The sequence below is a fragment of the Nitrospira sp. T9 genome, from assembly GCF_052156535.1.
GTDB lineage: Bacteria > Nitrospirota > Nitrospiria > Nitrospirales > UBA8639 > Nitrospira_E.
The window spans coordinates 1-115,343 of the sequence record NZ_JBQKUP010000044.1 but is presented as its reverse complement, the minus strand read 5'-3'; the positions used below and the strand labels follow the sequence as shown (position 1 = coordinate 115,343).

The 115,343-nt window shown below is 50.9% G+C and carries 111 protein-coding genes and 2 riboswitches (1 of these 113 running past the window's edge); of the genes, 10 read left to right on the top strand and 101 right to left on the bottom strand.

What is annotated here, in order from left to right:
• From ACTRXD_RS21590 to ACTRXD_RS21525, 14 genes are all read right to left on the bottom strand, one after another.
• Positions 1 to 817, bottom strand: partial view of a GGDEF domain-containing response regulator gene (locus tag ACTRXD_RS21590; protein WP_442433838.1) — the 5' portion only. 155 nt of this gene lie to the left of the window's left edge; the window shows 817 of its 972 coding nt (coding positions 1-817); the start codon lies at positions 815 to 817; its stop codon lies off the left edge, out of view.
• A gap of 70 nt (positions 818 to 887) precedes the next feature.
• Positions 888 to 2,039 carry a flagellar hook-associated protein FlgL gene (flgL, locus tag ACTRXD_RS21585; RefSeq protein WP_442433837.1) on the bottom strand — a complete coding sequence of 384 codons (1,152 nt, stop codon included), beginning with the start codon at positions 2,037 to 2,039 and terminating at the stop codon, positions 888 to 890.
• 81 nt (positions 2,040 to 2,120) lie between these two features.
• Complete coding sequence (gene flgK / locus ACTRXD_RS21580) at positions 2,121 to 3,767, bottom strand: flagellar hook-associated protein FlgK (protein ID WP_442433836.1); 1,647 nt, start codon at positions 3,765 to 3,767, stop codon at positions 2,121 to 2,123.
• A gap of 7 nt (positions 3,768 to 3,774) precedes the next feature.
• On the bottom strand, positions 3,775 to 4,272 hold the full coding sequence (gene flgN, locus ACTRXD_RS21575; RefSeq protein WP_442433835.1) for a flagellar export chaperone FlgN: 498 nt from the start codon (positions 4,270 to 4,272) through the stop codon (positions 3,775 to 3,777).
• A 33-nt stretch (positions 4,273 to 4,305) separates the two neighbouring features.
• Positions 4,306 to 4,626: a flagellar biosynthesis anti-sigma factor FlgM gene (locus ACTRXD_RS21570; protein ID WP_312640601.1), complete on the bottom strand. Its 321-nt coding sequence runs from the start codon at positions 4,624 to 4,626 to the stop codon at positions 4,306 to 4,308.
• Between the two features lie 61 nt (positions 4,627 to 4,687).
• A complete protein-coding gene (locus tag ACTRXD_RS21565) occupies positions 4,688 to 5,044 on the bottom strand; it encodes a rod-binding protein (protein ID WP_442433834.1) in 357 nt (118 codons plus the stop codon).
• 57 nt (positions 5,045 to 5,101) lie between these two features.
• Positions 5,102 to 6,208: a flagellar basal body P-ring protein FlgI gene (locus ACTRXD_RS21560; protein ID WP_442433833.1), complete on the bottom strand. Its 1,107-nt coding sequence runs from the start codon at positions 6,206 to 6,208 to the stop codon at positions 5,102 to 5,104.
• Between the two features lie 158 nt (positions 6,209 to 6,366).
• Positions 6,367 to 7,068 (bottom strand): flagellar basal body L-ring protein FlgH, encoded by a 702-nt coding sequence (locus ACTRXD_RS21555; RefSeq protein ID WP_442433832.1) that lies wholly within the window; start codon positions 7,066 to 7,068, stop codon positions 6,367 to 6,369.
• Entirely contained in the window at positions 7,065 to 7,820 is a 756-nt protein-coding gene (flgA, locus tag ACTRXD_RS21550; RefSeq protein ID WP_442433831.1) for a flagellar basal body P-ring formation chaperone FlgA, read from the bottom strand. Before flgA ends, ACTRXD_RS21555 begins: the two co-directional genes overlap by 4 nt.
• 11 nt (positions 7,821 to 7,831) lie before the next feature.
• Positions 7,832 to 8,623 carry a flagellar basal-body rod protein FlgG gene (gene flgG / locus ACTRXD_RS21545; RefSeq protein ID WP_312640596.1) on the bottom strand — a complete coding sequence of 264 codons (792 nt, stop codon included), beginning with the start codon at positions 8,621 to 8,623 and terminating at the stop codon, positions 7,832 to 7,834.
• Positions 8,624 to 8,718: 95 nt separating this feature from the next.
• Positions 8,719 to 9,438, bottom strand: a complete 720-nt coding sequence (locus ACTRXD_RS21540; RefSeq protein WP_442433830.1) for a flagellar hook-basal body protein — start codon at positions 9,436 to 9,438, stop codon at positions 8,719 to 8,721.
• A 328-nt stretch (positions 9,439 to 9,766) separates the two neighbouring features.
• Entirely contained in the window at positions 9,767 to 10,507 is a 741-nt protein-coding gene (locus ACTRXD_RS21535) for a flagellar motor protein MotB (protein WP_442433829.1), read from the bottom strand.
• Between the two features lie 35 nt (positions 10,508 to 10,542).
• Positions 10,543 to 11,304: a flagellar motor protein gene (locus ACTRXD_RS21530; protein ID WP_442433828.1), complete on the bottom strand. Its 762-nt coding sequence runs from the start codon at positions 11,302 to 11,304 to the stop codon at positions 10,543 to 10,545.
• 16 nt (positions 11,305 to 11,320) lie between these two features.
• The gene (locus ACTRXD_RS21525) at positions 11,321 to 11,809 is read right to left on the bottom strand and encodes a chemotaxis protein CheW (protein ID WP_442433827.1); all 489 of its coding nucleotides are present in this window, start codon (positions 11,807 to 11,809) and stop codon (positions 11,321 to 11,323) included.
• A gap of 460 nt (positions 11,810 to 12,269) precedes the next feature.
• Here ACTRXD_RS21525 and ACTRXD_RS21520 point away from each other — a divergent pair, with 460 nt between their 5' ends.
• Entirely contained in the window at positions 12,270 to 12,557 is a 288-nt protein-coding gene (locus ACTRXD_RS21520) for a hypothetical protein (protein WP_442433826.1), read from the top strand.
• 38 nt (positions 12,558 to 12,595) lie between these two features.
• On the opposite strand, the gene ACTRXD_RS21515 is transcribed toward ACTRXD_RS21520, so the two are convergent.
• The 55 genes from ACTRXD_RS21515 to ACTRXD_RS21245 all read right to left on the bottom strand — a co-directional run bounded on the left by ACTRXD_RS21515 (position 12,596) and on the right by ACTRXD_RS21245 (position 74,341).
• Positions 12,596 to 14,272 carry a methyl-accepting chemotaxis protein gene (locus ACTRXD_RS21515; protein ID WP_442433825.1) on the bottom strand — a complete coding sequence of 559 codons (1,677 nt, stop codon included), beginning with the start codon at positions 14,270 to 14,272 and terminating at the stop codon, positions 12,596 to 12,598.
• A gap of 40 nt (positions 14,273 to 14,312) precedes the next feature.
• Positions 14,313 to 16,418: a methyl-accepting chemotaxis protein gene (locus ACTRXD_RS21510; RefSeq protein ID WP_442433824.1), complete on the bottom strand. Its 2,106-nt coding sequence runs from the start codon at positions 16,416 to 16,418 to the stop codon at positions 14,313 to 14,315.
• 104 nt (positions 16,419 to 16,522) lie between these two features.
• On the bottom strand, positions 16,523 to 17,458 hold the full coding sequence (locus ACTRXD_RS21505; protein ID WP_442433823.1) for a chemotaxis protein: 936 nt from the start codon (positions 17,456 to 17,458) through the stop codon (positions 16,523 to 16,525).
• A gap of 123 nt (positions 17,459 to 17,581) precedes the next feature.
• Entirely contained in the window at positions 17,582 to 19,486 is a 1,905-nt protein-coding gene (locus ACTRXD_RS21500; RefSeq protein WP_442433822.1) for a chemotaxis protein CheA, read from the bottom strand.
• Between the two features lie 82 nt (positions 19,487 to 19,568).
• Complete coding sequence (locus ACTRXD_RS21495; protein ID WP_442433821.1) at positions 19,569 to 20,210, bottom strand: protein phosphatase CheZ; 642 nt, start codon at positions 20,208 to 20,210, stop codon at positions 19,569 to 19,571.
• A 45-nt stretch (positions 20,211 to 20,255) separates the two neighbouring features.
• Positions 20,256 to 20,657 carry a chemotaxis response regulator CheY gene (locus ACTRXD_RS21490; protein WP_442433820.1) on the bottom strand — a complete coding sequence of 134 codons (402 nt, stop codon included), beginning with the start codon at positions 20,655 to 20,657 and terminating at the stop codon, positions 20,256 to 20,258.
• 508 nt (positions 20,658 to 21,165) lie between these two features.
• Positions 21,166 to 21,393 (bottom strand): helix-turn-helix domain-containing protein, encoded by a 228-nt coding sequence (locus tag ACTRXD_RS21485; RefSeq protein WP_442433819.1) that lies wholly within the window; start codon positions 21,391 to 21,393, stop codon positions 21,166 to 21,168.
• 102 nt (positions 21,394 to 21,495) lie between these two features.
• Positions 21,496 to 24,543: an ATP-binding protein gene (locus ACTRXD_RS21480; RefSeq protein ID WP_442433818.1), complete on the bottom strand. Its 3,048-nt coding sequence runs from the start codon at positions 24,541 to 24,543 to the stop codon at positions 21,496 to 21,498.
• Positions 24,544 to 24,546: 3 nt separating this feature from the next.
• Positions 24,547 to 25,815: an HD-GYP domain-containing protein gene (locus ACTRXD_RS21475; RefSeq protein ID WP_442433817.1), complete on the bottom strand. Its 1,269-nt coding sequence runs from the start codon at positions 25,813 to 25,815 to the stop codon at positions 24,547 to 24,549.
• On the bottom strand, positions 25,812 to 26,009 hold the full coding sequence (locus tag ACTRXD_RS21470) for a hypothetical protein (protein WP_442433816.1): 198 nt from the start codon (positions 26,007 to 26,009) through the stop codon (positions 25,812 to 25,814). Before ACTRXD_RS21470 ends, ACTRXD_RS21475 begins: the two co-directional genes overlap by 4 nt.
• Positions 26,010 to 26,168: 159 nt before the next feature.
• Positions 26,169 to 26,516: an STAS domain-containing protein gene (locus ACTRXD_RS21465; RefSeq protein WP_442433815.1), complete on the bottom strand. Its 348-nt coding sequence runs from the start codon at positions 26,514 to 26,516 to the stop codon at positions 26,169 to 26,171.
• A 383-nt stretch (positions 26,517 to 26,899) separates the two neighbouring features.
• The gene (locus ACTRXD_RS21460; protein ID WP_442433814.1) at positions 26,900 to 27,730 is read right to left on the bottom strand and encodes a CheR family methyltransferase; all 831 of its coding nucleotides are present in this window, start codon (positions 27,728 to 27,730) and stop codon (positions 26,900 to 26,902) included.
• Between the two features lie 336 nt (positions 27,731 to 28,066).
• Positions 28,067 to 29,134: a protein-glutamate methylesterase/protein-glutamine glutaminase gene (locus ACTRXD_RS21455; protein ID WP_442433813.1), complete on the bottom strand. Its 1,068-nt coding sequence runs from the start codon at positions 29,132 to 29,134 to the stop codon at positions 28,067 to 28,069.
• 315 nt (positions 29,135 to 29,449) lie between these two features.
• A complete protein-coding gene (locus ACTRXD_RS21450; RefSeq protein ID WP_442433812.1) occupies positions 29,450 to 30,058 on the bottom strand; it encodes a chemoreceptor glutamine deamidase CheD in 609 nt (202 codons plus the stop codon).
• A 79-nt stretch (positions 30,059 to 30,137) separates the two neighbouring features.
• Positions 30,138 to 30,977 (bottom strand): CheR family methyltransferase, encoded by an 840-nt coding sequence (locus ACTRXD_RS21445; protein WP_442433811.1) that lies wholly within the window; start codon positions 30,975 to 30,977, stop codon positions 30,138 to 30,140.
• A 376-nt stretch (positions 30,978 to 31,353) separates the two neighbouring features.
• On the bottom strand, positions 31,354 to 31,506 hold the full coding sequence (locus ACTRXD_RS21440; RefSeq protein ID WP_442433810.1) for a hypothetical protein: 153 nt from the start codon (positions 31,504 to 31,506) through the stop codon (positions 31,354 to 31,356).
• 300 nt (positions 31,507 to 31,806) lie between these two features.
• Complete coding sequence (locus ACTRXD_RS21435; RefSeq protein ID WP_442433809.1) at positions 31,807 to 32,346, bottom strand: c-type heme family protein; 540 nt, start codon at positions 32,344 to 32,346, stop codon at positions 31,807 to 31,809.
• A gap of 355 nt (positions 32,347 to 32,701) precedes the next feature.
• Positions 32,702 to 34,507, bottom strand: coding sequence for a methyl-accepting chemotaxis protein (locus ACTRXD_RS21430; RefSeq protein WP_442433808.1), 1,806 nt, complete (start codon positions 34,505 to 34,507; stop codon positions 32,702 to 32,704).
• A gap of 41 nt (positions 34,508 to 34,548) precedes the next feature.
• The gene (locus tag ACTRXD_RS21425) at positions 34,549 to 36,777 is read right to left on the bottom strand and encodes a methyl-accepting chemotaxis protein (RefSeq protein WP_442433807.1); all 2,229 of its coding nucleotides are present in this window, start codon (positions 36,775 to 36,777) and stop codon (positions 34,549 to 34,551) included.
• Positions 36,778 to 36,863: 86 nt separating this feature from the next.
• Entirely contained in the window at positions 36,864 to 37,406 is a 543-nt protein-coding gene (locus ACTRXD_RS21420; protein WP_442433806.1) for a chemotaxis protein CheW, read from the bottom strand.
• Between the two features lie 136 nt (positions 37,407 to 37,542).
• Positions 37,543 to 39,645 carry a chemotaxis protein CheA gene (locus tag ACTRXD_RS21415; protein WP_442433805.1) on the bottom strand — a complete coding sequence of 701 codons (2,103 nt, stop codon included), beginning with the start codon at positions 39,643 to 39,645 and terminating at the stop codon, positions 37,543 to 37,545.
• Positions 39,645 to 40,016 carry a four helix bundle protein gene (locus ACTRXD_RS21410; RefSeq protein WP_442433804.1) on the bottom strand — a complete coding sequence of 124 codons (372 nt, stop codon included), beginning with the start codon at positions 40,014 to 40,016 and terminating at the stop codon, positions 39,645 to 39,647. The genes ACTRXD_RS21415 and ACTRXD_RS21410 overlap by 1 nt, the downstream gene beginning before the upstream one ends.
• A 124-nt stretch (positions 40,017 to 40,140) precedes the next feature.
• Positions 40,141 to 40,512, bottom strand: coding sequence for a response regulator (locus ACTRXD_RS21405; RefSeq protein ID WP_442433803.1), 372 nt, complete (start codon positions 40,510 to 40,512; stop codon positions 40,141 to 40,143).
• A gap of 148 nt (positions 40,513 to 40,660) precedes the next feature.
• On the bottom strand, positions 40,661 to 41,401 hold the full coding sequence (locus tag ACTRXD_RS21400; RefSeq protein WP_442434047.1) for a methyl-accepting chemotaxis protein: 741 nt from the start codon (positions 41,399 to 41,401) through the stop codon (positions 40,661 to 40,663).
• Positions 41,402 to 41,855: 454 nt separating this feature from the next.
• On the bottom strand, positions 41,856 to 42,152 hold the full coding sequence (locus ACTRXD_RS21395; protein WP_442433802.1) for an STAS domain-containing protein: 297 nt from the start codon (positions 42,150 to 42,152) through the stop codon (positions 41,856 to 41,858).
• A 256-nt stretch (positions 42,153 to 42,408) separates the two neighbouring features.
• Complete coding sequence (locus ACTRXD_RS21390) at positions 42,409 to 43,380, bottom strand: response regulator (RefSeq protein ID WP_442433801.1); 972 nt, start codon at positions 43,378 to 43,380, stop codon at positions 42,409 to 42,411.
• A gap of 120 nt (positions 43,381 to 43,500) precedes the next feature.
• A complete protein-coding gene (locus ACTRXD_RS21385) occupies positions 43,501 to 44,700 on the bottom strand; it encodes a PP2C family protein-serine/threonine phosphatase (RefSeq protein WP_442433800.1) in 1,200 nt (399 codons plus the stop codon).
• A gap of 145 nt (positions 44,701 to 44,845) precedes the next feature.
• On the bottom strand, positions 44,846 to 45,640 hold the full coding sequence (locus ACTRXD_RS21380; protein WP_442433799.1) for a sigma-70 family RNA polymerase sigma factor: 795 nt from the start codon (positions 45,638 to 45,640) through the stop codon (positions 44,846 to 44,848).
• A 3-nt stretch (positions 45,641 to 45,643) separates the two neighbouring features.
• Entirely contained in the window at positions 45,644 to 46,576 is a 933-nt protein-coding gene (locus ACTRXD_RS21375; protein WP_442433798.1) for a MinD/ParA family protein, read from the bottom strand.
• Entirely contained in the window at positions 46,576 to 47,910 is a 1,335-nt protein-coding gene (flhF, locus tag ACTRXD_RS21370; protein ID WP_442433797.1) for a flagellar biosynthesis protein FlhF, read from the bottom strand. Before flhF ends, ACTRXD_RS21375 begins: the two co-directional genes overlap by 1 nt.
• The gene (gene flhA / locus ACTRXD_RS21365; RefSeq protein WP_442433796.1) at positions 47,891 to 49,999 is read right to left on the bottom strand and encodes a flagellar biosynthesis protein FlhA; all 2,109 of its coding nucleotides are present in this window, start codon (positions 49,997 to 49,999) and stop codon (positions 47,891 to 47,893) included. The genes flhF and flhA overlap by 20 nt, the downstream gene beginning before the upstream one ends.
• A gap of 189 nt (positions 50,000 to 50,188) precedes the next feature.
• Positions 50,189 to 51,265, bottom strand: coding sequence for a flagellar biosynthesis protein FlhB (gene flhB, locus ACTRXD_RS21360; protein WP_442433795.1), 1,077 nt, complete (start codon positions 51,263 to 51,265; stop codon positions 50,189 to 50,191).
• Positions 51,258 to 52,043, bottom strand: a complete 786-nt coding sequence (gene fliR, locus ACTRXD_RS21355) for a flagellar biosynthetic protein FliR (RefSeq protein ID WP_442433794.1) — start codon at positions 52,041 to 52,043, stop codon at positions 51,258 to 51,260. The genes flhB and fliR overlap by 8 nt, the downstream gene beginning before the upstream one ends.
• A 48-nt stretch (positions 52,044 to 52,091) precedes the next feature.
• The gene (fliQ, locus tag ACTRXD_RS21350) at positions 52,092 to 52,361 is read right to left on the bottom strand and encodes a flagellar biosynthesis protein FliQ (RefSeq protein ID WP_312640525.1); all 270 of its coding nucleotides are present in this window, start codon (positions 52,359 to 52,361) and stop codon (positions 52,092 to 52,094) included.
• 156 nt (positions 52,362 to 52,517) lie between these two features.
• Positions 52,518 to 53,240: a flagellar type III secretion system pore protein FliP gene (fliP, locus tag ACTRXD_RS21345; RefSeq protein WP_442434046.1), complete on the bottom strand. Its 723-nt coding sequence runs from the start codon at positions 53,238 to 53,240 to the stop codon at positions 52,518 to 52,520.
• A gap of 53 nt (positions 53,241 to 53,293) precedes the next feature.
• Positions 53,294 to 53,728, bottom strand: coding sequence for a flagellar biosynthetic protein FliO (locus ACTRXD_RS21340; RefSeq protein WP_442433793.1), 435 nt, complete (start codon positions 53,726 to 53,728; stop codon positions 53,294 to 53,296).
• A gap of 137 nt (positions 53,729 to 53,865) precedes the next feature.
• Complete coding sequence (gene fliN, locus ACTRXD_RS21335) at positions 53,866 to 54,291, bottom strand: flagellar motor switch protein FliN (protein WP_442433792.1); 426 nt, start codon at positions 54,289 to 54,291, stop codon at positions 53,866 to 53,868.
• A gap of 63 nt (positions 54,292 to 54,354) precedes the next feature.
• Positions 54,355 to 55,359: a flagellar motor switch protein FliM gene (gene fliM / locus ACTRXD_RS21330; RefSeq protein WP_442433791.1), complete on the bottom strand. Its 1,005-nt coding sequence runs from the start codon at positions 55,357 to 55,359 to the stop codon at positions 54,355 to 54,357.
• 78 nt (positions 55,360 to 55,437) lie between these two features.
• A complete protein-coding gene (locus ACTRXD_RS21325) occupies positions 55,438 to 55,932 on the bottom strand; it encodes a flagellar basal body-associated FliL family protein (protein WP_442433790.1) in 495 nt (164 codons plus the stop codon).
• A 707-nt stretch (positions 55,933 to 56,639) separates the two neighbouring features.
• The gene (locus tag ACTRXD_RS21320; protein ID WP_442433789.1) at positions 56,640 to 58,007 is read right to left on the bottom strand and encodes a flagellar hook protein FlgE; all 1,368 of its coding nucleotides are present in this window, start codon (positions 58,005 to 58,007) and stop codon (positions 56,640 to 56,642) included.
• Between the two features lie 63 nt (positions 58,008 to 58,070).
• Positions 58,071 to 58,742: a flagellar hook assembly protein FlgD gene (locus tag ACTRXD_RS21315; protein WP_442433788.1), complete on the bottom strand. Its 672-nt coding sequence runs from the start codon at positions 58,740 to 58,742 to the stop codon at positions 58,071 to 58,073.
• 58 nt (positions 58,743 to 58,800) lie between these two features.
• The gene (locus tag ACTRXD_RS21310; protein WP_442433787.1) at positions 58,801 to 60,381 is read right to left on the bottom strand and encodes a hypothetical protein; all 1,581 of its coding nucleotides are present in this window, start codon (positions 60,379 to 60,381) and stop codon (positions 58,801 to 58,803) included.
• A 3-nt stretch (positions 60,382 to 60,384) separates the two neighbouring features.
• Entirely contained in the window at positions 60,385 to 60,987 is a 603-nt protein-coding gene (locus tag ACTRXD_RS21305; protein WP_442433786.1) for a MotE family protein, read from the bottom strand.
• 251 nt (positions 60,988 to 61,238) lie between these two features.
• Positions 61,239 to 61,685, bottom strand: coding sequence for a flagellar FliJ family protein (locus tag ACTRXD_RS21300; protein ID WP_442433785.1), 447 nt, complete (start codon positions 61,683 to 61,685; stop codon positions 61,239 to 61,241).
• Positions 61,682 to 63,025, bottom strand: coding sequence for a FliI/YscN family ATPase (locus ACTRXD_RS21295; RefSeq protein WP_442433784.1), 1,344 nt, complete (start codon positions 63,023 to 63,025; stop codon positions 61,682 to 61,684). Before ACTRXD_RS21295 ends, ACTRXD_RS21300 begins: the two co-directional genes overlap by 4 nt.
• On the bottom strand, positions 63,022 to 63,639 hold the full coding sequence (locus tag ACTRXD_RS21290; RefSeq protein ID WP_442433783.1) for a FliH/SctL family protein: 618 nt from the start codon (positions 63,637 to 63,639) through the stop codon (positions 63,022 to 63,024). The genes ACTRXD_RS21295 and ACTRXD_RS21290 overlap by 4 nt, the downstream gene beginning before the upstream one ends.
• 1 nt (position 63,640) lies before the next feature.
• On the bottom strand, positions 63,641 to 64,636 hold the full coding sequence (fliG, locus tag ACTRXD_RS21285) for a flagellar motor switch protein FliG (protein ID WP_442433782.1): 996 nt from the start codon (positions 64,634 to 64,636) through the stop codon (positions 63,641 to 63,643).
• Positions 64,637 to 64,639: 3 nt separating this feature from the next.
• A complete protein-coding gene (gene fliF, locus ACTRXD_RS21280; RefSeq protein ID WP_442433781.1) occupies positions 64,640 to 66,232 on the bottom strand; it encodes a flagellar basal-body MS-ring/collar protein FliF in 1,593 nt (530 codons plus the stop codon).
• 147 nt (positions 66,233 to 66,379) lie between these two features.
• Positions 66,380 to 66,682 carry a flagellar hook-basal body complex protein FliE gene (gene fliE / locus ACTRXD_RS21275; protein WP_442433780.1) on the bottom strand — a complete coding sequence of 101 codons (303 nt, stop codon included), beginning with the start codon at positions 66,680 to 66,682 and terminating at the stop codon, positions 66,380 to 66,382.
• A gap of 34 nt (positions 66,683 to 66,716) precedes the next feature.
• Complete coding sequence (gene flgC / locus ACTRXD_RS21270; RefSeq protein ID WP_442433779.1) at positions 66,717 to 67,160, bottom strand: flagellar basal body rod protein FlgC; 444 nt, start codon at positions 67,158 to 67,160, stop codon at positions 66,717 to 66,719.
• Positions 67,161 to 67,288: 128 nt separating this feature from the next.
• The gene (flgB, locus tag ACTRXD_RS21265) at positions 67,289 to 67,705 is read right to left on the bottom strand and encodes a flagellar basal body rod protein FlgB (protein ID WP_312746700.1); all 417 of its coding nucleotides are present in this window, start codon (positions 67,703 to 67,705) and stop codon (positions 67,289 to 67,291) included.
• Between the two features lie 314 nt (positions 67,706 to 68,019).
• Positions 68,020 to 69,408, bottom strand: coding sequence for a sigma-54-dependent transcriptional regulator (locus tag ACTRXD_RS21260; protein WP_442433778.1), 1,389 nt, complete (start codon positions 69,406 to 69,408; stop codon positions 68,020 to 68,022).
• 11 nt (positions 69,409 to 69,419) lie between these two features.
• Complete coding sequence (locus ACTRXD_RS21255) at positions 69,420 to 70,526, bottom strand: ATP-binding protein (protein WP_442433777.1); 1,107 nt, start codon at positions 70,524 to 70,526, stop codon at positions 69,420 to 69,422.
• Between the two features lie 37 nt (positions 70,527 to 70,563).
• Entirely contained in the window at positions 70,564 to 72,642 is a 2,079-nt protein-coding gene (locus ACTRXD_RS21250) for a tetratricopeptide repeat protein (RefSeq protein WP_442433776.1), read from the bottom strand.
• Positions 72,643 to 72,880: 238 nt separating this feature from the next.
• Positions 72,881 to 74,341, bottom strand: coding sequence for a sigma-54-dependent transcriptional regulator (locus ACTRXD_RS21245; RefSeq protein WP_442433775.1), 1,461 nt, complete (start codon positions 74,339 to 74,341; stop codon positions 72,881 to 72,883).
• 289 nt (positions 74,342 to 74,630) lie between these two features.
• Here ACTRXD_RS21245 and ACTRXD_RS21240 point away from each other — a divergent pair, with 289 nt between their 5' ends.
• Positions 74,631 to 74,858 (top strand): hypothetical protein, encoded by a 228-nt coding sequence (locus ACTRXD_RS21240; RefSeq protein ID WP_442433774.1) that lies wholly within the window; start codon positions 74,631 to 74,633, stop codon positions 74,856 to 74,858.
• Here the strand turns inward: ACTRXD_RS21240 and ACTRXD_RS21235 are convergent, their stop codons facing one another.
• From ACTRXD_RS21235 to moaC, 8 genes are all read right to left on the bottom strand, one after another.
• Positions 74,859 to 75,488 (bottom strand): hypothetical protein, encoded by a 630-nt coding sequence (locus ACTRXD_RS21235; protein WP_442433773.1) that lies wholly within the window; start codon positions 75,486 to 75,488, stop codon positions 74,859 to 74,861.
• A 20-nt stretch (positions 75,489 to 75,508) separates the two neighbouring features.
• Positions 75,509 to 77,806, bottom strand: coding sequence for an LPS-assembly protein LptD (locus tag ACTRXD_RS21230; protein ID WP_442433772.1), 2,298 nt, complete (start codon positions 77,804 to 77,806; stop codon positions 75,509 to 75,511).
• The gene (locus ACTRXD_RS21225; RefSeq protein WP_442433771.1) at positions 77,803 to 79,092 is read right to left on the bottom strand and encodes a bifunctional folylpolyglutamate synthase/dihydrofolate synthase; all 1,290 of its coding nucleotides are present in this window, start codon (positions 79,090 to 79,092) and stop codon (positions 77,803 to 77,805) included. Before ACTRXD_RS21225 ends, ACTRXD_RS21230 begins: the two co-directional genes overlap by 4 nt.
• Before the next feature lie 150 nt (positions 79,093 to 79,242).
• On the bottom strand, positions 79,243 to 80,103 hold the full coding sequence (gene accD / locus ACTRXD_RS21220; protein WP_442433770.1) for an acetyl-CoA carboxylase, carboxyltransferase subunit beta: 861 nt from the start codon (positions 80,101 to 80,103) through the stop codon (positions 79,243 to 79,245).
• Between the two features lie 268 nt (positions 80,104 to 80,371).
• On the bottom strand, positions 80,372 to 81,433 hold the full coding sequence (gene moaA, locus ACTRXD_RS21215; RefSeq protein WP_442433769.1) for a GTP 3',8-cyclase MoaA: 1,062 nt from the start codon (positions 81,431 to 81,433) through the stop codon (positions 80,372 to 80,374).
• Entirely contained in the window at positions 81,433 to 81,876 is a 444-nt protein-coding gene (locus tag ACTRXD_RS21210) for a molybdenum cofactor biosynthesis protein MoaE (protein WP_442433768.1), read from the bottom strand. The genes moaA and ACTRXD_RS21210 overlap by 1 nt, the downstream gene beginning before the upstream one ends.
• 22 nt (positions 81,877 to 81,898) lie before the next feature.
• Positions 81,899 to 82,159 carry a MoaD/ThiS family protein gene (locus ACTRXD_RS21205; RefSeq protein ID WP_312746670.1) on the bottom strand — a complete coding sequence of 87 codons (261 nt, stop codon included), beginning with the start codon at positions 82,157 to 82,159 and terminating at the stop codon, positions 81,899 to 81,901.
• Between the two features lie 49 nt (positions 82,160 to 82,208).
• A complete protein-coding gene (gene moaC / locus ACTRXD_RS21200) occupies positions 82,209 to 82,712 on the bottom strand; it encodes a cyclic pyranopterin monophosphate synthase MoaC (RefSeq protein WP_442434045.1) in 504 nt (167 codons plus the stop codon).
• A gap of 166 nt (positions 82,713 to 82,878) precedes the next feature.
• On the opposite strand from moaC, the gene ACTRXD_RS21195 reads away from it, so the two are divergent.
• Together ACTRXD_RS21195 and shc are read left to right on the top strand one after the other, a co-directional pair.
• Positions 82,879 to 83,232, top strand: a complete 354-nt coding sequence (locus tag ACTRXD_RS21195; RefSeq protein ID WP_442433767.1) for a DsrE family protein — start codon at positions 82,879 to 82,881, stop codon at positions 83,230 to 83,232.
• Between the two features lie 275 nt (positions 83,233 to 83,507).
• Positions 83,508 to 86,033 (top strand): squalene--hopene cyclase, encoded by a 2,526-nt coding sequence (shc, locus tag ACTRXD_RS21190; protein WP_442433766.1) that lies wholly within the window; start codon positions 83,508 to 83,510, stop codon positions 86,031 to 86,033.
• 197 nt (positions 86,034 to 86,230) lie between these two features.
• Here shc and ACTRXD_RS21185 read toward each other — a convergent pair whose 3' ends face one another.
• Together ACTRXD_RS21185 and ACTRXD_RS21180 are read right to left on the bottom strand one after the other, a co-directional pair.
• On the bottom strand, positions 86,231 to 87,235 hold the full coding sequence (locus ACTRXD_RS21185) for a D-alanine--D-alanine ligase family protein (RefSeq protein ID WP_442433765.1): 1,005 nt from the start codon (positions 87,233 to 87,235) through the stop codon (positions 86,231 to 86,233).
• A 14-nt stretch (positions 87,236 to 87,249) separates the two neighbouring features.
• Positions 87,250 to 88,305: a putative zinc-binding metallopeptidase gene (locus ACTRXD_RS21180; protein ID WP_442433764.1), complete on the bottom strand. Its 1,056-nt coding sequence runs from the start codon at positions 88,303 to 88,305 to the stop codon at positions 87,250 to 87,252.
• A gap of 424 nt (positions 88,306 to 88,729) precedes the next feature.
• Between ACTRXD_RS21180 and ACTRXD_RS21175 the strand changes: the two genes are divergently transcribed.
• The gene (locus ACTRXD_RS21175) at positions 88,730 to 88,882 is read left to right on the top strand and encodes a hypothetical protein (protein WP_312640453.1); all 153 of its coding nucleotides are present in this window, start codon (positions 88,730 to 88,732) and stop codon (positions 88,880 to 88,882) included.
• A gap of 280 nt (positions 88,883 to 89,162) precedes the next feature.
• On the opposite strand, the gene ACTRXD_RS21170 is transcribed toward ACTRXD_RS21175, so the two are convergent.
• On the bottom strand, positions 89,163 to 89,699 hold the full coding sequence (locus tag ACTRXD_RS21170; RefSeq protein ID WP_312640449.1) for an HNH endonuclease: 537 nt from the start codon (positions 89,697 to 89,699) through the stop codon (positions 89,163 to 89,165).
• A gap of 148 nt (positions 89,700 to 89,847) precedes the next feature.
• Between ACTRXD_RS21170 and ACTRXD_RS21165 the strand changes: the two genes are divergently transcribed.
• On the top strand, positions 89,848 to 90,186 hold the full coding sequence (locus tag ACTRXD_RS21165; protein ID WP_442433763.1) for a Rieske (2Fe-2S) protein: 339 nt from the start codon (positions 89,848 to 89,850) through the stop codon (positions 90,184 to 90,186).
• 107 nt (positions 90,187 to 90,293) lie between these two features.
• Here ACTRXD_RS21165 and ACTRXD_RS21160 read toward each other — a convergent pair whose 3' ends face one another.
• The 19 genes from ACTRXD_RS21160 to ACTRXD_RS21070 all read right to left on the bottom strand — a co-directional run bounded on the left by ACTRXD_RS21160 (position 90,294) and on the right by ACTRXD_RS21070 (position 110,036).
• Positions 90,294 to 90,821 (bottom strand): hypothetical protein, encoded by a 528-nt coding sequence (locus tag ACTRXD_RS21160; RefSeq protein WP_442433762.1) that lies wholly within the window; start codon positions 90,819 to 90,821, stop codon positions 90,294 to 90,296.
• A 211-nt stretch (positions 90,822 to 91,032) separates the two neighbouring features.
• Positions 91,033 to 92,160: a threonine-phosphate decarboxylase CobD gene (cobD, locus tag ACTRXD_RS21155; RefSeq protein WP_442434044.1), complete on the bottom strand. Its 1,128-nt coding sequence runs from the start codon at positions 92,158 to 92,160 to the stop codon at positions 91,033 to 91,035.
• On the bottom strand, positions 92,154 to 93,182 hold the full coding sequence (gene cbiB / locus ACTRXD_RS21150) for an adenosylcobinamide-phosphate synthase CbiB (protein WP_442433761.1): 1,029 nt from the start codon (positions 93,180 to 93,182) through the stop codon (positions 92,154 to 92,156). Before cbiB ends, cobD begins: the two co-directional genes overlap by 7 nt.
• The gene (locus tag ACTRXD_RS21145) at positions 93,113 to 93,319 is read right to left on the bottom strand and encodes a cysteine-rich CWC family protein (RefSeq protein ID WP_376753550.1); all 207 of its coding nucleotides are present in this window, start codon (positions 93,317 to 93,319) and stop codon (positions 93,113 to 93,115) included. The genes cbiB and ACTRXD_RS21145 overlap by 70 nt, the downstream gene beginning before the upstream one ends.
• Positions 93,320 to 93,356: 37 nt before the next feature.
• A complete protein-coding gene (cobS, locus tag ACTRXD_RS21140) occupies positions 93,357 to 94,133 on the bottom strand; it encodes an adenosylcobinamide-GDP ribazoletransferase (RefSeq protein ID WP_442433760.1) in 777 nt (258 codons plus the stop codon).
• On the bottom strand, positions 94,130 to 95,218 hold the full coding sequence (cobT, locus tag ACTRXD_RS21135; RefSeq protein WP_442433759.1) for a nicotinate-nucleotide--dimethylbenzimidazole phosphoribosyltransferase: 1,089 nt from the start codon (positions 95,216 to 95,218) through the stop codon (positions 94,130 to 94,132). The genes cobS and cobT overlap by 4 nt, the downstream gene beginning before the upstream one ends.
• 3 nt (positions 95,219 to 95,221) lie before the next feature.
• A complete protein-coding gene (gene cobU, locus ACTRXD_RS21130; RefSeq protein WP_442433758.1) occupies positions 95,222 to 95,842 on the bottom strand; it encodes a bifunctional adenosylcobinamide kinase/adenosylcobinamide-phosphate guanylyltransferase in 621 nt (206 codons plus the stop codon).
• Between the two features lie 79 nt (positions 95,843 to 95,921).
• Positions 95,922 to 96,521 carry a cob(I)yrinic acid a,c-diamide adenosyltransferase gene (locus ACTRXD_RS21125; protein WP_442433757.1) on the bottom strand — a complete coding sequence of 200 codons (600 nt, stop codon included), beginning with the start codon at positions 96,519 to 96,521 and terminating at the stop codon, positions 95,922 to 95,924.
• An 86-nt stretch (positions 96,522 to 96,607) separates the two neighbouring features.
• Positions 96,608 to 97,315: an adenosylcobinamide amidohydrolase gene (locus tag ACTRXD_RS21120; RefSeq protein ID WP_442433756.1), complete on the bottom strand. Its 708-nt coding sequence runs from the start codon at positions 97,313 to 97,315 to the stop codon at positions 96,608 to 96,610.
• Positions 97,316 to 97,352: 37 nt separating this feature from the next.
• On the bottom strand, positions 97,353 to 98,072 hold the full coding sequence (gene bluB, locus ACTRXD_RS21115) for a 5,6-dimethylbenzimidazole synthase (protein ID WP_442433755.1): 720 nt from the start codon (positions 98,070 to 98,072) through the stop codon (positions 97,353 to 97,355).
• A complete protein-coding gene (cobO, locus tag ACTRXD_RS21110; protein WP_442433754.1) occupies positions 98,069 to 98,665 on the bottom strand; it encodes a cob(I)yrinic acid a,c-diamide adenosyltransferase in 597 nt (198 codons plus the stop codon). The genes bluB and cobO overlap by 4 nt, the downstream gene beginning before the upstream one ends.
• A complete protein-coding gene (locus ACTRXD_RS21105; RefSeq protein ID WP_442433753.1) occupies positions 98,662 to 100,059 on the bottom strand; it encodes a cobyrinate a,c-diamide synthase in 1,398 nt (465 codons plus the stop codon). Before ACTRXD_RS21105 ends, cobO begins: the two co-directional genes overlap by 4 nt.
• Positions 100,056 to 101,942, bottom strand: coding sequence for a TonB-dependent receptor plug domain-containing protein (locus ACTRXD_RS21100; protein WP_442433752.1), 1,887 nt, complete (start codon positions 101,940 to 101,942; stop codon positions 100,056 to 100,058). Before ACTRXD_RS21100 ends, ACTRXD_RS21105 begins: the two co-directional genes overlap by 4 nt.
• 171 nt (positions 101,943 to 102,113) lie before the next feature.
• Positions 102,114 to 102,306, bottom strand: a riboswitch (cobalamin riboswitch).
• A 60-nt stretch (positions 102,307 to 102,366) separates the two neighbouring features.
• A complete protein-coding gene (locus ACTRXD_RS21095) occupies positions 102,367 to 103,197 on the bottom strand; it encodes an ABC transporter ATP-binding protein (protein WP_442433751.1) in 831 nt (276 codons plus the stop codon).
• Entirely contained in the window at positions 103,197 to 104,339 is a 1,143-nt protein-coding gene (locus ACTRXD_RS21090; RefSeq protein ID WP_442434043.1) for a FecCD family ABC transporter permease, read from the bottom strand. The genes ACTRXD_RS21095 and ACTRXD_RS21090 overlap by 1 nt, the downstream gene beginning before the upstream one ends.
• Before the next feature lie 119 nt (positions 104,340 to 104,458).
• Entirely contained in the window at positions 104,459 to 105,508 is a 1,050-nt protein-coding gene (locus ACTRXD_RS21085; protein WP_442433750.1) for an ABC transporter substrate-binding protein, read from the bottom strand.
• A gap of 50 nt (positions 105,509 to 105,558) precedes the next feature.
• Positions 105,559 to 105,697, bottom strand: a riboswitch (cobalamin riboswitch).
• Positions 105,698 to 105,970: 273 nt separating this feature from the next.
• Entirely contained in the window at positions 105,971 to 106,897 is a 927-nt protein-coding gene (locus tag ACTRXD_RS21080) for a YihY/virulence factor BrkB family protein (protein ID WP_442433749.1), read from the bottom strand.
• A 70-nt stretch (positions 106,898 to 106,967) separates the two neighbouring features.
• Positions 106,968 to 108,530 carry a cobyric acid synthase gene (locus ACTRXD_RS21075; RefSeq protein WP_442433748.1) on the bottom strand — a complete coding sequence of 521 codons (1,563 nt, stop codon included), beginning with the start codon at positions 108,528 to 108,530 and terminating at the stop codon, positions 106,968 to 106,970.
• A 96-nt stretch (positions 108,531 to 108,626) separates the two neighbouring features.
• The gene (locus ACTRXD_RS21070) at positions 108,627 to 110,036 is read right to left on the bottom strand and encodes a hypothetical protein (protein WP_442433747.1); all 1,410 of its coding nucleotides are present in this window, start codon (positions 110,034 to 110,036) and stop codon (positions 108,627 to 108,629) included.
• A 133-nt stretch (positions 110,037 to 110,169) separates the two neighbouring features.
• On the opposite strand from ACTRXD_RS21070, the gene ACTRXD_RS21065 reads away from it, so the two are divergent.
• The 3 genes from ACTRXD_RS21065 (at position 110,170) to ACTRXD_RS21055 (ending at position 112,965) form a co-directional block, all read left to right on the top strand.
• The gene (locus ACTRXD_RS21065) at positions 110,170 to 111,045 is read left to right on the top strand and encodes a transporter substrate-binding domain-containing protein (protein WP_442433746.1); all 876 of its coding nucleotides are present in this window, start codon (positions 110,170 to 110,172) and stop codon (positions 111,043 to 111,045) included.
• The gene (locus tag ACTRXD_RS21060; RefSeq protein WP_442433745.1) at positions 111,015 to 111,449 is read left to right on the top strand and encodes a hypothetical protein; all 435 of its coding nucleotides are present in this window, start codon (positions 111,015 to 111,017) and stop codon (positions 111,447 to 111,449) included. The genes ACTRXD_RS21065 and ACTRXD_RS21060 overlap by 31 nt, the downstream gene beginning before the upstream one ends.
• Positions 111,450 to 111,522: 73 nt before the next feature.
• Complete coding sequence (locus ACTRXD_RS21055; protein WP_442433744.1) at positions 111,523 to 112,965, top strand: amidohydrolase family protein; 1,443 nt, start codon at positions 111,523 to 111,525, stop codon at positions 112,963 to 112,965.
• Between the two features lie 54 nt (positions 112,966 to 113,019).
• Here the strand turns inward: ACTRXD_RS21055 and ACTRXD_RS21050 are convergent, their stop codons facing one another.
• The gene (locus tag ACTRXD_RS21050) at positions 113,020 to 113,679 is read right to left on the bottom strand and encodes a hypothetical protein (protein ID WP_442433743.1); all 660 of its coding nucleotides are present in this window, start codon (positions 113,677 to 113,679) and stop codon (positions 113,020 to 113,022) included.
• A 373-nt stretch (positions 113,680 to 114,052) separates the two neighbouring features.
• Here ACTRXD_RS21050 and ACTRXD_RS21045 point away from each other — a divergent pair, with 373 nt between their 5' ends.
• Positions 114,053 to 114,496: a hypothetical protein gene (locus tag ACTRXD_RS21045; RefSeq protein ID WP_442433742.1), complete on the top strand. Its 444-nt coding sequence runs from the start codon at positions 114,053 to 114,055 to the stop codon at positions 114,494 to 114,496.
• Between the two features lie 61 nt (positions 114,497 to 114,557).
• Here ACTRXD_RS21045 and ACTRXD_RS21040 read toward each other — a convergent pair whose 3' ends face one another.
• Positions 114,558 to 114,995 carry a DUF5069 domain-containing protein gene (locus tag ACTRXD_RS21040; protein ID WP_442433741.1) on the bottom strand — a complete coding sequence of 146 codons (438 nt, stop codon included), beginning with the start codon at positions 114,993 to 114,995 and terminating at the stop codon, positions 114,558 to 114,560.
• Between the last annotated feature and the right edge of the window lie 348 nt (positions 114,996 to 115,343).

The window sequence follows — 115,343 nt, the reverse complement described above, 5'->3', positions numbered from 1 at the left end:
GACAGGGATCGGTCCACGTCGTAACCCCCTGACTGACAGTCACCGTTAGATCAGTATTGTGAACACGAAAGGGTTTCTGGGAAATCGCCACTCGAATCCGTTCAGCGAGCCGCACGGCCTGGGCCGCATCACTATTGGGCAACACCATGAGAAATTCTTCTCCGCCATATCGGCCAATGGCATCATAGGAACGCAAACAAAAACGCATCCGTCTTGCGACCTCAACCAGCACCTGATCGCCCGCAACATGCCCATAGGAATCATTCACATTCTTAAATCCATCCAAATCAGCCAGAATGAGACTCAAGGGTTGCTGTTCCCGATGGGCCCGATCAATTTCCCGCAACAACGAATCCACAATGGCGCCATGATTCAGGATTTGTGTTAAGGGATCTTGCATCGCCTGAATCCGAAGGGTTTCTCGAGCCGAAATCAATTCATTTTGCAAATCGACAATTCGTTTCCCTGCTCGTAACCGTGCATCCAATTCCCCTAAATGAAAAGGCTTTGTGAGATAATCATCTGCACCCGCGTCCAATCCGGCAATGAGATCCTCAGGATTATTCCGCCCCGTCAACATGACAATATACACATAGGGACAGTCGGTTCTCCCACGGATTTTTTGACACAATTCAGGGCCATTGAGCCCCGGCATGATCCAATCCACAATCGCCACATTCGGCACAGATCCTCGTGCTAACACCTTCCATGCAGAATCCCCGTCAGTACAGGAAATGACATCATGTCCCCATTGCCGCAATCGATACACCACCATATGCAATGTGAGAGGATCATCATCAACAACAAGAATTCGCATAAAGATTTCGTACCTATTCAATCACGGGAGTGACACTATTTAGTTCAATAAAATAAGAGACCTTCACGGCCTACTTAATGAAATCTAATAAATTCGTCTGAAATTGACGCGCCAGTGTGCTCATCGACGCTTCAAGCGTGTTTTGTAGTGTAGCCAAATCAGAAGCCACTTGGGCGATATCGGCATCCTCAAAATTGGACCGGAGGGTTTGCGTATTCACACTCAACAGGTCTAAACCATCTTTGATGGTATCCAATCGATTGACTCTGGCACCGATCGTAGCCCTGGCATCGTTTACTTGGGAGAGAGCCGGATCAAACTGACCGATGGCCGCTTGAATACCCGACACATCATTGGTCACCAAGGCCTGATGAAAATCCTGAAGATTTTGAAACAGATCCACCGTGGGACCCGAAAAGATTTGATCCCCAGGGACATTGCTTGCCACGGTCCGACCATCACCGACTTCCACCTCCACCCCCGCACCATCACCTTGATAGGTATAGCCGACTCGTACAAAGAATTGGTCCCCAGCGGCAGGGGGCCCGCCACCATCCGTAATGATGACATCCAACCCATCAAACGAGAATGTCCCTCCGGATGCGTACGTATTGCCGGAGGATACGGTCTGATTCGTTGTCAGATTCAGCACATCAAATTGTGTCGAGGAGGTAAATTGGATTTGATATGCATCCGGTTGTAATGCCGGTGCGGACGCCACAGATACGCCAACACCGGCACCTCCCCCATTGGTTATACTGGCTGATCCCGTGGCCGAACCCGGGACAAACGGTTCAGTTTTTGTTTGACTGCCGGCGAACACAAATCGTCCATTAAGTTGAGTATTGGCAATGCCGGCCAAGCCCAGGATCAGTTGCTGAACTTCCTGAGCCGCATTCCGTCGCTCCACGGACGTATTCGTGTCGCTCGCCATATTCAACGCCAGTTCTTTCGCCCGCTGGACGGTATTCCCAGCCTGCTCCAGAACGCTATCGGATAAATTGAGCCGTCCCAGGGCTTCATTGACAGTGTTCAAACGATGTTCAGTGGTCCGTAGAACATTTCGAAACTGATTAATCCGTTCGGATGCGGCAGGATCATCAGATGGGCGATTCACCCGCTTTCCGGAAGAAATTTGTTCCTGGCGATCCCCGATGTTTCGCTGAATACCTTGAATCGCCCTTAGCAGCGCATCAACCTGTTGACGATCAGTCACACGCATACGATTGTTCGTCCTTATCCGACAGATTTCGACCGGTCATCAATGATGACTTACTCTCAGGTGGTTGTCTCATCAAGAAGGTTAGCGACCCATCGCCAGCATCGTCTGCATCAATTCATCCGCTACCGTAATCATCCGGGCTGAGGCTTCGAATGAGCGTTGGAAACTTAGGAGATTGGTCAATTCCTCATCCAATGAAACCCCGGAGACACTTTCTCTCAATGCCGTCAATTGATCAATTTCAAGCTGTTTACTATGTAGCGCCTGTGTCGATTGCTGAGTGGCACTCCCGACATCTCCAATCGTTATCGTGTGGTAATCATTGAGTGTCACATTCCCAAGGTCCAGGTGACGATTCGTATGAATAGCCACCAGATTTAATGCATTGGTGTTATTTCCGGGAATTCCTGCCACCGTAGAAGCGGCGGCGATCTTATCCGTATCCGAGAGGGCCACACCAAATTGCCGGGCCGCGCCTTTTTGAGCATTGACATAAAACACATCCCCGGCAGCCGGCGTACCGTTAATCACGACATCTAAGCCATCAAAACTCAGTGGCGATCCGGAGGTATACGCACCAGATGTCACGGTCGCACCGGTCGCCGTATTGACCACAGAATAGGCAGAGGCCCCGGAAAACTGCACCTCATAACCCTGAAAGGTCGCCAGAGTGGGATCTGCAATCGTGACTGAACTCCCGGTGGCACTTCCCGTATTCCGGTCATGGGCCAGAGGAGCTTGAGGACTTAAGGCGGAGAAGAAATTATTATTCGTGGTGCCATCCAGGCCATACCCGGCCTGATGCTGTTGATTAAATTCATTAACCAAAACGGCGGCCAATCGATCCACCTGGTCTTGAAATTTCACCATATCCCCATCACGCTGGGCGAGTAATCCGCCGATTTTTCCTCCATGAATATTGTGGGAAATTGAGAACTCACTCCCGTCACTGCGCACAAAAGTTACATCATGCATTGGAGGATTGTCCGGATCCGCTTCGGTCGACAGCGCATTGGCGTGATTACCCGCTACCAAGAGTTGGCCTCCGACATTAATGCCGATGCCATCGTTCAGAGGCACCTGCTCAATATTGACCAAACCCGCCAAATCATTAATGAGGACCCTTCGTTGATCCAGTAAATCCAGCGCATCACGTCCACTGGATTCGGTTTTAAAAATGACATCATTCAGAGAGGCAATCTTTGTGGCCAATCCATTAATAGTATCGACATGCCTGCCAATTTCCCCATCGGCATCTAGGCGGATTTGATTTAATCCTTGAGACACCGTCACAAACTGGTCCGTGAGGGATTGCCCCTTTGCCAACAGCACTGTCCGCTGTATGGTACTTTCCGGATTCGTCGCCAAATCCCGAACCGCATTGAAAAACTCCGTCAGACTAAACGATAGTCCGGAATTATCCGTTTCGGTAAAAATACCATCCGCTTGAACCAAGTAATTATTTCTGGCGGTTATAGATCCAAGATCCTCATTGACGGAGGTCAACTGGTTTTCCAGGAAATCATCGACGGATTGACGAATGGCGGCAACCCGGACTCCGGTCCCAATCGTCCCTTCAGCCGGCCGCGCAGTCTCAAGGACGACTTCCTGCCTGGAATAGCCTTTGGTATTAATGTTGGCGATGTTATGGGATGTGGTCGCGAGCCCTTGTTGGTTGGCACGAATTCCGGAACGCGCGATATTAAAGATGTCACTGATGCCCGCCATAAGACTCCTATCCCTGGAGATGGACCGAGCTAGGAACCGAAGGAAAATGTAATATTCCGGATCCCTGATATACCGGACCGGTACCTAACCCTGCATACATAACCTGAACCGCCTCACGGACCCTTTGATGGATCGGGCGAATCAGGGCTTCATTCTTTTTCCCTTGTTCCTGGATCAAACGCGCCAGCCGAAGAAGGTCCGTCAACATTCCTTGTGCCAATTGTGCCCGTGGGTCCGGAACGGCTTTCAACCAACTCCAAATTGACTCGTGTGCGGCGGACCCTGCCAACCGATGAAGTTCACGCTCTACCTGCTGCTCCAACTGACACATCGCCTCCAACGTTTGTTCCTTCTGACTGTTTACCTCGACCAACTTTGGCCGATCCATGATCCGAAGGCTGTGGGCTTCTTGAAAAAGCAACACACCATACTGCTGAAACACCGATTGGGCTTCAGCCAACATTTCCAGCAACCGTTCCCACGTTGCCGATTGGGGATGAATCATCGGTCAGCCATTTCTCTTATGAACATCAGATGTTTATTTCGAGCCCAGCTCGTTAAGAATCGTCTCTCGGGTCAAGGCATCAGCCACCTGACTTGAGGTCGCCAATTGTGCCCCCGCCTCCAATACCTCCTTAATACGCCTGATTTTCTCCTCTCTCAGCTCAGGAACCTGCGCTACTCGAGTGGAATAGTCGCGAATTTCCTGCGCCAAAACGGAAAGATCAACAGGATCAGCAGACGAAGGACGCTGGGTGGCGCTTGGTGGGCTGGCCTCCTGCGTCTGAAGGTTTTTAGCTTGGACGTGAAAAAATAGTTTCCCCAGCTCTCCACTGGGATCAAGGCCCCGTATGGTCATGGCATCATGCCTCCTTCTCTGTATGTATCGGAAGCAACGCCGTTAAACTTTACAGAACCTCTCAAGATTTCAAAAAAGGGGGACCTGAGGTGGGAGAACGTGTGAGGTCTTCATTCCTGGCCACCGTGTCCAACACATACGCAGAAAGGCCAATCCCTCCAGCCTGAGCGGCACGTTTGCCAATTTCTTCGTCATAAAAGGAATAATACATTTCCCCCATGGGGTTGGCTGTGAACTCGCCTTTGGGGACAGTCTCTCGCATCACCTTCATCAGATAGGACAAAAAATAGGATTCAAATTCCTGACTCGCACGCAGTAATTCTCCTCGACGAACAGAATCTTCCACCCGATCTATCCTCCCAGTGGTGACGGAGTGTGAGAGACTCGTCATATCCATAGGGAACATGTCAGCACTCATAGATCTCATCCTTTCCGCCAGACAGTCATGATCAACCTGCCCTCTTCAGATCCTGGTCTAGATCAACTCCAAGTCGGCCTGGAGGGCACCCGCTGCCTTAGCCGCCGTTAGGACGGCGACCAAATCGAGAGGAGTAACACCCAATGAATTCAACGCCTTTACCAAATCCCCAAGCGTCACGGAACTGTCTACTTGAATGACTCGACCATCCTCTTCTTGCACATCGGTTTGGACATCCGGAGTCACTACCGTTCTACCGGCACCCTGTGCTCCCCGCCCGATAAAGGCTGTCTCTGGTTGAGAGACATTAAACTGCGTTCCCACCTTGATCGTGAGATCGCCATGGGAAATGGCCATTCTCGCCAACCGGACATGTTCACCCATGACAATCGTTCCCGTTCGTTCGTTCACCACGACCTTGGCCAGGACGTCCACATTCACATCCAGCCCTTCAACCGCAGCAATCATTTGGACGATCTTGCCCTGGAACCGTTCGGGAATCCCCACGTGAATCTGTCCGGAATTGACCGCCGAGGCCACACCATCCCCAAGATGAGCATTAATGGCTTCAGACACCCGCAATGCCGTGATGAAATCGGCCTGGTGCATGGTCAACGAAAATTTCTCCCACGCTTGCATGTCCACATCCACCGCTCGTTCGACAATCGCTCCACCGGGAATAATCCCCCCGGATTGTTGATTTTTCTTCACTGTAGTCCCTCCAGCACCAGCTTCAAATCCCGATGTGGAGAGCGGCCCTTGGGCGACAGCATACACCTGTTGATTGGCTGCTTTCAGCGGGGTCAACAACAACGTTCCCCCCCGCAAACTTTTGGCATTGGCCATGGAGGAGACCTGCACATCCAATTTCATGCCGGGTCTCGCGAACGGGGGCAATTTGGCGGTCACCATCACCGATGCGGTATTTTTTGTTAACAATTGAATGGGATCGATATTGAGTTTGAGCCCCATGGTATTCAACATGGAAATAATGGCTTGCGCCGTAAATTGACCACCGACGACGGAATCCCCCGTCCGGTCCAGACCAACAATCAAGCCATACCCGACTAACTGGTTTTCCCGCACGCCTTCAATGGAGGCGATATCTTTGATGCGGGCCGCCTGAATTTCTCCCGGTAAGATGACCGCACTGGCACTGACCATGAGGCATCCACCGATCAAAACCAAGACGACACCCCATCCAGAAACCCATGCTCCTCCGGATTTCCTTGAAGGTTTTCTGCCATTTCTGAAAGATGATGGACGAATCACCACATTCCCCCATTAGATCAAAATAAAATATAACCTCATCCCCGAATGACTTAAAACGGCGTCAACCAGTCAAAAATCCTGGTGGCCCATCCCGGCCTCTGAACATCGTCCACCACTCCTAATCCGGTATAAGAAATTTCTGCATCAGCGACTTTGGATGACAACACCATGTTCTGCGTATCCAGATCGATCCGGCGGACAATGCCCTTAATGGTCATGGTTTGCTTTTCACTATTAACCGTAACCTCCCGTTTCCCCCGAATCCGGAGGTCACCGTTGGGAAAGACTTCAATGACATTGGCGGCAATGGTGCCCGTCAAGGTATCTTCCCGGCTCGTCGATCCGTCACCCTCAAATTCATGGGAAGTCCCAGCATCAATATTAAAATATTCTGCAAACTTCTGGCTGAGGGTGTTAATCCCGAAAAGTCCCCCACTTACTCCAGCTGACAGGCTGGAATCCCGGTCTGCTTTCGTGTTGGCTTTTTTGGAACCCTTGTGTTGTTCGACAATTTGCACTACGACAATGTCCCCGATTCGACCCGCCCGCCTATCTTCAAACATGTACGCTCGTCCGTTCCCCGGGTCCCAGAGTGACCCCATGGAGGATGGCGGACTCTTTTCAAGAAGATTCGACTCAGATTCGACCTGTCTCATCGTCTTTTCCTTGGCGCATCCGACCCCGCTAAACACGATCGCCATCAGCAGGACTCCCCACGCCCAGGACTTCGCCCCCAACACGTCATTGCTCAAAATCCTACCTCCACGAGTCCCGATGCCAAAACGGTACCCAACACCTCCCGGCCCGATGTCTGATTTTTAACAGGAATAGTTTCTCCTTTTTTACCAGCCGCTTTGGCAATTCCCACGGTCTGAACCAGCAGACCATCACCCCTGACCTCAATCATCACCCGATCGCCTTTATGAATCATCGGCGGATAGTCCAACATGATTTTTCGAATCGGTTGTCTTGGTGGCAATGGACGTAAGACCTGTTTCCCTATCACTTCGTCAAGATCAAGAATAAAATCATGAGTCAGTGAAGGGGCATCCACCAGCATCACAGACAGGTCCTCGCCGGTCACCACCTCTTTGGGTTTCAACCAGCGTATGGGTGTCGCCACTTCGACTTGGGCCTTCACCTCCCCCACAACATTCACCGTTCGGAGAAATTGCTGATTCACAAAAATGCCAACTCGAAAGGCACGTCGTCCTGTCCTCCCGCCCCCTGACCAGTCTCCAATCTCAAGCTGGATTTTTCCTTTGGGAACCTCAACCCCTTGTTTGGGGAACAATACCCGAAACGACACCTGATGCTGCAAACGTCCATAGCGACGTTTCAGTTCCGCCAGGATCACCCGTTCGAAATCTCTTCCATCCAACGACTGAGTATCCGGACGGACAGGTGATGATGAGACTGGGCCTTCCGCCCAGGACATTCCTCCAAATGTCCCCCATCCATTCCCGCACAGGAACAATCCCAAAAATATCATGATGATCTTCAAAATCTTATCCTCTAACGTCTGAGTCCGTTCACAACCTGCATCATATCGTCCGATGCCTGAATGGCCTTCGCATTCAGTTCATAGGCCCGTTGGGCAATGATCATATTGACCATTTCATCGGCAATATTCACATTAGATATTTCAAGGAATCCTTGCTGTATATTTCCAAATCCGGTTGAAAAGCCAGGTGTCCCCTGTTGTGCAGGACCCGAAGACGAACTCTCTGAAAATAAATTATTGCCTTGCGCAATCAAACCAGACGGATTATCAAATCTGACCAATTGGATTTGCCCAACCTGGGTGGCTTGGGACACCCCGGGCAGCAACGCGGACACGGTTCCATCCTGCCCAATATCGACTTGGAGTGCTCCGGACGGAATGGTAATGCTCGGAATGAGCTGATCGCCGTCACCCGAAACCACATTACCCGTACTGTCTTGTTTAAAGGATCCAGCCCGGGTATACATCGTGGTCCCATCCGGGCGTGTGACTTGAAAAAATCCCACCCCTTCTATCGCCAAATCCAAGGGATTCGTGGTTTGCTTGAGGCTTCCTTGCACATATTCCTTCGCCACGGTTACCGGCCTCACACCTAATCCGACCTGCATCCCCACAGGAAAGACCCCAACATTCGAAGCACTCGCGCCAGGCAAACGGGAAATTTGATAAAGGAGATCCGCAAATTCTGCGCGACTTCGTTTAAACCCTGTCGTATTCACATTGGCGAGATTGTTCGCAATCGTGTCAATATTAAGTTGTTGGGCAAACATGCCAGTTGATGCGGTATGCATCGCTCGAATCATTGTGGTCGCTCCCCCTTTTTATCCGTGTTCGCTTGCCCCGAGAAACTGTTAATACAGCAATAGGGTCCTGGGACATTTCTCATCCCTGTTTTGGATTACCCTTGAACCCGGCCCGCTTGTATGGCTTGGGCGGCTAGTTCATCCATGGCTTTAATCGCTTTTTGCATTTGTTCGTATTCTCTGGTCACTTTGATCAACTCAACCATATCCAGGGCCGGATTGACGTTGGATTGTTCCAACATGCCCTGATGAACCGTCGTCTGCTTATCCGGGACACTCTGAGCTGGAACGGTCCAGAACAAATTGCCCACCTTGGCTGTTTCTTGTCCATCGGAAATCTTTTCCAACCGTAACTTGTCTACGACCTGATTATTGACGGAAAGTGTCCCATCAGCGCCAATCATGACCTCCCCAGGAGGAAGGGTAACGAGTCCTTTCTTTCCCATAAGTGGATCACCGGTATGGGTGACTAAGTTTCCGTTCGGATTCCTATACAATTTTCCACCACGGTAATACCGCAATCCATCTGATGTTTGGGCGACCAAAAACCCATCGCCCTCCAGCCCTATATCCAACGGTTCCCCGGTCTGATGCAAGGTGCCTTGCGATCGATCCGGCGGAAGCGCATCCATCAAAGGAAACAAATCTATTCCGGCCACCGAAGGCCCTGAGGTCTGTCCCAGAATGGTTGCGAAGACCGGTTTGTCCTTCTTAAACCCTGTCGTATTCACATTCCCAATATTATGAGAAAGGACTTCCATGCGGTGTTCAAGTGTAATCGCCCCGGCTAAGGGCGGATAGATGCCTCGGTTCATTGCACCCTCCTTGACGTGAATACCTGAGAAATTCTGCAACGCATGTGCCAATAAGAGACGGAGTCGAATTTTGATGGAAAGAGAGACTGAAGTGGAAAGTTTTTCTACGAAGGGGGACCTTTCATTCCACAAACCTGGCACCAGTGAGTGCGAAATGGCAATTGTTGCCTATTGAGCCGTCCTTGCCTAAAACTGCCAGCGTTGTAGTCCCGGGCAGCACACGACACCTACCGGCATTACTTTCCTCATAGGCCTGATCCTGCCTAGCGAAAGGCAGAAATCGGATCAACCGATGGTCTAAAATTGTTGTCGAATCGTGGAATAATTACTAGGGAAGGTAGGGGTGTGAGGATTCAGTATCGGAACGGATATCCCTCAGCACAATGAGTTCTACTCGACGGTTAGAGGCTTGTCCCTGTGGTGTATCATTTAACTCAACTGGACGGGTCCCTGCATAACCGGTTGAAGACAACCGGTAATCAGCAAGATGATGCTGGTCGATCAAATATCGGACCAAGGTATTGGCCCGCGCAGTAGAAAGATCCCAATTGGAGGGATACAGAGATGATCGAATCGGCTGATTGTCCGTATGCCCTTCAACGGAAATACGATTGGGCAACTCTTTGACGAGAGCGGCAATGAGATCGATAAATTCTATGATTTGTGGATTCAGCCTGGCACTTCCACTTTGAAACAAGGCATCGTCTTTGATCCGAATATTCAACCCATGTTCCGTCGTGGTGATTTGTACCCCTTGAGGAATGTTCGCTGCAGTAATGGCATTGGCCACGTTGAGAAAGGCCCGGGCATTTTCCGCTGAAGAAGTTTTCGCTTTTACCTGAATGGGGATATTTTTGTTTATGGGAAGATTCACAATTGAAAGTTCCCCGACCGTCTTTTTGTTGTTAAAGGAGCTCACCAGAGATTCACTGAGAACCTTGAACTTCCCTTCATTGACAGACGACACCGAATACATCACAACAAAAAAGGCAAACAACAAGGTTATAAAATCCGCATACGAGACCAGCCATCGTTCGTGATTTTCATGCTCCTCGTGTTTTTTCTTCACACGCTCCCTCACTCAACAGTCCGGCCGTCAGTATTTTATTTTTTATTTTTTTCCGCCGAGGAAAGAAAACCACTCAACTTCTCCTCAATCATTCGTGGATTCTCCCCTTGGGCCACGGACACAAGGCCTTCAATCACCATAATTTTTGCGATGATCAAGGTCTTAGCCTTTAACTTGATTTTATTACCCATAGGAAGAAACAAGAGGTTGGCCGCTCCCACACCATAGACCGTGGCCACAAATGCGACCGCGATCCCGCCACCCAATGCGGAAGGATCGGCCAAGTTTTCCATCACATGAATCAGACCAAGTACGGCTCCAATAATCCCCACACACGGCGCATATCCGCCAAACGCCTCATAGACCTTGCTCGTCGTGCCAAATTCTTCTTCAAAAATTTCAACTTCCACTTCCAGGATTTCTTTAATTTTGTGCGGCTCCGTCCCATCGACCACCAGCTGCACCCCTTTGGCCATTAACGGATCCGTCAACGTTTTAATTTGTCCTTCCAGGGCCAAGAGTCCCTGTTTTCTGCTGATATTTGATAACTCCACAACTTTGGCAATAATGCCCTTCATATCCACACTCACATTTCCAAACACCATGCTTGCACTGGAAAGAGCTTTCAGGAAAATTGGAAGAGGGAATTGCAGCATCACCGCGCCTAACGTGCCTCCCATCACAATCAAAAAGGCCGTCCCTTGGAGAATGGAGCTTAAATGCCCGCCCTCCAAATGTTGCCCGCCTACAATGGCGCCCAGCGAAAGGAGGATGCCCAATACCGATAAAATATCCATGATAAAACGCTCTTCCTTATGCAAAGGACCGATTACTAAATAACCGTTCAAGGTCCAGCAACAACACCAGGCACCCATTCACCCGCCCTACCCCTTTATGACATTCTTCAGCTCCTCCTCGACTAGTGGGTGGTGGGGGTTCAATACATTCTTCAGACAGGCGTAAAACTTCTTCGACGGAATCGACGATAAATCCCAAAATCATATGTGCGATTTCCACGACCACAATTCGAGTATCCTTGGTGGGATCAGTCCCTGGCAGACCAAAGCGAGCCCGAAGATTGATAATGGGGATGACTTTTCCACGCAGATTTACCACCCCTTCCACATAATGAGGGGCATTCGGAACCTGGGTAATATCCAGCATACGAATAATTTCCTGAACCACCAAGATATCAATGGCAAAGACTTCGTCCCCCAACTGAAAACTCACCATTTGGAGAACCTCTCCACTGTCTTCCTCAAAATCATCCTGAGGTAATACCTTCGTCAAAATATTCTGCATGACTTGTATCCCTCCAGTCCGTCAAGAGCCTTTCTCATATTCCGTCCCGACCCTGTGAGAGCCGATGCCTAACCAACATCGCCAGGGCCTTTTATTTCTCCAATCCCCTCACTTCCCTGACCCATCCATGAAACCAGCCGCATGATTGACCCCGCTTCCCGTGGCATCACGTACCTCCCTACGAACAGTTCCTGTTCGGTACATGCAATTCCCGACAGTTCAACCATATTCAGTCGTCCACCACGAAAATTCCTACTTGAGCATTATTGTTTTCCATTCTTTTCCATCAACAGCCATTAAATTCCCTTAGAGGCAGGTAAGAACCCACAACAAACTCATGTAATTCTACACATTTTCCACCAACGTCTATTGTCCAAGCCTTGAGGCTTCAAGAACTGCTCTGATAGGGTGAACACCATTATTACTTCATTAGCATGTTTCGAAATAAAGGATTCATTACATGGACAGACTAGCCAGTTCACAAGCCGATCGGTTACTCCTTGATGCAAAAAAAGCCATTCTGCAAGAACAACATCGACGTTTCCAGGACCTTCAACTTGAAGGCCGATGGGATGAGGCCTGGAAACAATTACATGTCACTTTGGCCTGCGCGGCGGATTTACTCAAAGACTCCGTCAACATGCTCGAACAGGTTGTCGCCAAGAAGAAATTACCTCCGTACAACTCAACCAACCAATCACCGGGGTTCAATGATTCGATCAACCCGAATCCCCCTTCGACCCATTAGGACTATTTGATCATCCATCGGGCATGAGGATCTTTGAGTTACACTTTCATTGATCCGACCAACCTGTGAAGATCCCCGGCCAACATTCGCAAGTCATGACAAGCTTTGGCCGACTGAAAGACTCCATTGGTGGTCTGACGGGTGGTTTGGGTCATAAATTCTAAATCACTGGCAATTTGTCGCGTTGCCGACGATTGCTCTTCTGTCGCATTGGCAATTTGTTGGATCTTTCCCACCGTGGCATTGATCATAGAATGAATGTTTGCCAATGCCTCTCCGGTTTTATTGGCCAACGCCACCCCATGGCCGACCTGGCTTGTACCTTGATCCATGGACGAAACAGCACTTCGGGTATCTTTCTGAATCTGCCGGATCATATCTCCAATTTCTTTAGTTGCCTTGGTTGTCCGTTCTGCTAATTTTCGCACTTCATCGGCAACCACAGCGAACCCCCGCCCTTGTTCACCCGCCCGCGCAGCCTCAATGGCCGCATTGAGTGCCAACAAATTGGTCTGATCCGCAATATCCTCAATCACGCAAACGATTTCTCCAATTTGGTCCGAAGACCGCCCGAGCGTGGTAATAATATTAGCGGCCTGCACCACCGCCTGAGAAATCTGTTGCATGCCCATCACGGTTTGGGTCATCTCTTCCTGTCCGCCTCGCGCGGTTTTGGCTGTTTCCTGAGCAATCCGTGCAGCTTCCGTGGAACTTTGTGCGACTTCTCTCGCAGTTCTTGTCACTTCCTCCACCGTGGAAACTGACTGAATCACTCGAGCATTTTGCCCTTCAGCAGCCTGAACAACTTCATCCGCCGTCGTGGAAAGCTGCACAGTGGAACCCACAAGACGGTTTGTCACATGCTTGACAGATGCCACCGCCACCCGCATCTTTTCAATAAACGAATTGAGATCGTGACTGAGTTCCACAATTTCATCAGACCCCTTTTCAACTGACACTTGTTTCGTCAGATCACCTTCGCCCCGTGCAATGTCACGAGAGATTCCCATTAAGGCATGAAGAGGTTGCAGAACAAGCCTATACACCAGGCAGTACACCGCACTCAGGAAAATGACGATGATCCCGGCCATCCACATCCCCGAATGGAGCACCGAACTGACCATCGCCTCTTTGGCCTGCGTTATCGGAATTGAAAGGGACAACACGCCAAGCACATCACCCATTTTTTTTCCGCCATGACAACTTACACAGGCTTCGACGGTAGCCACATCTGCGCTCGCTCGTCGAAAGGTGGGAACCCCGTTGATCGTCTCAATTTCACTGACACTATTCTCTCCATTCTTAATTCGCTCAAGAGCCTTTTGTTCAAAGGTATCTTTCGGTGCATTGGCGGGATTCATCGGCTGATCGCTGACGAGCCGTGCCTGATACACACCCACCACCCCCAATTCCTGGCCGATTTCCTGTATGGCAGTGGCGGGAAAAGGAATGGCATCGGGATCTTGCTCATGATCCCGAGACACATGCAGATTGGAGCCCATGGACGATTGTTTTAATTTTCCCACATAATTTTTGGCAATATAGGCTCTCGTGACCTCAAATTGTGCTTGAATAATCTTTCCTTGTTCTTCCAAAATCATCTGCAACCGGCCAAGCTCTTGTTGGTATATCACCCCTAGGCTACAGACAATTAATCCGACGGCTAGCGTCCCCAGAATTAATACGAATTTAGGACCGATTTTTAAACGCCGCATACACTTCTTTCACGAGGGACACATCAATAAAATGATGGCATTACCTTTTTAGCGTAAAACGACTCAGAGATGTTTGCAGGTCCTCCGCCAATGCCGCAAACTGCTTGGTGGCCGTCGCCACGCCCTGAATGTGGCTTTCATTATCCTGGCTGAGTTGCGCCACCTGTTGAATACTCGAAGAGATTTGCCCTGAGACCGCAGACTGTTGTTTCGTGGATTCGGCAAAATGTTGAATCATATCCACCACCCGTTGAACCCCTTGCACAATCTCCGTCAATCGACTCCCGGCTTCTCTGGCCAGCGCCATTCCGGAATGCGCCTCCTCCGTTCCCGCTTCCATCGAACGAACCGCTTCGTGAGTCCCAGCCTGTACCGATTCGATGACCGTCGCAATTTCCTTTGTTGCCTTCCCCGTTCGCTCGGCGAGTTTCCGAACCTCATCTGCCACCACAGCAAACCCTCGTCCCTGGTCTCCTGCCCTGGCAGCTTCAATGGCCGCATTGAGGGCCAACAGATTCGTCTGTTCCGCAATATCTTCAATGACTCCAATAATGTCGCCAATATCTTTGGACCGTTGTCCTAATTTCTGAATACGGCCGGCAGATTCCTGTATCCGGCTTGAAACCGATTCCATCCCATGAATAGAAGAGACCACAACATCTCCACCCCTGACTGCTGAATCATTGACTCCTGTGGCCGTCGAAGCCAAGGCCTGCGTGTGACGGGCCATATCATCGGCAGTGGCAGACATTTCTTCAACCGCCGCAGCCACCTGAGTGGCTTGGTGAACTTGTGATTGGCTGGCCTGAACGACCTGATGGCCAACCGATGACAACTGGACCGACGCTTGAGACAGAGAGTGAGCGACGTTCCTGGTTTGCAAAAGCATCCGACTTAATTCATCCAACAAGTTATTCAGAGCCAAACCCATTTGTCCGAGTTCGTCTTGAGTCTTCACGGGAACCCGGTGGGTCAAATCCCCCTTCGAGGCTTTCGCCGCCACTTCCCACACGGGTTTCAATCGGCTCACAACTTTTCTTCCCATCAGAATCCCAATGGGGACCACCACAAGAAGCCCCACCAGCATCTCCAACAGGGTTTTGTTCGTCAGACTCCTGACATGACTGAACGCTTCATCCTCTGGAACTTGCACCAACACCGACCAATGCAGTCCCAAAGATCGGGCTCCCCCGGACATCGGACTAAAGCCAATGACTTGATTCGTCTGTTTTCCGGGATGGAAATTCCTGGCGTTTCCGGATTGGCCCTGAACAGCGGATTGTGCGGCATCAAGTCCCAACTGAGCCAGATTGGACTTAAATACCACATTGTCGAAATCATGAGTCACTTCTTCGGTTCCATAGACAGCCGGAGCATATTCCAGCAATGTCATACCCTGGTCATCCTGCAGGATAAGTTCCGCATGGGAAAACCCGGCTTTTTTTAAATCCTGATATGCCTCTTGAAAAAAAGTTTCAATCTTTGAAAATTTCATACGATGGCTCCCATACCCAACCACTCGGCCCCGGGCATAGAGAGGAACAGAGAGCCCAATCGTCAAACCACTTTCTCGGGGAAAGAGTGCCTGCACATCCAGATCTAGCATGACGCTTTCGACAAAGACCTCCTGGCTCACATTGCTTCTTGAAGAAGGCTCTGTAGGACTGTCCCTCTCTCCGGCCCCTCGGAGGGCCCGAAACCACGGAGTCGATTGATAATTTTTTCCATATAATTTCTCCGTCTGAAGAGGCAGGCCTTCTGCATCATGATCATTCACAGCGATCAAATTACCATCCAGATCCACCACTTGAACCAGAGAGTACATCCCGGTTACCTGAACATACGTATTTAAGGCCTGCACTAATTTGTATGAGGGACTCACAGCTTGTTCCAATTGCTCTGGAAGACTAGAGAACGTACTCCGACTCAGAATTTGGGCATCCGCAGCGCGCTCAGCGAGATAGAGGTGAATTTTTTCAATAATCACTTCTGCCAGCTCTTGGTATTGGACTCCAACCTCCTTTTTCAAAACCTCTGCAGTCTGAAACAATGAATAGACCTGTACACTCAGAGGAATCAACGAAAAAAACACGAGAATCCAGACTAATTTTGTTGTAATGCCTACATTCCACGTCGCCTTCATCATTGGTATCCTTTTAATACACGTTTCATGTGTCTCGTCATATGGCCGTAAAATCTTTTCTTCCCCTCCAACGATACGTTTACCTTTTAAAACCCCACCACGAATCCCTAAGACTTTCCTAGATGTTCAACCAATTTGTCCCGAAGGTCCGTTGGATGAAATTTGGTCACATAATCTGTTACACCCAAAGCCTTGCCTTTATCCACATTGCACTGGCCGGACAAAGAGGAATGCATCAAAATCGGGAGGCCCTGCAATCGGGGATCTTCACGGATAGCCTTCGTCAGGGAAAACCCATCCATTTCCGGCATTTCGATGTCGGTAATCACACCCACTACAAAATCAAAAATGGTGCGCTCCGTTTTGTCACTCAATTCCGCATACCGTCGTAACCGGGTGAGCGCCTCTCTTCCTGTTTGTGTTTCTTCGTACTTCATGCCCAATCGTTCCAATGTTTTGGTAATTTGTTTTCTGGCCACCAGCGAGTCATCGGCAACCAGGACACGTTTCCCGGCTAATTCCTCGTGCAGTTCAATGCCAACGAAAACCTCTTCCTCACTTCGTGGATGCAGCTCGGCCAAGACCTTTTCCACATCCAGAATTAACACCATTCGGCCATCTTCCAATTTGGTAATAGCCGTGACTGCCCCTTGCCGGCTCGACTGGACCATCGGTGGAGGTATTTGAATACGTTCCCACGACATACGAATGATCCGATCAACGCCCGCGACCAAAAATCCTTGTTTGTTATCGTTATACTCCGCAATGATTAACTTCGCACCAACAGGATCCAACGGTCCAAGTCCAATCGCCTGCTTCAAATCCACTAAAGCAATATTTTCTCCACGAAGATTCACCAGACCCAGAATTCGAGGATCGGAGTCGGGAATTTTCACTACAGGTGGGAGCTTCATGACTTCACGAATCTTAAACACATTTATTCCGTAGGTCTCATGAGTCCCAAAATGAAACATTAATAGCTCCATCTTATTGGCACCGGCTAGTCCGGTCCGTTGGTCAATTTCAGCCATCCATTTTGCCATTACGGTCTCCTCAGACTTCCATTCAGCACAGGAGGGATCATTCGTCTAACCTTCATCTTTGGGTCGTTGCCCGTCCGTCTCAAATATTCTCTGACCACTCAGATCCAACTCACGCTTGACCGATTAGCGCATACCGGTATACGTTGACGCCTGCACTTCCCGCACTAAATCGGCCATATCCAGAATCAACACCACTTTGCCATCCCCGGTTATGGTTGCTCCCGCCACGCACTTCACGTTTGCCAAAAATTCTCCCAACGATTTAATCACAACCTCCTCTTGTGCCCGCAATCGATTCACCACAACTCCAAACTGTTGCTCCCCGATCTTTACGACTACCACATAGCATTCCTCTTCAGTCCGGTCCCTAGGAATATGAAAGGTTTCTCCCAGATCCAGCAGCGGTAGAATGCGTTCACGGAGGTTCAACACCGCCTGTCGATTGATACTTTTAATTTCATCTTTGGTGACTTTGACGGCCTCGACCACGGAAGCCAGCGGGATAGCAAATGTGGCACATTCCACCTCTACCATGAGGGCTTGAATAATAGCCACGGTCAGCGGAAGCTTGATCGTCACGCGACTCCCTTGACCCGGATCGGAATCTAACTCCAAACTGCCATTCATTCGGCTAATATTGGTTCGCACCACATCCATGCCCACGCCACGACCTGACACATCGCTCACCTGGTCCGCCGTACTAAACCCTGGAAGAAAAATTAAATTCATAATTTCCCGAGGACTCATAGAATCCAGTTCGGATTGAGCCACCAGACCTTTTTCGAGGGCTTTTGCAGCAATTTTCTCAACTTGTAATCCGCGACCATTATCCTCAATCCGAATCACAATGCTGTTACCTTCCTGCTGGGCGGACAACCGCACATACCCTTCAGGGCTTTTGCCGTGTTGTTTCCGGTCGGCTGCCGATTCCAAGCCATGGTCCATCGAATTTCTCACCAAATGGACCAATGGATCACTTAATTCGTCGGCCACGGACTTATCGACTTCGGTATCTTCTCCCACTAATTCCAATCGCACTTGCTTCCCTAGCTTACCGGCCAAATCTCGGACCAACCTGGGGAATCGTGAAAACACCTTTCGAATGGGAACCATACGTGTTTTCATCACCGCCAATTGCAAATCAGAGGTCACCAGATTGAGTTGCGCCAACGTCATATTTAATTCCCGGAGAGCGGGATTGATCTCATCTTGCTCTTCCAGGCCATTCCCCAGTTTCATGAGACGGTTTCGATTCAATACCAATTCTCCCACCAGATTCATGACATGGTCTAAGCGTTTGGTTTCAACTCGAACGGTCTGATCTTCTTCTTTACCGCCCGATAGCTTGGATCCCGGAGCACTAGCGGCCTGGACGGTTCGGGTCGTGGCTTCTTTCATTTTATGTAATACATCCGACAATCCAACGGGACCATCAGTAACGGCCTCAGGCTCCGGTACCCCTTCACCCCCTACCGGTCCCTCAAGGAGCGGATCCTCATAAGGAGAAGACAAGGAAGAAGTATCAGGGGCCTCAGGCAAAGAAGACGCCGTCATCTCTGCCGGAGGTGGAGAAGAAGCGTAAGGGATCGTGTCCATTCCTGCCTTTTTGGAAGGAGAGACAGACAGCATCAGATCGTCGGCGCTATCCATTGTTAACGCCAATTTATTTACAATGCCCTGGGTCTCGACATGGGAATCTCCTCCGGTCTCCCGAATATCGGTTTGGAGCATTTTCACGGCATCCACAGCTTCCAAAATGATATCGATTATGAAGGGAGAAACCGTCATCTCACCCTGTCGCAACTTGTTCAACAAACTCTCAGCTTGATGCGCCACTTCCACCAAATGGGTAAACCCCAAAAAGCCGGCGGATCCTTTCATACTGTGCATACACCGGAAAATCTCGTTAAGCAGTTCGGTGTTGGAAGGCTCCGTTTCCAACTTTACGAAATGTTGGTCCAGGGCTTCCAGCATTTCAGAACTTTCCGCCAAAAAGTCGTTGAGGATTTCTTTCATTTCGTCATTCATCGATCACCTGCTCTCAGTTCCTAGACTTTTTTCAAGCCATGGAACACCCTGAGACGTTACGCTGAGTATTTGTGCATAAACATTAGGACATTCCGTATTCGGACATGATGCTATCTACCAGATCTTGTTGCAGGGCTGTTGTTTTGGATGATTCCAACTGGCGCAGCATTTCATACCCCCGTCCTTCACTCGATGAACCGGCTCCACCTTTCGTTTGCTGAATTCCAAAAATGACCACCAACTTTAACAATTTATGTTGAATTTCATTTAAAATCGTCACGAGCTTTGCTACGCGTTGGGCCACGAGATCCTGGAAAGACAGTGCCACATGAATATTTAACAGTCGTCCTTCATCCGACTTCACCAAAGCTAAAATTGCATCAAGATCCTTAACCGCCCTCCCGGCCACATTAGCCCGTAATTGTTCCAAATGATGTTGAACCGCCTCCCGGTTTCGTTCCAGTTCTTCTGTCAAACTGAGAACCTTATGCGTTCCGTCTTCCGTCATCTTGGCAAGATCATGTAAATGTGATGTAGCTTGAGGCAGTTGATCCGAAGTGGAAGTCACCGGAGATTCCATTTCCCGGATTGTTTGGGTAATCACTTCAACATACTTGGCTAATTCCTCCATTTCCGCTTTAATCGAACGCTTCTCATCCAGGCCCTCGTCGGATATTTCTTCATCGCCTGGTACATCGGCCTCAATCATCCGATCCACGAGCATAAGATTCTCCTTTATATGTTTATATTCGGAGGATGTCCTTCCCAGTTATGACGTTTTTGTCGGCTGAACATTGCCAAATATTTTTTCCAATTTTCCTTGTAAGACCTCTGCGGTAAACGGCTTAACGACATAGTTGCTGACCCCTGCTTGGACTGCCTCGATTAAATTTTCCTTTTGTGCTTCAGCCGTGACCATCAAAAACGGGAGCGCTTTTAATTCTGCATCGGCACGAACCGCCCGCAAAAGCTCAATACCCTGCATCACGGGCATATTCCAATCCGACACTACCAACCCAAAGCCGCCGGCCTTCAATTTCGTCAAGGCATCCTGCCCGTTTTCAGCTTCCACGATGTCCGTAAAACCGATTTGACGCAACACGTTTTTAACAATTCGACGCATGGTAGACATATCGTCTACCACCAACACTTTCATCCCGGTATCGATCATGATGCGCTCCTTACGCCTTGGGGCATAGAATCCCAGGCAATTTCGGGTTTTCCAACCAATGAAATTTTTTCTTTAACGGTACACGTGCATATTGTGATGATCATAACGTGGCATATTCGAAATTCGGTTAACTTCTCTGTGATCTTTAGCCGTCTCTGGAAATTCACAGGTCGGTCCATGTTCATAATTTAAAAGAATGTAAACCTTCTCCCAAGGTCGGTTCGACCTCATACTTTTTTTTAATAATTCGTGATGCCGGGATTCAGAAAATACCCAACACAACTGACGACATAGGAACAAGTACAATTAGACAGAAATGTTGGGAAGGAGAGAATGAATTTTAGTGGGAAGAGGAGAGAGCCAAAATTTAATGAGTTGAGAGTTTCAATGCCTATCAAAAAATGGCCTTGCTCATTCCGGGGCATCTTGCCCCCAGAATATGAGCAGGTCATTTCTGTGGCTCCCGGCCTTTCCTCCCGCGAGAGAGTCAAAGGCCTTCAGCGAGAAGTTAGTTCAAACTAAAGCGGTCCCGAACCCCCTGTTGAGCCCCAGCACCAACCATCACCGAATCTCCACCGGCATTTTGAACCCAGGATTCAATTTCCTCCCGAACAAAACGCCAGTGTTTTCCAACTTTATGCCCTGGGAGCCGACGTTCTCTCGCTAGCTTGTAAATGGTCGACTTTGGAACTTTCAAAAATGTCGAGACTTCACTTAAGGTCAGCAAATCTTTCATTGTGGCACCCTCATTAGAGTTTGGTCTGTAATGTTTGTGGTATCGGACTGATCATGTGGAAACTTGAGACTTCTTCCCGGATAGTTGGAAATTGTGTTCACCTCACCCATTTATTTCAGCCTTTGTGCCATGGTCATTCTGTGTACCTCCTTTCCCGAGAGAAATGGGTTCAAAGGAACGCCCAAACTTTTCTCCTTGAAGGGCAATCAGGCGTTCGAATTTACCGATCAACCGTTTGACCATCCGATCTAGTCTGATCACCGTCGAATTCAGATGCGAAAATCCTGCCGTGACTGCCGTGAGTTCGATTTGTTCCGCTTCTTTCTCTTCATGCATGGCGTGCAACGCACTCAGCGCCCCTTTCATCTGATGAGCAAGCCTTTGAAGCTCTTGACGATTCTGCATATGAATGGTTTGATGCATCCCTTTAAGTAGGTCAGGGGCTGTGGCATTGAAAATGTGGAACAAGGAATACAGCAATTCTTCATCCCCCTCCAGGACTTGCAACGCGGCAGAGATGTTATAACCTTCTCTGCTTGCTGGGTACTGAGGAGAGGTTCTCTCCTGGTGAGCAGTTCCGGACTGTTTGGTGGCAACCGAATGAATCCCTGCCCGTTCGGCAGCATGTGTCTTAGAGGAGGATGAATCCAAGCTATTGGGAGGAAACCCTACCCATCGCCGGAGTATTCGCTCAAAATCTCGTAAATGAACCGGCTTAAAAAGACAATCATCCATACCGTTCTCCAGGCATTTTTGCCCATGCTCAGAAAGCACATGAGCCGTCATCCCAACAATCGGAATATGGAGTACCGGAGGCGAACCCGAACCATGATGGCGATGCCAATACGCAGCGGTATAAACCAATGCTCCAGCATGCTCCAATTCCCGAATCCGCTGCGTAATGACCAACCCATCCATGTCGGGAAGTTCCCAGTCCATTATAATGCAATCCACCACTAACTCTTTCAACAAAGTCAAAGCTTGAACTCCCGTGTCCACGATGATCACCTGACATCCGAGTTTTCCCAACATGCCGGCTGCGACCCGTTGATTCACCGGATTATCTTCCACAACCAGCACCGAAGGTCCGGCCTGCTTATTGAGCAGGGGCTGCTCGGGAACCTTAACCGGTCTCTGCACTATTTCAACGGGATGTGGCTCAGTCACTCTCGGTAAATCTGACAATCCGGGATGGTCGGTTTGGCCGAATACGCAGTAAAAAAATTGCTTACGGTGCAAGGGAAGCGTGATCATCCCGTCAAACTTCACACTGGTTTCTTCATCAACCTTGCGATGCCAAAATGGCTTCATACCCAAAACTTTAACGTCCTGAAACAGCGAAGAGGATCGCAATCGTTCAAACCAATCATGAACTGCCGCTTTCTCCAGTAGATTACTCAGAATAACTCCCACGACGAGACCGTCCGATCCGTGGACACTTTCGTATAAGGTAATCGCCTCCTGAATGCTGGGGATCGACACGACCTTGACACGAACTTCATGAAGAAGTTTCGCCATCACCCACCCTGACGATTCCTGGGGGCCGATCACCCAGACCTCCTTCCCCGCAACCGATATGCCCTCCGTACTAGGAAAATGAGGTGTCCATGATGCCCCACAGGGGATGTCAACCCAAAATGTTGATCCCTGATTTGGTTGACTCTTCACCCCGACGGTCCCGTGCATCAGCTCCGCTAATTGCTTGCAAATCGCTAACCCCAAACCGGACCCTCCAAATTTTCGACTCATGGAACTATCCGCCTGGGTGAACACGTGAAAAATTTTTTCCTGCACCTCTTCTGACATACCAAGGCCAGTGTCTTGTACAGATAAGTGAATCCACAACCGATTCTGTACGTCGGGATCACCGGAAGGTTGATCAACCCCACCCAGGGAATCATCACACTCGGCACTCAATGGATGAAGCAGCGAACCACGCAGAAGGACCGATCCCTCCATCGTAAACTTGAGAGCATTGGAAAGATAATTACAAAGAATTTGTCGTAAACGATGAGGATCGCCAAACAGCTGGGAGGGCACATCAGGGTCGACATAGGCAGCCAAATCCAGACCCTTTCGATAAGCCCGCTCTGAAAACAAATCAACGACCTCTTCAAATAAGGACGTCAAATTGAACCCAATATTTTCCAGGGCCAATTGACCAGACTCAAGCTTTGAAAAGTCTAAAATATCGTTAATGATGGTCAGCAACCCCTCACCGGACATACGGATAATGTTGACACATTCCTGTTGCTCGTGATTGAGAGAGGACGCAAGCAAGACCTCCGCCATACCAATCACTCCGTTTAAGGGAGTGCGAATTTCATGACTCATCACAGCCAGGAACGCTGCCTTGGCTCGGGTAGCAGATTCAGCCTTCATTAATGCCCGATCCAATTCATGATTTTTCGCTTCCAAGGTATCCGCAAAGGCGGACAATTCCTCTGCGGCTCGCTTGGGTTCCGTGATATCCATGCCATACCCCCGAAGTAAACCCAAGTCGGCATGGGGAGCGAATGTCCACGAATACTGTCTCTCCCCAACACTCACTTCGTAATGCATCTCCAGATGTTTTTGGGACAAACAACGCTTAGCCAACTCTAAAAACCGATCCGGCAGGGCCGTGGAAAAACCGTCCTGACCAATATGGGCTTCCTCCATCAGGCGAACCATGGCGGGATTGGCATACAGCAGTTGACCTGCCGAGTCGACTTCAATCACCGGAAATGGATTTTCCTTTGGAATGGACGCTAATCGGCGGGTTTCTTCGGTCAATTTCATTTCTGAACTGAGATCTCGAAACATCAACAGGAATCCAGAAGCCTCCACGTCATCGACCACAAGGCCCTTCAATTCCACCCAACACCATGTCCCCTGACGCCTTCGCAAACGGGTTCGCGGAACCCAAAGCATCTTTTTTTCAAGCAGTAAGCCTGACAACGGGCAGATGGCCGTGCCGGCTTCGTCACAGGGGACCAGACATTCCAAAAGATCATGACACGAAACATTCGTGGGACAAGCGGCTCCCCACCCTAACAGCCGGGAGCCGGCTAAATTCATATGGGTGAGTTGACCATCCCGATCAACCAGACAGACTCCGACCATCAAACCATCCCAAAGGGTCTGGAACAAGAGAGGATTACACCACATGAGTTAGGAGAAAATTTCGCGAAGGTTAATAGAAGGACCTGCAGAATCAAGCACTTTCGTAATCCTCACTTCATACTTTAATTCTGAATGAGTCCCTAAATTTCTCACCTCGGGGTTCTTGAGAATCTCGCCGGTGCATGTCCTGAAAATTTTCACTTGCGGTCTCACGCTCATCTCAGGATTCTGCTTCACCACCACGGCATCCTCACCCGTGGAAAGTTGAACAACAGTGCCGACAGGATACACTCCCAACACACGAATCATGGCTTCGACAAATCGCGTCGGGAACTTCCCCTTTTGTGCTTCTTGGTAGACTCGCCGAATCGCTAAGGCCACAGGAAATGACCCACCGGCATTCCCCACAGCGAGCAACTCATCAACATAATCGGTGAGTCCCAATAAAATTCCAGAATCGGAGACCGGCTTCCCCCCTAAAATGGTGGAATACCCTGAGCCATCTAGATAGGCATGATGCTCCTGCACCATATAAACGATGTCCTGTGAAAATTCCGAATGTTTATTAATCAGCGCCACTCCCATATCGACATGTTGCTGTAACAACGAATAATCAATCCCAATGCTCCCCCATCGTGACTGAACCAGGTTGAGAGGCAGCCGCATATAGCCGACATCATGTAATAACGCGGCAACGGCAATCTCTTCAAGTTGCTTCACCTCCCACTTGAGTTGGAGACCAACGAGAATCGACAACAAGGCTGTATCAACAACATGCGAGTAAAGGGTGGGATCAAACTGTTCAAGATGCTCAATAAGCATAATCTCGGCGAGCACGGTAGGGTGGGCTAAGGCTTTTTCCACAAAGACCCTGGCCGTCTCCTGCATGGCGACATGGGGAATGGCCTGACCGGTTTTGACGCCTTCGAACATGTCTTCCAAGGCCGCAATCGTATCCCCACGCAACCGTATTAACCGTTCTTGATGGTCATCTTCCAGTCCATCCCTTCTTTCTAGAGAGCATGACAAGGACTCATGACCGGATGATTCATGCTGATCGAAAGGCGTCTTTGAGTCCGAATGACACTCAAGGGTGTCCTGGAGCGGAAAGGATTGGGTATCGGTCGGGACATCAAGCCCCTTGGCAGTATCAATTTCGACTTCATGAATGCCGGACTGGAGCAATTGCTGCACATCGCGGGAAGAAAGCAGTCGGCGGTGACGAAAGAACGGCGACTTCCACCAGGAATCGAGAATTCGAACCAAATACATGCCTGCACATATCTCTGAACAGACAAGACGTTTTCGAGTCGTCATAGATGAGGACGCTCCGCAGGAAAGGCAATTCCTGGAATGGTTGAAGCATGAAAGGTCAGCCGAATCGCCCACCTCCCCCCTACGTCTTCCGACAGACGCCGGCATTCCCGACATTGTTTATCAAGAATCCATCTTCGCTTTTCCCGATGGATTCCCGCTACCCACCGGCGGGGATGGTGGAAAACTGTTGTCATTGGGTTCACGCCTTGCCCTTACCTTTACCTTTACCTTTACCTTTACCCTTACCTTTACCCTTACCTTTACTACTCACGCTCTTCCCTTTCGTTTCATGATCTTTATCAAGGTTCAATTGGTGAGGGAGATAATTCAGGCCAGAAAAAGGAAAATGAGGATTATACCTCCGATGACACAACCGTCATTTGAGGAACTTCACCAATTGTCTGATAAATGGGGATCATTTTGGCAACATTGGCTAAATCTAAAACCTGGCGAACATAAGGTTGGGGATTCACGAGACTAAGGGGGATTTTTTTACTTTTAAGAGTTTGATGGGCAATGACCAAAATACCCAATGCGGAACTATCCACAAACGATACCTCTCCAAAATTTAAGACAATCGGCAACTCTTCTTTCATTGCCTCTCCTAAGCTGTCTTTAAAAATTTTTCTTACGCCAAAATCAAACCGTCCCGACAGATGCACGACCACGACATTTTCACTCTTTTCCTGTGTAACATTCATATACTCCTCCATGGTGTATGCCAAGAACCCTCCTTGACGATCCTGTGATCATCCAACTCAATTTATCGGTGAGGATTCGCAAAGAATTAATCACTCCTGCATAATCACTTTACCGTCAGATGGATTAACTCCATAACAGTGAAGAAAACTGCGATTGGCGCTTGATTGGCATTATGCCGCCATAGTTTTCTCTAACCCCTCCACAATTTATTCTCAGAACCACACAGAGTAAAGCGGTCATGAGTAAGAGATCCGTTCGTGCTGGGGAAGTCGAATGCGACTGTCCGATTCTATCGAGGGATAACAATTTAACGTATTGAAAGGTTACGCCTATCAACTGGCACAATCTGAACCGATCCATCCATAAAAAACCACACCCCCCACTAATCCTTCTTTACTCGGTACACTGATGTACCATTCACCGGAACACGCTCAAAATGATCATCCACGGCCAACGTCGTTTCCGTAGCTCCGAGAATCAAATACCCATGAGGGGCGAGAATGCCTCGAATACGTCGAAGAATATCTTTCCGGGTCTCCATATCGAAATACATCATGACATTCCGCATGAACACCAGATCCATTGGCGGAAAAACCAGCCACAGACCAGCCAGGTTCATCTCATGAAACTCGATCCTGTCCCGCACATCATCACGAATCTGCCACTCCATCCCTTGCCGTGAAAAATAAGTATTCAGCATAGGCTGAGAAAGACCCCGTTTGACTTCGAAGGGTCCATATCGCCCTTCCTGACCACGTCTGACCATTTCCTGGGAAAACTCAGTGGCAATCAAACGAATGTGCCAGGACGTCAGTTCCGGAAAATGGTGCAAAATCGTCAAGAGAATTGAATAGGGTTCCTGTCCGCTGGAACTGGCCCCGCACCAAATATGTACACGCTTGGCATCCCTATTTGTTTGAATCACTTCCGGCAGGAGCCGGTCTTTTAGTGCTTGAAATAGAATGAGGTCCCGAAAAAAACTTGTTTCGTTGATGGTCATGGCCTCCACAACCCGCTTGTGTAATGGGCCATAGGAAGTCTGTCGGAGGTGAGAAACCAGATCTGCTATTGATTTAAAGCCTTCCTGTCTGGCAAACGGCTCAAGCCGTGATTGCACTAAATAGATTTTCTCCTGCTCTAAAATCATGGCTGCCTTCGCCCGGACCAAGGTCCGGATATACGCAACATCTTCAAAGGTTATTTCTGGGACCACTATGCTTCTACTGGTAATTCGGCTAATAAGGAAACGAATGAATACGCACGTTCAAGGTACGCTCCTCGATTAAAGCCCATACACCGGAATGCACATCTCCCAGACCTGAAGGAAAAATGCAACACAGAGGCAACTTGGCCTCTATGGAAATTCAACCAAGTCCAAAAAAGAGGAATAAGATGAGGGCTCACAAGTATAGGGAAAACCTCAACGACCTCCCCATGGCAAATTGTACAATGAAAAAGTTCCGCCTCACGATGACAGGAGAATCACAAGGACCATTAAAAAGGCAATTGTGTCCATGTCTCGTGACCTTACCTACCCGGGAGGCTCCATCTAATGCGGAACCAGCATTTTCAAATGAGCCAGCATGGCCGCAGGGATGTCGTGTAGAGGAAGAATTTTGTCGACTCCTCCAGCCTTGATGGCCTCTTTTGGCATCCCAAACACGACACAGGATGCTTCATCCTGGGCAAAGTTAAAGGCTCCGGCCTGTTTCATTTCCAACATACCGGCAGCTCCGTCATTCCCCATTCCGGTCAGAATCACCCCAAGACTATTCCCCCCGGCAAACCGCGCGACTGATCGAAACATGACATCTACCGAAGGACGAAATCGGTTGACCGGTGGCGCTTGATTGAGAGAGACATAATAACGGGCACCGCTTCGGCGAAGTTCCATATGATAATTACCCGGCGCCAGCAAGGCCTGTCCGGGCAGGACGCTGTCACCTTCCTGAGCTTCTTTCACGTGAATCTGGCATAGGTCATTCAGCCGGTTCGCAAACGATTTCGTAAATTGCTCCGGCATATGCTGCGTCATAATGATGGGTGGAGTATTCGGTGGCAGCACTTCCAATAATTCCCGTAGTGCTTCGGTCCCACCCGTTGACGCACCAATGGTTATAATCGTGTCAGTGGTTTTAATCATCGCGGATTGGGCAGCCAGGGCTTTAATCCGTTCAGTACAGTCAGCAGGTGGAGTTCGTTTTTTCACGCTGGCGAGGGCGGCGATCTTCACTTTGCTGATAATTTGATGAGCTAAGTCCGAGAGCCCGTGCTGAATATCCACTGTGGGCTTCGTCACAAAATCCACAGCACCGGCTTCCAAAGCCTGTAGCGTCGTCGCGGCTCCTTGTTCAGTTAACGAACTCACCATCACCACCGGCATCGGCCGCGCGGCCATAATTTTCTGCAAAAAGGTGAGCCCATCCATTTTTGGCATTTCCACATCTAATGTCAGCACATCAGGATTCAGAGCCTTCATCTTATCCCTGGCGGCGTAGGGGTCAGGAGCCGTTCCAACCACCTCAATTTCAGGATCCTGCGCTAAAATTTCCGTCATGACATTTCGAATTAACGCCGAGTCATCTACAATCAACACGCGTATTTTTTTCTCATTCATACGGTTCCCTTCTGTGACAAAATTATTCCCTACTAAAGGAGTGAAAAGTCAGAAGTTAGAAAAAACCACCTGCAGCCTTTTGGTCCCTAAGCTCTCTTATCCCCTGTCTGGACTCCTTACTGTGAAAAGCCCTTTTCTTTGCACATCCTTCGTCATGCCCGACAGGTCTCCACGGGAAGCCATTAGCCATTTTTGAATGGATACCCGCAAAACCCCTGCGGATTTGACGAAGGGTGTCTTTCCTCTTCACGCCTTACGCTTTTCCCCTTACCGCATTCCCGACTGAGACTTCACCCGTAACGTCTTACTTTTTCCTCAAAATAGCGTGACGTCCGATTGCACCGGAGCATGTTGAAGCTTCTTCCGATACTGCCCCTCCTCCTTCGCAATCTCACTGGCCACGATACGGTCGAGTTTTTTCATGAGCACTTTTCCCGAATCGGTAAAATAATATACCTTCCGGGGACAGACATCTCCGATATCCGCCTTGATAGGCGACAGCCCCTCCTGTTCCAAAAAGGCGAGAGCCCAGACGGCATTTTGGGCCCCAATATCAATGGTGCCATCATAAATTTTCCCACCGCCAAAGACCTTCGCTTCGAGTCGCTCCTTTTTCCCGCCTCGCTTGAAAATATCGTTCATCAGCATTTCCATGGCAAAACTGCCGTATCGTCCTGAATCCGCCCAATTATCGTGTCCTTCAGTATTGGAAGGAGCCGCTAACATGAAATGATTCATCCCTCCCACGCCGGCCAGTGGATCTCTCAAACACACTGAGATACAGGAACCCAACACTGTATAGATGACTTTGGGCTCCTGGCTCACAAAATATTCACCAGGGAGAATGACGGCCACTTCATAAGGAAAGCGGGTATCCTGCATGCGGCGAATATGTCCAAATTCCATCAATCCTGTTGATGACATAATTTCCTTACCTTAAGGAGTACACCGTCAGGAGCAGGAGAAACGGGATGATGGTTTTCTTCTCCACGTCTCACTCCACTCACGCCTTACTATTCACGCCGACCGGTTTTTGATAAATGGTTGGGCGGAGATACGTAAATTGATGGTCGATCCATTGCAAACTTTCTGAATGTCCGATAAATAAATACCCCCCAGGCCGGAGATACCGGAAAAATTTCTCCATGAGCTTAGCTTGGGTGGGACGATCGAAATAAATCATGACATTCCGACAAAAAATCACATCCAGTTGACTGCGTATGGGAAATGTCGGGTCCATTAAGTTTATCCGTCGAAAGGCCACAAGACGTGCGACCTGAGGGCGCACCTGCAGTTTTCCCGACTGCGGACCTTTTCCTCGGAGAAAATGTCGTTTCACCAGATCATTGGGAAGTTGACTGACCCGCTCTTCCTCATAGATAGCCGAAGAGGCCTTTGCCAACATACGCGTAGAAATATCCGAGGCGAGAATTTTGATGTCCCATCGATTGATATCGGCAATCGCATCAGACAAGGTCATGGCAATCGTATAGGGTTCCTCCCCGGAAGATGACGCAGAAGACCAAATCCTCAAGGTCTTGGACGATTGCACCTCTGGAAGAACCTGGTCTCGAAGAAAATCAAAGTGCACCGGCTCCCGATAAAACTCCGTCTTATTCGTCGACACCAGATCCAGCAATTTGATCAACTCCTCTTCCCCGCCTTTCCCGCTTACGCAGTCGTAGTAAGCTTGATAGGAGGAAAGGTGAAGATCCCGAAGCCGTTTTCCCAAACGAGACACTAAGAGGGTTTTTTTTGGCTCATCAAGTTTGATACCAACCTGCTGATAAATCAGATGCTTAAACAGTTCAAATTCCTTGTCGGTCAACATTGCGGTCATCATCTTGTCCTTTATGGGCAATAACACCAAAGCCACCAGTGGGGAAGCGAGCAGCGAAGAGCAAAGAATGAACAGTCAGAATTAAAAAGTGAACAATCAGAACTTCGCCTTTTGCCTGCCCCCTCAATCCTTACCCCCTACTTTTTCTATGCCCTAAGCGACAATGGTGAGAAACTCCTCCCACCATCGCTCTCACTCACGTTTCATATCGAAGCTTCCGGAGTCCAACCACCACATTCATGTGTCCCAATTCTATGGTGATAATCGTGAGGCCGGAACACAAAAAGAGAACCGGCATAAACAGAGACCAATATTGCTCGAAGGCTCAGCCAAACCCATCACGCCCGACAAGCCATTGCTTGGTGACATACGCCACTAGTCAAAGACCTACCTGACCGCAGGCAACCATCATCAAATTCCTGTGTTCGGTCACATCATGTCGCTTGGCGGCACGGATTCCAAATAGCAATAGACCATAGGCCGTGGTCACTCCGACCGGAACCAACTTCCATAAAAGACTTTCAATGGCCATATTTTCTGCTGGAGGATTTCCGTTCAAGGAGCTTAATGAAGTGGAAACAATCGGTAAGGAACCTAAGGAAAATATGACCTCATGAGGCGTGAAAGGATAGACGATTCGCTTTACCCCTCATCCTTCAGCCTGACTACTTCCTTTTTTCGCTTCCACCTCGTCTTATCGGTACACCTATGACCGAATTGAAGGTCCGGAGATACTTTTTCAAAAAAGGAAACCCAGGGGGAATAAAAAAAGGCGAGGAAGGTTGTGAAACCCTCCCCGCCTTTGCTCAAGACGATTAGTCTTAAAATGAAATTATTTCAGTCTGACAACAATGGCTCCCATAAAGTCACCCTTCTTCCAATCTTTTTTGGTCGTCTTAGGATGTTTGTTATGGCAATCGGCACAGCTGTCCGCAATAGCATAATCGGCGGACATGCCAACGGTCGCCCCGCCATCTTCCGTCACGATCACTTTTTCTTTTCCTTTGGCTAATTCCGCTAACATTTCCTTTTCTTTTGCACTCTTGGGTGCATTGGACGCATACAAGGGATCGGTTCCCACCAAGGACAGATCAAATTCTTTTATTTCCTTTCCTAGTTCTTTCACGAATTGAGCAGGAAGCATCATGCCGTGGTCATCCTTCACCCAATCTTCATCAGGTTTCATGCCACCTTTGCTCGCATCGGCCACCACACCTTTGACGTAAACCGTTCTGGCAGCCTTAGCCGTTGCCAGGATGTACTTCGCCGCCAAATCCTTGGCAGCGTCTGCGGCTTGGCCCACCGGCACCATCAAGGCGAGCCCGATCATGAAGACGACAAACATCATTGCGAATGCAGCCCATCTTCTCATAACAGCCCTCCTCCTGTGAGTGTTGAAAAACATGGCGTGAACAAATCAAACCTTCTTATTCGGCACGCTAGAGTAGCCGACATAACCAGGAACAGTCAATATGAAAGTAACTCTGCCACTCCTTGAGAGGGCATCAAGTCGGAGAAATGAAAAGTGAAGAGGCCCCATTTGCAGAAGCCAGATTCACAAGCCAAAGAAGAGAAAATGACAGAATGAACATATAGAAGGGAAGGATCAGGAGAAAGAAAGGAAACCCTTCGTCAGCGAGAAGATTATTATATGCGGACGGAAAAATTTTTATAAGACGGAAGACGAAGAAAATTTCTTCGCCTTCCGCCTCACCCTTTACAGTTCCTTAGAATTCTTCAAAAAAATCATCCGCGGACTTTTTATGCCCGTTGGACGCCGAACTCCCAACGCCCACAGCAACCTCTCTTTTATTGGGAGAATGCTTTCCCTGTGCTGCACCGGTAATAGAGGAGACCGCACGAGAATGAGACCCCGTTCCGCCGGTCGATTGAGGGTGAACAGCTGCACGGGTTTTCGCCATGATCTCCGAACGTTGAGACCCGGACTCAGTCTGGACCTTGAAAAACTCGACCTGCCGCAACAGATCCTCAGCTTGTTGCGCCATGGACTGGGACGCTGAAGTCGCCTGTTCCACTAAGGCCGCATTTTGTTGTGTGCCTTGGTCCATCTGCATCACCGCCTTATTCACCTGATCAATCCCCGCCGCCTGCTCCTGGGACGCCGCGCTGATTTCCGAAATAATATCCGTTACCCGTTTAACCGAGTTCACAATCTCGGCCAGCGTCTGGCCCGAGCGATTGACCAACTCACTGCCACCCCCGACTTTTTGCACCGATTCGTTAATCAGCGTCTTAATCTCTTTGGCGGCGGTGGCCGAACGTTGCGCCAGATTTCTCACTTCCGAGGCCACTACAGCAAAGCCTCGTCCCTGCTCGCCCGCCCGTGCGGCTTCCACGGCGGCGTTTAACGCCAAGAGATTTGTTTGAAACGCGATTTCGTCGATCACATTAATGATATCCGCGATCTTTTTGCTGCTCTTATTAATCTCATCCATGGCCTCTACAGCTTTGTCCGTTACCGCGCCCCCCTTCTCCGCCACTTCCCGGGCGGCCACCGCCAATTGGTTCGCCTGCTTGGCGTTATCCGCATTCTGTTTAATGGTAGAGGTCATCTCTTCCATGGACGCACTGGTTTCTTCCAAGGCTCCGGCTTGTGCCGAGGTACGCCCGGCGAGATCCGAGGTACCAGCATTAATCTCAGAAGTTCCCGTCGTAATACCGGACACTGCTGTTTTTACGGACGCAATCACTTCACTCACCCGGTCAAACATCATATTAAACGACTCACTGGTTCGGCCGATTTCGTCCTGACTATTCACGCTGGCTCGACCGGTGAGATCTCCTTCCCTAGCTCGCACGGCCATAGACTCCAGACTCTTCATCGGCTGGACCACCAACTTCGCAATCATCAGGTACAACAGCCCCATCATCAAGACACCCACGGCCAGAATCCCCATATACATATTGCTGAGATTCCCTTGTAATTGTGCCGCGGGACCATCCATGGGAATCTGTACTGATACCGCTCCTAACATATCCCCGATTTTTTTTCCCTCATGACAGCCGATACAGGCTTGAGCGGTCGCCAAATCCGGGGTCGCACGGCGGAACATCATTTTCCCATTCACGGTATCGTTTTTGGTAAATTCTTTTTGGCCGCTAGCGAGGGCAACAAGAGCTTCTTTCTCAAAGGTATCTTGCGGAGCATTTTTGGGATTCAAGGGCGTGAGACTCACGATCCTGGCATTAAAGATCCCTTCCTCAGCTAAGAGCTCGGAGGTTTCACGGGCAAATGTGGCCGGAAAGGGAATCGTATCGGGCGCACTATGATCCACGCCGGTATTCATTCCAGCCGCCTTGGCTTTCACCACAAACTCTTTGGTCACATAGGCACGAGTGACCTCTATTTGTTTTTGAACAATATACGCCTGATCGGATAAGACCCGTTCAAGATCCGAATGCAACTGCTGACCGAGCAAATATGCTCCCGCAGCAAGCAACCCCGAGAAGACCAACATAATAGTCATCACCACTTTTGGACCAATGCCTATTGAATTCCAGACTTTCCCCATGCAACCTCCTAATTTCCTTGTTAAATAATCAGACTGGTTTACTAGAACTCTTCAAAAAAATCGTTCTCACGTTGACGGCGATCATGGCCATTCGAGCTGCCCACGCCAACCGGTTGAGACTTAGTCGTTGATTTTGGAGGAGAGACAGCCTTCACCGATTGTAATGGCTGACTCACAGCGGAAGACTTTTTGCCCCTTGCTAACGCAGGCGTGGCTCCAGACCCGCGTTGTCCCCCGGCATACTGCCGGTGCCCTGTCTCTTCTAACTTAAAAAACGCGACTTGACTCAACAGTTCTGTTGCCTGCTGCTTCATAGACTGGGAAGCCGACGTGGCTTCTTCCACCAAGGCCGCATTCTGCTGCGTGCCCTGATCCATCTGCATTACCGCCTTATTGACTTGATCAATCCCAGCCGCCTGCTCCTGGGACGCCGCACTGATTTCGGAAATAATATCCGTCACCCGTTTGACCGAGTTCACTATCTCGCCCAGCGTCTGGCCCGAGCGATTCACTAACTCACTGCCGTCACCTACCTTTTGCACCGATTCATTGATCAGAGCCTTGATCTCCTTGGCAGCCGACGCCGAACGTTGTGCCAGATTCCGTACTTCCGAGGCCACCACCGCAAACCCCCGGCCCTGCTCGCCTGCCCGTGCTGCTTCCACAGCGGCATTTAAAGCCAGGAGATTCGTTTGGAAGGCGATTTCGTCGATCACGTTGATAATATCCGCGATCTTCTTGCTGCTCTTATTAATCTCATCCATAGCCACCACGGCCTTGTCCGTTACCGCCCCACCCTTCTCCGCCACCTCCCGGGCAGCGACGGCTAATTGATTGGCCTGCTTGGCGTTATCCGCATTTTGCTTGATGGTGGACGTCATCTGCTCCATCGACGCGCTGGTCTCCTGCAATGCGCCCGCCTGAGCCGACGTGCGTTGCGAAAGGTCTTCATTGCCCTGGGTGATTTCACCTGAAGCGGTGGAGACATGTTCCGCCGCTTGGCGGACTTCAGACACCACTTTCACCAAATTATCCAACATGGCATTCATCGCCTTACCCATGCTTCCTAATTCATCATTGGATGTCACGGTGACGCGCCGACTCAAATCTCCGTCAGCCGCCCGTTGGGCCACTTCGCTGATGTGAACCAGACTCTTAGCCCCACGACGCCCAACCCACAATCCAACAACCAAAATCAGAACCAGACAAATAATGGCGGTCATGGTTAAATTTCGATTGAAGGCAATGGCCGCAGCCGTAGCTTCGGCTTTAGGAACTCTAACCAGGACCGACCAATTCATCCCCGGATAGCCCAAGGCACCTTTCAGATGGGTATATCCACCCATTTGCCAGATGCTCTTCCCGTCGTGGAGGGCCAATTGATAGCCTGTTTTCCCGTCAACGGCGAATTGTGCGCTTTCTACCCCGGCTTCGGCGAGATTGAGTTTAAACAACGTTTTTTCAAAATCATGAGTCATGTCCTCTGTGCCTTGATTGGAAGGATCATAATCCACAAGAACCTGTCCTTTATCGCCGAGCAGTGAAATTTCCGATCCTGCCCATCCGGCCCCTTTCAGCTCTTGATACGCGGTCTGCACGATTTCTTCCACCAGAGAAAACTTGACCCGGTTGCTCCAATACCCGATCAGATCGCCATCCACATACACCGGTGCAGAAAATCCCAAGGTTAATCCGTCATCTCCCGAATACACCGATTTCACATCTTTATCGACATGGACGTCCTCAATGAAGGTCCCGGTCGCCCTATCATTGCCGGGAGCGGTAAAGGGTTGTTTGGTGGTAAATTCTTTGGCTTCCATCGCCTTAAACCACGGGGCGTCCGAATATTTCTTGGAATAAATGGCCGTGGTGTCGATCGGATTCCCGTTCGCATCCTTGGAGTTGACGGCCATCACATCTCCAACCGGGTCTACCAGTATCGTCAAATAATAAATACCGGATGTCGCAACGTACTGGTTCATTGCACTCGCAATGGCATTATTCTCCTTGCTATACCAATGGTAGCGTTCACCCACAATCCTGTTGAGTCCGAAGGATTGAGGATCCCCATACCGTTCGAACAAATTCCGGTCGATTTTATCCCCGATCGTCTCCGCCATGGCTTGCACACGCAGACCGGCAGCGGTTTCCATTTCCCCGGTAGCCGAAGATCCCAAGTACCCCACCGCGGCCATCGGTACAATGCCAAAGATGGCGAACAACACCACCAACTTGGTTGTAATTCCCAAACTGAAAATTGTGTTCACCATCCTGTTCATAAGATCCTCGCTGACTTCTTTAAAGTTGTTGTTGGCCGCCGGTGTGCCGGACCATCCATGGTCCCTTTCGTTCCCGGTCAGGCATGGACCTCAGCTTGTTCTTCCACGTCTTGAATTTTTTCCACGACGATGACTTCCTCCTCCGTGAGAACCCGATCAATGTCCAACAGGGTCACTAAGCGATCCTGGGCATTACCGATGCCGGCGATAAACGTGACATCGACCGAGGTGCCCATGTCCGGAGGGGCCTGGATATCCTTGGCATTCATATCCAACACATCGGACACCGCATCGACCAGAAAGCCCATCACACGATTCCGGACATTAACCACAACCACCACGGTGAACGACGTGGGTTCGGTCACCCCCATGCCGAATTTCATGCGAAGATCTACAATGGGCACAATTGTGCCACGAAGGTTGAGCACCCCTTTGAGAAATTCCGGGGTATTGGGGATCCTGGTCACCGTGGTGTATCCCTTAATCTCCTGCACTTTCAGAATATCCACTCCGTAATATTCATCCGCCAGATTGAAGGTCAGATATTGTTGATCGTCCCTGGCATACGTCGTTCGAATCGAGCGTTGTTCTGTGGGTTCACCTGTTGCGGTGGTCATCATTAGGCTCCTTTGTTATGAACATCATCTTTATGGCTCAATACTTATCATCCTTTTCCCTCATAAGGCGTGAAGCGTAAGGCGTGAGGGGGAAAGCTGTCTTTTTCTTCACGCCTCCCGTCTGCTTCGCCTCACGGTTTCACGCCGCCGCAATGTGGCCAACCCGTGCCAATTTGGCCAATCCCGGTACATCCAAGATCAAAGCCACTTGCCCGTCCCCCAGAATTGTGGCTCCGGAAATAGCCTCGACCTTGCGAAAATTTTGCTCCAAACTCTTAATGACCACTTGTTGTTGGCCGGTCAGTTCATCCACGAGCACGGCCAATCGCCGACCATCGGTTTCCACGATCACCAACAATGCCTGCGAGGGATCGGTAAAGTCTGGCGTGAGAGTAAAGGCCTCATAGAGCTTGACCACCGGCACCCATTCTCCACGAAGATTGACCACCTCGCCTTTCCCCACGATCCGTTGCAACTCATTGGGTTTAGGGCGAATGGATTCGGTGACCGCAATAAGCGGGATAATGTAGTTATCCTGACCGACCCGGACAGTCATCCCGTCAATAATGGCCAGCGTGAGCGGCAATTTCAGCGTGAGACGGGAACCCTTGCCCATCGTGCTCTGAATGTCCACTGACCCGCCCAGACCTTCGATATTTCGCTTCACCACATCCATCCCTACCCCTCGACCTGACACATCGGTGATGGTCTCCGCCGTGGAAAATCCAGGACGAAAAATCAGTTGATATACGGCTTCATCCGACATATTGCTCCCATCGGCAATAATCCCCTTTTCGACGGCTTTCTTAATGATCTTTTCCCGGTTCAATCCTCGCCCGTCATCCTCCACGGCAATACAAATATTCCCGCCATCGTGATACGCATGAAGACGAATGGTCCCTCGCTCCGATTTGCCTTGAGCCACCCGGTCTTCGGGTAACTCCAACCCATGATCGGCCGAATTGCGAACCAGATGGGTGAGCGGATCGCCAATCGCCTCAATCAGCGTTTTATCCAACTCGGTTTCCTCCCCGGACATGACCAATTGAATCTGCTTGCCGCTTTTCCCTGCGAGATCCCGAACTAACCGTGGGAACCGGTGGAATGCACTGCCGATCGGCATCATCCGAATGGACATGACCCGTTCCTGGATCTCCCGGGTATTGCGTTCCAATTGGGTGATCCGTTCCTGGAGAACGGGAAGCTGCGCGAGAGTGAACTTCTCACTCAGATCCGTAATCATCGATTGGGTAATCACCAACTCTCCCACCAGATTGATCAATTTATCGATTTTTTCCGTATCGACCCGAATAGACGCCACTTCATTTTTTTTCAATTGCTGCTGTTTCTGAAGCGCCTTATCGACTTGTTGGGGAGACGCCTTTTTCTCTTCCACCAGAATTTCGCCAAGAGGCTTTTGCTTGGACAGGCTTTCGGCGACTTGCTCCGGAGTCACCACTCCTTCTTCCACCAGAATATCCCCCACCCGTTTATAGAGTTCCGGTTTTTTCGGTGCGCAATCGATGATGGCTAATTCGCTGCCATCCCGGACAAACGCAAACACCTCCTCAATCTGGCCGATAGAGGCATCCGTTTCCAATTCCACCCTCCAACTGAGATAACATCGTTCTGGATCGAGTGTGTCCAACGGCGGGAGACCATCGGTTCGCACATGAAGCACTTTCACAATGCCTAACTCATGCAATTCCTTGAAGATCTGGGCAGGATCCATGCCCCGTTGAAATAATTCCGGTAAGGCGTTCCAATCAATCTGGACCTTTCGCCACGTGGCGGCTTGAGATGGAGAACCCTGGGGACCGGTTTCAGCTAAAGACCCCTCATGTGAAGCGATCGGTCCCTTCTGACAGGCCTCCAGTTCATCTTCTAAGGCGTGAATGGCTGTTTCATCTGCCGCCTCACCCCCTTGCGCCGCGTCCAACAGACTTTTCAAGCCGTCCAATGCCCGTAACAGTACATCGATGACGTGAGGCGTCACGGGCATTTTTTCATTCCGAAGGTCATCCAGAATGTTTTCCATTTTGTGGGTCAACTCGGCAATGGCCGTAAAATGAAACATCCCCGCATTACCTTTAATCGAATGGGCGCCCCGAAAAATTCGGTTCAATAAGTCCAGGTCGTTCGGACGTTGCTCTAACGCCAATAAACCGGACTCGATAGTTTCAACATGTTCTGCGGATTCAGTAAAAAATGAATCTTGAAATCGTGAGAGATCAACTGCCATTATTCGACTCCTTTAAGAATGGACGGAGAATTTATCTTTTCGTGAGGCGTGAAGCGTAAGGGGTGTGACGATTTTTGATGCCTGATTAACCCACTCAGCATCTTATCTAGTCGGTTCATCGCACTTTCAAGTTCATTCACATCCTTTGCCTGTAACCACCCAAGTCGTTTGCTAATATCCAGTTGAGTATCCAGCTCACTTAACGATCCCTGAGAAACATGCAAATACTGAATAAACTCTTTTGGGGTTTGCCGCGCCGCACCTTCCGCGATATAACTAGGAATACTGACTGCCGCTCGCCGCATCTGACTGGTAAGACCATATCTCTCCTGTTCAGGAAAAGTTTTTGTTATTTGGTACCCATCAGTCACAAGTTACATTGCTAAATTCCATACATCCAATTTTTTATGTGGCTTATTCAAATTTCCCTTTAGCTTTCGCCTCCCGTGTCACGCCTTATCCCCTGACGCCTCACGTTTCACGCCTCACGTCCTCTCAGCCGGGCAGGACTTTCTTAATCGTGGCTAACATTTGTTCTGGATTAAACGGCTTCACAACCCACCCCGTGGCTCCGGCACTTTGGCCTTCTTTCTTTTTGTCATCAGATGACTCGGTGGTTAACATCAGAATCGGGGTGAACTTATGGGCGGCCATGCCCCGTACGGCCTTAATCAGAGAAATCCCATCCATGTTCGGCATATTCAGATCCGTAATCACCAAATTGGGCTTCGCCCCTCCATTGAGCTTATCCACGGCTTCTTTTCCGTCCCCAGCCTCGATCACCTCGTAGCCGGAACCGGTCAGCGTAAAACTCACCATTTGACGCATCGAGACGGAATCGTCCACGACTAAAACTGTCTTGCCCATAGCTTTACCTCACTTTGATTCTGTGAATTTCTCGGTTGACGCTGTACGATCAGCATTGAACTTGCGACCTCCACCCAATTTTTCAAAAAGCCGTAACAGTGAGGTGTAGGAAGAAGAACTACACCTTCACGCCGGACCCTTCACGTCTTCAGAATAACGTGATGTTATCTCCTTCATCCGACCCGGTTCCGACCATCACCGTCCCTTGACCCGAACGCGCAGCCTGCATCGTGAGGCGTTCAGACTCCATGGTGTAGGTGTGCTCGAGATTGCGGATTTCTTCGAGCACCTTCGGCATCATGTCTATACCGTCCGTATCGTCGGCCACGGCTTGAATCGGCGCATGAATTCGCTCCAATGGCTGGTACACATGCTCTAATTTTTGACGGGTAATATCTTGAAATTGCATGGACATGACAATTTGGCCGATATCCTTGCCCAGTTCTTTGGTTCGTCCAGAATTGTGCCCAACGCTCTTTTTTAAGGTCTCATTTTTTTGACCCATGATCTTGATCATCTCCAGAACCTGGTTCTGAGCTTCGACCGTTTCCGATAAGTCTAATGACGCCAACACCTGGAGTTCCGACATGGCCGATTCGGTTGTGCCTTTCACGGTCGTCGCGAGAGTACGAATTTGCTCTGAGGCCTGCGCAGACCGATTGGCCAATTTCGTCACTTCGTCAGCCACCACGGCAAACCCTCGGCCATGCTCTCCCGCCCGAGCGGCTTCAATCGCCGCATTGAGCGCTAAAAGTCGTGTTTGATCGGCAATGAATTCGACTTCCTCCACCACCTCTGAAATTCGAGAGGTGGTTTCCAATGCCTGCTCCATCACACTCACCGTGGCGAGCGTCACCGTGGTCGTCTGTGTGACTTGTTTGACAAACATTTCTATGGTCTTTTGCGTGTCATGAAGGATACGATCGACGGTAAAGTCATCTTTCCCACCATGCCCATCTGCCATATGTAGCAACGCTTCGGTTTCCTCCACCTGCTCCCTTGCATTTCGTGAAATGGCCTGAAACCGCTGAATCAGTCCGTCGGCCGCTTGTCCTGTTTCTTGAATCACTGCCTTAATCTGTCCCACAAAGACCGGAAACACCGGTGCCAGACACTGGCAAAAGGCCTTCCAGTTCTCCAACCAACGGCGCTGAGCCTGAATGCTTTCCTGCAGTTGCTGTTCCAACCGATGAATTCGCATCTGCCTGCTCCTGGCGCCCAAGACATATCCAATCCCGGCTCCGGCCACCACTACACCCATCCATACCATCCAATCACCATTCACACATCACCTCATTCTTGGATCTCGATGAATATCGACTGCATTATTTCACGATTCTGCGTTACGACTCTTGAGTCGGGAGAAACTGTGCAAATCCAATTTGCTCAAACTTGTCACGAATACGATTGGAATACCCCTGCACGGTCACACGTCCGGAGCGGGTCGCTGAGACCATCAACTGCACGCAGGAGGAGTCCATACGGTCCACCCCGCCTAAATCAATTGCAAGAGGCCCTTGTTGTTGATGCAAGGATACTAAATCGGCGTGAAATTGTGCTGCTTCAAAAATGGTGAGATCGCCTCGTGGCCTGAGAATCGCCTCATCAGGAATCATTGACGTGACTTGGCATTCTTCCATGTTACCCTCTCATTTTTCGAAAAAAAACGTGGACATTCCAACAACCCATCCGGCCTAGTCTGACGCTTCCATTTCCAAGTAGGCCCCTTCGGCCTATCAAGGAATAAACAGAAGACAACGAGACCTTTCGGAGGCCAATGGACCTTACTTGAGAAGGACTCATTTTTTTATCGTGATGTCCATAACCTGAGGTGAAGAGCAAGGGACTAGGGGAAATGTGTTGGAGCCGGAAACCGTTTTTCTCACGAATGACTCCTCACACTCGATCCGATTGATAAGCGGCCATAGGGATTTCAGATGAACGCGAGCCCACTTCTTCACCGATCGGCAAGTCATTCTTGATGACACACACAACCTGATTGCCTTTCCCTCGATATTCGACTCGTGAGAAACTTAAGGCCTTGGCCATTGCAATACCCCTTCCGTGACTTTCCAAAATTCGATCCGGATCAATCTGTTCATACTTCCGCCAGTCGAATCCGGAACCCTGGTCGGTTATGGTCACCCGTATGCAATCCAGGCACCGTTCAAACAACACGTCCACCACCTTATGGACATGCTCAGGCAACCCCGCCCGATGTTGAATCTCTTTCTCCCACGTTCCACTTGCCTGGAGGGCTGTTTTTTCATCGAACCCGATTCCCAAATTTCCATGCTCCACGCCATTGGCCAACAGTTCATTTAACCCGAACACAACTTTTTCTGAATTGGGACAAGCTCGCCCCAATAGGAATGCCAGATCATATGCCTCTTCCATGGTACGAACGTGGAAACGCCCTTGCTGCAATAATTCAACAATCTGGGACTGTTGGTGAAGATTTCGGCATATCCGTTTCCATTTCAATCCCTCCTCAACCGCGGCATTCACAATCCGCAATAAGAGCCCCTGGTCAAAGGGCTTGATGAGATAAAAAAAGACCCCCGCTTCAATCCCTTCGCCTATTTCTTGCGGAGATCCGGCTGCGGTTTGCATCACAACCGGAAGCCATTGGAGGAGCTCATCAGCTTTCAGATGCGCCAAAAGATCAAGACCATTCATACCCGGCATCATTCGATCTAACACCATGGCATGGAAATCCCGTCCATCCTCTCGTAAATACGCTAAGGCCTCCTCACCATTATGTGCCTGAACAAGTTCATAGGGTTCATCTTTGAGACATTCGACAAGAACATCCAGATTTAACTCATCGTCGTCCACCAATAGGATTCGGGGAGATGTGTGTGTCATATATGCCATTTCGACAACGGCCAATCGTGAGTTGTCAGGGTGGAACGAAGAGGTGAGGGGATAAGGCTAAAGGAGTATCTGGCTTCTATCTCCTCACTCCTGACGCTTCACCCCCCACCGCTAAAATTCCACTCCGAGTAACGCGACGTCATCCTCAAACACGCCTTTGGCATTCCATGTCCGGCTCTGCTCGATAATACGGGACAATCCCGACTGCATCGGGTGTCCGGCGACCTCCTCCAGTGCCTTCTGAAGCCTGTTTCTCCCCCAGATCTCTTCCTGAGGATTCATCACCTCATAAATCCCATCACTATAGAGATACATCCGGTCACCGGGATTCACGGAGATGGAATCAGTTGCATACGCCTCGTTACGCGAAAAGCCAATAGGCCAGGATCTCTCGCCCAGCACCATCGACGACCGGTCGGTTTTCACAATAATTGAACCGGGATGTCCCGCACTCGCATATCGAAGAAGGCGCGTGGAACATTGCCACACCCCAACCCAGATCGTGAAATAATCCCCGTCATCGCTCATGGGATATTGTTGATTCAGACTCGTCAGAATCTCGCCCGGATCGTAAGAGGGAAACAATTGCTGCATATGTTCTCCCTTGAAAAGCAGAGATAACGACACGGCCCGCAACGCCGGCCCGATCCCATGCCCCGACATATCCAACACCATGAGACCGAGATGGTCGTCCCCCCATCGGGCGATCTGAAAGAAATCCCCTCCCAAATGGGAAGACGGCAAAAATTCCCACTCCACCCGCACTCCAGGTATCACTTCACCGGTCCGGGGTAGGAGACCTCGCACAAAGGTGGAAGCCGAGCGGAGTTCAGAGTCTAATTCGGCCTGCTTCTGTGATAACAATCGATTAGACTTTTCCACATACAACATCAACTGTCGGGCTCGAAGGCCCGCGCACACTCTGGCGACAATTTCATGCTCGGACGCGGTTTTGGATAGGAAATCATCGGCTCCCCGGCTAAGCCCTTCGGCAATTTGTGTCGGGTGGTCCAATGCCGTCATCAGGATAAAATGAATCGTGCGATAGCGTTCATCCTGTTTAATCGCTTCACAAAGTCCGGGACCATCAAGACCGGGCATCACCCAATCCGAAAGGATGAGATCCACCGGTTCCTGATTCAGGATGGCCAGAGCTTCTTCCCCACTACCGGCCTCCAATAACCGACACGGCAGTTTGGCCAAACGCTTCTTGGCAACCATCCGCATAACTTTTTCATCATCCACAATGAGAATGGTATAAAGAGGATCGCCGGGAGGCGTTTTCATATCGAGGACTTTTTCCGTCGTCATCCGCTTCATTGAACCCACAGAGATATTCCGGAATTGAGTAACAAGGGAAACGTGAAGGTCGATACTCGATACACCATGTCAGGTATGACGGAAAAGTTCTCACTGCTTAAGCCCCACTCCTCACGCCTTACTCCCTCAAGCATGTCTACGGACCGAGCCGGGTATGGAGAAGGGCCTTCAGACGAATCATGGCTTGGGCATGTAACTGACAAATGCGGGATTCCGTGACGTGCAATACGACTCCAATTTCTTTCATGGTCAGCTCTTCAAAATAATAAAGGGTCAACACCAGCCGTTGACGTTCCGGCAATCGTTCAATGGCATCGACCAACGCCTGGCGAGCATCCTCCGACACCAAAGTCTCCAACGGCGAGGGTTGGTCTCGATCGGCCAGCGCATCCAAGATGGGATGGGAGTCTTCATCATTGGAGCCCAAATCATCGAGACTTAACACGACGGCCCCTTTGGCTTGCAGAAGAGTCTCGTCCACCTCTTGAGCCTCCATGCCTAAAGATTCTGCGAGCTCATCCTCCGTCGGTGGCCGCCCTTTGCGTTTCGTCCATTCATTGGCCGCATGCTGAATTTTCCCGATGCGCTCCCGAAGCGACCGCGGGACCCAGTCCATCGCCCGGATTTCATCGAGCATCGCTCCACGAATACGAAACTCGGCATAGGTACGAAATTTTATTTCTCGTGAGGGATCAAACTTCGTCAGGGCATCCAGAAGCCCGACCATCCCGGCACTCATGAGATCTTCCACATTGAGCCCACTCGACGCCCGCATGGCCATTCGCATCGCCATGTATTTAATCACCGGCAAAAATTCCTGAACCAACGTCTCCCGTTCCTGCGTGGAGAGGGCAAGTTTCGTCGGATTGGACGATGCCGGTTTCTCCGAAACCGAACTCTCTGAAACCGTTGTTACCGCGCCACGTTTCATACGTTATCCTTCCGTCACAGTTCGAGTGGCTCCCAAGGCAGCAGGACCAAACAGTTGAAAGCCCCCCTGCCAGGAACAATCTCCCCTCCAATCATTGAGGGTCTTCACCAACGAAGAAAAGGCTCGACTCGCTGGGGCGCGCGGATAGACATCGCACACCGCGCGTTGTTGAGCCACGGCCATCGTCACATAATCGTCGGCGGGAACACAGCCGAGGTAATCGAGCGAAATATTTAAAAACCGATCGGTCACCAAACTCAACTTCCGAAACACATCTTTGCCTTCCTGGGTATGTTTCACTTTGTTGACCAGCATGCGGAATGTCCGTAAGTGATAGCGGGTCGAGAGGATTTTGACCAGGGCATATGCATCAGTCAGAGACGTCGGGTCGGGCGAAACCACCACCAGTGTTTCGTGGGCCACTAAACTAAAGTACAACACATTGGCCGAAATCCCTGCCGCACAATCAATGAGCAGCAAATCCGGCGGAGACGCCAACTGAAGAAACGCCGATTGCAAATGGAGTTGCTGCTCATGCGTCAGCTGAGTAAATGCCTGACCTCCGGAGGTCGCCGGCAACAGGCGAATACCTTCGGGCCCGGTCACGAGGACGTCTTGCAAGCCTCGCTGCCCGGAGAGCACGTCCTCAATCGTATATTGCGGGGTGAGGCCGAGGAGGATGTCGACGTTTCCTAAGGCGAGATCCGCATCCATGATCAAGACCTTCCGTCCCTGCCGAGCCGCAGCCACCGCTAAATTCGCGACGACATTACTTTTCCCTACCCCGCCTTTTCCGGAACTGACCGCAATCACCTGAATCCGTGAAGGATCCTGTGGGTTGGTGGTCATGGCGGCACGCAATCCACTGGCTTGATCCAGTCGTCGTTGCGCCGGGACGTCAGGCACTAGGACCGGTGTGGATAATGACCCGGCCATTAGTGCGCCACCCCCGATAACGGCACACGTTCTTGAAGGACCTGGCCTGGTGAGTGGCCCCAAGCCAATTCAACGAGGCGTGTCCGGGTGGCGATTTCTAAATCTTCAGGCACACGCTGTCCGGCAGAGAGATAGGAAACCGGCAGTCCCGTCTGTGACAAGACGTTATACAGACCGCCGCCCATCGATACCTCATCCAGTTTCGTGATGATGAGCTTATGGATAGGAACCGATTGATAGCGGCGAATGGTGTCCATCTGCACCGACTCTGCCATTGGAGCGGCTAACACCAGATGCGTTTCGACGTGTAATTGTCCTCGGGTAATCGCCAGCAATTCATCATACCCGGCTTGATCCTTGGGGCTTCGACCCGCCGTGTCAATCAACAGCAAATCCGCATGCTGATGTCGTCCCATGCATTCCATAAAATCCTTGTGGGACACGGCCACCTCCAAAGGAATTTTTAAAATTTTGGCAAACACCCGAAGTTGCTCTACCGCTGCCACACGATACGTATCCAAGGTAATCAACACGGTTCGCCGATGCTCATCCTGTTGACGGGCCAACCCTGCCAGCTTGGCAATGGTCGTCGTTTTTCCCACCCCGGTCGGCCCAACCATCATCATCACTTTTTGGCCATAATGCTTGGACACCGATGGACCCGAGACGGCTACGGTCTCCTCCATACGTTCCCACAACAGACTTTTCATGGCTTCACGATTTCCCACACCGGCTGTCCCGAGCGTTTCCACTACCGCACGAACTAGATGATGCGCAGTCTGAGGATTCACGCCCTGACTCACCAAGGACTGGTAGACATCCATCACGTCTCCAGGTAACCCTTCAACACGTTTGTCCATCTGACTTCCCAAGACTTCCCCCACCACAATCCGCAAGCCTTCTAATTCTTGTCGCAAGGGCCCTAACACCCGTTCAGGGTCGTGTTGTTCTTCCCGCAACCGTTGAATTTCCTGGCGCATCTCCTGGAGGTTCTGAGTCACCGGATCGAGCACGGTTGCCACCTGAAGAGCTTCTGAAAAACTGGCATCCGGTTTGGGTTGTCCCGGTTGACGAACCGGCACCTCAGGCACAAAACGTTTGGCCATGAGGGACTGAAGGGATCGATCAACACGTGCGGCAGGGCCTTCCTCCGCCTGAGCCGAACGATCCACCGCCGCGGTGACCTCAATGACGGACTGACTAAGCAGACCGAACAAGCCTCCCCCTTTTTGAATACGACGCGACGAGACGATGACCGCCTCAGGTCCCAGTTCGGCTTTGACCGCTTGGAGAGCTTCTTGTAATGAAAGGGCTTCAAACCGTTTCAGCTTCATGTGGCATCCTCACAACTTCAATAGCTTGAATTTGGGTTTTAGGGTCCAACTCGTTCGGAGAAAGTACCGCCAGCGCATGCACGCCCGGCGAGACTAAGCGATACAGTTGGGATCGAATCGACTGGGAACATAACAGCACAGGTTGATATCCTTGGCTCACGACTCGCTCAATGGCCTGACGGACCGACAGAATCACCTGATTCAATAAACTGGGAGGCAACCCGCCTTGCTCTCCATTACCACCCGGACGCATCGCCTCCATCAGGCGGCGATCCAGCATCGGATCCAGACTAATCACCTGCAGCAATCCGTCGGGATTGGCGTATTGTGACGAAATTGTTCTGGATAAATTTTGCCGAGCATATTCGGTCAGGGTGTCAGGATCCTTACTCTGAGTGGTGTAATCCGCAACAGTCTCTAAAATGGTCCGTAAATCGCGGATCGACACTCGTTCCCGTAAGAGATTTTTGAGAATTCTCACCACCGCTCCTAACGATATTTGAGTCGGAATCAAGTCATCCACCACCTTGGGATACGTCTTAGCGAGGTTATCCAGCAAATTCTGGACCTCTTGCCGACCCAGCAATTCATGCCCATTCGTTTTAATAAATTCGGTCATATGCGTGGCAATAATGGCCGGGCCATCGACGACTGTATAGCCATCCATTTGAGCACGCTCTTTTTCGGTCGGAGCAATCCAGACGGCCGGCAATCCGAAACATGGATCTTTTCCGGGCTTTCCTTGCAGACCCTTTTTGGCATGACCGGGATTGATGGCCAATAAATGCCGGGGCACCAATTCTCCCTTGGCCACCTGAATCCCCTTCAACAAAATTTTGTACTCATGCGGTTTAAGCTGGAGATTATCCCGGATATGCACGGCGGGCACGACAAATCCCATATCAAGAGCCGTTTGGCGCCGGATAGCCCGAATCCGTTCCAGCAACTCTCCTCCCTGAGCTTGATCAACAAACGGCACAAGTCCATAACCGACATGCAGCTCCATAAGGTCGGGAGGAGTCACGGAATCCACCGATTCCGTGCCGGAGGAGATCGCCGGATCTTTTTTCTTGGGGAGATTTTTCAGCCGAGTGGCTTCCTGCTTCTGATTCCACAACACGTACGCGAGTCCGGCGGTCATCGATCCCAACAACAAAAACGCGACATGCGGCAGCCCGGGAAGAAATCCTAAAAAGAACAACATTCCGGCTACGGCAGCTACAAGATGGGGATTGAAAAATATTTGATCGGTTAAATCACGTCCAAGGCTGGTTTTGGTCGAAACCCTCGTCACGATGATACCGGCGGCCGTCGACATAATCAGGGCCGGGATTTGAGCCACAATGGCGTCCCCGACCGTCAGCAGGGTGAAGCGTTTAGCGGCTTCAATGATGGACATCCCGTGCTCCAGCACACCGATGCCCAATCCACCAATGACGTTGATAAAGATAATGAGCAACGCGGCAATCGCATCGCCACGAACAAACTTACTGGCACCGTCCATCGATCCGTAAAAATCGGCTTCCTGTGAAATGGCCTCCCGGCGTTTCCGCGCTTCGCCTTCGTCAATGATCCCCGCATTCAGATCCGCATCAATACTCATTTGCCGACCGGGCATCGCATCCAGGGTAAATCGGGCGGCGACTTCCGCAATACGGGTGGCGCCCTTGGTGATCACGACAAAATTGATAATGACCAGAATGGAGAAGACCACAATGCCCACCGCATAATTCCCCCCGACCACAAACTCCCCGAACACGGCAATGACCTGCCCGGCTGCAGCGGGGCCTTCGTTCCCATGCATGAGAATGGCCCTCGTCGAAGCAATGTTCAGCGCAAGCCGGAACAACGTGGTGAGTAACACCACCGAGGGGAAAACGGAGAATTCTGCGGGACGCCCGGCATGCATGGTCACGAGTAAAATCAAGACAGCCAGCGTTATGCTAAAGGATAAAAAGAGGTCTAAAAGAAATGAGGGAAGGGGTAAGAGCATGAGGAGGAGCATCCCCACCACTCCGACCGGCAAGAGGACATCCCCATAATGCGCGGGAGTCAGTTCGTCTCGTAACTTTTGAGAATCAAATGCCATGCGTGCCTTGATCGGTTACCGTTGTCGCATATGGTTGTAATGTATTTCCACACGACTCTCTTCAACCTCGTGAGGCGTAAGGGGTGGAAAGTGAGAAGTCAAAAGTTTAGAAGGAACGCAGGAAATCTGTTTTTTCTGCGTTCTTTTTACTTTTTACGTCTTCCTTCTTGCTTTTCACGCTTCACGTCTTCAATTTCCCTCATGCATGTTCTTCAGGCGATAGACGTAGGCCAACACCTCAGCGGCCGCCTGATACAACGCACTGGGCACTTCTTGACCGATTTTTACGGCCTTATACAGTCCTCGAGCCAAACTGCGGTTTTCAATAATCGGCACTCCCGCATGACGCGCGATTTGCTTTATCTTGTCCGCCATAAATCCTGCGCCCTTCGCCACCACCACCGGCGCATCCATTTTTCCTGTTTCATACCTGAGCGCCACAGCCACGTGCGTAGGGTTGGTAATCACCACATCGGCTTTAGGCACAGCCTGCAACATCCGTTGTCGGGCACGTTCCCGTTGTATACTGAGCCGGCGGGATCGAATCTGCGGATCCCCTTCCACATCCTTCGACTCGTCTTTGACTTCCTGTTTAGTCATCTTGTGATCTTCGGTATGCTGCCACCGCTGATACACGAAATCGATGATCGCCAACAGGAGCAGCGATCCTCCGACCGACCACATAATGTTCTCCAGGAGACCCCACACACCCCCAACCGCCTCCGTTAACTCAAGAAGGGGAAGTTGAAGAATCGCGAGCAGATTATGAGACAGAATCAGATAGGCAATTCCACTCACGCCTGCTAATTTAAGCAGGGACTTTAAAAGATCGACGACCCCTTTCCAGGAAAAAATGCGCTTCAACCCATTGGAGGGATTCAATTTGGACGGCTTGGGTTGCAAGGCCTTTTCAATCCAAAGCGGCCCCGTTTGCAGGATAATGGCGAGAAAGGCGAATACCCCAACCAGGAGCCCGAACGGAATCAGGGGAACAAAGGCCTGATAGGCAATATTTAACAACAGGACATGTGTAGACTGAGCATCTAACTGAAGAGTTCCGGCTTGCCCCAACCACTGTCGGTAATGATCAAAAAATTGGACAAACGCGTGAGGCGCCCACAGAGAAAGCAGCCCAACCCCACCCAACAACACAAACAACGATGGCAATTCCCGGGTCATCGGCACCTGGCCCTTGCGACGAGCCTCCGCTAAACGTTTCGGACTCGGTTGCTCCGATTTATCCGCCCCGTCTTTATTCTCAGCCATGCCCTAATTCCTGTAATAAGTCCCACAAGACCGTTTCCATCCCGACAATGGAGTCTTGAAAAACCAAGGCAATGAAGGGCAAACCCAGGCCTAGCACCAACAAACCGACCGCAATCGTAATGGGAAAACTGGTAAGCATCACGTTCATCTGGGGAACCAGCCGGCCAAGAATCCCCATGATGAAATGCACCAGAAATGTGGCCCCCATCACAGGGAAGGCCAGCTTCATTCCCGTGTCGTAGGTGCGTTGAATCACTCCGGTCACATCGCTCAGAAGGGGGGCGCTCAAATGGGCGCCAAAGGGGGGGATCAAAAGAAAACTACTGCCCAACGCCAACAACACCAAATGATGCCCATCGACTTGAAAGTACAGAAGGGTTGCCAGAATGGTCAGTAATTGCCCGAACACCGGGGTTTCCACTTGCGTGACAGGGTCCAACACACCGGCCATGGCAAACCCCACTTGAAAGCCCATCACACTTCCCGCCAGTTCCACCGCCGTCATGATTAATCGCAGGGCCAAACCTAAGACCAGACCGACGAGCAATTCGGCACCCAAGGCGATTACCAGATTTCCAGGTTGCAACCAATTGGGAGGAAGAGTAAACGTCACGATGGGCATCAACAGGATGGCGATGATCACCGCCATGCCGATTTTGATGCGACTCGGAACCGACTGTCCCCCCAGCAACGGTAACGCCGACAAGATAACGGCCGTGCGCACGAGTACGACGACGAATTGCCACACTTGCTGAATCGCCATATCCCATTGCAACACCGGTTACCGGACATCTTTCTGATACATGCCGCAGATCGACTCCCTCGATTATTGGGCAAACTCGGGTATCCTGGCCCATACCCCCGTCATGAATCCCACAAGGATTTCCACCATCCAGGGAAATGTCACCAAGAGCACCACAAACATGGTGGCCACCTTTGGCAAAAAGGTGAGGGTCATTTCATTAATTTGTGTCATGGCTTGGAAGGCACTCACGCAGAGTCCGACCAGTAAGCTAAGACCCAACATTGGGCCCGCCACAAGCAGGATTGTTTGAATCGCCTCCTGACCGATGCTCAGGACACTTTCGGTTGTCATCTCCTTACCCCTTTCAGTCTTGCCATGAAATGTAAAAGGTAAGGCGTGAAAAGTGATGAGTAAGCAGACAGAAGACAAACCAGATCGTTGTACCCCGGCATTCGATACACTCCTTACGTCTCAGGCCTTACGCTCACGCCTTACGCTTCACGTTTTTCATTGAAAACTATTCATCAGCGCTCCCACGACTAAAAACCATCCATCAGCCAACACAAACAACACCAATTTAAACGGCAACGAAATCATGATTGGTGGCAGCATCATCATACCCATGGACATTAAAATACTGGCGACAATCATATCGATCACAAGAAAAGGCACATAGATGAGAAACCCGATTTGAAACGCCGTGCGCAATTCACTCGTGACAAACGCCGGCACCAGGACATGGAACGGAATATCATCGGGCGTCTGAGGGTGAGGAACTTTCGCCATCTCCACAAACAAGGTTAAATCTTTTTCCCGTACTTGTTTCAGCATGAAGGTTCTTAACGGTATCTTGGCCCGATCAAGCGCCTCTTCCTGTGTCACCTGCTGTTCCAATAGCGGATTAAGGGCCTCAACCCGAATCTGTTCCCACACCGGCATCATAATAAACAGCGTCAAAAACAGGGCCAATCCAATCATCACCTGATTCGGTGGTGCATGCATGGTCCCCAACGCCTGCCGAAGAAGACCCAGAACAATCACGACGCGCGTAAATGCCGTGACCAACATCAACAGGGCTGGCGCAAGAGTTAAGGCCGTCAGGAGAAAGAGGATGCGAAGCCCGAAGGTCCATGGTTCGGTCCCGTCCAGACCGGATACCTGCAAACTGATCGCCGGATCCTTGGTGGCCTGGGCAAAAGCCGGAGTCGGCAGCCCCATGATCAGACTCATGCCTAACAGTCGCCAACAGTCACGTCCTCCACGAAACCCGCAAATGGGGTTGTTCACGATCTCTCATCTCCCTTCACCCGTGCGACGCGTTTGGCCATTCGGATGGACGGTTCAGAGGTCACCGATCCTGGTCCGGACTTCTCAAATGCCTGCCGGGTCCACTGTCCCAACCAGGTGCCTAGCGGCCCGACGAGCGGATTCCCAATGGATCGCAGCCGATTAATCCGGTCGGCATCCACAACGGTCGTCAGCAACGTCATCTCTCGGGCCGTCGTCCCCAACACCAACACTTCTCCGGCCACCTCCACGAGCATGATGTTCTTTCCCGTCCCGACCCGGAGTCCGCCTAAAATTCGCATCACCGGATCGCCGCTCTTTCCAGGCAATTCCCCGAAAGTGCGCCGGACCCAGGCTAATCCTCCAAGAAGGACCAGGACCACCAGGGCCAGGGTGCCCGCCATTTTGAGCGCTTCATGGGTAAGATCCATAATGTTCTAGTTGAAAGTACGAAGTAAAAAATGAGGAGTAAGGAGAACCAACAAAAGTTTTCTTTTCCTTGTTCTCTACTTTTTATCTATTTCCTTCTACCTTTTCCCTTCTCTCTTTACCCTTCACCCTTTCGTCCTTATCGAAGTTTATTCACACGTTCGGTCGGGCTAATCACGTCCGTGAGACGGATACCGAACTTCTCATTCACCATCACCACCTCACCACGCGCGACTAACCGTTCATTCACCAACACTTCCAACGGTTCACCGGCGAGTTTATCCAATTCAACGATGGAACCCGGTCCTAACTGCAATAAGTCTTTAATCAACATGCGGGTATTGCCCAATTGCGCAGAGAGCATCAACGGAATATCTAGGATTCGATTTAAGTTCTGATCGTGAGACGTATTCAATTGTGGCGTGTGACTGTTGGTACTCGCCGCCACCTCCTGTTTTTTCGCCGCAGCATTCTGTTCCTTCGCAGCGGCTTCCTGCGCTAACGCCTCCATCATTTCCTTCTCAGCATCAAACGTGTCCATGTCGATGTTGTCGTCTTCACTCATCGTTCATCTCCGGGTTGTTCCACAGTCAGTGACCGGCCGGCACCTCATCGCGTTCACCGGCCCTTACTCCCTCGTCAGAATGATGTCCTTGATCTGAAATGATTGCATGCCCTTAGTCGTTCCCGGAGAACCAAGAAACTTTGGCACTCCTTCCACCGTGGCCGTGAGTAGCTGGGTGGTCCCTTGATTCAACCCGATCACATCGCCCGGTGAAAATTGCATCAATTCCTCCACCGAGATTTCCGTTTCTCCCAAACACACGGACAGGGTGACATAGGCCTCCTTCAACCTGGCTGAGAAACGTTTCAACCAGCCATGATCCGTTTCAAATGAGTCTCCCTGGAAACTCACCTGCAGACGTTCTCGAATCGGCTCCAACATCGCATAGGGAAGACAGAGGTGGAGATCCCCCACCGAATTGCCTAATTCGATGCCCAAGGTGACCACAATGACGATATCCGCCGGCAATACAATGGCGGCCAACTGAGGATTCATTTCTACCCGAACCGCATTGATGAGGAGTTTTTGGACAGGGTCCCAGGCTTTTTGGAGATTCCCCAATCCCATCAGCATGACTTTCTTCATCACGCGCTGCTCAATGATGGTAAAATCCTGCCCTTCCGGTTTTACATGGGTCTGGCCGGTTCCCCCGAAAAAATGATCAACCAGCAAATACACCGTCGCCGCATCCGTGGCGATCATCGCCAAGCCGCGAAGAGGCTCCATAGAGATAATCTGGAGATAGGCCGGGATGGGAAGACGTTTGGTGAACTCCCCGAACTTCATCACCGTTTGGTTCGTGACCGTCACCTCGGCGGTTTTACGAAGCACATCGCTCAAAGAGAGGCGGAACCCACGCGAAAATTGCTGGTGGATCACATCCAGGGTCGGCATTCGCCCGCGAACGACCCATTCCTGATTCCCCAAATCATACGGAACCGGTCCGTCCTGTAGTCCGGCATCTACCGGGTCTTCAGGTTCCGTCTCCACCCCGCCGTCAGACACGCCCCGAAGAAGGGCATCAACTTCATCCTGACTAAGAATTTTTTCCATGTTGGGACGTGGCACAAAGAAACAGCCTTGCTGTCTCTTCTCTCCTCATTCTAATTCCTGACTCCAGACCTCTTATGTCTTTCTCCTCAGAACCTACTGAATAATAAAATCAGTAAAATACACATTGGCGACTTTTCCTTTACTCATGACGCCGTTCACCCGCGTCATGATTTCTTCTCGCACACGGCGCTTCCCGTTCACGGTTCTGAGTAAGTGCGATTCTTTACTGCTCAGTAACACCAGCAACGCGTCGCGAATGGCCGGGATTTTGTGTTGATAATCCGTTTTTTCTTCAGGCCGGTCTAACTCGAGTTTGATGCTCACTTTTAAAAATCGCAGCTCCTCCCGATCCGCTAAATTCAGAAGAAAGGGTTCCAGCTCCATCACCGGACCCGGCTCTTCATGACCTGTCTCGGCTTTGGCATGGTCGTCATGCTCAGCCGGCTTCTCCTCTTGGCCACTCATGAAATACCAGGCTGCGCCTCCTCCTCCACCAAGAAGAAGAACGCCGGCGATAATAATCAAGAGCATTTTTTTTCCGGACCCGGCTTTAACGGGAGCTTCCCCTTTGTCATCCTCTTCAGCCATACATCAACCTCACACGCTAAGAAGTTTTTGGACACTTACGTTCCCCTTCCCAATTCAGCAACCTTTGTGCCACTCCACTTTTCTACGTATACACGTTGCTGCTAAGCCTGTAATGCACTGAATATGCATATGTTTCTTCCACAGTCGTGCCTTACATCTCTTATGCCCTGCAACAACTTGAGATCTGCCTTTTCGTCATTTTCCTGGCAATTCGCGGGAACCTTTGACAGGGTCGTCTATGGGAACGTGAGGCGTAAGTAGTAAGGCGTGAGGCGTCAGGCGTTATGTGTGCGGAGTAGGACGGGAAAAACATGAGGTGTGAGGAGTCAGGAGTGCGGAGTGTGAAGGGAAAACGGAAGGAGTGAAAAGTAAAAATGCATTCAGCAAATTAAGGCAAGTATTCTTTTCTACTTACTCCTTACCCCCCTCACGGAGTTATATGGGGCATGATTGTTCAACCTAAAAACGGCCGTTACAGGGCTGTGAGCCCTTTCATGCTTCGAGAGCCTCAGCACGAACGGGGTGTCGAAGTGGTCACCCGTTGGATGTGAGTCCGTTCGCCCTGAGCGCCGCGGCTTCCGCGACAGTCGAAGGGTTCCGAGATGGCCAACGGCCATTTTTAGGTTCAACATCCGACTAAGGCAAAAAAAGCCCCCAGGCAGGTGTTCCTGCCTGGGGGCTTGATCAGTTAGATCCTCAGTGAGAATCTAACGGGCCAGATTCACCAGTTCTCCAAGGAGATCGTTGGTGGTGGTGATGATTCGTGAATTCGCCTGGAATCCACGCTGCATGGTAATCATATTCACTAACTCTTCACCCAAATCCACATTGGAAGCTTCAAGCGTGCTTGCCGAAACTTTGCCAAACGCCCCCGTGCCGGGCACCCCATCCAAGGGGGTGCCGGAATCCCCGGATTGAATAAACAAATTTCGTCCAATCGGTTGCAGGCCATCAGGATTAATAAACCGGGTGAGTCGAACCTGTCCCAACGTGCGGGTAGTTCCATTATCAAATCGACCCGTAATCACCCCATCCTCACCAATGGAAGTTCCTGCAAGTGATCCTGGGCCATACCCGTCTTGAGATAAGGTGTCCAGCACTAACGCATTCTGATTCAGAGAGCTGCCCTGCTGTAACAGCCCATCAGTTCCGGCTCCTCCTTCCGTAATGCTCGTTCCAAAATCAAATGCGATTGGCTGCTGAGCTGTCGCTCCAAGGAAATCAATACCATTTCCTGCACCACTGTAATAAGTGGTCCCACTTTCTAGGCTTAGAAATCCATCGCTTGTGTAGGTTAAAGTTCCGTCTGCCACCAACACATTATTCGTCGTGGCATTGTAGTTGGCCGGGGGAAGAACAAGCGGATCCGTTTCAACCTCATCGCCTTGAGCCAATACACTATACTCCCAAACATTTTCCGCCGTTTGGGCGAAGTATATTTGCAAATCATGCCCAACCCCCACTGAGTCAAATACCCGGACAGAGGTATTACCTGGGAATAACCCCTTATTGGTTATGGGATCGAGCACCTGTGCTGTGGTGTAGTTATTGACTGGAGCATCGGCAGCCAGACGCCCGGACATCGCGACATCCAATGTTTGGACGCCTGGTTGGGTGGTGGTAGTTAACGTTAAATTGCCAATACTCCCGGTTAGAAGTCCCGTATCATCCGCTTGGTCTCCCTGTAACCGTAGACCTGCCGGATTCACCAGGTTTCCTTGTGAATCGATATCAAACTGGCCGGCACGGGAATAGAAAATATTTCCGGTTGCATCACTCACCCGGAAAAATCCGTCACCATCAATGGCCAGGTCCAAGGCATTGGACGTGGTCTGAAGCGACCCTTGCGTAAAGCTCGGATCAATCCCCAACACCCGCACCCCACGACCTTCCACTAAAGCCGTACTGGTCCCTCCACCGCCGATCGTGGCTCCAAAGAGATCGCCAAATGAGACCGACCGGCTCTTATAGCCGATCGTCTGCGCATTGGCGATATTGTTTCCAATCTCACTGAGCGCTCGGCTGGTGGCGTTAATTCCACTTGTCGCGGCAAAAAAAGCTGAGGTAATTCCCATTGGCGTGTACTCCTTGTTTCTCGATTGACCAATCTGATGCTGTTTCTCTTACAACCGTCCACTTCAAAGAATTGAAAGAATGTCCTCCGTGTGTAAGCTTTTTCCACTTTGCAGGACGACCGGATTCTCCGCCCCAAAGGCAATCGTCATGACGCGTTCACGAGCGAACGTGAAATTCGGGACAGGCTGTTTATTCACGTCTTCAGCTTTCACAATGAACTGGTAGACACCTTCCGGCACCCGGTCCCCCGAATCATTCAACCCATCCCATTGAACCTGATTGGTTCCGGCCTTTTGAACATCTGTGGACTCTAATGTCCGAACCACCTGCTTGTTCGAGTCCAACACCTTGATAATGACCGACCTGGCCTCTCCGCTTAAGGCATAGCCCAGCGTGGGCTGTTCATCTTCGGCAATACTGACGGTATCGCCCTGCGCAACCACCGTCCGTCCAATCAAATTCACCAGATCCAATTGTGTCCGTTGGGTATCCTGGCCGATCAATTTTTCCAAGAGTTTATTGGTACTCGTGGCCTGCTCCAACGTGGTGAATTGCGCTAACTGCGCCACAAATTCCTCATTTTGGACCGGGTTGGTGGGATCCTGGCTTTGTAATTGGGTGACTAACAAGCGAAGAAAGACATCCGATCCAAGTGCCGAAACCGCCGCTTGCACATTGGCACCGCCTGTCGCCGTGGCATTCGTTCCCGGTTGTGTCGGCGTAATGGCATCCATGGTTCAGGGCTCCTTTGTTATTCGATCTTGTTTACACGAGTGCATCATTTCATCTGCTTCATGCCACCAAATGGAATCCCTGTTCCTCAACCCCCCCGGCCCTATAGGAGAGCGATCCTGGTGTCTGATGGAGGAGCGTCGTACCCCCTTGACTCGTTTGCGTTCCCGCCCCATCCGAACGTGTGTCTGATTCCTGCCCATGCTGGTGATCGCGGACTTCCGCGGAAAATTCCTGCAACTCCATCTCGCCATGGGTGAGTTGCTCTTCCAATTGTGGAACAAATTGGACCGCCAGATTTTTCAACGTAGCTTGATCCATTAATAAACTGGCATAGACCTGCCGGTGCTGCACGCCCACATCAATCTGCACCCGATTGGTTTCGGAAAGTTGCACCTCCATTTGGAGGCGTTGAAGCGCCGGGCCGGGAAGATCCGGGACACGCTCTTCCGCTATCCGTGCAGTCGATCCAGGTGAGGAAGCAAACGAGGCCTGCTGAAAGCCCGGCTGAGAATGTGTCGGATTGCCCATGCCATGATTGAGCCCCTGCCCGGCATTGGGATTGACTCCCTCGGCTTTTCCTGTTGCCTCAAGACCATCTCTTGAACGATCGCCCGTCAAAGACACATTGGCATCAGCAAGAAGGTCCAGGGGAATCCCGATCGAGGACTCCTTCCCGTTCGCTGGCGATTCACTCAGAACGGACGAAACCCTGCTCACATAATTCAACCGGTTCTGACTCAATTGAGCCGCATCCGCCATACCTGCGGGCGTTTCTTCAAAAGGTTTCGTAACCGGGAACACCTGATTGACTGGAGCGTTCGCAGGCTTGAGTGACTCCTGCGGAGGCCCTATCGGTGAGGGAGGATTTTTCAGCAGACGAGGCCCGGTTTCTTGAACCGGGCTCAAGACGCGGTCCACTGTATTCAGCTGATTCGCGTCAGATTCTGCGACAGACTTCCCGGCAACCGCTGCGATGGCATTTTGGAGAACCCGTTCTGAATCGACCTTGGTAACGAGAGGAGCCGCACTCTGATCGGCGAGCGTGCTCCCCACCGATGCCGTCTGACTTAAAGGGGCGCCCGCCAAGAGGGGCAAATCTGTCTGAATGCCCAATACCGCAGGTTGTCTTATCTCTCCTCCAGGTTTTCCTTGAAGGAATTCCAGGGGCGCCACATTCCCATTGACCACCGACCCATCCTGGGATCCATTCCCGGGCAAGAATCCGAACAACGCCGTTTGGCTCTCAATCTGGCCCCCTGTGCTGTTTCCATTCACGCCTTCTGCTCTCAAGGGAATCGAAGAATTTCCCACTACCGCAGCTTTTTCGGGTACCCCTTCCCCCTTGTTCTCCAAGAGACTCGCCAGGTACAGGGACGGAAGGGTGTCACCAGAAAGGGCCTGGGTGCCGAAAAGCCAATCCTGGTTCGACCCTCGTCCTCCGTCCTCTCCTGACCTTGCCTTGGATACATTGTTCAAAAAAGAGGCCGCTGTCGTCTGGTTACGAAAAATTTCAGCAAACAAATTTTTGGTAGGATTCTCCGTGGTGCCCGCTTGATCCAACCCGACTCCGCCAGTCTGACCGGTCACGTGTGGGGGACTTTCCAGAGGTCCGAAAAGAAATGGCACGGCATTGATCATCGTTTAATTCTGAATCTTGGAGTTCTTGGGTTGGTTCAATTTAATGTCTCGATATCGCCTGAGGCCTTCTGACAATCGGGCCGCTTTGACCGGTTCGACGCCCGCTAACACGCCCGCGGCTTTTTTGTCTTTGATCGCGGCCAAAATATCCAGGGCTAAGCCTTCCCGCATTTCTGCGATTCTCAACGCCGCTTCTTCGGGATCCATGGATTCATAGATTTTAATTAAATGAATTAACGCCGGATCCTGTTCCACATATCGACGTTGTTCTTCTGCAAGCGAAGAGGCCTCCCCCTCTAACCGTTTCCCCTCTTTAGTTTGTCGTGCAGCCAGCGCCTCTAAATCCTGCTGGAGTGCCATGAGCCGTTCTTCACGTATTTGCAAAACACGTTCCCTCTCTTCCACCTCTTTGAGACGCGCTTGCAGTTGTTCCAATAATGTGGTTTCTGCACCGGGCGCTTCCTCATTCAACCCGTTTTCAACTGCTTGATTTTCAAATGAATCCGTGGTTCCCGCCTCCGGGATTTCTTGAACGGACCCGACCGTGGTGGCCCATAAGGTCATGGCCAACACCCACCACACAATAAGTGATCGACTAGGCAACATTGTTCTACTCAGGAGTGTTGAACATTGTCGCCGGCCGCGTTCTTGGGTCTGTGAAGCGTTAAATGGAAAACAGGAGGTGTGAGGTGTATAGCGTGAAACCAACAGATGCCTCGTTTCTCCTGACCTCCCCTCATTCCTTTCGATCCTCGGCGGGTTCCCACCCCGAGCCGCGCTGAAGGCTCCATTGTTGGGGTGATGGTCAGGATCATGCATAGACCGAACAGACATTTTTTTTGACATATTTCCATTCCCTATTGGATCATTTCTTCAAGTTGAGAAGTGGCATAAGCATGAGCCGTCACATCTTCCTGCATCTGTTGTTCCTGTGTGGCGACTTTCTGCATGACTTCTTCCTCCTTCTTGGCGATCACCAACTCCACCACACGTCTGGCATGATGGGCCTTTTTTAATGTGGCCCGTAAATCAACCAGCTTGGCTTCGGCAATCTGAATCTGTTGGCTCTGGTGTTCGATGGCCGTACTGATTTGATCCAACCACTGATAGCGTTGCTCAGCAATCATCGTGTCGATACCCCCTCGTATCCGCTGATCTAATTCAGAGGCCACCACTTCCATTTCAACCATGAGGTCATCTCGTTTTGAGACGATCTGACTTTTTCCCCACTCCGCCAAGACCACTTCTTCGCGGGCGAGGTCTTCCACTTGTTTTCGAAATCGGAGTAATGTCGTCCAATTCATACGGTTTTTCCCTTTCTCTCAAGAAGACGCCGGCCCTGTTGTGCCAACGATTCGAGCCCCTGGCAGCTTTCCGGTATTCCCACACCTTTCTCGCGTGTTTGCCTGAGAAAGGCATCGATCGGTCCTTTCATGTGAATCGCCGCGTCGAGTCGAGGATTTGTGCCTAATTGGTACGCCCCTAAATTGATGAGATCTTCCGCATTCCGGTATTCGGCCATCATCTGCACCAGAAACCTGGCAGCATCCTGATGGGCGTTGGACGCGATATCCGACATCACCCGACTCACGCTTTGCAGAACATCGATCGCGGGAAAGTGTCCTTGCATCGCCAACCGACGTGTCAACACAATGTGTCCGTCTAAAATTGACCGGATGGAATCGGCAATGGGATCGTTTAAGTCGTCACCATCAACAAGCACGGTATACAGACCGGTAATGGATCCGGTACCCACCGGCCCCACCCGCTCTAAGACCTGAGGAAAGAGCGTGAAGACAGATGGCGGATACCCTTTGGTCGTAGGGGGTTCACCGGCAGCCAGTCCCACCTCCCGTTGTGCATGTGCCAACCGGGTTAGGGAATCAACCAGGAGCAGGACCTGATTGCCCTGATCCCGAAAAAACTCGGCAATGGCGGTGGCCACAAACGCCGCCCGAACCCGCACCAACGGCGATTGATCGGAAGTGGCTACCACCACCACCGAACGGCGGAGACCTTCCCGTCCCAAATCCCGTTCCAGAAATTCCCTGACTTCCCGCCCTCGCTCACCCACCAGCGCGATCACGTTCACATCCGCAGACGTGTGCCGGCACATCGTTCCCATCAAAACACTTTTCCCCACCCCGCTTCCGGCAAAAATCCCGAGTTTTTGCCCGACCCCGCAGGTCAGCAGGGCATTGATGGCTCGTACGCCCAAATCCATCGGTGTGGTAATGCGCTCCCGGAGCATGGGCGCCGGAGCGGGGGCATAGAGAGCATAGCGGCGGCTACGGGACAACGGCCCTTTTTCATCCAACGGCTGCCCAAGCCCATCCACGACTCGTCCCAACATTTGAGGCCCGACCAATAATCGTGGAGAGGTCGGATCGTAGCGAATGAGATTTCCGGCGGCGATGCCGCGTACAGCTCCAAACGGCATGACCACCACCCGTTGCTCCCGAAACCCGATGACTTCTCCCTCCACCATCGACTGCCCTCGTCTACTGAAGATATGGCATCGCTGGCCGACCGAAGCCCCCAAGCCGGTGCCTTCAAGAGTCAACCCCACAGCTTTGACGACCCGTCCGGTAATCGTCACAGGAGCAATGTCGTCCAAACGCTGTTGAATCGTGGCGAGGCTCATGACGGGGGTGCTTCCAATCCGAATTCGCTGGCCACCAGTGCCAGTTGTTGAGTCAGCCTGGCATCGAACAGGAGGCCGGCCTGCTCAACCAGGCATCCACCAGGGTCCACGTCATCAAAGACTTCAAGTGCCAGATGATCGCCATCGGCCCACTCCGGTCGTAATGTGTGTTGCAGGGGCTCTAAAATTTTGAAGTCTTGCGGATGGACTTTCAGCGTCACTAACGTTTTGTCGGGAAGCAGTCCAAGCACCTGACGCACTTGTCGAACCACGAGTTCTTTATCGATCTCACATTCCCGTAACAGGATTTTTTTGCTAATCGCCAGCGCGACCTCCACGATATCCCGTTCATGTTCTTCTAACGCGATCACCCGGGCCCGACCAATCTGATTGGCTAATCGAAGCGCCTTTTTGACCTCCTCCTCCACTTGGGCTTGACACTGGGCACGCCCCTCGGCGATCCCGGCCTGGCGTCCACGCTCAAACGCGGCTTGTTGGAGTTCCCTGCAATCATGAGGTTGGGCCTCCTCGGCGCGCTGCTTCGCACTTTTGTGGACTAATTCCACCATCTGAAAACGTTTGACCGTGTCATCCTGTTCCATAAGCCGGCGCACCCTAGACCATTTGCTCCTCACCCTTTCCTCCCAAAGCGACGCGGCCTTCACCGGCCAGACGCTGAACGGTTTTAATAATGTTCTGCTGAGCGGTTTCCACATCACTCAGCTTGACCGGGCCTCGAGTCTCCATATCTTCCTTGAGGGATTCCGCCGCTCGACTGGACATATTCTTGAAGAATTTATCCCGGAGCGGACCATCGATCGGCTTCAGAGCCAGCAGTAGTTCTTCTTTGCTGACTTCACGCAACAATTCCTGCATTCCGCGATCATCGACATTTTCCAGATCTTCGAACACGAACATCTTCCCACGGATTTCTTCGGCGATCTCCGGATTTTTGCTTTCCAGGGAGGTCAGGATTTCCCCTTCCACATTGCGTTTCACAGAATTCAGGATTTCGGCCACCAGCCCGGTCCCGCCCACGGCCACCGCATTTTTGGAAGAACCCAGACGCAATTCCTCTTGAAGCACGGCATTTAATTCGTCCAACATATTGGGCGAGACTTCTTCTGTGGTGGCTAACCGGTAGACGATGGCATCCCGTTTATTCGCAGGAAGCAATGATAAAATCTGAGCTGCGTGATCGGATTCTAAATTGGCCAGAATCAATGCGCCTGTTTGAGGATGTTCAATGGCCAATAAATTCGCAATCGATGCCGCATCAAGGGATTTTAAGGTTTCAAATCCGGCATTCTCCGACGTATTCAGGGAACTCAGAATACGCCGGGCTTTATCTTTTCCCAGCGCCGCATTGAGGATTTTTGAAAGATAGGTTTTGCCTTCCACCGACAGACCGGATGTTCCGGCCAATTCCCGGAATTCTTTTAACACCAATCGATGTTCGTCCTGCCCGACATTGACCAACGCCCCCAAATACGCGCCGATTTGCCGGATGTCCTTTTGATCAAGCACTTTCAACACTTCCACCGCGGCACTCTCCCCAATGGCGAGCAACAAAATCGCCGCCTTTTCATATCCCGACAACTGGCTATTCACGGATTACGCCTTTTCTCCTTGTTCTTCTTTAATCCAGGTTCGAATCACTTGTGCAGCGGAAGCCGGATTATCTGCTGCCAGCTTAATGGCTTGCTCCTGTGGAGTTTCGGAAATTTCGGCTTCATACTCGGTCACCGTGGCCGGCAATCCTTTGTGTGGCAGGACCACCGCTGCCGCGGTGGGCTTGGTGAGATTCAGCGCCATCGGTCGAACCACAAACCACAACACCATCGCTCCCAGAAAGAAAAAGAGAATCGGCTTAAGAAATCCACCCCAGGTGGCCAGGAACGATTGCACACCTGCCGTCATACTCTCCTCACCCTCAAGGATGGTGGGAGATTCAAACGGCACATTGATGACTTCGATTTGATCCCCGCGTTCTTCCGAGAATCCGACCGCTTTTTTCACAATTTCGACCAGATTCTGGATTTCCTGTTCAGGCCGTGGCACATATTTCTTTTCGGCCGTATTCTCAGTCGCCTGCCCCTCAGTCCCCTGAGCCGCGTCATAGGTCCCGTCCACTAAGACCGCCACGCTTAACCGCTTAATGGCGCCGGTCGGTTCAATGATTTTGCTCACTTTACGATTGACTTCATAATTCAATGTTTCATTTTTTCGTTTGGCTTCTTTTTGCTCTGTTCCGTTGCCTGCCTTGAGCTCGCTTGGCACATTGCTCCTGACACCAGGAACACCCGGTCCCCCGTGGGTCGAACCGGATTCCAGTACCTTCTCCTGGCTCCGGTTTTCGCTTCGCACCACCTGGCTATTGGGGTCAAAGCTTTCTTCGGTGATTTCGACTTGCCGAAACTCCAACGGCGCGGTGACCCGAATCACAGACTTGTCCCTGCCCAGGACCTGGTCCAACATCGTCTGCACCCGTTGCTCCAGATCCCGTTCTACCCGTCGTTGAGTTTCAATTTGAGAAGCCGTCAGTTGGGCGTCACTATCCGCAGAGTTTTGACTGAGCACCTGACCATGATTGTCCACGACCGTTACCTGGCCGGGCTCTAATCCTTCGACGCTACTGGCCACTAAATGCACGATCCCCTGAACCTGCGTGCCACCAAGAGGAGCCCCCCGCTTGAGCGTCAACACGACGGCAGCCTGGGCTGGTTTTTGTTCCGTCGCGAATAGACGCTTCTCAGGCATCACCAGATGCACGCGTACCCGCTCAACTTGGGATAATTGGCCAATGGTCCGGGCCAGTTCTCCTTGAAGCGCGCGCCGATAATTCATTTGTTGCGTAAAAGGCGTCACGCCCAACCCCGTTCGATCGAATATTTCAAATCCCACTCCAGCCGATTCAGGAAGTCCTAAGGATGCCAGCTGGAGTCGCAATTCATGCACCCGTTCGGCGGGAACTTTAATCGTATTCCCGCCTTCACCCACCTCATAGACGGCGCCCTGCTTGCCAAGTTCTTGAATAATCGCACGCGTATCGTCGGGATTGAGCTGAGAGAACAGGATCACCAATTCAGGGGCCCTTCCGACCATCATCAACATCGGAATGGTCGCCAGAGCTAAGGCCAGGACGACGACCACGCCGATCCGCTGCGTTAAGGTTAATGCTTGAAAATTACTAAGGAGACTGTCCATAAGATTAACGGGTTTTGCTCAACGCTCTCGATTGAAGAAATGTTGGCGCCAGTCTTACATCGATGAGTCGGGCTCGATATGACCGGTACCGGCTCTCTCTCATAGGGGTCTCCGACATGATCAGCATCAGCGTCAGCTCAACCATGTTTACACTTGCATCCGCATAATTTCCTGATACGCATCAATCACCTTATTTCTGACCTGCATTAACAGCTTAAATGATAAACCGGCCTTTTCTCCGGCAATGACCGCTTGATGTATGTTGACGTTCTCTCCACGGGCGACGGCATCTTCTAAACGCCCGGCCTCATGCTGCATGGTATTGACGGACTCCACCGCTTTTTTCAAGAGATCCCCGAATCCCTGGTCCTGACTGGCTGGACCTTTGAGCGGGGTGACCCCAAACGGTTCTGAAACACCCTCAATGCTTTTTATCGGAAGATAGTCCATTTCGCCGTTCTCCTTCCATCAGTATTGAAGAGCCTTAGCGACTCATTTCTAATGCACGAAGCGTCATTGTCTTGCCGGTTTCCATCACGGCTAAATTGGCCTCGTAGGCGCGGGTCGCCGACATGAGATTGACCATTTCCTCGATCGGATTTACATTGGGAAGGTGGACATACCCCTGTTCATCCGCATCGGGATGACTGGGATCGTACACGGTCCTTAACGGTCGCTCGTCTTGGATCACATCCGTCACCCGTACGCCGGATGGTCCGGACTGGTCACCAAAGGCATTGGCAAAAACATTGGAAAACTGCTGCCCTGCCGGTGAGGCTTGAAACACGACATCACGTCTGATGTATGGTCCCCCTTCCGGCGTCCGGGTGGATTCCGCATTGGCCAAATTGCTGGCAATGATATTTAACCGCTGCCGCTGTGCATCCAAGGCAGACCCCACGACCGAAAACACTCGATCAATATTCATCGTATCCTCCTTTTTCCGACACCCATTTCAGATCGTCATATCCATCTCCGCTTCAGCAACCTCCCGTTTCACGTGTTCTCTCGGCTTTCCATGGATCAGCGTCATGGGAACCATGCCCTCAATGGGGGTCACCTACCGCCACTCCCTCCATCAATGGCCGCATTCCAGCCATCGAAGCGCCCTTTTAAGAATTGACTGACCGCCATATACATCAAGGTATTTTCCGCCATCAGGGTCATTTCTTTTTCCAAATTCACGGTATTCTCGTCTAACCCCGCTCCGGCATCCTGTTTGATGGTGTGCTGAAATATCCGGGAATCCTCTGAGGCCGTGCGCACATGCTTCGGATTGGTGACGACTGACTCCAATGGACCATCCCCTCGAAGAACAGCATTAAAGGTTTCTTGGAAGGGCAGGATCCTGGACTTGTAGCCCGGCGTTTCTTCGTTGGCCATGTTGGAGGCAATCGTTTCCTGAATGCCGCTCCGGACATCCAGTGACCGCTCAAAGAGTCGCGTGCCTTCATCCCACGGGGAAATCATCATGGGGCTTTCTCTCCTTCCCGGTTTTCATGTTCTCCTGTGTCTTCACCTGTATTACCCTGCTACCGGTCCGCGCAAACCTCGCCATTCTCACTCCAGTCAGCAACACCAATGCCAGAAATCACTGGTAAGGAATGAACAGGAAGGGAAGAAATGAGATCCTCCCGCATTCCTCTCGCGCCTCAACTCTCACACCGTCCGTCGTTAATGGTCTCAAGGTAACTTTTGCCCGCACCGGCATTTTTTTCCGCTCTACTCCTACCATTCCGCGCAATCCGCAGAAATGAGCAGTCAGATATTCTTCCGCTTGCCTTTTCTTAAATACTCAGGGAAAGCCCCCCGTTTAACTGTCGATACTCCCGTAATTTATTCCGTAAGGTACGAATACTGATTCCCAATGTCCTGGCCGCATGAGTCCGATTTCCATCATGGCGCTCCAGAGTTCTCAAAATGAGTTCTCGTTCCATTTCCCAGATAGTCCCACTTGGCGCACTGGCATGATTGGCCGCCAACATAGGTTCTTCAAACTGAAAATGCTCAATCAGTAATGGCCCATTCCCGGCTAATAACACACCCCGCTCAATCACATTTTCCAGTTCGCGTACGTTTCCCCGCCACGGCCGCCGTTTCAAATAGGCCATCGCCTCATCTGAGATCTCGCACGGCGTGCGCCGGTTTCGCCGCAATGACCGATTGGCAAAATATTCCGCCAATAATTGAACGTCCTCCGGGCGATCACGCAATGGCGGAATGGTAAACGGCATGACACTCAGCCGGTAATACACATCTTCACGAAACCGGCCTGCCTGAACTTCCTGCGCCAAATTCCGGTTCGTCGTGGCAATGACCCGCACATCCACCTGCACCGGCTGCCTGGAGCCGAGGCGATCCACTTCACGTTCTTGAAGGACCCTGAGTAATTTGGCTTGTAATCCCAAACTCATTTCTCCGATTTCATCCAACAACAATGTTCCCTGGTGAGCTAATTCAAATTTGCCGCATCGTCTCGCCAGCGCACCGGTAAAGGCCCCCTTTTCATAGCCAAACAATTCACTTTCCAAGAGTCCTTCCGGCAGGGCGGCACAATTGATCGCCACAAATGGTTGCGAAGCCCTGGGACTATGACGATGGACATGCCGGGCCAGGACTTCCTTTCCCGTCCCGCTTTCGCCTTGAATCAAAATGGTTGCCGGGCTGGCCGCCACCATCTCTAACATGCTGATAGTGTGCAACACTTTCGGATCTCTGGTCAGGAATCCTTCGCGCGGCTCTTCACGGCGGCATCGTTCCTGTTCCCTCAGAACCTCCAGCCCTGACACAGGCTGCGCATCTTTCAACTGGTCTATGAGTTTTTCAAGACGATCAAGGGGAAATGGCTTTTGAAGAAAATCGGTTGCTCCATATTTGAGGGCCTCGACGGCTGCATCCACTCCACCATAGGCGGTCATAACCACGACCGGCATATGGTAACCCTGGTTTCGGACTTCTCGTAAAAAATCCATTCCTCCTTTGCCTGGCAAATTCAGATCAGTCAGCACCAGCCAGGGGGCCTCACGTTCCATACGCTCCAATCCTTCATAGCCATCTCTGGCAACCGTGACGGCATACCCATGCTGACTCAACGCATGGGTCAGGGCCGATTGCAACTGTTCATCATCTTCAACGACCAGGATACCCCGGCCCACTCCACCCTCGGTATCGATCATGCCGATCTCCTTTATTGAGGAAAAAATAGTTTGACGGTTGTTCCTTTGCCGGTCAGGCTTTCCATCTCAATCATGCCTTGATGCACCTGCATAATGTCTTTCACGATCGGGAGTCCCAGGCCGGTCCCTCCCTGACGTTTCGTATAAAATGGCTGAAAAACTCTGGTGAGTTCTTCTTCCGACATGCCACATCCTTCATCTCGAATACTCAATGCCACGCCATTGACTCCGGTGGAGGCGTCCCCTCCCGAAACCGGCCGAGAAGCCCGGCAGCACTGAATCTCAATATGACCATCCGGCGGAGAGGCCTGAATGGCATTCAGGAGCAGATTCAAGAGTGCCTGTTTTAATAACTGCTCATGTCCCAAGATCTCGAGAAGCGAGGTTTCTCGCTGCCGGTGAATGGTCAGCCGTTTGGTTCTGAGGGGAAACATGGCCAAGAGTTCCACATCATCCAATAGTTCCAAGAGATTCACACACTGCCGATTTCCCTTCAATGGCGTGGTGGATGTTAAGAGATTCGAGACCAGTCCATCTAATGAACGAATGGCGTGAAGTAATTGATCCGCCAGCTCTTGACGTCCCTTACCGGATGGACTGTCCCGCCCCAACAGCGTGGCAAACCATTCAATACTCGCCAGTGGATTTCGAATATCATGCGCCAGCCGCCCAACCTGTTCTCCTATGGTCGCCAAACGTTGAATCTGTTCCGTCGGTCCACTGTGCGCATCCCCTTCGTATTTGAGATAACGAACCGTCAGACTGGAGGGTTGATCTATACCTCCTAACGGACAATCCCAACAGGACATCCGGCCTGACTTACACTTCCAGTCGGAAAATGGGACCGGTGGCCACCCCAGGCTTGTCCAGAGATCCTGAACCTGCCAGTCCATCTTCTTCCAATCGATTCCTCCCATCAGCACATGGGCCTCGTGATTGGCCGTCACAATCCGCCCTTTGCGGTTATAGAGCAGGGCAGGCAACGGAAGACTTTTCACCAAACGATGCAGGTGATGATGCAATCGTTGCGTTTCCGCATACTTGGCCTCTAGCGCCAGACTGAGGGTTTCACTGGAAATCGTCGGCTCCGTGGTGGAGTCGAGTGTCGGCCAGCTCAAGTCCTTATTCCTCTTGGAACTCAAAACGATCATCGGTTTAGGATTGAATTGGGGCATCGGGTATCCTGGTTGGTGGCATTTCTTTCGAGGACATTTCATCCAACACCGCCGTGGCGGCTGAACGAATCGTATGTTCCAGTTCTGGAGAACGGGTTTGTAATTGGCGGATTTCAGCGAGCAGTGCGGCCGCTTCATCAGACTTCCCCATGTATTCAAGCGAGGCCGCTAAACGATATTTGGCCCAGGTGTGCAAGGCCGGCGGCGCATCAAAGGCCAGGGCTTGATCGTACAGATGCTGAGCTTCGACATAGTCCCCATGATCAAACATGGCATCCCCCAAACGGAGGACATCGGAAACCTGCGTGGGTTGAATGGACACCACCTGTCGAAGGTCTTGCACCACGGACTCCATCTGCCCGAGCGCTCGATAGGCACGCGCCCGATTCCGGAGCACATAGCGTTGCTCCATTTCACCGTCCAAATACTGGAGAGCCGCCGAGAAACCTTGAATCGCTTCTGCATACCGTTTGTCGGTGAGGGCTTCCAAGGCAAGAATGGTCTCCACCTGCCCCCGTCCCTGACCATTGGGAAACTCCCGGAGATAGGACGCTCCCGCCTCTTGCACCAAAGATTTAATTTCCTGCTCTTGAGCAACCACCACCTGCTGAAGACGAATGTCTTCCCGAAACGGACTGTCGGGATACTCCTTTAAGAGTTGGCCATACCAATGCCAGGCTTCTGCCGGAAGGTTCACTTGCTGATAGGCTTGCGCCACCATGAAGAGACGCTCCCGTTCCAATGGCACCAGCTGAAACGCCTCTTGATAGTCGGCGTGAAACTTGAGTAACGGTACCCAGGCTTTCGAATCATAGAAGGAACGCATCTGATGCTGTAACAAGCGGGCGAGTCGATCCTGTCCTGTCTGACGCCTATCATCGGACGAGGTGACGACAATGAGGCGGGTATAGGTTTGAACCGCATCAGCGTATTCCCCTAGCGCCTGATAGGCTTGCCCCATCCACAGCAGGCTCTCATCAGCCACATCCCTTTCCAGGGCATGACTGAGCATTCCGGCCGTTTCTAGAACATAATCCCATGAGAGCGAGAGATAGATTTCCAAATCATCAAACCGATGATACACCTTGACCCAGTCCTCCTTGGCATGCTCCTGGGTGACAAACGTCACGACCCATCTGGTCAGCGCGGCCTGTCCACGTCGCCCGGGTTCCTGGTCGGGAAAACGTTGTCGGGCCTGATCGGCAAAATACAAGGCCAGATATTCATGCCCGTCTTTCCGTAATTTTTCTGATATTTGATTCAAGGCCATCCCGGCTGGTTCCTCATGCGGATGAAGATTCACCGTCAACAAAAATCTGGATATCGCCATGGCGGGATTTCCAATGGAAAGTTCCGTTAATCCATACTGATACGATGAATTCCCTGACCGGCGAATGAGTTCAGGCTTTTCGGCTTCGACCACTCGATACCAGTAGTAGGCTTGCTTCCAAGCCTTCGCCATGGCCGTGGCATCCGCCAACCCTAATGCAGCCTTCAGGCGATGGCCACTCCACTTGGGTTCTTCTACCACTCGTCTGAGAATCAGTGCTGCCTCCAAATATTGCTTATTGCTCAGATACCCTAGCCCGGCTTCGACCATGACTCCTCCCGCTAACGGATGATCGGGATAGGACCGGAGAAAATCTTCGAATATTCCGCTGGCTTCTGAAAACCATCCAGCCTCCCAATACACATTACCCATGGCACACACGGCCCATGGGACATAGACACTCTCCGGATCACTCATTTTCATCGCTTGGAGACGCTCGATGCGTTGAAATTTTGCTCTCTCCGGTTCATCCAACGGATCAGGAAGAGAGGCCATGACCCAACGGGTCCCTTCTGCAAACTGCCCATGTTCCTGCTCATTCAGATAGGTGGCAAACATATTTCTGGCTTCCAAGAGTTGTCCGGCACGTAATGCATCCTGTCCTTGTCGAAGAATCTCCGGCATAACCATGTCGCGGGAAACGTACCAGGAAAAATCCGAACACGGGCCTCCCAAACCTACGCTGGGCCAGAAAACACACAACAGGGCAATCCAAGTAAATTTCCTCACTTTTGGTTTCTGCTCCAACCTGATAGACCTCTTCAGCAAAAATTAGACCGGAGTCATTCTTGCCGATGGCAAAAAATCGACAACAGGGTTTTCGTTGAAAAACCAGGAAGTTTTGCAAGGACGAAGACGAACGGACAATATTGCCGACGTCAAGGAGTTGACGGAATGGTCAGAACCTCAGGCTTGTTCGGAATGGGAAGGCAAAAACACGGCAGGAAAGGCCGGGCGTCCTCGATTGTTACACGTCGGCCAGATCTTCCGATGGGGTCGCACGTTGTGCGACCACTTCGGCCAGGGATTTCTTTTTTAACTTTTCAATGAGGGTGGTGCGATTGATTTGCAGGAGACGAGCCGCTTTACTTTTGACCCAATTCGTTCGCTCGAGCGCTTCAAGAATCAACCGGTTTTCAAACTCCTCAACCGTTCTCGAGAGATCCATCCCTGCCACGGGAATGGCCGCTGGCATGGTGGGGAGATGAGAGGAGGGTAATCGCCGGATTTTTTCCGGTAAATCTTCCGGGACGATCATCCCCCGCCGTTTCAAGATCGCAATCCGCTCAACGATGTTTCCGAGTTCACGAACATTTCCCGGCCAGGGATATTCACATAAGAGACTCATCGCATCATCGGCCACTCCGGTGAGTTCCGCTTTCCGGCGATCATTGAACATCGTGATGAAATGCTGGAGCAAGAGCGGGATATCTTCGACCCGATGCCGTAGAGGAGGAACAAGAACCGGCACCACATTTAACCGGTAAAACAAATCCTCCCGAAATTGTTTCGCAGCCACCAGCGTTTCAAGATCTTGGTTCGTGGCGGCAATAACCCGAGCATCCGATTTATACGTTCGAGTACCCCCTACCCGTTCAAACGTTCGCTCCTGTAGGACACGAAGAAGTTTAACTTGGAGCGGAGGACTCAGATCTCCGATTTCATCAAGGAAAATTGTTCCGCCGGTCGCCAATTCAAATCGTCCGACTCGTGATGCGACCGCTCCGGTAAAGGCACCTTTCTCATGACCGAACAATTCACTTTCTAATAACGCCTCGGGAATCGCTCCGCAATTGACAGGAATCAGACTTCCCTGGCGCCGCGTGCTATGACAATGAATGGTTTGGGCGATTAATTCTTTGCCGGTTCCACTTTCTCCTAAAATCAGCACGGTACTATCGGTATCCGCCACGCAATCGATCAGCTGAAACACTTCTTGCATCACCTGACTGGAGCTGATGAGTTTCCCTAAACTAAATTGGCCCTTGACGGTTTTTTTCAATTCGACATTCTCGTCCTGAAGACTTTTGACGCGTAAGGCACTGGCAAGCGTGGCACTCAGCACATCCATGGAAAAAGGTTTAGAAAGAAAATCAAAGGCACCGGCCTTAATCGCTTTTACCGCCATCTCTACCGACCCATATCCCGTCATGACGATCATGACCGGATGATTTGGAAGTTGCGTAATGCGCTGAACCAACTCAATTCCGTTGATGTCGGGGATCATCACGTCAGTCAGGACAATATCGAACTGGGAGGACTCGGCCAGAACCAAGGCGTCGCCGCCGGATTCCGTGTCCACAACCTGATGCCCCTCATCCTCAAGCTGCAACTTAATGGACTCCCGCACATCGACTTCATCTTCAACCAGCAGGATCCTGGCAACCTGCTTCGCGATAGCTGATTCAGCAGAATCGAACGCATCCATGAATAGCCTCCCTCTCAGCCCATGTAAACGCGCATACCGTTGACTCGGTTGTGCGGTAAAGGAACATAGCTAGCCCATTTGACGGGGAAGGTCAAGGGTTGTCTTCTAATTTGCCCCAATCGTTGCCGGGGTCATGCCCCCGCCTTTAAATCCTCGCCGAGATCCGAATTCCCCATGAACGATCAAATCCCGTTGATCAAAGGATATATTTAAGAAATACCCAACACCTTCCGACAAGAATACCTAGAGGAAAACGGAAGGAACCCCTGACGCACGATCCCGACGACCCATGGACACCCCACATCTTCCACACCCGGCTCCCATGCCGATATTCATCCTCTTTGATACCCAAACCGGCTATCTCTATGGTCACCTCTTTGCGACAGGGCCGGAAGATCCTTTTCTTCAGGAAGTTATTGACTGGTGGAGCCATTATTGCTCAAACAGCCCTATTGGGGTGGATTACCCGGGCGTGACCAAACACCCGGAATTAGCCAGTAGTCCTACCTCCAATTAGTCAGGGCAACACCGTCCAAATCGCCAAGCCGGATCGGAACACCAAAACCAATCCTGACAGGTGGATGATCACAATATTTGCATTGGCTTCCGTCTGGTCAATCGCATTGCCGGATGGAAGATCTTGCGGAAAAAACCCTCCGGTCAACGCAGAAAATCCCAGAGCCCGTCGATTAGTAATGAGCACGGCCACATAGTCATTCACGATTCTCTTCACCAACACCTCTCCGGCTCCCCAGGGTTCCCGTTTCCAACGACCAAGATCACTTTGAAAACCGTAGGCCGCCTGTTGACCTTGAACAATGATCATTTGGGGAGTGACCGTGGCAGTGATCACTTCCTCCGCCGAGGAAAGATTCATGTCCACCCACCGTTGTAATCGACCTGAAAATCCAAGCAATCGTGCGGTTGTCTGAACATATCCCGTCACACCTTTGCTTTCGACCACCAGCACGTCTTCCCCCGACGTTAACACCTTGCTGGCAATTCCCTCGCCAGACGTGATGCCATACAGCTTTCCTCTTGCCGACGTGAGGGTGACCTGATCAGTCACGACTTCTTGGGACCAGACATGAAGCGGCCAGACGACTAAGCCCCATAGAACCATCACCGGGACCGTGCACATTCGCATAGGTAAAATCCGCATGACGGTTAGCGATAGTCCCAAGGAATTCCACGCTCTCCCGCCATGATGGGCCCCAAAATCAGCTTCATTAATTGCGTCCCATGCCCTTGGGTCCCCCACAACCCGGTCAAGCTGATGAGAAATTCAAATTGTGAGCGGTCGGGAAGTCGTGTATACGTGAGCCCGAGGGAAAAACATCGACAGGGATTTTGGTATAGCCCGACCACATCCCATTCCGCCGTCTGTCCCGTTCGGAGGTCATGATACCACTTGGTGCCCACGGTCACACCATAGGGCAAACGCACTCCACCTCCAGTCGTGAGATAGAGGATTTCCTCATCCGGAGCCAACACCTCATTAAACGACACGGGATTCCAAATATCTCCCCGGCGGACTCTCGTTCCCTCTTTGGTGTACCGCTGACCAACGGTCATATACCATGTCTGCCGGCTTTGGATGAGCACATCGGTGTTCATCTGAGAAAAATATTTCCTATTCGGATCGTAAAAGGCATCGACCCTCAGATTAAAGGCCGAGATGAAGGCTGAGGAATCGACCGGTGAATGAAAATGCCCCCGTGTCCAGATATCCGAAAACCGGGAGGCGAGGGGTGGCGGATTGGCCACATGATAACTTTGGGCAAAGAACAGATCCAACCAGGCATTGGATTTTCCGCCACCAATTTGGCTCAGACGATTTTTCAAGGAATAGGTCACCAAGCTCTTTTGAATTAAATCATCTACGGCATCGATCTGAACGAATTCCGATTGTTTCGTTTGTGGCACATACTCATAAATCACATTCGGTTGTAGAGAATGACGAATCCAATTCCCATCGCCGAGGGAAAACCGTTTCGAGACATTCGAGAACAATTCAGCCCCAACCCAAAAGGTTTCACGATGTTGGGCTGATTTCTCCGTGAGCCCCCGCGTATAACCTACTTCACGAAATTTTACCTGGGGACGGAACCCCAGGGCATGCCCCAGATGGAGCCCTTCCATTGACAGTCCCGGCATCACATCGATCCGACCGACATCGAATCCTGTCTGCCTGTGAAATTGCACCGCAGTCGTTTCCGCAGTCAGCGATATGGGACTGCCCAAGACACTGGGATTCATGAAGCGATGCCCGATTTCGGGTAACCGCTGAAAGGTCGAATTCCCGCCGGTGGCTAACGGCTGAATATATTGGCCGGTAAGATAGAGCGCTCCATGATCAAGCCGTTGCAAAATAGTGAGGTGCGACTCTTGGCTGGGTAAAGCCCGTTGAGTCCCAGAACTGCTAAAATTTTGCAAGACCGTTCGATCGCTTGAAAAATTGGCGCGCATTCGTAAGGACAAATCAGGATTGAATTGCTGAACATGAGCTCCTCGAACTTCGGCTCGCCCACGATTTTGCTGGGTATCATAGAGCGAGCGTATCAACCATTCTCCTTTTGTGAGCCGATTCCACACATAGCGATATTCCAGATCCGCACCTCCTCCACGCTCCGTTAAGATTTGGGGGGAAATGGTTAAATCATTGCTGGGATTAATGGCCCAAAAATACCCCTGCCGATACTGGTAACCGAATTGGGTATTGTACCCGGTCGTAGGAAATAAGAATCCGCTTTTTCGAGAAGCACCAAGCGGATATCGAAAGGTGGGAAGCGGGATGACCGGCACATCGTTCACATTGAACCAAACGCCTTTACCAAACAAACTGTCCTCATATTCCACATCCATATCATGAAAATTAAATCGCCAGGCTGGAATTTCGCCATTCTTCGCATCACAATTGGTAAAGGAACCCTCCTTGACCCGATAATGGGTTTCAGAAAACCGCTGAAGCCGTCGCCCCGTCACAAAGGAATTCTGCTCCTTGAGAAAAATACTGCCATTCGTAATCACTCCCGCTTCGGTATTGAGATTGAGCTCAAGCGCTTCCGACCAGATATCGGTCTTCACATCCCGTAAATGCACATGACCACGCGCCGTGAGACGCCCCGTGAGCTTTTGAAGGGTGGCTTCATCCGCATTGAGATGAATGGGTCCACGTGTGATATCCACAGCCCCGGTGGCATGATATTCTTCCCGATCATTATCATATTCAATTCGGTCGGCATTAATGGTGACGGGAACTCCCTGTGAGGCTGGTTCCACAGAGCCCTTCTCAGCTGAGGATTCTGAAGGGACCTCCTCGGATTCCACAAGTGAGACGTCCGATTGCCCGAACACGGTTTCTCCCGCTGCCAGTATCGTGATGAAGATCAATATACCAAGCAACACTCCATGAGCCCGGCTCGAGAGAACACACAGGCCTCCACCCACGCCCGCACCAGTCACGTTGGAAAACCCGGCTGAGTGAGCCGATTGAGTACCTCCCCAACCAGAAATAACGACCCTGTCACACAGATCACGTCTGCGGGATTGGAGATGTCTTTGGCCCTGCAAACAGCCTCCCATGAATCTGCAAGTAAACACGGCACCAGGTCTTCGCGATCGACGGCCTGATTGAGCTCATCTACCGACGCCGCCCTTTCCATCCGTGGCTGTGTGAGAATCAGGTGGTCAACAATTGGGATTAACACACGCAGAAATCCCTGAAGATTCTTGTCGCACATCATCCCGACCACCAAAATGAGTTTTCGTCCCGCGCCATCATGAATTTGTGAGTGGAGAAAGTCAAATAACGCGTGAGCACCCGCAATATTATGCGCGCCATCCAGTAGCAGAAGTGGGTTTCGTTGCACGATTTCTAATCGACCTCTCCATCTCACCTCTTGCAAACCGGTCCGAATGGCCGACGGTGAAATAGGGAATGTGCCATCGACGGCCATCTCCAATAACGCAAGAGCATTTGTCGCATTCACCAACTGATGCCGACCCGGCAAATTCGTCTGTAGGCCTGGAATAGTCCATCCCGGCCCTTGATAGGTAAAAGTCGTTGCGCTGGTTTCCAGAAGGGAAAAATCCTGCCCCATACGAAAGCAGGGCGCCTGCCACTTACTGGCCTGAGTCTCAAAAATCTGAAGAATATCTTCCGGCATGGGTCCCAACACCACCGGAGCCTTTTGTGTAATGATGCCGGCTTTCTCCCTCGCAATCTTCTGAAGAGAGTCTCCCAAATAGGCCTCATGATCGAAACTAACCCCCGTTATCAAAGCACCCATGGGGCTCAACACATTGGTCGCATCAAACTGTCCGCCCATCCCGACTTCTACCACCGCAATGTCCACTTGTTGGTAACTAAAATGTAGAAAAGCCAGCGCGGTCGTAAATTCAAAAAAGGTGAGGGTTGTGAGGGGATTGGCGGTTCGCCGCATCTGCTCAGTCAGGGCACAGACCGATTCTTCCGAAATGTCTGTTCCCTGAACACGTATGCGCTCTCTAAAATCAATCAAATGCGGGGAAGTATACAGACCAACCCGGTACCCGCTCGCTTCAAGGATCCTGGCCAGCATGGATGAGGAAGAACCCTTCCCATTCGTGCCGGCAATATGCAGGGAAGGATATCGGTGCTGAGGATTCCCCAGCCTGGCAAGAATATCGGTAATGGCTTCCAGGCCGAGCTTGATACCAAACCGGTGCAAGGAGAAAAGATAGTTAAGCGTTTCTGGATAGCTAGCCACAGAAATCGAAACCGGGCGGGAGATAATAAAGGGAAGGAGATTTCGTATCAATAATAACTACAACGTATGGCTCTCACCATGAAGGGGAAAGCCCATCGTCATGGCTGTTGAGAGCCACCGGGGCACAAGGAGAGCCTGACCTTTCGGCCATTACGCCGAAGAGGAAGAGAGTTCTGTCACGCAATGCGAAAGCAACGTTTCCAGGGTTGGCTTGAGAGTTTTTCGTTCCACGATATGATCAACCATGCCGTGTTCCAACAAAAACTCAGCACGCTGAAAGCCTTCAGGCAAATGTTCTTTGATCGTTTGCTCTATGACCCGTGGGCCGGCAAACCCAATCAGCGCCTTCGGTTCTGCTAGAATGATATCACCTAACATTGCGACACTGGCAGTGACCCCCCCAAAGGTCGGATCCGTTAACAGGACAACAAAGGGCATTCGAGCCTCTTGTAATTTCGCCAAAGCTGACGCGGTTTTGGCCATTTGCATGAGTGACAAAGTCCCCTCTTGCATTCGTGCGCCACCGGAAGTCGTGACCAACAAAAATGGCAGATGCCCCGTCAGCGCGTAGTCGATTGCCCGACAAATCTTCTCGCCGACCACCGATCCCATGCTCCCACCCATAAATGAAAAGTCAAAAATTCCAAGCGCCACGGGTTTCCTGCCAATTTGGCATCGCCCGGTCAAAATTGCTTCTTTTTTTCCCGTTTTTTCTTGGGCCTTGTGAATGCGCTTGCGGTACGGCAATGTGTCCACAAATTGTAGGGGATCTCCTGGAACTAAATCTTTATCCCATTCCTCGAATGAACCAGGATCGACGATCAATTCCAATCGCTCACCAACCGATAGCGGAAAATGGTATTGGCATTTCGGGCAGACTTTTAAATTTCGCTCAACCTCGCGTTTAAAAATAATGGCGCGACAGACTGCGCATTTAACCCACATCCCTTCCACGATTTTAATGGACGTGCCTTCGGTATCCGTGTTTTTATTTCGTTTAAACCATCCCATAGATCAGTCTATCCTTAAGCTTCTCTCATGAACGCAATGTACGCGAACCTACATCAAGATTTGGCTGAGAGAAAGAAAATTCGAGAAAGGCAGGAAAAGGACACAACAAGAAAACATATACTCCGACACAGTCTTCAGTCACGACACGACATTACCATAGGGAGGTTGAACCGGCAAGAATCCCTCGCATAAGGTGCCTAACCCGCAAAGCAGTCCGGAGTATCAACAGAGTGAGGACACGACAGGAAACAAGGAGAAGGCACGAGGGTCAACCACCCCTTGCATGCATTTCCAAATGTGGATCTTGGCGCAACCGTTCAATGTCAATATATCGGCCACGACCGCTGACCTGTTCCAGCTCTTTTCGTTCTTCCGCCCCACGATCTTTTCGAGATTCCCAGACAGACTGGATGATGGAGAGAATATCTGTTCGTGATCGTTCCATTCGAAGGAGCTTGCGAAGGTCAAGGCCGGTTTTTGCATACAAGCACAAATACCACATCCCGTCAGCCGTCAACCGACTCCGGTCACATGTCGAACAGAAAGGCACAGTAGTGGAAGAAATAATACCAAATATAGTTCCATCTGATAACCGGAATCGCTGCGCAGGAGCCGAACTGACCTCCTCCACCGGCTCGACCGAACCATAATACTCTCCGACCATCTTTAAAATCTCTTTCCGGGAAAGAACCTTTTCCGCCGACCAGTCATTGGCTCCGCCTACATCCATATATTCGATAAAACGCACTTCTCCGTTGACCTGCTTGCCATATTCAATCAAGGGAATGACTTCATCCTCGTTGTATCCCTTCATGGCGACCGTATCCAGCTTCAATCCTGTGAACCCGACCCGTCCCACTGAAGTAATGCCTTCCAACACTCTGTCCAGGGTATCGCGTCGAGTCAGTGCTTTAAACCGTTCGGGTTTCAACGTATCCAGACTCACCGTGACCCGATGGAGCCCGGCATCGAAAAGAGCCTGCGCCTGTTCACTCAACAACACCCCATTGGTGGTCATCGCAATATCGTGAATGCGAGAGTTTTGACGAAGCATTTTGATGAGTTCCGCCACGTTATTACGTAATAGAGGCTCGCCTCCGGTAATACGTACTCGATCAATTCCCCGATCGGAAAACACATTCGTCAGGAAGGCGATTTCTTCAAACGTCAACAGATTTTCCCGAGGAAGCCACACATAATTTTCCTCAGGCATACAGTACTGACACCGTAAATTGCATCGATCGGTCACTGACACCCGCAAGGATCGTAAGGGACGTCCCCAGACATCTTTGACCGCATCCGGCAGAGTCACGGCTCCCCCCACATCCATTATGGGTGTTCCTCCACCCACACTTCGCCCTCCGGCGTCGTTTCCATTTTCCAGATTGGAGTAATTTTTTTGAGTTCATCAATACACCATTGGCAAGCCTTAAACGCATCGGCACGATGTTCAGCCCCAACAATGATCAGCACAATATTGTCACCAATTTCAATGGGACCATGGCGATGGAGGACCAATGCCTCAATAATAGCAAAATCACGAAGTGCCTGTTCTCGAATTTCTTTAAGTTTTTTCTGGGCCATCCCTTCGTAGTGATCAAAACTCATGGAACTTACGTCTCGACCCTTGGAGCGATCACGGGCCGTACCCAAAAACATGGCAATACCCCCGATTCGACGGGACCGAGATCTCACTCGTTGCAATTCTTCATCAATTGAGAAATTTTCCAGTTGCACCCGAACCAGCATACTTTCTTCTAATTCAACAGCCATCGGATTGCCCTTTCTCCTAAGCTCATAATTCGCCTGATCCTCCTGCAAAGGGAGGCAATAATGCGACCTCATCAGCCGTGTCCAGCACCGTGTCCCAATGAGCAATTTCTTGGTTCACCGATACCAGCACTTTTTTCTTTTCGAGCAATTCACCAACCTGAGGATACTCCCTCTGTATGGTATAAACCAGATCCTTGACCTGTTCACCTTCGGAAAAAGCCACTTCCAAATCCTTACCTCCAGGAATCATGGTCTTTAACATCCCGAATAATTTAATCTTCACAATTTACAACTCCCAGGATCAAGCTCGAGTAATGGGCCTCATCTTTTTCCTACCTGCCCTTTTGCACACGGACATACGTTCCTGACTTTCCTCCGGATTTTGAAACCAGGGCTATCTCTCCAAACTCCATGCCTTTATCTACCGCCTTACACATATCGTAAATCGTCAGAGCTGCCACAGAAACAGCCGTCATGGCCTCCATTTCTACTCCGGTATTTCCGGTGGTTTTCACCGTTGCGACAATCGTAATGACACACCGTCCATCCGAATTAAGCTGGGGGTCTTCTTTGAAGTCAACATCTACTCCTGTGAGAAGTATAGGATGGCACATCGGGATTAGATTCGGAGTCCGTTTGGCCCCCATCACGCCGGCCACTTGAGCCACGGCCAGCACATCACCCTTTGCAATCCGACCTGCATGAATTTTTTCAAGGGTTTCCGGCAAGACAAACACTTTCCCCTCTGCCACCGCTACACGCTCGGTCGGAGGCTTGTCCGTCACATCCACCATTCGAGCCCGTCCGGACTCATTAAAATGCGTTAGATTTGCCATCATCAAAAATAGTCAGAGATGAAAATTTCTTTTGAAAATCAGTAAATTATAAAGACAGGGGAAAAACGACGTCAAGCAAAACATCCCCCCTGAATATTCCCTTGACAGCCAAGCTCATTCCACCTATAAACAGTCGTAAAACCTTATTATACAGAGGGTTTCTCCCATGGACTCCACCACTAACATAGCCAATCCTACTCTCGCCAATAAAAAATTAGGCCTGCTGCTCTCAACCTCACCCGAAAATCCCAATGCAGATACAGTCTACCACCTCTCCAAAACCGCGTTAGCGAATAAAGTAGATACCTATTTGTATTTCATTGATGAGGGAGTCAGAAATCTAGAGGACCCGAGATTTACGGAGTTGGCGAAGAACGGCCTGAAACTATTTGTGTGCGCCTATGGATGTCAACAACACCACATCTCCACCGACGGATATGGTAAGGAAGTGACCTTTTGCGGCTTGGTTATTCTCTCAAACATCATCGACGGGTGCGACCGTTTCCTGGCGTTTAATTAACTTCCCTCCCCGCTTCGCTCTCTGAGCTTCTGCCAAATGATACGAAGTCCCAGATATTCTAGACAGTTATTTTGTGGACCAAAAGCATGGCATGTTTCCTATTCCTACATTGACCTCAGCAAGAGGCCTGATTGGCATGGTGAATGCCATTTTCATGAATTTTTTGCTGCCCCGACTCTAAACCAGCCAGGATCATTCTCTCTTCGTACCTAATTGTTTACAATCAAAAATTTTTCCATTGAAACTAAACCAGCCAGACGGTACAGTAACAATCTATGCTAACTTCAACCCGCTATTTGATCCTTGAGACCGCCATAGACCTGTTGGGACAAAACGGGGTTAGTGCATTGACACTCGAGCATGTCGCTCGAGAAGCCGGAATCAGTAAAGGTGGCTTACTCTATCATTTTGAGGGAAAGGAACAGTTACTTGCAGGGCTCATAGAGTTACTCATACAGGATTTGGATCGCAAACAGGTTGGAGAATTTCTCACTAGCTCCATTCATGAGGAGCATCCCGGCATGGCTTTTAGCCATGAGATTATCGACAATACCGTCCATAATCGGTCCCTTCGGGGAGAAGAAATCGCCTCCATCCTCATGGCGGCTTTTTCCATCAATCCCCATCTTCTCGAACCCATTCGAGAGCGATACCAAAATTGGCAGAGCATTTTTCTGGCCAATACCAATGATCCGACTCGTTCCCTCTTAGGGCGGCTGGCTGTCGAAGGGCTCTGGTTCAGCGAGGCCCTAGGATTAGCGCCTCCCACGCGCGAGCAACGAGCCACATTTGTTTTGGAGATCCAATCTCACACACAATCAGGAGAACCCATGAGAGACACGTCCGCAACCACCATACCCACACCGCCTAATGACGCCTTCGCGGAATTGGCTTCCTTTAAATCACATGTGGAGGAACTCGAACGACAAGCGTATCAACCCACCCAAACCTCTGCGCGTGCACTACTGGCGAAACAAAATCCGCGAGGGTTTTGGCAGGGCGATTTAACCGCCGACACAACATTGGAATCCGACTACGTATTGCTTTTACTCTGGCTCTATCCACCAGAGAACGGTGTGTGGGAGCCAAGAATTCAGACCAAAGTCAAGGAAGCCATCCGCACCATTCTTGACCGACAACTTTCAGATGGTGGATGGAATATTTATACGGAAGGACCAGCCGAAGTAAATGCCACGACTCGTGCATATGTGGCGCTTCGAGTTGGGGGCTATGATCCCGACCAACCGCTTATGCAGCGTGCGCGTGAACGCATTCTTGCCCTCGGGGGTCTTCAAGCCACCAATAGCTACACGAAGAATAATCTGAGCATGTTTGGTCTCTTCCCAAGAAAATACACACCGAGTGTTCCACCTGAACTCGTCCTTATCCCTGGAAATGTCTTGTATGAAATTTCATCATGGAGTCGGGCCATCGTCGTCCCCCTCTCCATTCTTCAAGCGTCCGGAGTGCAACACAAAGTGCCCGGAAATTGGACCGTTGACGAACTCATGGTGCCCAATCGAAAACTGAGGTTCCCAAGAAAAGATCCCTTTTCTCTCCTGTTTCATCAGGTGGACAAGATATTGAAACTCTGGGAAAAGCGGGGCTTTAAGGATGTTCGCGCCAAAGCGATACGCGAAGCGGAGAAGTGGATGCTCGATCACATGCGGTTCACGGATGGATTGGGTGCGATATTTCCAGGAATGATGTATGCCCTCATGGCGATGGATGCTCTGGGTTATGAGCGAGACCACCCGGACTTCATTGACACACTTGGCCAGCTTGAAGGGCTCATTATTGAGAAAGAAGATGCCTTGCAGTTTCAGCCAAGCTTGTCCCCGGTATGGGATACCGCTATCTCAATGTTTGCATTAGGAGAACTCGGTGTTGGTGAACCACAAGCCATGCAGCGGGCAGCTGACTGGTTATTAAGCAAAGAGATTCGCCGGAAAGGAGACTGGTCGGTCAAGCGACCGGATTTGCAGGCTGGAGGATGGCCTTTCCAATTTGCGAATGAACTCTACCCGGATATCGACGACACCGCCATGGTCTTGTTGGCCCTACAGCATGCCAAGGCCTCTGATCCCGACCGGCAGACCCGCGCCGAAGGTCGTGCCATCAACTGGTTATTAGGGATGCAATCCTCAGACGGAGGTTGGGCTGCCTTTGATGTTGATAATAATTGGGCCTTACTGAATAAGGTCCCATTTGCAGACCATAATGCCATGCTTGATCCCAGCTGCCCTGATATAACCGGGCGGGTATTGGAGGCACTCTGTCGGCGTGATTACACATACCAACACCCGGCAATCGCGCGTGCCGTCCAGTTTCTATTGGGCCATCAACAACCCAGTGGGAGTTGGGATGGACGCTGGGGGGTAAATTATACCTATGGGACATTCCTCGCCGTGCGTGGCCTTCGCGCAAGTGGCTCCCCGACTGCAAACGCCGCAATTCAGCGAGCTGCCACCTGGATGCGGTCAATCCAAAACCATGATGGCGGATGGGGAGAAAGCTGTGCTAGCTATGAAAAGCAGGAATTTGTTCCAGCCTCAAGCACACCTTCACAAACAGCCTGGGCCTTACTTGCACTTGAAGCGGCTGGCGATCGAACCTCAAAACCCGTTCATCGTGGAATCGACTGGCTGCTCACTCATCAGAACCAGCAAGGAGGGTGGGACGAGGAACTCATGACAGGAACCGGATTCCCTAACGTTTTCTATTTGAAATACCATTTGTACTCGCACTACTTTCCATTATTGGCCCTTGCTACCTGGCAAGCAGGATTAAAGAACTCATGACCATGCTCTGTGCCCAAATAAACGAATCAATTCTTGCATTTTTACAATAATCTTAGAAAGTTCCGCTTTTTTGTGAAATAAAACTCAGACTCAAGGAAATCATTCTGCAGCCAACATCTAAGAGCAAAAAACAATGGGCAAAGAGTCTTACCGACAGCCCTTCGACTTTGCTCCTGGCAGGTTTATCAAAATCCCCTCTATCGCTGGCTTTCGGGCTTCCAGCTCAGGCCGATATTCAGAATTCGTTGAATCAGCGCTTCATAGGAAATACCGGCTCGTTCAGCCGACTCAGCAAGATCCTCACCATAGGCCAGTTGAGCATTGGGATTGGCTTCCAATATATACAGGTGCTCCTTGGGATCTAACCGAAAGTCCATGCGGGCATAGCCGTTTAATCCCAAAATATGAAAGACCCGTTTGGCCGTTTGTTGAATATGTCGCACCAGCTTAGGATGTAACCCCTCAACCTCACCCGATTGAATCCCATATTTTTTTTGATATTTCGTACTCCATTTCACCCGGGCCGTGGCAATCGGCAGAGCATCAGGAGGAAGATTTTTTAAGTGCAACTCCCAAACCGGCAGGGCTTGCAATCGTCGATTACCTAACACACCCACATAGAGTTCCCGTCCTTCAATGTAACGCTCGACGATGACGCTCGTGCCCACACTCTGATGCACAAATTCAACACGTTCTTTGAGTTTCTCTTCGTCATGGACGATAGATGCTTGAGAAATGCCGAGGGACGCTTCTTCACTAATGGATTTGACAATGACCGGAAAGGGAAAATCTTCTGCCCACTTGATCCCTCGCCCCAGAGGATAGACCACAAACTCCGGGCATCGGATGCCATGGTAGGCCATAATTTTTTTTGACCAGCCTTTATCCCGAGTAAGCACGAGCCCCTTGGGATTACACCCGGTATAGGGAACTCCCAAAAGCTCCAAATAGGACACGACATTTTGATCGAACTCCGGATTGCCATTGAATTCTTCCAGCAGATTGAAAGCAATGTGGGGCTTCCAATCCGTTACCAGGTTATCAATAACGCTTAAATCATCTCTGACACCGACAGCCATAACCTCATGGCCAAGATCCCGTAGAGTGGAGACCACATCAAATTCGGTTTTCCATTCAACCTCAGCCAAATCGGCATGCTCCACATCCTCGGGGGGCACGAGATCCTGATGCATAAGGGCCATGACGCGAAGCTTCCTCATAACACCACCCGATGTCGTCCACCATGCAAATAGTTCATCGTTTGCACCGTCAATAAAATCGTAAAGTCCACTTTTGCCTGCTCTTCAGGAACGGCTAACCGCAAATTCCGTTCCCGGCAATGTGCCATCATATCTTGTAAAACTTGATCAATGGTATATTGATACTCTCCCGTCCATGCCGCGACTTTCCGGCGAACTTCTTTTCTGAATTTCCTGATAAAATTCTCCGCGGACGTATTTGCCGATTGATCCGGATCCCCGGAAAAGAGACGCCGCAGGTCCCGATCATAAAAGTTTGGGTAGTCCAGCCCATACCGTTCCCGTTTGTCTTGATAATGTTCCCGGAGCGTTTTGTGCAGCCGCTGAATAGGGTCCACCTGTTCCCTGGTCGTCACAATTGGCGCAACCCCCGCTAACTCCTTCATAAGCCCGTCCATATATTCCAATTTTTTAAGTGCCGGCCAGCCGGCATAACGCTCACGCCAATGTGAGTGCGGGGTGAGCCAGACGGCAAAGGTTTCGGCAAAATCCTCGTCTGGATGACTCTGGGCATACCACATATCAAGATGCAACACAAAACTTTTACTATAGGGCTTCGGCAAATAACAATCGGGATACGGAACCGAAGTATGCCCGAACATTTGTTGCCGGCTCCGCCGCCGGCGTAAGCGGTAGGCATTCTCAATCGCATGGCCCGTTTCGTGTCGAAGAATCCGCATACACCATTCCGGGGTCCCGCCCTCCACTTCCAACATTTGATTGAGCTCCAACTTCGCCAATCGCGGATGCCCCATATAGAACGGCACGGCAAGACCCGGCGTGCCATCAGGCGAATACCAATCGTCGGACAACCAGACATGGGGACGAAACACCAACCCGTGATCCTTCAATTCGCGGTATAACTGACGGACGCATTGACCCAATTCAGTTCCGGAAATGCGGATATTCAAATCAGACAACCGGAGATTCAACAACTGTTCATCAGTCCAGGAAACCCATTCAGGCTCTATGGGGACAGGGGGCTTAAAGTCCGGCAAAAGTTCCAAACTCACAACCTCCCATGCCATCGTCGGTTTTGAATCATCATCAAAAACCCTTTCGTGAGAATCAGACTATCCTCCCTTGACAGACTCTTCCGCATCAACCGCCGGATGATGCTCAAATCGTCACTCCATTTCCACTCTAAGTCAAAACCTCAACCATGCCTCCCCTATTCTCATTTTCAGACTTGAATTCCATAGCTTTTACCTTTTTGCCTATGGTAGATTGCCCCTCTTTTTTAGGATTCTTTCATTCAGGACCATGCAATTTTTTATTCACACTCCGAGTCAGCGCGTCTGAAGAATCAGTGCTCAAGGCTTTATTCATTTCTTTGGTCCTCATTCATTTTCTCGGCCAAATGCCTGTACGCTCTTTTCCCTGTTGATTCTGACGACTCCTTAAAGCCTGACCGGTAGCACCACAGGAGATTCATCTATGTATCGCTGTGAAAAATGCCAAGGAACGATGTTGCTCGATCGGGAAGTCGACATGGAATCAGGAATGTCTCTTCTGGTTTTCTGGTGTATCAATTGTGGCCTACGGAAACAAGCCGAGCGGGCACCGATTCCTCTCATCGAGGTATCGTAGCGCAAGTGCGTGATTCCTCAATCGTTCGACCCGGATCGGCAGATAACTCCGGAGCGTTCTGCCTATTCGGGTCATTGATGAGCATTTTCAGGGAATCGGAGAAAAAGAGACAGAGTAGTGATGCCCCGTCTCATCGCACACTATTCCTGCTCGTGCCCCAGAAAGGCGCCGGATTCGCTTCTTGTGAGGGCATGAAGTTCCGCTTTAGGTAGTCCGTCACCGGGAACCAAAGGCATATGGCCCCGCTAACAACCATCAGAAATCAGGAGAGCAGGAGGATCTAGGAATCCGCATCCAATTCCACATTCCAGTATAAATAATCCCGCCAACTTTCCGGAGCGTGGCGTATACCGATCATAAGTGTCAGCCGGGGGGTCCATTTAGGCTTGACGGGCTCCTTGAGTAATTTCATCCCTGCCTCATGGGGAACACGCCCGCTTTTCCGGTTATTACATCGCCAACATGCCGTCACAATGTTTTCCCAGGTTTTCTTCCCACCTTTGGCAATAGGCACCACATGATCAAACGTCAATTCTTCGGTGCGAAACCGTGCATAGCAATATTGGCAGGTATACCGGTCACGGGTAAAAATATTGATACGAGAAAATTTCACTGCATGATGATTCGAACGAAGCTTGACCATGTTGAGAAGACGCATCACGGAAGGCAATTTAAAGGAAATGGACACCCCTCGAATATCCCGATCATAAAATTCAAGGACTTCGACTTTTCCTTGCCATAACAAATTGATGGCTTTTTGCCAGTGCACAACTCGCAATGGCTCATAGGTAGCATTGAGTAGGAGAGTCATTTCCATACAAACGTACTCTAGAGACCTCGCCTGGTTGGAGGAAACCCTGTTCCTATATCACCGACGAATCCAGAGAATCAAGAGAGACCATGGGGCTCTTGTTGCGCCAGGAAGAAGTTGATATATTAGGGGTTTTGGCCGCTTAGAGTTGACCATGTCCTTAAACTTCCATCCGGTTGCCAAGATTCAAGATCTCCCTCCAGGCACCTGTCAAAGCATTGAGCTCCAGGATTACGGTATTGCCTTATTTAATGTCGAAGGTGTGATCTATGCCCTTGATAATACCTGTCCCCATGCCGGAGGGCCACTGGGAGAGGGATTGGTAGAGGGAGACTTCGTCGAATGCCCCTGGCACGGATGGAAGTTTGATATCAAAACCGGGGTTTGCCAAAAAAACCCGAGCCCGAGCTGGAACGTGCCGTGTTATGAAGTACAGGTGGTTGATGGCATCATCCACGTCGCCCCACCCACACCTGAGAATAGGCAATTATAGAATACTAAAAACTCTGGAATGTTGAAAAAGCCATTCCTGCCAACAACTTTCACTCCCTATTCACCACAACGCAGATCGCGGGAACTCCGAGACATCCAGTAAGCTGTTTACATGAGGAGAATACCCTTAGCAGCAGACTCTTCTTCGAACTGGCCCACAACAGGTAATTTCAGCATCATGCCCGGAAGGGATGAAATTTGATCGCCATGGGGAAGGGGCGGCAAATTCTCAAACGGCATCAATTGTTGGGCGGCTAGCGAGATCACTCGAATTGACTTTTCTTTGCTATCCACTCTCCAGGCATATTCCCGCTCGATCCACTCCACGGAACCCTTCTCTCGCACAATTTTACGTACCATATATTTATCCTCGCCCTGTGCGGCCACCTGCCAATCTCCTTCATGAAACGGAATACCTTTTGTTTTCAAATCATCCACCATTAACTGAACCGCTTCGTCCAGGGTATAGCCTTGCCGGGATCGGTGCTTTTTGACCAATTCCAACGCTTCCAACGCAAGGGGGTCATCTGGAAGGTGATACCCCGCCGGCTGGACATAGCGATACAGCAGAAAAAATCCTATGACCAGGAAAACAACGAGAAGATACCCGATAATCTTTTTAAATTGAGTCGACATGCCTGTTATCCATTGTGGTCTTTGAAAAACTTTTTTTATGAGAACATCATTCCGGATCCGGAGACATCCGATCATGTGGCGACCGGCGTCCTCTTGGTGTTATAGCACACATGATTCCTACGTGCCTCCCCCGCTTAACTTTTCTATGTAACATCCCCCTGACTGAATACATAGGCCTATCCGGCAATCGTCAATCTTCCGGTTCCTGATTTCAGCTGCCTCGTAATGCCTCTTTTAAGGCATGTATCACCTTATTATTCTCACGTGGGTAGCGAATGGCAAGACGAAGTGCCGGCTGAGTCATTCCGGAAAATGTCTGACAATCCCGGACGAGGATCCCCTGTCGTGTTAGTTGTGAAACAAGATTGGCTGTCACACATTTCGAAGGTAACTCCACCATCACAAAATTCGCGGATGCGGGAATGATCCGCAGTCCAGGGACTCCACGTAATCGCGTCATAAATCGTTGTCGTTCCTGTTGTATAAACTTCACACTTCGCAGTCGGTATCTGACGTCATCCAATGCCGCGACACCGGCCTCCTGGGCAAAATGACTGACCGACCACGGAGGGAGCAACCGGCGGATTTTGGAAACCGTCTCCGGCGCCCCCACCAAGTACCCGAGACGAATTCCCGGCATACCATAAAATTTCGTAAAACTTCTGAGAATAAGCAATCGTTTGGCGTTCGGAATTTCTTTAATGAGGGAATGGGAGGGGCAAAAATCAATAAAGGCTTCATCAACCACCATCCAAAGCCCGGCTTGTTCAATTTGCCGATAAAGGGTTCGAAGAGATCGGGGCGAAACCACTCTTCCTGTTGGACTGTTCGGATTACACACAAACACAGCCGTAAATGATTCCTGGTTACTGAACGCGTCCTTCTGAGAACCGGAGCGGATACCGTCCACCAAAAGCGAAAGCTGTCCCAGGGGAGGAGCATACTTTTCCGCAGACGTGGCCAGGGCATACGTACAGCGCGCACCCGCGATATGAAGAGACGCCTCATACTCCATGAACGTAGGACCTGCCACATATCCCTGGCAAAGGGACAGAGCCCGAGGTAAGATCCGAATTAATTCAGACGACCCGTTACCCAACACAATCGAGTCCGATGAGATTCCATGCTCTTTAGCCAGGCGTGTGCGCAAATCTTCAGCAGTTGGATCAGGATAATGTCCGCAAGCAGGTAAGGCTTGCTGCATCGCATTCAACACTGGGGTGGGTGGACCAAACGGATTAATACTGGCACTGAAATCAATAAAGGAGTCCACCGGCCGTCCGAGCGCCTTTGCGATTTGATGAACCTGCCCCCCATGCACAACCGGCTGGGTCACCACATCACCCAAGCCATGATCCCCAGAACCAGTATCCCATAGACTATCCCCATGACTTGTAACGCCACAGGAATGAGCGCCACGGAACAGGGTGTGGTCGGATCACCTAACCTGGCGCGTACTTCTAGCACCCCTCCATACATATTTTCTCCACCGAGTTGCACCCCAAGAGCACCGGCCATGGCCGCTTCGGGCCATCCACTATTCGGGCTGGGGTGACGCCGCGCATCCCGTCGACAGATTTGCCAGGCTGAGACGCCGGAGCCCAATCGAATCGCCGCCGCGACACTCATAGCCACCGCTGTAAGCCGAGCCGGCACCCAATTGACGAGATCATCGGCTCGTGCGGATGCCCATCCAAAGTCACGATACCGATCGGTACGATAACCAACCATCGAGTCCAACGTACTGATTGCTTTATAGGCTATGGCACAGCCAGGTCCTCCCAACGCGAGATAAATCATCGGCGCCACGATGCCATCGGAGGTATTCTCAGATACGGATTCCACTGTCGCCCGAACAATCCCTTCTTCTGAAAGGTCGGCAGTGTCCCGCCCGACTAACCGGCCTACCTCAACCCGAGCCGATACGAGTGATCCCATTCTCAATGCCCGATGGACCCGCATGGCATGAACCCACAAATCCCGACCGGCAAGAGTGGTAGAGCCCAGCACCACCCATATCACTGTGCCAAATTGTTCATGCACCAGTTCAGCCCATTCCAAGATGCCCTGGGTCACAAAAAAGCATCCAAGGGGAAGCCCCAGGGCCAATCCAAAACCGGCCGTTCTTTTTGACCATGGGCTAGAGATTCGCTCTAACGTCAGGCGTTCATATGCTTGAATGATGAACCCCATCAGGCGAACGGGATGAGGCAACCAGCGGGGATCGCCTATCATCAGATCAAGGGCGCACACCGCCAGAAATTTGAACCCCGTCAGGTCATCCGCCACCGTTAGCCCGGGATTTTGGAACCGGAAGGGGCAGAGTTGTTCCCAGTCAATTCTGCAAGACAAGTCGGACACACGCAGTCATCATAACGTTTCGCGATACTGTCATATTGGGCATCGCTCACAGGGACATCTTTACACCAACATCGGGAGAGTCCGCACTCAAAAGGTCGACCGCAACGTTCGCACTGCTTAGGATAGGTTCGTGTCATAATAAATTGGCCTCCCGTTCATGAATGGCCCTGTTAATTATTCTCCAAACTTCGAATACACGAGGAGGACCGGCCCCAAGATCAGAAAGAGCACTTCGATTCCCTCATTCATCGCTCCCAGTATATCTCCCGTGATACCGCCAAACTTTTTGGAGATCCACCAGACTACAGATCGAACCACAAGGTACACAACTATCATCAGCATAGCGGCTGTGACCGCATCGAACATTCCCCACAACCCCAATCCCACAACCGTTGTGGCAACCAGAACATCGCGCCGCGTCACCGTCCGAATAAACTGCGCAGCCAACCCTTCCGATCGTGGATAGACAACACCCCAGCAACCGATCACCATCGCCCATCGCCCAATAGCCGGCATACAGAACAACATGCCCTCTCGAAATCCTACTGGCAGGGTCAGAAATCCGGCATAGCGAAGCCCAAGAATCAACACCAACCCTGTGGCACCAAGGGCACCGATTCGAGAATCCCGGAGAATCATCAGCCGGTGATCGGGATCCCTTCCCCCTGAAAGTGCATCAACCGTATCCGCCCAACCATCAAGATGGAGGCCTCCCGTGACCAGCACATAGAGAGTCAGCATCACCAAATTCAAAACCACAGGAGGAAAGACGCTCTCCAATAATCGATCGATCATGACAAGGCTTGCGCCAAGCAGAAAACCAATAAGAGGAAACCAGCGAAGGGAAGCTCCGAACGTATCTAATGGAATCTTCGTACCCGAACCTCCTGTAAGAGGAATGGTCGTCAGAAGGTGCCACGCCAAAGAAAACGAAGCCCATAAACTCCTCATGCCATTTCCGGAAAGGGTCGTACGGCCTCATCCACGCCTGCACTTTCGAATGTGGCCATTTGTGTCAGACAGGCCAAACTCGATTGAATCAATCCGATAGCCAAACAGGCTCCTGTGCCCTCCCCAAGCCGAAGATCCAAATCCAACAGCGGACGAAACCCTAACGAGTCCATGGCCAAACGATGTCCGGGTTCCGCAGAGACATGGGAAGGAATCATGTAGGCCTGACAATGGGGCTCCAGGGCGACGGCCAGCAAGGCGGCAGCTCCAGTAATGAACCCATCCAGGACCACAGGTACGCGACATGCCGCCCCACCCAGAAGAATTCCTACCAATCCGCCGATTTCAAATCCTCCGACCTTCGCCAGCACATCCAAAGGATCCTGCGCGTCAGGTGCATTTCGTTGAATGCTTCGCTCAATCACCTGAATCTTTTTCGCCAATTGCAACGCATCAACTCCTGTGCCTTTCCCGGTCACGTCGGCCACAGGATGACGCGTCATGACTGCTGTAATGGCACTGCTGATGGTGGTATTCCCAATGCCCATTTCTCCGATTCCGATTAACCGGATCCCGTCAGCATAGGCCTCCTGGACAAGACGGATACCTTCTTCCACACTTTGGACGGCTTGTTCACGACTCATGGCAGGGCCTTCACACATATTGCGGGTTCCCAACCCGACCTTTCTCACCCACAAACCGGGTGGTGCACCCATGTCTTCTTGAACGCCCATATCCACCACGCGAACCTGGGCCCCAATCTGACGAGCTAGAACATTGATCGCTGCCCCGCCTTGTAAAAAATTTTTGACCATTTGTACCGTGACGGATGAGGGATAGGCGCTCACCCCTTCTCCTGTCACACCATGATCGGCAGCCAGAACGAACATCATTGCATCCGGATTTTTTACGGGAAGCGACAGAGTTATCGCCACATACTGAGCCCCTAAGGACTCAAGCCGGCCAAGGCTGCCCGGAGGTTTCGTCAGTCGGTCCCACAACACTTGAGCGCGACCCATATCAGCCTGTGCGACCGGTTGAATCGCCGAGAGAGTGTCCTGAATGAATGGAGAAGTATAGCTCATCGGCTACTTCAGTCTGAGGGGCAGCCCACTCACCAGAAAATAGACTTCATCAGCTTCAGCCGCAACGAGTTGATTCATCCGGCCCGCCACATCCCGAAATGACCGGCTGATCGCATCCCCGGGCACCAACCCGAGTCCTAACTCATTGCTGACCACGACAATCTGACCGGGACAGGCGCGAGCCGACCGAAGGAAGGCTCTGACATATGTTGGGACTTGCGAAGGTCGCACCTTATTTCGCAAGAGATTATTCAGCCACAGTGTTAAACAATCCACCACAATACTGGGATAGCCTGAACCCTGCTCGGCCAACCATTCGGAAATTCCGGTAGGCATTTCAATGGTCACCCAACCACGGCCCCGCGACCGCTGATGTTTCTGAATTCGACCGGCCATTTCCTGATCGAACGGCTCTCCCGTTGCGACGAATGCTCGAGGGGATTTGACCTTTCCCTGTTGCAAGGCAAAAGAACTTTTTCCCGACCGCGCCCCTCCAAGGACAAAAATCAGCTTTTTTAATGGCACATGAGTTTTCTTCTGGGCTAAGCGAGGACCGGAAACAGCTACCGGGGAAGAGAGCGAATCTCTCCCCGAACGCTGATGTGATTGTCGGACGGAACGCATGGCCTTACTCCTCCTCGCATCAAACTGTGCAATCATCCCGGTATACGCTCTGAGCACCGATACCCGAAAGGGGCCAACGTTACGTCTTTTGAGAGGTTGCCGGCTCCCGTTCCCACAGAAATTCAGCTTCTCCCTGTTTTTTTGTGACCCAGCGCGCAAACACAAACAACGCGTCACTCAGCCGATTGAGAAAAACGACCAATTCCTTGTCGATGGATTCTTCCTTCGACAGGGTGACGCAAAGCCGCTCAGCACGACGACAAATTGTACGGGCCACATGCAGTAAAGCGGCGAGTTGCCCCCCGCCAGGCAGAATAAATTCTTTCAAGGGGGTGAGATCTTTTTGGCACTCATCGATAAGATCTTCCAAGTGGGCGACATCTTCCGATGTCACCGTCGGCATATTCGGAAACGATTCACCCTGAGCTGTGGCGAGGATCCCGCCCAAATCAAACAATTTATTTTGCACCCACTTTAAGATAGGGCCCATACGCGCAGACACCTCAACATTCGTTGCGGCTTCTCCATTCGACACCCGAGCCAAACCAAGCATTGAATTCAATTCATCGACGGTGCCATAGGCTTCCACCCGGACGGAATCTTTCCAGACCTCCTGCCCCCCAGCCAATCGAGTTTTCCCCGCATCACCTGTACGGGTATACACTTTAGATATCCGCATTGTAGAAGTCTCCAGGAAAAAGTTGAATAATTGGCTTGGTCTTTAGTCGTGTAGGAGCTAAGAGAAATGTGATCACCATCGTATTGTTAATAATTATACGACCTTAAGACTTCAGCCTTCCTGCATCTCGCGATCCCTTCTGACACCGACGTATATACGGTGCGAGCAATCATTTCCCCAAGAATCGTGTGAAGGCCACAATGATCTTCTTCAATTTCACCGCTGGCCCCTACCACGAGACAATCGGTACCTGTGAGGTCCGCAAGAAGATTGGACTTGCGACTGGTGACACCGCTATCCCGAAACGCTGCAGTTTTTGCTGAGGAGGCAATATGTATCGCCTCGATTCGTCCGGCAATTGTGGGAAGAGCATTGGTCGCCATTACCACATTGACCGTTCCGGACGAAGAGGTTTGCTGTCCCAGCTCAACATCGGCATCGTCAAGGACGGAGCGGGCATTCGATAACCCGACCGTCGCGAGGACATGCACCCAGGCCCCCGATGCATAGAGAAAACGGTTGGCAAACGCACTCACAGTCGCAGCAGTCATTAATCCGATGGTCTCTTCCGGAATAAGAGAGTGGGCTTGAAATAAAACTCCCCAATCCTCCGCCGGCGTGGCCGCCGGGGAAGATCCGTTAAGGCCTACTTGTAAATTGGCGACCACGGAAGCGGAAGCTTCCCCACCATTCCAGGGCGCCCAACTTAGACACGTGAACATCCCTGGAAACCGAACAATCAGACAATTGGGTCGCAGATCGATTTGAAGTGGAGAGACCATCTCTTTACCCACTTAATTCCTCTCCGATTCCAAGCATACGACAACCGTCTTATCTGGCCTTGAGGTCAGGACCAGAATGGGCGGACTCATGACCACCGCGCTTTCCCCACCTCTCATAATGCACGAGTTCCTCAAGTGACATTCGTTTCCGCCATCCTGCTTTTTCAAGATCCGGTTGATGAGCAAAGCTTTTCACATATCCAACACACAAATAGGCAACGACCCAAACAGCTGGAGGAATGCCTAGGACTTTCTTTAAAAGGTCATAATCCAGGATGGACACCCAACCGACCCCAATACCCTCGGCTCGTGCCGCAAGCCAGAGGTTTTGAATGGCACAGCATGTACTATACAAATCGGTTTCGGGAGCCGTGGCACGACCTAACACGGAAGGGCCACCCCGGTCACGGGAACAGGTCACACAAATATTAACGGGAGCTTCCTGAATGCCCTCCAGCTTGAGCCCACGGTACAGATCGGCTTTCGGTCCTTCATACCGAAGAGCCGCCTCTTTATTCGCCTGAAGGAATAGGTCTTTCACGGCTTGTTTGGTCTCGGGGTGACGAATGACCAGAAAATCCCATGGCTGCATAAACCCCACGGAACCGGCATGATGAGAGGCCAATAACAGCCGTTGAAGGATAGTGTCGGGAATCGAATCAGAGAGGAAATCCCTGCGAACATCCCGTCGTTCAAATATCGCACGATAAACGGCCTCCCGCTCTTCAGCGGAAAAGCCCGTCCCGTTTTGAGAGATACTCTGTTTCAAAATTCGACTCCTTTTTGAGCCTTGATGCCATTGCGAAAGGGATGCTTAATCATCTTCATTTCCGAAACCAGGTCGGCGGCTTCGATAAGCTCCGGTTTCGCACCCCGTCCGGTAATGACCACATGGAGTGTGGGAGGACGCTGAGCTACGGCCTTCAGCACTTGTTCAAGCGAGACATATTCATGATGGATGGCAATATTCAGTTCATCCAGAATGACCATGCCAAAGGATGGGTCTTGAAGAAACTTTTCGACTTCTGCCCAAGCCATTTGAGCCACCTGTGCATCCCGTTCCCGATCCTGGGTTTCCCAGGTATACCCTTCACCCATTCGAAGAAATACCACCTGCTGACCAAAGCTCTTCAGTATTCGTTCTTCCGCAGTATCGATCGCCCCTTTGATAAATTGCACCATCGCCACGTTCATGCCATGTCCGAGGCATCGGATGGCCATGCCCAATGCCGCAGTGGTTTTTCCCTTGCCTGCACCCGTGTGGACCATCAAGAGACCCTTTTCTTCCTGTGCCGCAGCAATCCGTCGATCCACAGAGGCTTTTAACCGTTCCATGCGGGCCTGATGCCCTTGATCGCTCATAGTCTATTCCCTCTCATCGCAGTTGCACCCCTTGCCGATTCGACCAAAGCCACAGGGACATGAGGGTGACTGGAAAAATGTAAATGCGTATACAGGGCGATGACATTCCCGACCGTAATGCCATCCTCTCCCCGGTCCCGTCCCTGCGCATCGGTAAGATGGCCGAGATATTCCGGATCTCCCTCAGGGTGAAAGGTCGAATAGTGAAATTCATGCCCACGAATCCGCACTCCCTGGTCCCCAAGTAGTCCTCCGCAAGTCACGGTCAACTCACGGTACCCTAATGTCATCTGTGTCCGGCTCATGACCGTTTCAGCCGGGATCACTCCGACCATGTCGTACACCGTTCCATCAAAATCTCTGAGGGTATTTGCCAAATACATCAACCCGCCACATTCTGCATAGACTACTCCGCCCCTTGCTGCAAATGCCTGAATAGACTGACGCATGGCCATGTTCCGTTGTAACACGTCCGCGTAGATCTCCGGATAGCCTCCTCCCAGATACACCAGGTCCACATCGGGAAGTGACGGATCATGCATGGGAGAAAACCGGACCAACTCCGCACCCGCCTCTTCAAGGAGTTGGAGATTCTCCGGATAGTAAAAGCAAAAAGCCGGATCAAAAGCCACTCCGACTCTTACAGGTCGATTCACCGGCCTGGAGGCCTGAGCCGGCATGCCGGAATTCGTGACGGGCATTTCCGGACCGGCCTGAGCTAACTGTTCAACGCGAACCAAATCGATGGTTGCGGAAGCCAATTCACCAAGTTTGGCATACAATGCAGTACTGGAACCCTCCAAAGCCGTCCGTAATCCCAAATGCCGATCAGGAATAGTCACGTCCGAATCAGTGCGGAGATAACCCACAACCGGAATACCGGTTTCTTTTTCTACGGCCTCCTTTAATAACAGGAAATGGCCTTCACTGTTAAGCCGGTTAAATATCACACCGGCGACCTGCAAGGAAGAATCGAATTTTGCATAGCCATAGACCATTGCGGCTGCCGAGCGGGCCATGGCACTCCCATCCACAACCAGGAGAATCGGCGCGTTCAGTTGGTGAGCCAATTCAGCCGTGCTCCCTGTTTCCTTGACCGGAGAACTTCCATCAAAGAGACCCATCATGCCTTCAATGATCGAGAGGTCGGCTCCGTGAGCCGCCTCTTGAAAAATTGTTCGGTTCAATACTGCCCCGAGCATCCACCCGTCGAGGTTCCGGGATTCCCGGCCACTGGCCAACTGATGATGCCCTGGATCCAGAAAATCCGGCCCGACCTTAAACGGTTGAACCCTGCGACCCAGAGCCCGAAAGGCCGACAATAATGCTAACGTCACCGTGGTTTTGCCGACGCTACTCTGTGTGCCCGCAATGACGAGCCTCGGAAAGTTCATGAGTTTTCACTTGCGTTGGAAGTCTTTGATACCGGCAGGTCAAAGGTCACTCGAACGCCACCGAACACTGATCGCACCGGAGTGCCGAAGTACAGCACTTCTTCATAATGCCGGTTTAGGATATTATCCACGCGCACGTATCCTTGCAGGGAAGATGTTATGTCATACGACACGGAGAAGTTGATGACATAAAAATCCGGGAGTCGCTGTTGATCGCCGGTCGTATTAAACCGAGAACCCACATAGCGGAAGGTTGTGGTCATACTCAAGGGATTGATGGGTTGATATGTTAACACGACGCTGCCTTGATGAACCGGCCAGCGAGGCAGCCGGGCCCCTGTCTCCAGGTCTCTCGTGATCGTATAGGTGTATTGTCCCTGAAGGTCCAGCAACTTCATATAGTGAAGCTCTTCAGCCAGGACAAGTTTCGCGCTCCCCTCCCACCCCTGACTTTTAGCAGATCCCACATTTTGGGCACAGAACCCAAAAGGCGTGAAGGGTACACAGCCTGCAGGGTCAAACGCCGTGACAATCAGTTGTCGATAGCGATTCCAGAAATAGCCTCCACTCACGGTAAGACGCTTATCCCAAAACTCCTGATCAATACCGACATCGAAACTTTGACTTTTTTCCGGCTTGAGATTCGGATTTCCGAAATTCGGAAAAAATAATTCATTAATTGAAGGAGCTCGAAACCCGGTGGCATAACTGGTCCGGATTTTCGTGCCCGTTTCCTTAATACGATACGCCCCCGTCACACGATAGGTCGTCGCATCGCCAAAGGTATTATAGGAATCCTGCCGGAACCCCCCGGTGGCGAAAAACCGGTCAAACAGATTTAATTGGAGTTGCGCAAATCCGGCATGGCTTGAGAGGGTTTTTTCAGAAAACGTGCCTTTGTTTTCTCCCCGTTGTTCTCGATATTGATAGCCAACGGTCAAAAGAAGAGGCTTCCCAATTTTAAAATTACTCTGCCATTCAATTCGATTGCTTTTTGTTCGAATATCTGAATTGCCAAACGCGGCAGGGGTACTTTCCAATCCCGTGGTTATGCTGCGTTGATTATCCCCCGCCTGAGTGATTAACGTTTCCTGGGCATGCGCGAGGGTCATCTTCTGGTCCCACCAGTCGGTGATCGGTTGATGATAATTCCCGCTATAGATAAATTGTTCACCAGAGGACTGCGCTTTAAACACATCGAAGGGTCCGCCAAAGGTGCTGGCATTATCGAGGTCGATGTCGTTATTGATCCAGCGGAACGCCAATTCCAACCGCCCGTCCCACGGCCCCTTCACGCCAAGCAAAGAAGACGCCTGCCAATTGCGAAAGGCATCGCGCTCAACCGCTCCCCGCCGATAATTCACCGCTGAAAATTTGCTCATATCCCACCGCGTCAACGTGGCGGAAAAATCTACCGGACCCACTTGTCCGGCAAAACTCCCTCCTTCTCGAATAGAATTAAACGATCCATATTCTGAGAAGATTCTGGCGACCGGATCACCGGAACCGCGCTTGGTTCGGATGTCGACTACCCCACCGGCAGCATCAGAACCCCATAGCATGCTTTGCGCCCCACGTAAGACGGTCACGGATTCGATATTATCCGTGGTCACGGTACCAAAATTAAATTCCCCCAGTGTCGCACTGTTCACAATGGCCCCATCAATCAGCACCAATGTTTGAGCGGAACTCCCTCCACGAATCCTCACAGTATTATTCGTGCCTGGACCACCGGAGGAAAACGTCGCCAGACCTTGGCTTAAATTGAGCGCATCCACAAGCGTTCGACTGTGTCGGCGCTGCATACTCTCTTCTGTTATGACCTCAACTGCGCTCGTAACTTGGCTAAGAGGAACCGGCGTCTTAGTCGCCGTCACCACCATGGGGTCTAATTCCGTGACAGGCTCAGAATGTTGAGAATCCGCTGCAGAAACCATGATCGGAAAAAATAGAGTTATGACGAGTAATCCCAAACTCCGAAAACATCTGACGAAAAAACATGAATGCAGAAATCCTGAGAACATACTCCACCTCCCTTTCGCACGAAGGGGCCTTATGGAAGAGACTGATTGTCGGGTATCCTGACTTGCGGATTATCGCGTTTCTGCGCCTTCTCATGGACACCATGTCCACAATGGACTCTTGCAGAATTACTCCCCGCTTACAGTGGCGGCACCGTGCTGGATTTACACCAGCTTCCCCGTCACAACCGTCGTTTTTCTTCTAAATAACCCAACTCCTTTATTAAATGGTTTAGACTGACACCCACACACACAACACCATAAGACACGGCATTGGTACACTCCCTCACACCGGCAACGACACTCTGGGCAATCCTGATTGAGGATGACCATCTACCAGAACCTGACACCCGTAAACCGATTCCAACAGGTCAGGACGCAGGACTTCTAAAGGCGATCCAACCTCCGCAATCTGTCCATGGTGTAACAACATCAGTCGATCACAGTATTGACTGGCCAGGTTTAAATCATGAGACACCAGAATTACCGTGAGGCCACGCTCCCGATTCAGCCGCCGGAGAATTCTGGCAATATCCAACTGGTGGTGCAGATCCAAAAAGGCGGTGGGTTCGTCCAATAGCAATACCTGAGGCACCTGCGTAAGGGCACGAGCGATCACCGCCCGCTGACGTTCCCCTCCGGACACATCCGTAACAAGCCGCGAACCCAGATGGAGGACATCCAGATCTTCCATCGCCTGATGTGCAATTCGCCGGTCGTCGGAATCCTCCCAATGCCATCCACCCCAACCCCGATGATGGGGAAATCGTCCCATCAGAACCATTTCTGCAAGGGTAAAGGGGAAAATCTGCATGGTCTCTTGGGGAACCAACGCGACCTGTTTGGCCACCTCAACTTGGGACAGATGTGAGAGGGGATTCCCGAACAACTCAACGGTACCGGACCGGGGACGTAAAACCCGTGCAAGGAGCTTCAGTAAAGTACTTTTTCCGGAACCATTAGGGCCCAGAATACCAAGGATTTTTCCGGAATCAATCGAGCATGTGACGGCATTCAGTACCGACTCCGAGTGATCGTGGAAACGGGTGTCATAACCAAAGGTCACGTCTCGAAGAGAATACGCCGGTCCAGGGAGTAAATTTCCGGAGTTCATCATTACATCCCCACCCGCAGGCTACGAGTCGTGAGTAGGTATAAAAACACCGGTCCTCCCACCAGTGCCGTCACCACACCGACAGGAAATTCACTTGGACTCAAGGCTGTCCGCGCCACCGTATCGGCCAACATCAGAAACATGCCTCCTACAAATCCCGCAGCCGGGAGTAAAAGGCGATGATCTGCACTCAAAACCAGGCGGACGGCATGCGGCACGATCAGCCCCACAAACCCGATGATCCCGCTAAAACTCACAACCGCTCCGGTCAAAAGTGCCGCGGCAACAAACACCAGTTTTTTGACCCGCTCAACTTCCACCCCTAACGATCGGGCCGTTTCCTCTCCAAGAGTCAGAAGATTCAATGATTGCGCTTGCGTTGCCAAGATCACCAAACCCATTCCAAGATACAATCCCAGGACACCAAGTGTGGAATAGTCAGGCCCGGTTAACGATCCCATCAACCAGGCATACATCCCGAACGCCCGATTGGGATCAGCCACACTGGTCAGAAACATGATGAACGCGGAAAAAATCGCATTCAGCACAACCCCGGCCAACAATAACGTATAGATCGAAAAACCAAATCCCACGGATGAAATCCGATACATGATCACCAAAGACAGTAACGCCCCGGCAAAGGCACATACCGGCAAAGCCGACACACTCAAGACAGAAATCCCCACCCCAAACAACAGGGCAATCGCAGCCCCTAACGCCGCCCCGCTGGAGATCCCGATGATAAACGGATCGGCCAGGGGATTTCGCAACAAGGCCTGAAGTGCGACGCCAACCATCGCCAGACTGCCCCCAACGAAAAATGCCAATAGCAGCCGGGGCAAACGAACCTGAAGCAGAATGACCGTTGTCGGATCTGTCCCGGCACGAATGGTCCCGGTCCCCGGCAGTGATCCAACCAGAATGGACCATATCCGTGAGAAGGGAATCGCCTCGGTCCCAAAACCCAGACAGACGAGAAGTGCCACGACAGCCATTACACACGAGATACCCACAGACGCGAGCCAGCCACGGATCGTCAGCGTGGGTAATGATGATATCGCAAATGGCAAAGGCGGAGATCCCTGATCCCACTCACTCGACACCTTTGAAGGTGGGGAAATGGTGAATGGCGGAACTTTTGCCATGGGTTTCACCACCAGGGTCTTCTTCTTGGAATCGCTAAACACGACTGCGCAATCGATTCAGGAGCGGGAATAAGATGATGTGCCCCGTTGCCGAATCATGATGATCCAGGCGGGAGGCTTCAATTCGACATTTCATCCTGATTGACCTCCGGGTGCAGGATCTTCACTAATTCCTTCAGCCCTTCAATAATCCGTGGGCCGGGACGATTCAGGAGGTCGCTGTCCACTCGAAACAGCTTGCCGTGTTGGACTGCGGAAAGCGTTGTCCACCGTCGCCAGGAATCCTGTTCCGACTGGGGGATCCCTTCCTGCCGACCGGACGGAAAGAGGAGGATATCCGGATTTTGTCGCAGGACTTCTTCCATTGTCAGACGTGGATACGGTGCGCTCGTCTGATCCGCCGCATTTCTGCCACCCGCCAGTTCAATGAGACGGTGAATAAAACTACCGGGGCCCACGGTGATCAAGGGTTCGGAATTCAAGACATACAACAATGAGGGACGAGGCAGGTCCGCCAATCGAATTGATAAATGGCTTAATTGCTTCCGCATGAGGGCCGCCTGGGCATTCGCTTCTTCAGAATGGCCTACCATGCGCCCCAACAACTGAATGTGGGCGAAAATGTCTTCAACCGTATGCGGATCAAAAATAAAGGTGGGAATCTTCAATTGTTCCAATTTATTGAGTAGATCCACACGCAGGAACGATCGAGGCGCCAAGACCAACTGTGGTTGCAGACCCACAATTCTCTCAAGATTGGGAGTGGCATAACCCACCTTCGGCTTGGTCAAGGCCTCGGAAGGGAAATCGCAGAATTCGGTCACCCCCACAATCTCCTCATTCAACCCGATGGCAAACAGAATTTCCGTGACACTTGGGGCAAGGGAGACAATACGCTGAGGAGTTTTGGCCAGATAGAGCTTTCGGCCAAGATCATCGACAAACGTCCGTGGAGCCACATTGGCCATGAAGGGCATACCCGTTAAAATACCCTGTTGGCGCCGTTTCATCATCTCTCCCTCAAAGGCCAACACCACATCACCCGAACACGCGCAGTGAAAGATCGCCCACCAGCCCACGATTCCGAAGACCAAATGGCGAACACATTGGCTCAAAATAAAAAATCCCCAAGGCTTACACAACCTTGAGGATTGCACCCGATTCTTCATCCTCACCACTTCCCCAGCCCACGAGGGAACATTGGTCTTGGAACGAATGAGGTATTCTGGCTCCTGAGTGAGTAACCTACTATCCGCGCCTTCCCATCCGAATATCACGACCAGATTCGGACAGTGGCTTTCGCGGGGTTCGTCCTCAGTTACAGCGGCGGGACCGCGCGGGAATTGCACCCGCTTCCCATCATCCATTCCGCATATGTTTTGGGAGAATGTAGGAGGGACGGAGCCGCTTTGTCAAGAAATCGCATTGCAGGAATTGTCGGCCTACATTGGGTTACCTGTTTTAACGATCCCTCCAAACCGGCCTTTGCAATCCACCCACACCTATAGGAAGCTCCTGAACTCAACCGGCTCACGAATGGATGATTCCATTTCAGCTCGCCAGTGACGACACCTTGCCCTGCGCATTATGATTCAAGCAGTGGTGGATGCAAAGACGCACAGATTCACAGGTCAGGTTTCTGACGAAACAGATCCTTCCATGGTGTCAGGACGTTGGAGGATGAAGTTAAACTCTCCTCCTATCAAAAGAGTCAAACCACAGACATACAGCCACATCATCAGGATAATCACTCCGGTAATGGGTCCATAGACCGCGTTGTAATTAATGAAATTTTCCACATAAAATTTCAGCCCCAGGGATAGGATAATCCAGAGAAAAACCGCAAGCATGGAGCCCGGCTTCATCCACTGCCATTCATGATCGCTGTTCGGCGCCCAATAATAGACCAGGTTAATAGCCATCAGCATAAGAAACACAATGATCGGCCACTGCAACAGGGGCCAGCCTAGCGTTGACCACCATTCCAAGCCCGTCACCGCTGTTACCCATTGACTCACCTCTTCACCGGCCAGAATCAAGATTAACGAGGTGATAAAAAACACCGCAGCGCCTAGCGTCAGCAGGACGGCAGTCATCCCGGCTTTCCAAATCGGTCGGGTTTCTTTTACCCCATAAACAGCATTTAACGTATTAATAATCGCCATCATTCCCCAGGAAGCCGCCCACAGTGAACCGAGAAGACTCAGGGAAAACAGTCCCCCCCCACTGCCCTGAATCATCTGTTCGACGTAGCGTTCAACGAGAACCAAGGATTCTGCGGGAAGCACTTCCCGGGCGTATGGCATGACATTGGGCACGACCACCTGTCTGGGTAACATGCCAATGAGCGCCGTCACTCCCAACATGGCGGGAAATAACGCTAATAAAAAATAAAATCCCAGTTGTGCCGCCCGTCCAAACACATCGTCTTCGCATGAGGCGACCCACACCTCTTTCGCCAATGCCCACCAACTCCCGGGCCTTCTGCGCCAAGCCGATTTATGATTGCCCGGCCCCGGCTCATCAAGTTTCCATAAAAATTTTTGATCGTACCTCATCGGTGTGTATTATACCCCATACTCGGATATGATCGGAGTAGGACAGGCTTCTAAGAAAATCCACACCTCTTCATTTCGATGTATGGGGCCGGTCTGGAGAAGAATTGTCTAACCCCAATGCCGAAAAAATGAGATTCACATCAAGATGGGCCTCTAGATGGTCAGCCCAACGATTCAATGCCTGTGACATTCGCTGTGAGACCTCCTCTGAAATTTCTAGGCCAAGGGGAGCGAGACCCTTGCGAACCCGCACCCGATTCAACCATTGACGACGAAATTCCGGTTGGTCAAAGACCCCATGAATGTAGGTCCCCCAGACGCGCCCGTCCAGACTCATCGCTCCATCGACCCTTGATTCTGGCTCATCACCAGAACGTGGCACCTGACCCGTAAGAATCCGAAAGCAGGATGAAGTGGGATTCACAGTCCTCGTGTCACCCATATGAATTTCATACCCCTCAATCACATATTCATGCCCCCAGGACTCCGGTAAGGAGCGGGCACGGACTTGCACGGTTGTTTTGTGAGCAAGCAGTTCAGTCTCGACCTCCAGCAACCCTAATCCTTTCGTCGAACCGCCGGTTTCCACATGCTGTGGATCCGTGATCTCTTTGCCTAGCATCTGAAATCCACCACAGACACCCATCATCTCGTTTCCACGTTGGACATGCGCCATAAGTGCCTCTTCGAATCCAACCTTGCGGAGATATTCCAAATCGGCAATCGTCGTTTTGCTTCCCGGCAGAATAACGGCATCCGCTCCATGAAGCTCCTGGGGTGACGCCACGAAGCGAAGTGCCACATCCGGTTCCGCAGCCACCTGATTGAAATCCGTAAAGTTACTCATATGAGGCAGCAACACCACTGCGATATTGACGGTATCTGCTTCGAAAGGCGTCTTTCGCAATCGATCAATATCCACGCTGTCCTCTTGATCCAAATCCAGATTGCGCAGATACGGCAACACGCCTAACACCGGGACGCCCGTGCGTTCTTCTATGATGGTGACACCATCTTCAAACAGGGTCAGATCCCCTCGAAACTTATTAATGACAACCCCGATCACCCGCTGCCGTTCTTCCGACGCTAATAAATCCATTGTCCCGATGACCTGCGCAAACACGCCCCCCCGATCGATATCCGCCACCAACACCACTGCCGCATCGGCCATCTCGACCATCGGCCAGTTCACAATATCGCGATCCCGCAGATTCATTTCTGCGGCACTCCCCGCCCCTTCAATCACCATCACGTCGTACTGCTTGGACAGCCGGTCATAACTCCCCTTCACAAATTCAAACAAATTGGATTTCCGCTCGAAATAATCCCGGGCTTTCTCACTTCGCCACACTTGCCCTTGAACAATCACTTGAGATTTAGCGTCGGCTTCCGGCTTCAGCAAAATCGGATTCATGTCCACATGCGGAGCCAACCCACAAGCCTGAGCCTGAAGCACTTGAGCCCGTCCCATCTCTCCTCCATCCGTCGTGACAAAGGAATTCAGCGACATATTTTGTGCTTTAAACGGCGCCACGCTGACTCCAGCCCGATGCAATAATCGGCACAAGCCGGCCGTGACCAGACTTTTTCCCACATCGGAGCCTGTACCCAATATCGCTAAGGCACGTTTCATGTATGCCCTCTTCTTCGGAATAAGTGCAACCACGTCCTTTAAGTGTGCGGCATGGTATAGAACACCGCTCGGGACAACGTTGCTCAATCAGCCTACTCAGTCAGTTCTTTCAGGTCGTTCCGGGGTAATTGCCGCCGCCCAATTGCCGGAGCCCGGAGAGTTCAGATAAGCCGTTCCGCCGCCTTGCATATGTTGTTCGGGTCCCCATTCACCTGTGGCAATTTCGATCCAACGGACCACCAGCGGCTCTGTTGTGCTGGACACATCGATTCGCACTCCACCGCCAACGGGCAGGTAGAGGGCGAATGCATGGCCCTTGTCGGCAGCCAGGTACGCATGATTCGGTTTCTGGACTGAAAGCAATTCGTTTGCGGGCTCCACGGTCCACAATGGTATGTGCGACTCCAGCTTTCTCGCCCCACGAATACTGGCCACGGCCTTGTCATTGAGTCCCAGTCCTGCCGTAGGGCGATGAAAACGAATGGACGCGGCCCCGGCCAACAGATTCCGCCAGAAGCGTTCGATTCCATCCTGGTCGTTGCCGAAGCGATTACCGGTGGCGCCATAGGTCTTGGTCGTATTGATGGGTCTCGGATGTTTGGCCAGAGAATGCCGCGTACGGAGAAATTGGTCCCAATGCTTTTGTCCTCTCTGGTGATTGTTTTGCGAGACGTCGACGAAGTCGTATACCTCCGGATGATCGAATGTTCGCCTATGGATCTCGGCGGTAATATCCTTATTCTCCCACATCTCGGTGACAAAGATCCTTTTGTTTTCCTTGTCCGCGCGATGTTTGAGGTAGGTCGCCCAGTAACGGCTCCATTCTTCCTCCCCATTTGTTTCGTTGTCCATGCAATAGAGCACATGACCATATCGCAGGGTATATTCCAGCATCTTATCGACAAATCGTTGTTGGTACCGCAAAACCACACGGTTGTTTCGCTGCCTTGGCGTCGTAAAGAAGAACGGTTGTTTGTTTTGATGAGGCGTTTCGGAATAACGCTCCGCCAATCCGGATTTTTCGGCTGTGTAATTGATATTATTCCGGGAGTTGTACGGCTGAATGTGCCAGGTGTCGCCCATGTAGTCAAAAGGGTCCCAAATCTCGATTTGCACGATGATGCCGCGATTGGCCGTTTCTTGAAGCATCCGGTCGAAGAGTGCCCAGTACTCGTCATTCCACTGCTCTAAATCATACCGGCCATCTTTCACCTGTTTAAACGGGAAGACCTCAAAACCCCGATCCTGCCGGCTGCTCATCGTATTTCGGATGACATTGCCACCAGCGTCCGCCAACCGATCAAGCTGCGCAAGAAGAGCTTTTTCCGGCCATTGAAACAGACTGTCGTCATCACTTCCCCCTAACAGCAACACCGGTTCTCCGTGATCACTCCAATACCAGGGATTTTTGGTCCACGGTTGCAACACAGGCTCGGCCGATACGACACTGACCCAAAAAATTATTACCAGCAAAAAGACATAGCTCATCGAACTTCTACATTTCATATGCCCCTCCTGCCACCATGACTCTTTCTGTTTTTGGTTACCATTCAACTGCAATCCACCTACTTTCAGGGATGGAAGCCCTATGGTACAGTGACTTCTTTCATAAACGCGAACCACAACCATGGCGGTCATAATGCACTCACACCAACGGTCTTGTCGCACCCTACTGAATTGTTTCGCAGCAGTCCTCTGCTGGTCCCTGATCATTCTGACAACAGCCCGGGCTGAGCTCCCCGCAAAATCCCCATCAAGCACGTCGCTCGACAGCCAACCCGGCACCCTGCAACATGTGCTTGGAAGCAAGAGATTACGGGTGGGTGTCTCGTTATTTCCCCCCTGGACCCTCAAGGACAGCAATGACCAATTAACGGGCTTTGAAATTGATATCGCCCGTCAATTAGCCAAAGACCTCGGAGTCCAAGCAGAGTTCCATGTCTTCGAATGGCAGAATATTGTACCGGCTCTCCTGGATCGGAAGATCGATATTATTACGGCCGGCATGGTCATTACTCCGCAACGTGCCCTGAAGGTCAACTTCAGCGACCCTTATGATTCTGCCGGGATCGGACTGGTCACCAATATTCCGTTAACGAAAACTTTTCGTGGCCCCCAGGACCTGAATCAACCGGAGGTCGTCATCACCGCCGTGACCGGAACCGTGTCGGAAGATCTTGCCCGTCGGGTATTTCCAAAAGCCACAATTAGAACCTTTGCCTCCAGCCAGGATGCCATACAGGCCCTTACAAGCGGAAAGGTACATGGCTACGTCGAGCACGAGCCAATTACGACCTTTGTGGCCCTGGAACATCCCAAAACCGTGGATGAACCATTATCGAAACCGTTGCTCGAGACCAAGACGGGGTTTGCGGTCAACAAAGGAGACCCCGACTTCATTCACTTTCTCAACGCGTGGATTATCAGCCATAACGCCGATACCTGGCTGGACTCCGCCCACAAATACTGGTTCGAAGGAGTTGAATGGAGAAAGCATGTGGGCACGAACCCATGACGAGCGCAGAACGGTTCCTGGTTGAGGGACCACCTTCTTTCTCCTTAGGGTTCATAGGCATGTTTCTCCTCCTTCCAGCACTGCTCGCAGCGGCTGCCCTTGAACAATCCGGCACCCAGCTGTCGCTCCCGGATGAAGACTCCTACCGATCTCCTCTCTCGGAAAACCTCCTCGAATCCAACCGGTGGAGGATTCCACAAGAAGAGAAACGGGACTGGCGATTACCACCTCCCCCTCCTCCCGTTGGCTGGCGAACCCCGCAATCCGCGGAATCGAAAACATCCCCCTCCCGACGAACCATTGAGCTATTTCCTCGATACCAGCCAGGGAATTCATCTGATTATGATATGATCGAACGGGAGGAAAAACCGTTGATTAAAATGTTTGAATTCGGGTCGAAATAGTTTTTGCACTCCCGCCCCCATTCACCTCTTCGGTGTTTGCCCTTGGCACCATAAAACAGGCAGAATTGACCATATGAAGCATCGACCTACCCTCCACATTCAGCAAGGATACACCTCGGCCTCACCCCTTCCCACGCAGGTCGTCGCCAGCGAAGAATTTCTTCCGCCCCCGCAGTCCATCAAACAAAGTCAGGTCGAGTGGCTGATCCACCAAAGCAGCAAGCGGCTGAGCAGCCGGCTCGGCATGAACCGGCGTGATTTCCTCAAAACCACCGGTGGAATGGCACTGGCATTTTTGGCCATGAATCAGGTGTTTGGAAAGTTCTTCGATGTGCTTGACGTTGAAGCGGCGGAACCCCAAGCGGTTCAGGCACGCAAAGGGAACATTCCGTTCATCTTCGATGTGCAAACCCACTACGTCAGCTCCTCCTTCAACCAGCCGGGTTGGAAAGAAGGACTTCTGAACCTGCGACGGCGGGCAAAAGAGATGGGCCTGAATCCCAAGCTCTCCGGCGATCGTGGAACGATCGAAGACCTGAGCCTGGAAAACTACATCAAAGAAGTGTTTCTGGACAGCGACACTTCTATCGGGCTCATCAGTACTCCGCCTGGGCCCTATCCATGGGAAGCCGTCGTCCCGCCTAAAGAAATGACGCACATCCGTGATGAAATTAACCGTCTCACCGCTTCCCAACGCATGCTCGCCCATGGGCTGGTCATGCCCCAGTTAGGCAAGGTCGATCTTGATTACATGGATCAGCAAGCGGAGACGTTCAAGGTCGATGCCTGGAAATGTTATACCGGCTCGCCGCCGAAGGGCTTCGAGCATGGGTGGTGGCTGAACGATGAAAAAATCGCCTACCCCATGCTGGAAAAAGCGCAGGCCCTCAACATCACCAACGTTTGCGCGCATAAAGGTCTGCCGCTCGGCCCGGTGCCCGATTACAACCATCCACGCGACATTCTCCAGGCCGCGAAAGATTTTCCCAAACTGAATTTCCTGATCTACCATTCCGGATTTCTAGGCACTTCTCGCATCAATCTTGACGAAGCTAAAAAAGGTGAAATTCCCTGGACCAGCGAATTTTGCCGTTTAAAACATAAGCAACAAAAACTCAACAATGTGTATATGGAAATGGGCTCGACATTCGGTCAACTCGTCATTACCGAACCCGTCGTCTGCGCCCACCTGCTCGGACAGATTCTTTCGGCATTCGGAGAAGAGCATCTCATCTGGGGAACGGATTCAATTTGGTATGGCACGCCTCAATGGCAGATCGAAGCCTTCCGGCGGTTTCAAATTCCTGAAGAACTTAAGGACAAGTACCACTACCCTGCCTTGACCAAAGCACTCAAGGCCAAAGTCTTTGGTCTCAATGCGGCTAAACTGTTTAAGGTAGATGTCGAAGCCACACGGAAGGACGTCCCGAAGGATTATCTCAGCCACATCAAAATGGCCTACCTGGATGAAGGCCCATCCCCCAGCCACCACGCGTATGGATGGGTGACTACCTAATTCATATTCTTTAGTGTCCTAATTCCTAAAAACAAATTAATTTTTAGTTATAAACTATTCCCTTCTTGAATTAAAAAACATATTTTCAAATCTTCGCCCCTCATCACCGACAATATGTTGATTCCACCAAGATCGGGGAATCTCAATGTCAAATTTGGCCTTTAAATCAGTGAGAATTTCCCTGCCTAACTCATAACAAAACTCATGAAGGCCAGATGAATTTACTGGGTCCCAATATGCCTTATAAGAACCTTTTAATTTGGATACAGGGAATTTTCTATAAAAAGGATTCGGGACAGGATATCGGCATTCCAAATATGATTTTTCAATAGCTTGCAAAATTATGGCTCCCGTAAGGCCAACATTTTCATCAATCACATCATACTTTTTATCTAACATGAGTTGAACTTTGCCTTGACCGATATAATCTTTAATTTCTTCAACTAAAAATCCAACCTTATGACGCATCTCTTTTGCTAAATCATTAACTTTTCCTTTTGCTTCCTCAATTGCTAAGCCTTCATATTCCGTCCTTTTCACCGCTAACAAATACCCTTTGCAAAACATTTCCAATCCCATGGCATTTAAAAATGGTTCATGACGCGAAAATTTATCTAATTCACCAACCCTAAAAGACAGAAAAAAATCCTCGATTCCCATCGTCAGCCAATCAAGGACAACCGAATTGACATCAATTAATTCTGATTTAACCATGAGAATCTAATCAAATTTCACTGGTAGGGGCACATACACTCTTTTCGATTCCTTAATTCGGCCTTCGTGAATTGGGACCAGGCGCTCATAATGCGGAGTTGATCGACTGACAGATCCGACTTTTTGACAACCTCCACCTTACAACTATTATATACTTTTTGGTCATTTTCATTCAGGGAACCCCCGGTGACCTCAACCTGGTTCTATTCCCAATCAATCAGGAGTGCTAAATTAAGGATGCCATGGTTCTTCCGAAATTCTCACATTCCAACTCAAGGCAACCATAAAATTTCAGCATTTGTGAATCGTCTCTGCTTATGATTAAATTAAATAGTCGGGAATGTCATCCTTCCTCTCACCTGTGAGGTGACCCATGGCGACACGACGGTACTCACGGATTTCAACTCTCCTCCTGATCTTTGCCGCATGCCTGGGGTTGAGCTTGACGGCTGGCATTGTTCAGGCACAGCTCGAAACTGAACCTCACCCGCTGGACACCTTCATAAAAGGGATCACCAATTTTTCTCAACCCACGGGTATCCGGGGCACCGTGCGTTATATTGAAAAGGACCGGCAGACACTCTGGTTGAATTGGGAACAACGTTCGGATGAAAGACCGTTGTTTGACTCAGGATGGAAGCTCGTCCCCGGGGATGCCACCTTAGCCGTCCAACCCCGGGATCCCGAGCAATGGGAAAAACTGTCAACCCTTTCAAAAGGGCTGCCTCTGGAACTGGTCGTCCAGGACGACGGCAAAGGTCACCGCCATATTCTCTCCTACGAGGATATTTCCGGCCCTCCGAAAATCCCGCTGTAGATCGAGTTCCGCACCTATCGGACACCCAATGCCCCCATGAAAATCCGATGCGGTTATCCGGCTACATCCGGGCTTCGTCGTGTTCGATGAGACTCAACCATGTGGTGATATGTGAAAGGGACTCCACCGACACACCACGTTTTTTCGCCAGACCGGCTTTATACTCGTCGAAGGCTTTCTGCGCCATTGGAGCTTTCGGGCCGAATGTCAGCACCATGTCATTCCATTCGGCTTTTTCCGCATCGCTCAGGCTTTTCCCGTTAGATTTCACCCAGTCGGCAATCTCTGCATCCGTCCCGCCTTGCAGTACCCGCTTTTCAAAATCCTCTCCTTTGATTTCCAATTTATCCAACAAATATTTATCGAAGCCGACGGTGAGATAATTGTAATCTTGGATCTGTCCGGCATTCCGCATCCGGACTTTGTCGATGAGCCGTCCCAGATGGCAAAGCCCGTCGACTTGTTCTTTTGGACTGCGTGGATACTGTGCTGTGGTCATGATGCCTCCTTATAATATTAGTGCTTAGACATAGTCTACCGAAATGCGTATTGAACTGGTTATACCTTGTGAAAGGGACAAAACGAAAGAGCCAATGATTTTCGTCTTGTGACCACCCGTAGCGAACAATCGACATCTAGTCCCGTCTTTTTGTGAAGTTAGATGCTTCGCCCGACTCAGAGGCTGGCACCCGCCTCAGTTATCTGTTTGTCATATATGGACTCCCCCTTGTTTGCAAGCAGGAATTTATTCTGATGAGAGAAGGGTCTGCGGTCATATATCCGGCTTCGTGAGGGAACGGTCTTCGTTCCGAGCCATGATGGTTGTCGCGCGGCAGCTCCTCTGCAT

Excerpts from the sequence above, each read along its gene's own strand:
- flgL (WP_442433837.1), bottom strand. The coding sequence starts at position 2,039 with ATGCGTGTGACTGATCGTCAACAGGTTGATGCGCTGCTAAGGGCGATT.
- flgK (WP_442433836.1), bottom strand. The coding sequence starts at position 3,767 with ATGGCGGGCATCAGTGACATCTTTAATATCGCGCGTTCCGGAATTCGT.
- flgN (WP_442433835.1), bottom strand. The coding sequence starts at position 4,272 with ATGATTCATCCCCAATCGGCAACGTGGGAACGGTTGCTGGAAATGTTG.
- ACTRXD_RS21570 (WP_312640601.1), bottom strand. The coding sequence starts at position 4,626 with ATGACCATACGGGGCCTTGATCCCAGTGGAGAGCTGGGGAAACTATTT.
- ACTRXD_RS21565 (WP_442433834.1), bottom strand. The coding sequence starts at position 5,044 with ATGAGTGCTGACATGTTCCCTATGGATATGACGAGTCTCTCACACTCC.
- ACTRXD_RS21560 (WP_442433833.1), bottom strand. The coding sequence starts at position 6,208 with ATGGTCAGTGCCAGTGCGGTCATCTTACCGGGAGAAATTCAGGCGGCC.
- flgG (WP_312640596.1), bottom strand. The coding sequence starts at position 8,623 with ATGATTCGAGCGATGCATACCGCATCAACTGGCATGTTTGCCCAACAA.
- ACTRXD_RS21540 (WP_442433830.1), bottom strand. The coding sequence starts at position 9,438 with ATGAACCGAGGCATCTATCCGCCCTTAGCCGGGGCGATTACACTTGAA.
- ACTRXD_RS21530 (WP_442433828.1), bottom strand. The coding sequence starts at position 11,304 with ATGGATATTTTATCGGTATTGGGCATCCTCCTTTCGCTGGGCGCCATT.
- ACTRXD_RS21525 (WP_442433827.1), bottom strand. The coding sequence starts at position 11,809 with ATGCAGAATATTTTGACGAAGGTATTACCTCAGGATGATTTTGAGGAA.
- ACTRXD_RS21520 (WP_442433826.1), top strand. The coding sequence starts at position 12,270 with ATGGACAGACTAGCCAGTTCACAAGCCGATCGGTTACTCCTTGATGCA.
- ACTRXD_RS21515 (WP_442433825.1), bottom strand. The coding sequence starts at position 14,272 with ATGCGGCGTTTAAAAATCGGTCCTAAATTCGTATTAATTCTGGGGACG.
- ACTRXD_RS21510 (WP_442433824.1), bottom strand. The coding sequence starts at position 16,418 with ATGATGAAGGCGACGTGGAATGTAGGCATTACAACAAAATTAGTCTGG.
- ACTRXD_RS21505 (WP_442433823.1), bottom strand. The coding sequence starts at position 17,458 with ATGGCAAAATGGATGGCTGAAATTGACCAACGGACCGGACTAGCCGGT.
- ACTRXD_RS21500 (WP_442433822.1), bottom strand. The coding sequence starts at position 19,486 with ATGAATGACGAAATGAAAGAAATCCTCAACGACTTTTTGGCGGAAAGT.
- ACTRXD_RS21495 (WP_442433821.1), bottom strand. The coding sequence starts at position 20,210 with ATGCTCGTGGATCGGATGATTGAGGCCGATGTACCAGGCGATGAAGAA.
- ACTRXD_RS21490 (WP_442433820.1), bottom strand. The coding sequence starts at position 20,657 with ATGATCGATACCGGGATGAAAGTGTTGGTGGTAGACGATATGTCTACC.
- ACTRXD_RS21485 (WP_442433819.1), bottom strand. The coding sequence starts at position 21,393 with ATGAAAGATTTGCTGACCTTAAGTGAAGTCTCGACATTTTTGAAAGTT.
- ACTRXD_RS21480 (WP_442433818.1), bottom strand. The coding sequence starts at position 24,543 with ATGTGGTGTAATCCTCTCTTGTTCCAGACCCTTTGGGATGGTTTGATG.
- ACTRXD_RS21475 (WP_442433817.1), bottom strand. The coding sequence starts at position 25,815 with ATGACGACTCGAAAACGTCTTGTCTGTTCAGAGATATGTGCAGGCATG.
- ACTRXD_RS21470 (WP_442433816.1), bottom strand. The coding sequence starts at position 26,009 with ATGACAACAGTTTTCCACCATCCCCGCCGGTGGGTAGCGGGAATCCAT.
- ACTRXD_RS21465 (WP_442433815.1), bottom strand. The coding sequence starts at position 26,516 with ATGAATGTTACACAGGAAAAGAGTGAAAATGTCGTGGTCGTGCATCTG.
- ACTRXD_RS21455 (WP_442433813.1), bottom strand. The coding sequence starts at position 29,134 with ATGAATGAGAAAAAAATACGCGTGTTGATTGTAGATGACTCGGCGTTA.
- ACTRXD_RS21450 (WP_442433812.1), bottom strand. The coding sequence starts at position 30,058 with ATGTCATCAACAGGATTGATGGAATTTGGACATATTCGCCGCATGCAG.
- ACTRXD_RS21445 (WP_442433811.1), bottom strand. The coding sequence starts at position 30,977 with ATGATGACCGCAATGTTGACCGACAAGGAATTTGAACTGTTTAAGCAT.
- ACTRXD_RS21440 (WP_442433810.1), bottom strand. The coding sequence starts at position 31,506 with ATGGCCATTGAAAGTCTTTTATGGAAGTTGGTTCCGGTCGGAGTGACC.
- ACTRXD_RS21435 (WP_442433809.1), bottom strand. The coding sequence starts at position 32,346 with ATGAGAAGATGGGCTGCATTCGCAATGATGTTTGTCGTCTTCATGATC.
- ACTRXD_RS21430 (WP_442433808.1), bottom strand. The coding sequence starts at position 34,507 with ATGGGGAAAGTCTGGAATTCAATAGGCATTGGTCCAAAAGTGGTGATG.
- ACTRXD_RS21425 (WP_442433807.1), bottom strand. The coding sequence starts at position 36,777 with ATGGTGAACACAATTTTCAGTTTGGGAATTACAACCAAGTTGGTGGTG.
- ACTRXD_RS21420 (WP_442433806.1), bottom strand. The coding sequence starts at position 37,406 with ATGATGACCACCGCAACAGGTGAACCCACAGAACAACGCTCGATTCGA.
- ACTRXD_RS21415 (WP_442433805.1), bottom strand. The coding sequence starts at position 39,645 with ATGGCAGTTGATCTCTCACGATTTCAAGATTCATTTTTTACTGAATCC.
- ACTRXD_RS21405 (WP_442433803.1), bottom strand. The coding sequence starts at position 40,512 with ATGGGCAAGACAGTTTTAGTCGTGGACGATTCCGTCTCGATGCGTCAA.
- ACTRXD_RS21400 (WP_442434047.1), bottom strand. The coding sequence starts at position 41,401 with ATGTTTGTCAAACAAGTCACACAGACGACCACGGTGACGCTCGCCACG.
- ACTRXD_RS21395 (WP_442433802.1), bottom strand. The coding sequence starts at position 42,152 with ATGGAAGAATGCCAAGTCACGTCAATGATTCCTGATGAGGCGATTCTC.
- ACTRXD_RS21390 (WP_442433801.1), bottom strand. The coding sequence starts at position 43,380 with ATGACACACACATCTCCCCGAATCCTATTGGTGGACGACGATGAGTTA.
- ACTRXD_RS21385 (WP_442433800.1), bottom strand. The coding sequence starts at position 44,700 with ATGACGACGGAAAAAGTCCTCGATATGAAAACGCCTCCCGGCGATCCT.
- ACTRXD_RS21380 (WP_442433799.1), bottom strand. The coding sequence starts at position 45,640 with ATGAAACGTGGCGCGGTAACAACGGTTTCAGAGAGTTCGGTTTCGGAG.
- ACTRXD_RS21375 (WP_442433798.1), bottom strand. The coding sequence starts at position 46,576 with ATGGCCGGGTCATTATCCACACCGGTCCTAGTGCCTGACGTCCCGGCG.
- flhF (WP_442433797.1), bottom strand. The coding sequence starts at position 47,910 with ATGAAGCTGAAACGGTTTGAAGCCCTTTCATTACAAGAAGCTCTCCAA.
- flhA (WP_442433796.1), bottom strand. The coding sequence starts at position 49,999 with ATGGCATTTGATTCTCAAAAGTTACGAGACGAACTGACTCCCGCGCAT.
- flhB (WP_442433795.1), bottom strand. The coding sequence starts at position 51,265 with ATGGCTGAGAATAAAGACGGGGCGGATAAATCGGAGCAACCGAGTCCG.
- fliQ (WP_312640525.1), bottom strand. The coding sequence starts at position 52,361 with ATGACAACCGAAAGTGTCCTGAGCATCGGTCAGGAGGCGATTCAAACA.
- fliP (WP_442434046.1), bottom strand. The coding sequence starts at position 53,240 with ATGAGTCTGATCATGGGGCTGCCGACTCCGGCTTTTGCCCAGGCCACC.
- ACTRXD_RS21340 (WP_442433793.1), bottom strand. The coding sequence starts at position 53,728 with ATGGATCTTACCCATGAAGCGCTCAAAATGGCGGGCACCCTGGCCCTG.
- fliN (WP_442433792.1), bottom strand. The coding sequence starts at position 54,291 with ATGAGTGAAGACGACAACATCGACATGGACACGTTTGATGCTGAGAAG.
- ACTRXD_RS21325 (WP_442433790.1), bottom strand. The coding sequence starts at position 55,932 with ATGGCTGAAGAGGATGACAAAGGGGAAGCTCCCGTTAAAGCCGGGTCC.
- ACTRXD_RS21320 (WP_442433789.1), bottom strand. The coding sequence starts at position 58,007 with ATGGGAATTACCTCAGCTTTTTTTGCCGCGACAAGTGGAATTAACGCC.
- ACTRXD_RS21315 (WP_442433788.1), bottom strand. The coding sequence starts at position 58,742 with ATGGATGCCATTACGCCGACACAACCGGGAACGAATGCCACGGCGACA.
- ACTRXD_RS21310 (WP_442433787.1), bottom strand. The coding sequence starts at position 60,381 with ATGATCAATGCCGTGCCATTTCTTTTCGGACCTCTGGAAAGTCCCCCA.
- ACTRXD_RS21305 (WP_442433786.1), bottom strand. The coding sequence starts at position 60,987 with ATGTTGCCTAGTCGATCACTTATTGTGTGGTGGGTGTTGGCCATGACC.
- ACTRXD_RS21300 (WP_442433785.1), bottom strand. The coding sequence starts at position 61,685 with ATGAATTGGACGACATTACTCCGATTTCGAAAACAAGTGGAAGACCTC.
- ACTRXD_RS21295 (WP_442433784.1), bottom strand. The coding sequence starts at position 63,025 with ATGAGCCTCGCCACGATTCAACAGCGTTTGGACGACATTGCTCCTGTG.
- fliF (WP_442433781.1), bottom strand. The coding sequence starts at position 66,232 with ATGGACAGTCTCCTTAGTAATTTTCAAGCATTAACCTTAACGCAGCGG.
- fliE (WP_442433780.1), bottom strand. The coding sequence starts at position 66,682 with ATGGACTATCTTCCGATAAAAAGCATTGAGGGTGTTTCAGAACCGTTT.
- flgC (WP_442433779.1), bottom strand. The coding sequence starts at position 67,160 with ATGAATATTGATCGAGTGTTTTCGGTCGTGGGGTCTGCCTTGGATGCA.
- flgB (WP_312746700.1), bottom strand. The coding sequence starts at position 67,705 with ATGATGATTTCCCCGTGGGATGAAGGCACGCGACTCTTTGAGCGGTCA.
- ACTRXD_RS21260 (WP_442433778.1), bottom strand. The coding sequence starts at position 69,408 with ATGATCGATACCGAGGGTGGAGTGGGCCGGGGTATCCTGGTCGTTGAA.
- ACTRXD_RS21245 (WP_442433775.1), bottom strand. The coding sequence starts at position 74,341 with ATGGATGCGTTCGATTCTGCTGAATCAGCTATCGCGAAGCAGGTTGCC.
- ACTRXD_RS21240 (WP_442433774.1), top strand. The coding sequence starts at position 74,631 with ATGGACACCCCACATCTTCCACACCCGGCTCCCATGCCGATATTCATC.
- ACTRXD_RS21235 (WP_442433773.1), bottom strand. The coding sequence starts at position 75,488 with ATGCGAATGTGCACGGTCCCGGTGATGGTTCTATGGGGCTTAGTCGTC.
- accD (WP_442433770.1), bottom strand. The coding sequence starts at position 80,103 with ATGGGATGGTTTAAACGAAATAAAAACACGGATACCGAAGGCACGTCC.
- moaA (WP_442433769.1), bottom strand. The coding sequence starts at position 81,433 with ATGGATGTGGGGGGAGCCGTGACTCTGCCGGATGCGGTCAAAGATGTC.
- ACTRXD_RS21210 (WP_442433768.1), bottom strand. The coding sequence starts at position 81,876 with ATGGCTGTTGAATTAGAAGAAAGTATGCTGGTTCGGGTGCAACTGGAA.
- moaC (WP_442434045.1), bottom strand. The coding sequence starts at position 82,712 with ATGGCAAATCTAACGCATTTTAATGAGTCCGGACGGGCTCGAATGGTG.
- ACTRXD_RS21195 (WP_442433767.1), top strand. The coding sequence starts at position 82,879 with ATGGACTCCACCACTAACATAGCCAATCCTACTCTCGCCAATAAAAAA.
- shc (WP_442433766.1), top strand. The coding sequence starts at position 83,508 with ATGCTAACTTCAACCCGCTATTTGATCCTTGAGACCGCCATAGACCTG.
- ACTRXD_RS21185 (WP_442433765.1), bottom strand. The coding sequence starts at position 87,235 with ATGGCCCTTATGCATCAGGATCTCGTGCCCCCCGAGGATGTGGAGCAT.
- ACTRXD_RS21175 (WP_312640453.1), top strand. The coding sequence starts at position 88,730 with ATGTATCGCTGTGAAAAATGCCAAGGAACGATGTTGCTCGATCGGGAA.
- ACTRXD_RS21170 (WP_312640449.1), bottom strand. The coding sequence starts at position 89,699 with ATGGAAATGACTCTCCTACTCAATGCTACCTATGAGCCATTGCGAGTT.
- ACTRXD_RS21165 (WP_442433763.1), top strand. The coding sequence starts at position 89,848 with ATGTCCTTAAACTTCCATCCGGTTGCCAAGATTCAAGATCTCCCTCCA.
- ACTRXD_RS21160 (WP_442433762.1), bottom strand. The coding sequence starts at position 90,821 with ATGTCGACTCAATTTAAAAAGATTATCGGGTATCTTCTCGTTGTTTTC.
- ACTRXD_RS21145 (WP_376753550.1), bottom strand. The coding sequence starts at position 93,319 with ATGACACGAACCTATCCTAAGCAGTGCGAACGTTGCGGTCGACCTTTT.
- cobS (WP_442433760.1), bottom strand. The coding sequence starts at position 94,133 with ATGAGGAGTTTATGGGCTTCGTTTTCTTTGGCGTGGCACCTTCTGACG.
- cobT (WP_442433759.1), bottom strand. The coding sequence starts at position 95,218 with ATGAGCTATACTTCTCCATTCATTCAGGACACTCTCTCGGCGATTCAA.
- cobU (WP_442433758.1), bottom strand. The coding sequence starts at position 95,842 with ATGCGTTCCGTCCGACAATCACATCAGCGTTCGGGGAGAGATTCGCTC.
- ACTRXD_RS21125 (WP_442433757.1), bottom strand. The coding sequence starts at position 96,521 with ATGCGGATATCTAAAGTGTATACCCGTACAGGTGATGCGGGGAAAACT.
- cobO (WP_442433754.1), bottom strand. The coding sequence starts at position 98,665 with ATGAGCGATCAAGGGCATCAGGCCCGCATGGAACGGTTAAAAGCCTCT.
- ACTRXD_RS21105 (WP_442433753.1), bottom strand. The coding sequence starts at position 100,059 with ATGAACTTTCCGAGGCTCGTCATTGCGGGCACACAGAGTAGCGTCGGC.
- ACTRXD_RS21100 (WP_442433752.1), bottom strand. The coding sequence starts at position 101,942 with ATGGTGGTGACGGCGACTAAGACGCCGGTTCCTCTTAGCCAAGTTACG.
- ACTRXD_RS21095 (WP_442433751.1), bottom strand. The coding sequence starts at position 103,197 with ATGATGAACTCCGGAAATTTACTCCCTGGACCGGCGTATTCTCTTCGA.
- ACTRXD_RS21090 (WP_442434043.1), bottom strand. The coding sequence starts at position 104,339 with ATGGCAAAAGTTCCGCCATTCACCATTTCCCCACCTTCAAAGGTGTCG.
- ACTRXD_RS21085 (WP_442433750.1), bottom strand. The coding sequence starts at position 105,508 with ATGAAGAATCGGGTGCAATCCTCAAGGTTGTGTAAGCCTTGGGGATTT.
- ACTRXD_RS21080 (WP_442433749.1), bottom strand. The coding sequence starts at position 106,897 with ATGAGGTACGATCAAAAATTTTTATGGAAACTTGATGAGCCGGGGCCG.
- ACTRXD_RS21075 (WP_442433748.1), bottom strand. The coding sequence starts at position 108,530 with ATGAAACGTGCCTTAGCGATATTGGGTACAGGCTCCGATGTGGGAAAA.
- ACTRXD_RS21070 (WP_442433747.1), bottom strand. The coding sequence starts at position 110,036 with ATGAAATGTAGAAGTTCGATGAGCTATGTCTTTTTGCTGGTAATAATT.
- ACTRXD_RS21065 (WP_442433746.1), top strand. The coding sequence starts at position 110,170 with ATGCACTCACACCAACGGTCTTGTCGCACCCTACTGAATTGTTTCGCA.
- ACTRXD_RS21060 (WP_442433745.1), top strand. The coding sequence starts at position 111,015 with ATGGAGAAAGCATGTGGGCACGAACCCATGACGAGCGCAGAACGGTTC.
- ACTRXD_RS21055 (WP_442433744.1), top strand. The coding sequence starts at position 111,523 with ATGAAGCATCGACCTACCCTCCACATTCAGCAAGGATACACCTCGGCC.
- ACTRXD_RS21050 (WP_442433743.1), bottom strand. The coding sequence starts at position 113,679 with ATGGTTAAATCAGAATTAATTGATGTCAATTCGGTTGTCCTTGATTGG.
- ACTRXD_RS21045 (WP_442433742.1), top strand. The coding sequence starts at position 114,053 with ATGGCGACACGACGGTACTCACGGATTTCAACTCTCCTCCTGATCTTT.
- ACTRXD_RS21040 (WP_442433741.1), bottom strand. The coding sequence starts at position 114,995 with ATGACCACAGCACAGTATCCACGCAGTCCAAAAGAACAAGTCGACGGG.